This is a genomic window from Acidobacteriota bacterium (assembly GCA_028875725.1).
In the GTDB taxonomy this organism is placed as follows: Bacteria; Acidobacteriota; Thermoanaerobaculia; order Multivoradales; family Multivoraceae; genus Multivorans.
This window is the reverse complement of record JAPPCR010000019.1, coordinates 114591-201746: the sequence shown is the minus strand read 5'-3', so window position 1 is coordinate 201746 and position 87156 is coordinate 114591. Positions and strand designations below refer to the sequence as shown.

General features: G+C 68.7%; 69 protein-coding genes, 6 tRNA genes and 1 pseudogene (1 of these 76 cut by a window edge). 18 read left to right on the top strand and 58 right to left on the bottom strand.

Going from position 1 to position 87156, the window contains the following annotated elements; genetic code table 11:
• Positions 1–124 precede the first annotated feature (124 nt).
• The 4 genes from OXI49_15425 to OXI49_15410 form a co-directional block, all read right to left on the bottom strand.
• Positions 125–199, bottom strand: a tRNA-Thr gene (locus tag OXI49_15425).
• 172 nt (positions 200–371) lie between these two features.
• A complete protein-coding gene (gene phoU, locus OXI49_15420) occupies positions 372–1028 on the bottom strand; it encodes a phosphate signaling complex protein PhoU (GenBank protein MDE2691897.1) in 657 nt (218 codons plus the stop codon).
• Positions 1029–1106: 78 nt separating this feature from the next.
• Complete coding sequence (locus OXI49_15415) at positions 1107–2486, bottom strand: ATP-binding protein (protein MDE2691896.1); 1380 nt, start codon at positions 2484–2486, stop codon at positions 1107–1109.
• 69 nt (positions 2487–2555) lie between these two features.
• On the bottom strand, positions 2556–3251 hold the full coding sequence (locus OXI49_15410) for a response regulator (GenBank protein MDE2691895.1): 696 nt from the start codon (positions 3249–3251) through the stop codon (positions 2556–2558).
• Between the two features lie 205 nt (positions 3252–3456).
• On the opposite strand from OXI49_15410, the gene OXI49_15405 reads away from it, so the two are divergent.
• A complete protein-coding gene (locus tag OXI49_15405; protein MDE2691894.1) occupies positions 3457–4620 on the top strand; it encodes a porin in 1164 nt (387 codons plus the stop codon).
• A gap of 50 nt (positions 4621–4670) precedes the next feature.
• On the opposite strand, the gene OXI49_15400 is transcribed toward OXI49_15405, so the two are convergent.
• From OXI49_15400 to OXI49_15385, 4 genes are all read right to left on the bottom strand, one after another.
• A complete protein-coding gene (locus OXI49_15400) occupies positions 4671–6575 on the bottom strand; it encodes a S9 family peptidase (GenBank protein ID MDE2691893.1) in 1905 nt (634 codons plus the stop codon).
• Positions 6576–6682: 107 nt separating this feature from the next.
• Complete coding sequence (locus OXI49_15395) at positions 6683–7993, bottom strand: neutral/alkaline non-lysosomal ceramidase N-terminal domain-containing protein (protein MDE2691892.1); 1311 nt, start codon at positions 7991–7993, stop codon at positions 6683–6685.
• A 55-nt stretch (positions 7994–8048) separates the two neighbouring features.
• Positions 8049–9260: an acyl-CoA dehydrogenase family protein gene (locus OXI49_15390; protein MDE2691891.1), complete on the bottom strand. Its 1212-nt coding sequence runs from the start codon at positions 9258–9260 to the stop codon at positions 8049–8051.
• Positions 9261–9342: 82 nt separating this feature from the next.
• Positions 9343–10704, bottom strand: a complete 1362-nt coding sequence (locus OXI49_15385) for a cytochrome P450 (GenBank protein MDE2691890.1) — start codon at positions 10702–10704, stop codon at positions 9343–9345.
• A 104-nt stretch (positions 10705–10808) separates the two neighbouring features.
• On the opposite strand from OXI49_15385, the gene OXI49_15380 reads away from it, so the two are divergent.
• Both OXI49_15380 and OXI49_15375 read left to right on the top strand, forming a co-directional pair.
• Positions 10809–12179, top strand: coding sequence for a cytochrome P450 (locus OXI49_15380; GenBank protein MDE2691889.1), 1371 nt, complete (start codon positions 10809–10811; stop codon positions 12177–12179).
• A complete protein-coding gene (locus OXI49_15375; GenBank protein MDE2691888.1) occupies positions 12172–12711 on the top strand; it encodes an SRPBCC family protein in 540 nt (179 codons plus the stop codon). Before OXI49_15380 ends, OXI49_15375 begins: the two co-directional genes overlap by 8 nt.
• Positions 12712–12733: 22 nt before the next feature.
• Here OXI49_15375 and OXI49_15370 read toward each other — a convergent pair whose 3' ends face one another.
• From OXI49_15370 to OXI49_15325, 10 genes are all read right to left on the bottom strand, one after another.
• Positions 12734–13540: a phosphate ABC transporter ATP-binding protein gene (locus tag OXI49_15370; GenBank protein MDE2691887.1), complete on the bottom strand. Its 807-nt coding sequence runs from the start codon at positions 13538–13540 to the stop codon at positions 12734–12736.
• Positions 13537–14322 carry an ATP-binding cassette domain-containing protein gene (locus OXI49_15365; protein ID MDE2691886.1) on the bottom strand — a complete coding sequence of 262 codons (786 nt, stop codon included), beginning with the start codon at positions 14320–14322 and terminating at the stop codon, positions 13537–13539. The genes OXI49_15370 and OXI49_15365 overlap by 4 nt, the downstream gene beginning before the upstream one ends.
• Positions 14319–15188: a phosphate ABC transporter permease PstA gene (gene pstA, locus OXI49_15360; GenBank protein MDE2691885.1), complete on the bottom strand. Its 870-nt coding sequence runs from the start codon at positions 15186–15188 to the stop codon at positions 14319–14321. Before pstA ends, OXI49_15365 begins: the two co-directional genes overlap by 4 nt.
• A gap of 9 nt (positions 15189–15197) precedes the next feature.
• The gene (gene pstC / locus OXI49_15355; GenBank protein ID MDE2691884.1) at positions 15198–16151 is read right to left on the bottom strand and encodes a phosphate ABC transporter permease subunit PstC; all 954 of its coding nucleotides are present in this window, start codon (positions 16149–16151) and stop codon (positions 15198–15200) included.
• A 54-nt stretch (positions 16152–16205) separates the two neighbouring features.
• Positions 16206–17096, bottom strand: coding sequence for a phosphate ABC transporter substrate-binding protein (locus OXI49_15350; protein MDE2691883.1), 891 nt, complete (start codon positions 17094–17096; stop codon positions 16206–16208).
• 153 nt (positions 17097–17249) lie between these two features.
• Positions 17250–18542, bottom strand: a complete 1293-nt coding sequence (locus tag OXI49_15345) for a hypothetical protein (GenBank protein MDE2691882.1) — start codon at positions 18540–18542, stop codon at positions 17250–17252.
• Positions 18511–19203, bottom strand: a complete 693-nt coding sequence (locus OXI49_15340; GenBank protein MDE2691881.1) for an ABC transporter ATP-binding protein — start codon at positions 19201–19203, stop codon at positions 18511–18513. The genes OXI49_15345 and OXI49_15340 overlap by 32 nt, the downstream gene beginning before the upstream one ends.
• Before the next feature lies 1 nt (position 19204).
• Entirely contained in the window at positions 19205–20452 is a 1248-nt protein-coding gene (locus tag OXI49_15335) for an FtsX-like permease family protein (GenBank protein MDE2691880.1), read from the bottom strand.
• A gap of 26 nt (positions 20453–20478) precedes the next feature.
• Positions 20479–21705: an ABC transporter permease gene (locus tag OXI49_15330; protein MDE2691879.1), complete on the bottom strand. Its 1227-nt coding sequence runs from the start codon at positions 21703–21705 to the stop codon at positions 20479–20481.
• 74 nt (positions 21706–21779) lie between these two features.
• Positions 21780–22544, bottom strand: a complete 765-nt coding sequence (locus OXI49_15325) for an outer membrane lipoprotein-sorting protein (GenBank protein MDE2691878.1) — start codon at positions 22542–22544, stop codon at positions 21780–21782.
• Positions 22545–22650: 106 nt separating this feature from the next.
• Here OXI49_15325 and OXI49_15320 point away from each other — a divergent pair, with 106 nt between their 5' ends.
• The gene (locus OXI49_15320; protein MDE2691877.1) at positions 22651–23277 is read left to right on the top strand and encodes a DUF1640 domain-containing protein; all 627 of its coding nucleotides are present in this window, start codon (positions 22651–22653) and stop codon (positions 23275–23277) included.
• 181 nt (positions 23278–23458) lie between these two features.
• Positions 23459–26308 carry a TonB-dependent receptor gene (locus OXI49_15315; protein ID MDE2691876.1) on the top strand — a complete coding sequence of 950 codons (2850 nt, stop codon included), beginning with the start codon at positions 23459–23461 and terminating at the stop codon, positions 26306–26308.
• Between the two features lie 114 nt (positions 26309–26422).
• On the opposite strand, the gene OXI49_15310 is transcribed toward OXI49_15315, so the two are convergent.
• On the bottom strand, positions 26423–28672 hold the full coding sequence (locus tag OXI49_15310) for a sulfatase (GenBank protein ID MDE2691875.1): 2250 nt from the start codon (positions 28670–28672) through the stop codon (positions 26423–26425).
• Positions 28673–28873: 201 nt separating this feature from the next.
• Between OXI49_15310 and OXI49_15305 the strand changes: the two genes are divergently transcribed.
• Both OXI49_15305 and OXI49_15300 read left to right on the top strand, forming a co-directional pair.
• Entirely contained in the window at positions 28874–31069 is a 2196-nt protein-coding gene (locus OXI49_15305; protein ID MDE2691874.1) for a SulP family inorganic anion transporter, read from the top strand.
• Between the two features lie 94 nt (positions 31070–31163).
• Entirely contained in the window at positions 31164–41432 is a 10269-nt protein-coding gene (locus OXI49_15300) for an SDR family NAD(P)-dependent oxidoreductase (GenBank protein MDE2691873.1), read from the top strand.
• Here OXI49_15300 and OXI49_15295 read toward each other — a convergent pair.
• The 5 genes from OXI49_15295 to OXI49_15275 all read right to left on the bottom strand — a co-directional run bounded on the left by OXI49_15295 (position 41370) and on the right by OXI49_15275 (position 45498).
• The gene (locus OXI49_15295; protein ID MDE2691872.1) at positions 41370–42314 is read right to left on the bottom strand and encodes an alpha/beta hydrolase; all 945 of its coding nucleotides are present in this window, start codon (positions 42312–42314) and stop codon (positions 41370–41372) included. The two genes, OXI49_15300 and OXI49_15295, sit on opposite strands and share 63 nt — an antisense overlap.
• A gap of 23 nt (positions 42315–42337) precedes the next feature.
• Positions 42338–43063, bottom strand: coding sequence for a 4'-phosphopantetheinyl transferase superfamily protein (locus tag OXI49_15290; protein ID MDE2691871.1), 726 nt, complete (start codon positions 43061–43063; stop codon positions 42338–42340).
• A gap of 67 nt (positions 43064–43130) precedes the next feature.
• Complete coding sequence (locus tag OXI49_15285) at positions 43131–43361, bottom strand: acyl carrier protein (GenBank protein MDE2691870.1); 231 nt, start codon at positions 43359–43361, stop codon at positions 43131–43133.
• Between the two features lie 89 nt (positions 43362–43450).
• On the bottom strand, positions 43451–44350 hold the full coding sequence (locus OXI49_15280) for a CoA ester lyase (GenBank protein ID MDE2691869.1): 900 nt from the start codon (positions 44348–44350) through the stop codon (positions 43451–43453).
• Positions 44347–45498, bottom strand: a complete 1152-nt coding sequence (locus OXI49_15275) for an aminotransferase class I/II-fold pyridoxal phosphate-dependent enzyme (protein ID MDE2691868.1) — start codon at positions 45496–45498, stop codon at positions 44347–44349. The genes OXI49_15280 and OXI49_15275 overlap by 4 nt, the downstream gene beginning before the upstream one ends.
• A gap of 74 nt (positions 45499–45572) precedes the next feature.
• Here OXI49_15275 and OXI49_15270 point away from each other — a divergent pair, with 74 nt between their 5' ends.
• Positions 45573–47129, top strand: coding sequence for a lipase maturation factor family protein (locus OXI49_15270; GenBank protein ID MDE2691867.1), 1557 nt, complete (start codon positions 45573–45575; stop codon positions 47127–47129).
• Here the strand turns inward: OXI49_15270 and OXI49_15265 are convergent.
• Positions 47126–48154 (bottom strand): ThuA domain-containing protein, encoded by a 1029-nt coding sequence (locus OXI49_15265; protein MDE2691866.1) that lies wholly within the window; start codon positions 48152–48154, stop codon positions 47126–47128. The genes OXI49_15270 and OXI49_15265 overlap by 4 nt on opposite strands.
• Before the next feature lie 106 nt (positions 48155–48260).
• Between OXI49_15265 and OXI49_15260 the strand changes: the two genes are divergently transcribed.
• Entirely contained in the window at positions 48261–48731 is a 471-nt protein-coding gene (locus tag OXI49_15260; protein MDE2691865.1) for a RidA family protein, read from the top strand.
• 199 nt (positions 48732–48930) lie between these two features.
• Here the strand turns inward: OXI49_15260 and OXI49_15255 are convergent.
• The 11 genes from OXI49_15255 to rplM all read right to left on the bottom strand — a co-directional run bounded on the left by OXI49_15255 (position 48931) and on the right by rplM (position 55480).
• Positions 48931–49005, bottom strand: a tRNA-Gly gene (locus tag OXI49_15255).
• Positions 49006–49026: 21 nt separating this feature from the next.
• Positions 49027–49113 (bottom strand) — tRNA-Tyr (locus OXI49_15250).
• Between the two features lie 13 nt (positions 49114–49126).
• Positions 49127–49202: transfer RNA gene (locus OXI49_15245), tRNA-Thr, on the bottom strand.
• Between the two features lie 41 nt (positions 49203–49243).
• Positions 49244–49960: an RNA methyltransferase gene (locus tag OXI49_15240; GenBank protein MDE2691864.1), complete on the bottom strand. Its 717-nt coding sequence runs from the start codon at positions 49958–49960 to the stop codon at positions 49244–49246.
• 62 nt (positions 49961–50022) lie between these two features.
• On the bottom strand, positions 50023–51222 hold the full coding sequence (ispD, locus tag OXI49_15235; GenBank protein MDE2691863.1) for a 2-C-methyl-D-erythritol 4-phosphate cytidylyltransferase: 1200 nt from the start codon (positions 51220–51222) through the stop codon (positions 50023–50025).
• Between the two features lie 312 nt (positions 51223–51534).
• The gene (frr, locus tag OXI49_15230) at positions 51535–52089 is read right to left on the bottom strand and encodes a ribosome recycling factor (GenBank protein MDE2691862.1); all 555 of its coding nucleotides are present in this window, start codon (positions 52087–52089) and stop codon (positions 51535–51537) included.
• 98 nt (positions 52090–52187) lie between these two features.
• A complete protein-coding gene (pyrH, locus tag OXI49_15225) occupies positions 52188–52901 on the bottom strand; it encodes a UMP kinase (GenBank protein ID MDE2691861.1) in 714 nt (237 codons plus the stop codon).
• 7 nt (positions 52902–52908) lie between these two features.
• Complete coding sequence (tsf, locus tag OXI49_15220; GenBank protein MDE2691860.1) at positions 52909–53550, bottom strand: translation elongation factor Ts; 642 nt, start codon at positions 53548–53550, stop codon at positions 52909–52911.
• Between the two features lie 97 nt (positions 53551–53647).
• Positions 53648–54601: a 30S ribosomal protein S2 gene (gene rpsB / locus OXI49_15215; protein MDE2691859.1), complete on the bottom strand. Its 954-nt coding sequence runs from the start codon at positions 54599–54601 to the stop codon at positions 53648–53650.
• A gap of 13 nt (positions 54602–54614) precedes the next feature.
• Positions 54615–55004, bottom strand: coding sequence for a 30S ribosomal protein S9 (rpsI, locus tag OXI49_15210; GenBank protein ID MDE2691858.1), 390 nt, complete (start codon positions 55002–55004; stop codon positions 54615–54617).
• Positions 55001–55480 carry a 50S ribosomal protein L13 gene (gene rplM / locus OXI49_15205; protein MDE2691857.1) on the bottom strand — a complete coding sequence of 160 codons (480 nt, stop codon included), beginning with the start codon at positions 55478–55480 and terminating at the stop codon, positions 55001–55003. Before rplM ends, rpsI begins: the two co-directional genes overlap by 4 nt.
• A gap of 197 nt (positions 55481–55677) precedes the next feature.
• Between rplM and coaE the strand changes: the two genes are divergently transcribed.
• Entirely contained in the window at positions 55678–56292 is a 615-nt protein-coding gene (coaE, locus tag OXI49_15200; protein ID MDE2691856.1) for a dephospho-CoA kinase, read from the top strand.
• Here the strand turns inward: coaE and OXI49_15195 are convergent.
• Positions 56277–56846 (bottom strand): non-canonical purine NTP pyrophosphatase, encoded by a 570-nt coding sequence (locus OXI49_15195; GenBank protein MDE2691855.1) that lies wholly within the window; start codon positions 56844–56846, stop codon positions 56277–56279. The two genes, coaE and OXI49_15195, sit on opposite strands and share 16 nt — an antisense overlap.
• Before the next feature lie 150 nt (positions 56847–56996).
• Here OXI49_15195 and argF point away from each other — a divergent pair, with 150 nt between their 5' ends.
• The 4 genes and pseudogenes from argF (at position 56997) to OXI49_15175 (ending at position 60131) form a co-directional block, all read left to right on the top strand.
• Positions 56997–57917: an ornithine carbamoyltransferase gene (gene argF, locus OXI49_15190; GenBank protein ID MDE2691854.1), complete on the top strand. Its 921-nt coding sequence runs from the start codon at positions 56997–56999 to the stop codon at positions 57915–57917.
• Positions 57918–58003: 86 nt separating this feature from the next.
• Positions 58004–59434, top strand: coding sequence for an adenylosuccinate lyase (gene purB / locus OXI49_15185; protein ID MDE2691853.1), 1431 nt, complete (start codon positions 58004–58006; stop codon positions 59432–59434).
• Between the two features lie 124 nt (positions 59435–59558).
• Positions 59559–59822: pseudogene (locus OXI49_15180) on the top strand (septal ring lytic transglycosylase RlpA family protein).
• Positions 59823–59828: 6 nt separating this feature from the next.
• Positions 59829–60131 (top strand): SPOR domain-containing protein, encoded by a 303-nt coding sequence (locus OXI49_15175; protein MDE2691852.1) that lies wholly within the window; start codon positions 59829–59831, stop codon positions 60129–60131.
• 35 nt (positions 60132–60166) lie between these two features.
• Here OXI49_15175 and serA read toward each other — a convergent pair whose 3' ends face one another.
• Genes serA through moaC form a run of 3 tightly spaced genes read right to left on the bottom strand, consistent with a single transcriptional unit; the run spans position 60167 to position 63474 of the window.
• A complete protein-coding gene (serA, locus tag OXI49_15170; protein ID MDE2691851.1) occupies positions 60167–61774 on the bottom strand; it encodes a phosphoglycerate dehydrogenase in 1608 nt (535 codons plus the stop codon).
• A gap of 23 nt (positions 61775–61797) precedes the next feature.
• Positions 61798–62982 carry a DUF1343 domain-containing protein gene (locus OXI49_15165; GenBank protein MDE2691850.1) on the bottom strand — a complete coding sequence of 395 codons (1185 nt, stop codon included), beginning with the start codon at positions 62980–62982 and terminating at the stop codon, positions 61798–61800.
• 12 nt (positions 62983–62994) lie between these two features.
• Positions 62995–63474 carry a cyclic pyranopterin monophosphate synthase MoaC gene (gene moaC, locus OXI49_15160; protein ID MDE2691849.1) on the bottom strand — a complete coding sequence of 160 codons (480 nt, stop codon included), beginning with the start codon at positions 63472–63474 and terminating at the stop codon, positions 62995–62997.
• A gap of 27 nt (positions 63475–63501) precedes the next feature.
• Here moaC and OXI49_15155 point away from each other — a divergent pair, with 27 nt between their 5' ends.
• Positions 63502–64185, top strand: coding sequence for a TIGR04283 family arsenosugar biosynthesis glycosyltransferase (locus OXI49_15155; protein ID MDE2691848.1), 684 nt, complete (start codon positions 63502–63504; stop codon positions 64183–64185).
• Between the two features lie 124 nt (positions 64186–64309).
• On the opposite strand, the gene OXI49_15150 is transcribed toward OXI49_15155, so the two are convergent.
• From OXI49_15150 to rsmA, 5 genes are all read right to left on the bottom strand, one after another.
• Positions 64310–64585 carry an HU family DNA-binding protein gene (locus OXI49_15150; GenBank protein ID MDE2691847.1) on the bottom strand — a complete coding sequence of 92 codons (276 nt, stop codon included), beginning with the start codon at positions 64583–64585 and terminating at the stop codon, positions 64310–64312.
• 326 nt (positions 64586–64911) lie between these two features.
• Positions 64912–66318, bottom strand: a complete 1407-nt coding sequence (locus OXI49_15145; protein ID MDE2691846.1) for a hypothetical protein — start codon at positions 66316–66318, stop codon at positions 64912–64914.
• Positions 66315–67313: a methionyl-tRNA formyltransferase gene (gene fmt, locus OXI49_15140; protein MDE2691845.1), complete on the bottom strand. Its 999-nt coding sequence runs from the start codon at positions 67311–67313 to the stop codon at positions 66315–66317. The genes OXI49_15145 and fmt overlap by 4 nt, the downstream gene beginning before the upstream one ends.
• Positions 67314–67325: 12 nt before the next feature.
• Entirely contained in the window at positions 67326–69692 is a 2367-nt protein-coding gene (locus tag OXI49_15135; protein ID MDE2691844.1) for a DNA translocase FtsK 4TM domain-containing protein, read from the bottom strand.
• A gap of 92 nt (positions 69693–69784) precedes the next feature.
• The gene (gene rsmA, locus OXI49_15130; GenBank protein ID MDE2691843.1) at positions 69785–70573 is read right to left on the bottom strand and encodes a 16S rRNA (adenine(1518)-N(6)/adenine(1519)-N(6))-dimethyltransferase RsmA; all 789 of its coding nucleotides are present in this window, start codon (positions 70571–70573) and stop codon (positions 69785–69787) included.
• A gap of 71 nt (positions 70574–70644) precedes the next feature.
• Here rsmA and OXI49_15125 point away from each other — a divergent pair, with 71 nt between their 5' ends.
• The 3 genes from OXI49_15125 to OXI49_15115 are packed head-to-tail and all read left to right on the top strand — an operon-like array spanning position 70645 to position 74452.
• Complete coding sequence (locus OXI49_15125) at positions 70645–72969, top strand: molybdopterin-dependent oxidoreductase (GenBank protein ID MDE2691842.1); 2325 nt, start codon at positions 70645–70647, stop codon at positions 72967–72969.
• Complete coding sequence (locus OXI49_15120) at positions 72956–73723, top strand: SDR family oxidoreductase (protein MDE2691841.1); 768 nt, start codon at positions 72956–72958, stop codon at positions 73721–73723. Before OXI49_15125 ends, OXI49_15120 begins: the two co-directional genes overlap by 14 nt.
• Before the next feature lie 60 nt (positions 73724–73783).
• The gene (locus OXI49_15115) at positions 73784–74452 is read left to right on the top strand and encodes a GGDEF domain-containing protein (protein ID MDE2691840.1); all 669 of its coding nucleotides are present in this window, start codon (positions 73784–73786) and stop codon (positions 74450–74452) included.
• A 6-nt stretch (positions 74453–74458) separates the two neighbouring features.
• On the opposite strand, the gene OXI49_15110 is transcribed toward OXI49_15115, so the two are convergent.
• The 13 genes from OXI49_15110 to nadD form a co-directional block, all read right to left on the bottom strand.
• Positions 74459–76588 carry an O-antigen ligase family protein gene (locus OXI49_15110; protein MDE2691839.1) on the bottom strand — a complete coding sequence of 710 codons (2130 nt, stop codon included), beginning with the start codon at positions 76586–76588 and terminating at the stop codon, positions 74459–74461.
• Positions 76589–76608: 20 nt separating this feature from the next.
• Positions 76609–77886, bottom strand: a complete 1278-nt coding sequence (locus tag OXI49_15105; protein ID MDE2691838.1) for a DUF362 domain-containing protein — start codon at positions 77884–77886, stop codon at positions 76609–76611.
• 29 nt (positions 77887–77915) lie between these two features.
• Entirely contained in the window at positions 77916–79283 is a 1368-nt protein-coding gene (gene rho, locus OXI49_15100) for a transcription termination factor Rho (protein ID MDE2691837.1), read from the bottom strand.
• Positions 79284–79334: 51 nt separating this feature from the next.
• Positions 79335–79913 carry a ribosome biogenesis GTP-binding protein YihA/YsxC gene (gene yihA / locus OXI49_15095; protein ID MDE2691836.1) on the bottom strand — a complete coding sequence of 193 codons (579 nt, stop codon included), beginning with the start codon at positions 79911–79913 and terminating at the stop codon, positions 79335–79337.
• 52 nt (positions 79914–79965) lie between these two features.
• Positions 79966–82434 carry an endopeptidase La gene (lon, locus tag OXI49_15090; protein ID MDE2691835.1) on the bottom strand — a complete coding sequence of 823 codons (2469 nt, stop codon included), beginning with the start codon at positions 82432–82434 and terminating at the stop codon, positions 79966–79968.
• 2 nt (positions 82435–82436) lie between these two features.
• On the bottom strand, positions 82437–83672 hold the full coding sequence (gene clpX, locus OXI49_15085; GenBank protein MDE2691834.1) for an ATP-dependent Clp protease ATP-binding subunit ClpX: 1236 nt from the start codon (positions 83670–83672) through the stop codon (positions 82437–82439).
• A 132-nt stretch (positions 83673–83804) separates the two neighbouring features.
• Positions 83805–84392: an ATP-dependent Clp protease proteolytic subunit gene (locus OXI49_15080; protein ID MDE2691833.1), complete on the bottom strand. Its 588-nt coding sequence runs from the start codon at positions 84390–84392 to the stop codon at positions 83805–83807.
• Between the two features lie 6 nt (positions 84393–84398).
• The gene (gene tig, locus OXI49_15075; GenBank protein ID MDE2691832.1) at positions 84399–85757 is read right to left on the bottom strand and encodes a trigger factor; all 1359 of its coding nucleotides are present in this window, start codon (positions 85755–85757) and stop codon (positions 84399–84401) included.
• Between the two features lie 133 nt (positions 85758–85890).
• Positions 85891–85972, bottom strand: a tRNA-Leu gene (locus OXI49_15070).
• Between the two features lie 35 nt (positions 85973–86007).
• Positions 86008–86083: transfer RNA gene (locus tag OXI49_15065), tRNA-Lys, on the bottom strand.
• 71 nt (positions 86084–86154) lie between these two features.
• Entirely contained in the window at positions 86155–86376 is a 222-nt protein-coding gene (gene thiS, locus OXI49_15060) for a sulfur carrier protein ThiS (GenBank protein MDE2691831.1), read from the bottom strand.
• Entirely contained in the window at positions 86354–86806 is a 453-nt protein-coding gene (gene rsfS, locus OXI49_15055) for a ribosome silencing factor (GenBank protein MDE2691830.1), read from the bottom strand. The genes thiS and rsfS overlap by 23 nt, the downstream gene beginning before the upstream one ends.
• On the bottom strand, positions 86803–87156 hold the 3' portion of the coding sequence (nadD, locus tag OXI49_15050; GenBank protein MDE2691829.1) for a nicotinate (nicotinamide) nucleotide adenylyltransferase. Its footprint extends 240 nt past the window's final position; the window shows 354 of its 594 coding nt (coding positions 241–594); the start codon falls outside the window, past its right edge; its stop codon occupies positions 86803–86805. The genes rsfS and nadD overlap by 4 nt, the downstream gene beginning before the upstream one ends.

Sequence of the window (87156 nt, the reverse complement as noted above, 5' to 3'; positions counted from 1 at the left end):
GATCGTCCCCACGTTCACGTGCGGCTTCGTACGCTCGAACTTCTCCTTCGCCATGACGCTCGTTGCCTCTCCCGCCTCAGCGGATCAACTGTCCGTGTTTGTGTTCTGCCTGGATAAGCCTGTCTGGAGCCCACGACCGGATTTGAACCGGTGACCCCTTCCTTACCAAGGAAGTGCTCTACCCCTGAGCCACGTGGGCAGCCGTCTCAGGTTTCCCCGCCTTCAAGTCTCTGGTGTGTTCGGGACCCCCGTTTCCGCTCCCCAGGTCGACCCTCGACACGCAATGCGACCCGCACCTCGGAGCTGACTCCTGCGGTGCTTCGCGGGGAAGGGGCGGAGTCTAGCCGCTTCTGCGGCAGCCGTAAACCCCCCTAAGGCGCCTGGTGGCGCACGACCTCGCCATCGACGAGGAAGACGACATCCTCGGCGATGTTAGTCGCCAGATCGGCCATCCGCTCCAGGTAGCGCGAGATCGACAGGAACTGGATGCAGACCGCCGCGGACCCGGGCTCTTCGTCGATCATCGCCGCCACCACGCCGTACATGGCCTCGTGGCTTCGGTCGACGACCTCGTCCTCGGCAATGACCGAGCGGGCGAGTTCCGTGTCGCCGCCGACAGCCGCATCCAGAGCTGAGCGCAGCATCTTCGGGATGCGCTCGGCCATGGTCCAGATCTCGCGCGGGATCTGGACCGGCTCCGCCACGGCGAGGCTTTCCGCCCGCTCGGCGAGGTTCCGGGCCAGGTCGCCGGCACGTTCGAGGTCGTTGTTCACCTTGAGCCAGGTCACGACCATGCGGAGGTCCGACGCCACCGGCGAGTGCAGGGCCAGGATCTTGAGGCACTCCTCTTCGACCTCGATCTCCCGGGCATCGATGACGCGGTCCCGACGCTGAACCTCATGGGCCAGATCGACGCTCCGCTCCCGGAGCGCCTGCAGCGACTTCGCGATCATGTCCTCGACCATCGCGGCCACCTCGAGGAGCGACCGCGTCACTTCGTCCAGATCGCGCTGCAGGTGAATTCCCAAACCCTTGATCCTCGCCGAGGAATGTCACGCAGCCGTGTGAAGAATGCGTGAAGTACACCTCACTCTTGCAAGCAGGCCTCATTCTGCCGCAGGCAACCAGAGCCGGAACGTGGAACCCCGTCCCCGTTCGCTCTCCACCTCCACTCCGCCGCCGTGTCGTCGGGCGACGTTCTTGACGATCGCCAGGCCCAGGCCGGTGCCGCCGAGTTCCCTGGAGCGGGCGCGGTCGACCCGGTAGAAGCGTTCGAAGATCCGGTCCAGGTGTTCGCTGGCGATGCCCGGTCCCCGGTCTTCGACCTCGAGCACCGCCCGCCCGTTCCGCGCCTGCAGGCGCACGACCACACGACCGCCCGCCGACGAGTACTTGACCGCGTTGTCCACCAGGTTCGACACCGCCTGCCGGATCGCCTCCTCTTCGCCCAGAACCTCGACCGCCTCCTCGGGGAACTCCGCGATCAGCTCGAGACCCCGCTCCTCACTCGCCGGACCGAGCAGATTCAACACTTCGCCGGCCGGCGACCGCAGATCGAGGACCCCTTCCGGAGGTTCGGCCGAGGACTCGATCCGCGACAGGGTGAGCAGATCGGACACCAGCGCGCCCAGACGGTTGCTCTGCCTGCGGATCTTGCGCAGGAAGCGACCCCGCGTCGGGTCGTCGATCGGATCGGCGTCCAGCAGCGTCTCCACGTAGCCGTGAATGGCCGTCAGCGGCGTCTTCAGCTCGTGCGAGACATTCGACACGAAGTCGCGGCGCACACTCTCCAGCCGCTCCAGCTCCGTGATGTCGTGGATCACAGCCACCGCCCCTTCGACCGGTTCGCCGTCCCGCCGGGACGAGAGCAGGGGCGACGCGTTGAGCTCGAACCTGTTAGGGCCGCCGTCCTCGCCGGCCAGCCGCACCAGCGCGAAGGTCCGGCTCACCTGCGTCCGCTTCTCCATCGCCTCGATCAGCGCCCCCGAGATCTCCGGCTGCCGCGACAGTTCGTAGATCGGACGCCCGACCGCCAACTCCGGCGCCGGGCGTCCGAACCAGTTCGCGGCCACCGCGTTCAGGTGCAGCACCTGCCGGTCGCGATCGATCGCCACCACCCCTTCGACCATGCCGCCCAGCACCGCCGTCAACTGGTTGCGCTCCGCCTTGAGCTGCTCCACGTGCTCCACGAAGCGCGCCTCGTTCTCCTCGAGAAAGACCTCGAGGCGGGCGAACTCGTCGCCACGGCCGCCATCTCCTGCCTGCGCGGGGTAGCCGAGCGCCGTGGCCCTTGCCAGCAGACGCCGCGCCCGCTTCGCCAGTCGTCCGGCGGCCAGCCCCACACCGACGCCGGCCAGGAGCGCCGCGGTCCAGACCAGGACCGCGCCGACCAATCCCGAGGCCACCGCTCCGCCCAGCAGGAACCCCGAAACCAGCAGCGTGATACCGCCCAGAAACAGGCGCCAGAACAGAGGTGAGCGAGTCATGGAAGGTCCCGGGCGGCAGCGAAGCAACCGAGCCGGCTCCCTACAACCTACACCCGGGCCGATCCGCCGCTAGGCCTCTTCGTCGCGGAAGCAGTAGCCGATGCCGCGCACGGTCCGGATCAGGCCGCGGTGCGGTCCGAGCTTCTTGCGCACCGCACGGACATGGACGTCGATGTTCCGGTCGATGACCACGGCCCGGTCGCCGACCGCCCGGTCCAGGAGCTGGCCACGGGTGAACACGCGGCCTGGATGCGAGGCCAGGAAGTGCAGCAGGCGGAACTCGGTGGGCGTGAGCTCCAGACGCCGGCCGTCGACCTTGATCCGGTGCTTGACCGGGTCGATCGCTAGCGGCCCACGAACGACTCTCCGATCCGGATCGCTGCCGCGCATCGGCCCCCGCCGGAGGACCGCCCGGACACGGGCGACCAGTTCGCGCGGGCTGAAGGGCTTGTGGATGTAGTCGTCGGCACCGACGCCGAGCCCCAGGACGACATCGCCCTCCTCGCCGCGAGCCGTGACCATGATCACGGGCAGGTCGCGCGTCGATTCCACGGCGCGAAGGCGACGGCAGACATCCAAACCGTCCAGGCCGGGCAGCAACAGGTCGAGCAGCACGATGTCCGGCTTTTCGCGACCGATCACGGAAAGACCGGTCCGGCCGGTGGTCGCCGTCGCGACCTCGAAGCCCTCACGCCGGAGGTTGTACTCGATCAGCTCGAGGATGTCCGGCTCGTCTTCGATGACGACGACCTTCGTGGCGCTCATGGAACGTCCTGGATCCTCAATTGCCGTTGACCCTACTCGAGGCTAGCGAGCCTTCCGTGAACAAGCGATAAAGCCGTTCTTCCGGCGCGCGGTCCTTCACGAACTCTTCACGCTCTCTGAACATCGTCCCCGTCGACCGGCCGCGCGGGCGGCTGCCTCCGTGGCGCCGCCAACGAGACTCACTCCCACACAGCGAGGATCGCGAGTGCTCCGTTTCCTGACGACTGCCGCCTTGATCACCATCGCCACCGCCGCGGCCGCCCGGCACACCGAAGACGGGAAGGACCGGTTCTCGGTCAGCGTCGGCGGGCGAGTCCACGTCGAGGCCAGCTCCTCCTCTCCCGACCCGGCCCTGGAAGAACGGTTCGAGTTCGAGGACGGCGTCGACTGGCGGCGCGCCCGCCTGGTGCTGAACGGCGAGTTCCTCGACCGGTTCACGTTCAAGATCGAGCACGACATCGCGAGCGGTGACATCGTGCCCACGGACGTCTTCATCGAGGCCACGCCCAACGACGGCGCGGCCACGTTCCGCGCGGGCCACTTCAAGGAGCCGTTCAGCCTCTCGATCCAGCAGTCGTCGAACTCCCACTCCTTCATCGCGCGCCCGGCCGCGGTCACGGCCCTGGCGCCCGGCCGCAACCTCGGCTTCATGGTCCACGACCGGCTTCCCGGTGACCGCGTCGCCTGGGCGGTGGGCGCCTTCCGCGACAGCGACGGCTACGACAAGCGGCCCGGGTCGGACTGGAGCCTGACCGGCCGCCTCAGCGGGCTCGCCCTGGATGGAGACGAAGGAAACGATCCCCTGCTCCACCTCGGCGTGGCCCTCTCGCACCGCCAGCCCACCGCGGACGCCGTCCGCCTGCGCGGCCGCACCGGCGTCCGGCTCGCGCCGCGCACGGTGGACACCGGATGGCTGCCCGCCGACGGCATGCGACTGCTGGGGGCTGAGTTCGTGCTTGCACGAAGTTCGTTCTGGCTGCAGGGCGAGGTGCTGTCCGCCCAGGTGGACCTGCTGCCGGTTGGCTCGCCGGATGGCCGGAGCGCCCGCTTCGACGCCCAGTACGTTGAGGCCGGCTGGTTCCTCACCGGAGAGAGGAAGCCGTACAGCCGCAGCTCCCGCAGCTTCACCCGGTTGAGGCCGAAGGCGCCCATGCCCGAAGGCAGGGGCGCCTGGGAACTCGCGGCACGATGGGACCACATCGATCTGAGCCGCGGATCCGTTCTCGGCGGCAGCCAGCAGAGTCTCTCCGTCGCCCTCAACTGGTACCTCCGCAGCAACTTGCGGTTCCTTGGCAACTACGTATCGACCGACCCGGCCGGCGCCGGATCGGTCGAACACGTCGGCCTGTTCCTGCACTTCGACTTCTGAGGCGCGGCACGGGCCACGCCGGTGGACCGTGCGGGACCTGTCTTCGGTGCCTACGAACCCAGATGCTCGGCCAGGAACGCCGCGTAGCGCTCCGACGCCTCGATCCGGTTCACCCGGTTCCGGAAGCCGTGGCCCTCGTCCGGGAACAGGACATACTCGACCGGCACGCCGTTCGCCCGCACCGCCTCGACGAGTTCGTCGCTCTCGACCTGGAGTACCCGCGGGTCGTTCGCGCCCTGGACGACGAGCAGCGGCTTGACGACGTTCGAGGCATGGAACAGCGGTGAGATGCGCTCCAGGCGCTCGCGCTCGGTCGCCGGATCGCCCAGTTCGCCGAGCAGGGCCACCTTCTGCGCCTGCCACCACGGGGGCGTGCTCTCGAGCGTCCGGATCCAGTTCGTCACCCCGAAGATGTTGACGCCGACATCGAAGACCTCCGGCTCGAAGGCCAGCGCGGCCGCCACCATGTAGCCGCCGTAGCTGCCGCCGATGATGCCGACGCGCGAACCGTCCACCCAGTCCTGGGACTCGAGCCAGGTCCGGGCCCACACGCAGTCCTGCAGGTCGACCTCGCCGTGCTTCCTGTCGTCCATGTGGAAGAAGGTCTTGCCGTAGCCGGACGAACCGCGGTTGTTCACCCCCAGGACGACGTAGCCCTGGTTCACCAGGTGCTGGATGTCGGCCCGGTAGGTGCGCCGGGTCTGGCCGCCCGGGCCGCCGTGCACCCAGACCATCGCCGGCGCCGGGTTGTCTGCCGACGCCCCGTGCGGCCGCCACAGGATGGCCGGGATTTCCAGCCCGTCGAAGCTCGGGTACCGAATCACCTCGGTGGTCACGAGATCGTCGGGGTCGATCTCGGGGTTCAGGCTTTGCGTCAGCCGAAGCGCTTCGCCGCCTTGCTCCAGGTCGACCACGTAGAGATCCGAGGGCGACTGGTCGCTGCTCAGGTAGAAGGCCATCAGCCGATCGCTGGCCGAGAAGCCGACTTGCGCGACATCGCCGGCGGGCAGATCGGGAAGCGCGACCGGGGCGCCCGTTTCCGTGTCCAGGACCTCGACCACCGTCGAAGCGTCCTCGTTGATCGCCGACACGCGGTACCGCCCGGTATCGGAGAAGGACACTCCGAAGACGTCCCAGTCGGCGGCGAGCACCAGCTCCCGTGAACCGTCGGCGAGATCGTAGGACCAGACCTGGTTGAACTCCCCGTGCTCGTTCGTCCCGTAGTAGAGCTGCGAGCTGTCCGGAGTGAAGCCGCCCGAGCCGTGCTCGACCTCGCCCTCGTGCTCGGTGACGTGAACGAGGTGACCCGCCATCAGGTCGTAGGCGTAGACGTCGCTGTCGTAGTTGCTGGTCAGCTTGTCGAGCGCCAGCCAGCGGCCGTCGTCGCTGACGTCGCCGAGGCTGAAGCTGCCGTCGTTCTCGAACACGACCTCGCGCTCGAAGTCCCAGGTCCCCGGCGGCGGCACGTCGTACCGGTAGAGATCCATCGCGAAGGGCGTGCGCTCGTTGGTCTGAACGAAGAACGCCTCGCCGTCCGCGCGCCAGCCGGCGAAGGACGCCCGGACGTTGTCTCCCGGCGTCAGGTCCACCGCGCCCTCGGGGACGTCCCCGGCGCCGTCGGAGCCCACGTACAGGTGGTTCAGCTCGTTGCCGCCCTCGTCGCCGGTGTAGAGGAAGCGGTCGTCGTTCGGAAAGTAGCTCTGCGCGAACACCGGACCCGCGCTGTCCGTCAGTTGCCTCGGTTCACCGCCGGCGACCGGCACGCTGTAGACGGCCCAGACTCCGGTCACGTCGCTTGAGATCAGCAGACGGCTCTCGTCCGCCGAAAACGAGGCGCCGCCGTAGGACGTCGTGTTGTGGAACGCGGCGGCGCTGTAGACCGCGGTTTCGCCCGGGGGCGGTTCGTTCCCGGCGCCGCAGCCGAGGGTGGCGAAGGCGACGAGCGTTGCCGGCACCGAAAGGAAGAGCCGGCACCGCACAAAGGGTCCACGGACCGAAGAGTGAGCGGGAGATGTCATGACGAAGCCTCCTGGAGGGGCGATTCGGGTTGGAGCGGCCGGCGTCAAGGGGGCGCGTCGTGCAGCCAACCGGCCTGTTCGAGGATCGAGATCGCGGCCAGATCGACCAGCTTCTCGCCGGCGCCGACCTCGACGATCGTAGCTTCCCTGCCACCGTAGCCGCCCTGGGCCGCCGCGGCGATCGTGGGGAAGTAAGCGAGTTCGCCGTTCGTGTAGCCGGCGAAGAAGACATGAGGTACCTGAGACTCGGCCCGCAGCCGGAGCTGGTGCTCGACGAAGAATTCGCCCGGGAAGGTGGCCAGGGCGAACTGGCCTGCGCCGCGCTCGCCGAGGACCAGCGTGTTCACCTCGGCCTCCCGTTCGCGCGGGAAGCGTGCGCGGTACCTCCGAAGCGACGCCTCCAGCCCGTGGCGCCGGAAACCCTCTTCGACCACCGGGGAGTCCAGGTCCCAGCGCGGCTCGAGCGTCACCAGATGGCGCTTCACGGACAGGGTCGCCGGATCGTGGAACGCATCCGCCGCCGCCAGGTCGGCGCGGACGCGGAGCACCTCCTGGCCCAGCCGTTCTCCCGCCATCCGGACCTGCTCGAAGCCGCCTTCCGCGGGCGGCGTCTTGTCCCAGAAGGGATTGATGTCGCCGGCGGCTCCCTGCAGGAGCATCGGCACGCCGCCTCCGCGCTCGGCGACCAGAGCCGCCATCGCGCCCGGATAGTCGGCCGAGACGAGCATGTTCTCCGGGCCCAGGATGACCGGGTGAACGGCGAAGTTGACCACCGTGGCGATCGCTTCGCCGTCCGCGCCGTCGACGGCCAGCACGCCGACCGACTCGTCCAGCGGCGCGGTCGGCAGACGCTCACGGTTGCGCCAGAACATCTCGACGCTGCCATCGGGAAGCACCCGCCGCCGGTTGTGCCCCTCGCTCGCACGGCCCCAGCCCACCGCGACCCGCGCCGGGCGCAGCGCGGCGTAGGCCTCCAGGATGACGCCGGCGATCTTCCGCTCCAGTTCCTCGACCCACGGGGTCCCGGCGCTCGGGAAGTCTGCCTCGAACAGCGGCGCGGAATGGGTGTGGGAGGCGTTCAGCAGAACGTGGTCGAAGCCGGCGGCGTCCAGCACGGCCTGCCGGATCGGCAGGGTGTTCTCCTTGCGGATCGAGCCGAGATCGAGCGTGACGATCGCGACTGTCTCGCCGCCCGCCTCAAGGACGAGCGCTCGCGCATGGAGCGGGTCGTGAACTTCCGTCGACCGGTTCGTTCCGCGCGCGCCGTAGCCGTAGAGCAGGGAGCCGGCCGGCGGCGTGATCTCGACCGCGGCCGCGCCGGCGCGAAGCTGGGCGCTGGTTGGCGATGGCGTCATGCCGATCCCTCCGAGAACGACAAGACCCGCCACCGCGCCGATCGGTCGCAAGCTCCTAGTTCTCGCCACCGCCCAACGTGCCCCACGGCACCCGGCCCAGCGGATCGCGCAGGATGCGCCGCGCCACGACCATCCGGTGCACCTCGTCCGGGCCGTCGTACAGCCGCGCGTAGCGCGCCTCGCGATACATCTTCTCTAGCGGCGTGTCGCCGGTCACGCCAAGCGCGCCGTGGACCTGGATCGCCCGGTCGATCACGTTGTGGAGCATCCGCGCGCCCCAGAACTTGATCAGCGAGATCTCGACCCGCGCCTGCTCGCCCCGGTCCATCGCCTCCGCCGCGTCCAGGGTCATCAGCCGGGCGGCCTGGATCTCGGCCGCCGACTCGGCGACGTAGCGCTGAATCTCACCCTTCTCCGACAGATAGGAGCCGTGCGCCCAGCGTGACTTGGCGCGATCGCACATCAGCTCAAAGGCGCGCTGGGCCTGGCCCAGCCAGCGCATGCAGTGGAAGATCCGACCCGGTCCCAGGCGCCTCTGGGCGATGACGAAGCCCTCGCCGCGGCCGCCGAGGATGTTGTCCTTCGGCACCCGGACATCGTTGTAGCGCACCTCGCAGTGCTGGCCCGACGTGGTGCCCATCGTCGGCACCGCTCTCACGATCTCGTAGCCCGGGGTGTCCGTCGGCACGATGATCGAGGAGAACTTGCGGTGCCCCTGGGCCTCGGGCTCGGTCAACGCGAAGCAGGTCGTGAACGCGGCCCGGCTGGCGCCGCTGGTGAACCACTTGTGACCGTTGATCACCCAGTCGTCGCCGTCGAGCACCGCCCGCGTCTGCATCAGGGTCGGGTCGGAGCCGGCAACTTCGGGCTCGGTGAGGCCGACCGACGGATAGATGTCGCCCGCCACCAGCGGCTTGAGCCAGCGCTCCCTCTGCTCGTCGCTGGCGTACAGGTGGAGCATGATCGAGTCCTGCATCGTGGCGGAACCGACGGCGATCTGCCCGTAGTGCGAGCGGCCGATGATCTCGTTCAGGTAGACGAACGGCATGAGCGGCAGCCCGCCGCCGCCGATCTCCGCGGGATGGCCCAGCGCCCACAGGCCCCGCTGCTTGGCCAGTGCCTTGAGCTCGGCCAGCCGGCCGCGCGTGCGATCCTCGCCCGACTCCGACTCCAGCTCCGGCTCGGCCGGGATCACTTCGCCGTCGATGAACTCCCGCATCCGTTCGCGGAGCTCGACTACCTCGTCCGTCAGACCGTACCTGCCCATGCCTGTCTCCTTCGACCGCGGTTTGGGAACAGCCGCCGATGATGCCACAGAGGCTATGTGCCTGTGCGCTTGCCGACTCGCGCTACGCGGCTTTTCGGGACACCACCCTGGTACGGATGGGGCTGCTCAGGATCCCGACCTCCAGGCCGTCGGCCGGCAACTCGTCGGATTCAGGTTCCAGTCGCCATCTCCGAACCAGAGCGGCCAGTCCGGACACGAGGACGGCCATGGCCAGGGGCACGCCCCTGCAGCCCCTCGGCTCCAGGCCGAACGGCAGGTAGCCCCCCCGCGGGCATGCCTGTCCCTCCAGCCAGCGCTCGGACCTGAACTCTTCGGCGTCCTCCCAATACTCGACCCGGCGGTGCATCACGTGCGTGACGACCTCGACCAGCGTGCCCCTCGGGATGAAGTAGCCGCCGAGCGACGTGTCCCGCACCGCCCGGCGGGGCACCAGGAGCGGGGCTGCAGGCTGAAGACGAAGCAGCTCGTTGAAGACGGCCTCGGCGTAAGGGAGCCGCTCGAGGTCCTCGGCACAGAGCGGCCGGTCGCCGGCGACGCGATCCACCTCCTCCTCGAGCCGCGCCCGAACCTCCGGATTGCGGCTCAGGTAGTGCGGAATGTAGGACATCACATGAACAGCCGGATCCCAGGCGCCGACGAAGGCAGCATAGGCCTCGTCGCGAATCTCCGAGTCGCTGCTGAAGGACCAGTCCGACTCTCCCCGCTCCGTCGCCTGGACAAAGTGCGCGATCAGACTCGTTTCCCCGCTGTCAGGATCCCTGGCCTTCCGGATCGAGTCGTACACCGCCGTATCGAGCGGTCTGATCGCCCTACGCGCCTTCAGATCGTGCGGCAGGGGCAGTTTCCTGAACAGCCTGTATCCGGGCACGGCGAACACGATGAAGCTGAGCTTGGCTGCTCTCATCATCGCCAGACCCGGCCCCGGGCCCAGTTCACGCCCGGCGCCGAGCATCGAAGTCGTCAGCGCGTTCCACGTGTAGCGCTCGACCTCGGCCCGGAAATCGACCGTGCTTCCCTCCGTGAGCTCCCCGGCGAAGGACGACGCTTCCGAGACGGCGATCCGCCGGAACGCCGCCGTTCGCTCGGGGGTGAACGCGGTGACCGTGAGATCCGTGAGCCGTTGGTGCTCGTCGCCGAACGGCGTCCTGGCAAGGCAGGGGGACTGAATGACCTCGAAGGCGAACGCCGGAGTGTCTTTCTGAAACAACTCGGGCTTCCGCACCAGGTCCTCGGCGATGTCCGGGTCGAAGACAGCGCAGTGCCCTCCGTTGGGCACCTCGAAGTAGACGATGTCGCCCCACTGTTCGTGGAGCCAGTGGAAGAAGCCGGTGTAGTCGGCCGCCAGCCGGCGCATGGTCTGGAGCTTCTTCCGTGGCGGGCCCGGCGGAAGCTGGCGTTTCGGCTTGGCTTCTGTCTGCTGCATGGTCCGAACGAGCTTATCTTCCTCCCAAACGGGAGGTAGACTCCGTCTGGACTCGCCTCCAACATGCGCACCAGACCCACTGCGGGGGTTCAAGGGGACCCGGAATGAAGCTGCCCCCGGGCCCGAAAGGCCACCGGCTCCACAACCTCCGGCAGCGAACGGAGAACTACGGCGCGTTCGCGGACGAACTCCGCCGCGAGTACGGGGAGATCGTCTCCTTCGAGCTTCCGTTCATGAAGTGCTGCGTCGTCTTCGACGCCGAGCTCGTTCGCGAGGTCCTGGTCACCCAGCAACCGTACTTTCGACCCTGGTTCCCGGGCGATCTGTCGGACGACTGGAAGTACGGCTCGATCTCGCTGCACCAGGGCGAGGAGCACCGGCGAAGAGCCGAGTTCATGACGTCGGTCTTCGCGGGCGACTCCGAGGGCGCCTACGCTAAGGTCATCGCCGAACAGGCGACGATCCTGAGAAAACGACTCGCTGCCAGCCAGGGCGTCGACCTCGTCAAGGAGTTCGAACGCTTCGCCTGGGACGCGATCGTCGAGATCGTCCTCGGCCGCGGCGTCGAGCTGCCCCGTCAACTGGGAGAGGACACGCTCACGCTCCAGAAGACGTACCTGCTGCTGGACATCCTGCCCGGTCCGAGACTGTTCAAGTCGCTACCGCTGCCGGTTCTCCGACGAGGCAGGAAGAGCGTCGGGCTCGTCGACGCCGCGATCTACGGCGCCATGCAGAGAGCACGCGACTCCGGGTACTCCGGCAGGGACGTCGTCGCGCAGTACGTGCGGGCCATGGACCTCGAGGGCGCCGCGGGCGGTCTGGACTCCGACCAGGCGATCCGGGACGAGCTGATCATCCTGCTGACTGGCTTCATCGACGCGCCGACCAGCGCCCTTGCGTTCGGCGTCCACTACCTGGCCAGGAATCCGGACGTCCGTCTGAAGGTGGAGCGCGAGGCGGACGCCGTCCTGAATGGCGGGAGCATCCAGCCCGCCGACTTCGACCGATTGCCGTACACCAGCGCCGTACTCGACGAAGTGCTCCGGATCGATCCGCCAACCGCCGTCATGTTGCCCAAGGAGGCGACCGAGGATCGCGTGCTCGGCGGCTACCTGATTCCGAAGGGCACGCTCGTTCATGTGGCGATGAGGGCCCTGCACCACAGGCCGGAGCACTGGGATCAGCCGTCGGACTTCAGGCCGGAGCGCTGGCTCGAGGAATCGCCCGCCCACTGTCCGGCCCATGCCTACGTTCCTTTCGGGCTGGGCCCCCACTTCTGCCAGGGAATGGACATCGCCCGGCGGATCTTCGTGTTCGGCACGGCATCTCTGGCCAACCGGCTCCGGCTGGAGCCCCGGTCCACCGATCCGCCGAACCGGAACGACACGGCCGTCGGCGTCGTCGGGCCGTGGACGGCGGACGTTCACGAGAGGCGGGACGCGAGCCGCCTACAAGCAGGGGAGCAACATGCCTGATTCAGATGCACGTTCGGGGCAGCCTGACCCGGGGATCGAGGTCGGAGACTCGAAGCCGATCCTCGTGGCGAGGATGATCGACACCTGGAATGCCGACCAGGAGACCGTGTTCGCCACGCTCGCCCACGGCGGCCGTCACGGGGAGGCGATTCCCGAAATGCTGAGCGTGGAGTTCGTCTCCGACAAGACGATGGGAGTCGGCGCGCAGTTTCGGGAGATCCGGGACTGGACCCCCATCCAGGTGGCGTTCGCGAAGTTCGCCAAGCTGCATCAGAACGTCGTCACGTGCATCGAGTACGAGCCCCACCGCCGAGTCCGGTACATGTCCAACGGCGCCGGAGCGCGGTGGCACTCGATCTACACGCTCACCCCGGTGGGCGAAGGCCAGACGCAGGTGGAGATCCGACTGGAGATCCGCCCCAAGAATCTGCTGGGCAAGTGGCTGCCGCAGTTGATGAAAGCTCCCGTCCAGGCCAGCACCGAGGCCGACTTCAAGGCACTCAAGGCTCGCATCGAAGGCGCCGGGAGCTGAGCGTCAGGCGCCTGAGGCGTCCTCAGCCGTACCGTCCCTCGATGTAGGCCGCCGTCTGGCTGTTCGCCGGGTTCAGGAACATCGACGCCGTGTCGCTGTGTTCGATGATCTCGCCGAGCAACATGAACACGCACTCCTCGCTGGCCCGGCGGGCCTGCGCCATGTTGTGGGTGACGATCAGGATCGTGTAGTCGCCGCGGAGCTTCCAGATCAGCTCCTCGACGGCCTCCGTGCCGGCGGGATCGAGCGCCGAGCACGGTTCGTCCATCAGCAGCAGTCTCGGCTTGACCGGCAGCAGGCGCGCGATGCACAGCTTCTGCTGCTGCTCGAGCGAGAGCTCGGTGCCCCGGCGGTCGAGCGAGTCCTTCAGCTCGTCCCAGAGCAGCACTTCGCGCAGCGCCTCCTCGACGATCCGGTCCCTCTCCACCCTGTTCGGCGGTCGTCCATCGGGCAGGTGGACACGGGTTCCGAACAGGACGTTGTCCCGCACGGACAGAGGCAACGGGTTGGGACGCTGGAAGACCATGCCGACCTGCTTGCGGAGCTGAGCGAGCTCGACTGACGGGTCGAGCACATCGAGGCCCCAGAGCCGGATGCTGCCGGTCGTGCGCACGTAGCCGAGACGCTCGTTGATCCGGTTGACCGAACGGAGAAGCGTCGTCTTGCCGCAGCCGGACGGACCGATCAGGGAGGTGATCGCGCCGGCACGAACTCGAAGATCCACGTCGAGCAGGGCCTGGAAGTCGCCGTACCAGAGGTTCAGCTTCTCGACCAGGATGGCCGCCGCCGCGTCGACGGCGCCCGGCGTCGACGGCTCCGCCGCGCTCATCCGAACTTCCCTTCCACGTAGGCGGTCGTGCGCGCGTCCTGGGCGCCGCCCTCGAACATCGCCTCCGTTTCCGTGACCTCGACCAGCTCGCCGGTCAGGAAGAAGGCGGTCCGCGAGGCCAGCCGGCGCGCCTGCTGGACGAGGTTCGTGACCAACACGATCGTCATCTCGGACTTGAGCTCCGCCAGCACCTCCTCGATCCGCATCGTCGTCACCGGATCGACCGCGATCGAGAACTCGTCGAGCAACAGGATCGACGGGTCCTGCGACAGGGCGCGGGCGATCGTCAGCCGCTGCTGCTGGCCGCCGGAGAGCAGGCTGCCAAGGGAATCGAGCCGGTCCTTCACCTCGTCCCAGAGCGCCGCGCGGCGGAGGCAGCGTTCGACGATCACGTCCAGGTCCGCCTTCTTCCGCGTGCCCCGCAGCCGGGACGACAGCGCGACGTTGTCGTAGATGGAGAGTGGCAGGCCCACCGGCAGGGGAAAGACGACTCCGATCCGCTGCCGCAAGGCATAGGGGTTGCGCCAGCTGCGAACGTCCCGCCCCTCGACCCGCACGCTGCCGGACACCTCCATGCCCGCCGTCATCAGGTCCATCCGGTTGATGGCGCGCAGAAACGACGTTTTGCCGCTGTTCGCCGGCCCGATGATGCCGAAGATCTCCTGCGTCGGCACCTGGAGCGTGACGCCGGAAAGCGCCGGCTTGCCGTGGTAGCCGATCGCGAGATCCTCGACCTCGATCACGAAGTCGGCGGTCTCGTCCGCCCGGACGGGAACGCTCACCACTTCTTGCGGCCCCGCAGGTAGACGCGGAAGGCGATCGAGATGCCGTTCATCGCCAGCACCATGGAGATCAGGACCAGTGCGACGCCGAAAGGCATGTGCTCCGGCACGTCCGGCACCTGGGTCGAGATGACGAACAGGTGCAGCGACATCGCCATCGTCTGGTCGAGGACCCCCTGGGGCAGGAAGGGAAGGAAGAAGGCGGCGCCGGTGAACATGATCGGGGCGGTCTCGCCGGACGTGCGGGACACCTCCAGGATGACGCCGGTCAGGATGCCGCTGATCGAGTTCGGCAGCACGATCTTGCGGATCGTCTGCCAGCGCGTGGCGCCCATGTTCCAGCACGCCTCGCGGAAGGCGAGCGGCACGGTCTGGAGCGACTCCCGGGTGGCGACGATGACCACCGGCAGCGTCATGACCGCCAGCGTCAGGCTGGCCGCCAGGATGCTCGTGCCGAAGCGAAAGAAGATGACGAAGGCGCCAAGGCCGAACAGGGCGTGCACGATCGACGGCACGCCGGCCAGGTTGATGATCGCCAGGTTGATCGCCCGGGTGAGTCGGTTGTCCGGCGCGTACTCGCTCAGGTAGAGCGCCGCCGCCACGCCGACCGGTACCGAGGCGATCAGGGCGACGACGACCAGCCACACGGTGCCGACCAGGGCCGGCAGGATGCCGCCCGCGGTCATGTTGTTGAGCGGCTGGGTGAACAGGAACTCCCAGGAGATGGCAGGTCCGCCGCGGACGATCAGCACGCCCAGGATGAGGGCGACCGGCAGGATGAGCATGCAGGTCATCCACAGGAAGAGGAGCCGGAAGAGACCCTCGACCCTCTGATTGCGGCGGTTCTGTGCGGTCGCTTCGAACATGGCGCCTCGCTACGGATTCGCCGACGCGGCCGGCCGGCGGCCGCGGCGGCGGTACTTGCGCTGACCGCCCCGCACGAAGACGTCGGCGGCGAAGTTGATCGCGAAGGTGACCAGGAACAGGAAGATGCCGAGCGTGAAGAGCGCACCGTAGTGGTCGGAACCGGCGGCCGTCTCGCCGAGTTCGGCGGCGATCGTCGCGGTCAGAGCCCGCACCGAGTCGAAGGGGCTCGTCGGCAGGTTGATCGAGTGGCCGCTCGCCATCAGCACCGCCATCGTCTCGCCGAACCCGCGTCCGACGCCGAGCAGCGTCGCCGCGACCAGACCGTTGCGGGCCGCGGGCAGCACGACCTTGAAGGTCACCTGCCAGCGGGTCGCCCCCATCGCTTCGGCGGCCTCGCGATAGGTGTCGGGCACGGCCTTCAGGGCGTCCTCGGCGATCGTCGTCATGATCGGGGCCGCCATCAGCCCCAGGATGACCCCGGCGTTCAGGACGTTCAGGCCGACCGGCACGTCGAAGACCTGGATGATCAGCGGGTTCATGATGGACAGCCCGATGAACCCCCAGACCACGGAAGGGATCGCCGCCAGGAGTTCGACCAGCACCTTCAGCGTTTCGCGCACGCGGCCGGTCGCGAACTCGCCGATGTAGATCGCGGCCCCCAGCGAGAACGGCACGGAAACGACCATGGCGAGTCCGGTCACCGAGGCGGTGCCGGCGATCAGGGCGAGCGCGCCGTAGGTCGGGTTGTGGCTCGAGGTCGGCGTCCAGCGCGGCGAACCGAAGAACTCGCGGAAGTCGAAACGGTCGAAGACGAAGCCGGCGCCCTCGCGCGTGATGAACACGAAGATGCCGGCGATGAAGACGATCGCCGACAACCCTCCGGCCAGCACCAGAATCTGCACCGCGCGGTCGATCCACCACGCCGCATCGCGCCGGTCCGCGGCGTGCGCTGTTTCAGGCAAGCCGGCCGCCGGGGAACCAGAGACGCCGCGCCATTCCCGGAAGCCTGTTCCCGGTCAGGAACAGTCCACGTCGCCGCGCGGCGCGTAACCCTTGTCGTAGATGATGCACTGGCCCTCGTCGCTGAGCACCCAGTCGATGTAGTCGCGGATCTCGCCCTGCGGCTCGCCCGCGGTGTACATGAACAGCGGACGCGCGATGGGATAGGAGCCGTCGATCGCCGTCTCGACCGAGGGAGACACGCAGTCGCCGTCCTCGCCCGTTCTGACGCAGGGCATCTTGACGTGGTCCGTCGCGTAGGCGAGACCGCTGTAGCCGATCGCGCAGGGCGTGTTCTCGACCAGGTCGACCACGTCCTTGGAGCCGTGCATGTCGCGCGAGCCGAGCCGGAAGTCCCGCCGGTCGCCGAGCACCGCTTCGCGGAAGTAGACGTAGGTGCCGGAGTTGTTCTGCCGGCTGACGCGAACGATCTCGTCGCTGCTGCACCCCGGCACCTCGACGCCGTACTGGCTCCAGGTGTCGATATCGCCGCCCTCGCCGTACAGCGCGGCCAACTGCTCCAGCGAGATCTCGTCCATCGGGTTGTCGGGATGGACGTACACGGCCAGGGCGTCGTAGCCGACGACGAACTCGATCGGCTCGTTGCCGTTGCCGCGCGCCAGTTCGATCTCGGAGTCCTTCATCTTGCGGCTCGAGTTCGCTATGTCGACCGTGCCGTTGATCATGGCCGCGATGCCGGTTCCCGACCCGCCGCCGGTCACCGCGACCGCGGTGCCGGGCCTCAAGGCGGCGTACTCCTCGGCCCACGCCTGGGCGACATTGACCAGCGTGTCGGAGCCCTTGTTCTGGATCAGGCTGCGGGAACCGCCCCCGCCGCCGCAGGCGGCAACCAGGGCGGCGGCGATCGCCAAAGCGCATGAGGCGAAGGCGCGTCTCTTTGTCTTCATATGGCTGGAATTCCGTTGCGATTCGAGGTGCTCCACGCCCGCGGAGCGTAGCCCACGGTTCGTGAACAACCCATAAAGATCCGCGACTGGTGCGCCGGCGTCCCCGCCGGCCCTGAGAGCGCCGCGCCGCGAAGCCGCGACCATCCTGCGGCGCTAGAAGTATGCCGTCAATGACGACCAGGCCACCACAGGCACCGCTCCGTACTCGCTAGCGAGGACACCGTCCCGAACGCCGGGTCCGGTCGAGGCGATGAGGCCCGCACCGATGGAAACGTGGTCGGATACGGACCAGGCGATGCCCGGCTGAAACAGTGCCGAGGAATCGTCCTGGTTGTAGAGCACGGCGCCGCTGACGGTCAGCAGCGGGTGGGCCTGCCAGGCGAGAGAGATTCCGGCGTAACGCCGGCCGAGCGAGATGACTTCGCCGCGCCGGACCCGGTCCGCCTCGGCAATCCGCTCGTAGTCTGCCGCCTCGCCAGCGCCAAAGCCGTTCCAGCTCGCCTCGGCAATCAGGGTCAGCCGCGGCGTCAGGAGACGGTCGACGCCCACCGTGACGCGCCAGAAGTCGCCGCAGCCAAAGACCGGGTGGGTGCTCTCCGCATCGCAGCCCGGACTGGTCCAGGAGACTTCGCCGCGCAGACCGGTGCCGTGAACATCGGCCGAAAAGAAGCCGCCGAGGACGAAGTCGCGGTGGAAGCCGCCCACCATGTAGCCGAAGTCGACGCTCGAGGGGCCCTCGCCCAGCTCGCTGTGGAAGCGGCCGAGCGAGGCGAAGCTGAGATCGTCCGGGGTCCGCGTGCCCTGGCCGGCGGCGATGACCTCGACCTCGGAGAAGTCGCCCACCGGAACGGTGAAACGGAGCGCGTCGACTCCGGGCTTGTAGTCGCGGTCGATGCGCTGCGGCGCGAACGGCGCGAACAGGTCGAGGACCGGCCAGAAGTAGTTCACCCCCCAGGTGATCGCCTGGCGGCCCGCGACCATCCGGAACCCGGGCCGGTCCCAGCGCAGGTTCAGACGGTCGATCTCCGTCGTTCCGGCCAGGTCGCCGCCACCGAAGGAGTCCCGCTCCAGGTCGAAGAAGCGCCGGGTACCGCCGGTCGCAATGGAGGTCACGGCGCCGCTTCCGGGCGGCGACGTGGCCTGTGCAAGGCCGTGCAGTTCGAGACGGAAGCGATTCCGGGATGACGTCTGCCAGCGGGAGTCGAGCTTGAGCCGGAGAATCCCGAGTTCGACGCCGCCGGCCCCAGCCCCGGCGCCGTTCTCTTCCGCCGGCTCCCCGTCGCCAGCCAGGTCCGTCTCTTCCAGCACGCCGAAGGCGAAGACGCGCACGTCGCCGCCCACCACCGTCTGCGCGGCGGCCGGCGACACGGCGGCCAGGAAGAGCAGCCCGGCGACGCCGGCGACCTGCAGCGACCTACCGGCGCTCGTCGCTCGCGATGTTCCCATCGACCAGGCGCACGACTCGACGCGCCCGTTCCATGACCTGCGGATCGTGAGTCGAGAAGAGGAAGGTCACGCCCTGCTCCCGGTTCAGTTCCTCCATCAGGCCGAGCAGCGTCTCCGCCGTTTCCGAGTCCACATTCGCGGTCGGCTCGTCGGCTAGCACGACCGCCGGGTTGCTGGCGATGGCGCGGGCGATCGCGACCCGCTGCTGCTGACCGCCCGAAAGCTCAGAGGGCCGCCGGTCTTCCAGCCCCTTGAGCCCGACCTGTTCCAGCAGACCCATCACCCGTTCGCGCCGGCTCGCGGCGTCCACGCCCTGGACCCAGAGCACCATCTCCGCGTTCTCGTAGGCGGTCAGCACCGGCATCAGGTTGTACGCCTGGAACACGAAGCCGATCCGGTCGCGACGCAGTTCGGAAAGCTCCTTCTTGTTCAGGCCGCCAAGGTCCTGGCCCTCGAGCACGATCGAACCCGAAGTCGCCGCGTCGAGCGCCCCGATCAGGTTCAGCATGGTCGTCTTGCCGGAGCCCGAGGGGCCGCATACGGCTGTGAACTCACCCGGCTCGACCTCCATCGAGAGTCCGCGCAGGGCATGGATGTCGACGCTGCCCTGGCGGTAGACCTTGGTGGCGTCCCGCAACGCGATGACCGCTCCGTCCCCCATCTCACACCACCTTGATCGTGTCGACGGGCTGCACCCGGCCCGCGCGCCAGGCCGGATAGATGCCCGAAGCGAGGGTCGCCACGACCGCGAACAGGCAGATCAGCACCGCGTTGCGCGGGAAGATGCCGATCTTGAGGACCGGGTCCAGGCCGACGCCGGCGACCTCCACCGTGCCGCCATAGACCGCGGTCAGGTCGAGGCCTGCCGAGGACAGGTAGAGGTAGGGCCCGATCGTGATCAGAAAGGCGCCCATAAGACCGAGCACCGCCAGCCAGGCGCTCTCCATCATGACCAGTCGAAACAGCCGGCCCGGACTCCAGCCGATCGCGAGCATGATCCCGAACTCCCGCAGCCGCTCCATCACGCTGACGAACAGGGTGTTGAAGATCCCCGCCGCGACCAGCACCGCGATCAGAATCTCCATGACGACCGCCCCGCCGACCTTGAGCGCGATGAACGCCGCCAGTTGCGGCTGACTCGTGTTCCAGGGGAGAGCCGCCACCGTCTCGCCGAGCTCGCGGTCCAGCCGACCGGCGATCCCGCCGCTCCTCCGCTGGTCCTTCAGGAAGACGGCGACCAGCGTCGCCTCGTCCGTGTCGTAGCCGAGCAGGTCGCGCACCGTGGCGATCGGCAGCAGGCAGAAACCGCCGTCGACGGTCGGTGCGTTGGTCTTGAGCGTTCCACGCAACCGCGCCAGGCCGCTGACGATCTCGCCGTTCCTGTCCGTCAGGGTGTAGACCACCTTGTCGCCCAGCTCCATCCCCAGATTGCTGGCCAGCCGGTGGCCCAGGATCACCCCGTCGCGGTCGCCGGGTTCAAGGGCCGAGCCCTGGTCCAGCGCCTCCAGGATGGACAGGGTCGTTTCGTCCTCGGCCTCCGGATCGAAGGCGATGAAAGCGGCGCTGAAGTTCTCGCCCGCCGTGGCCAGCATCGTCGGCCCGATGACCCGGTCGACGGCGTGGGCGATGTGACCGGCCTCACCGTCGAGCGCCGTTTCCACCGCCTCGCCGTGGACGACGGTGCGGGTCAGCGTCGGCGTATCGAGGTACTCGGGATGCTGGAGGCTGACGTGGCCCCCGCCGAGGCGGGCGGCCAGATCGATCATGTCCTTCCAGTTGCGATCCTGCATCGCCGTGAACACGACCGCCAGGAACACGCCGAAGACGATCGAGCCCATCGTCAGCAGGGTGCGCCGACGGTTTCGCCACAGGTTGCGCCAGGCCAGCGTCGCGACGTTCGGTCCACTCATGTTCCTTCCTCTCTTCCCACGCCCAGCTACTGGTGATGGATCGCCTCGATCGGGCTGATCCGCGCCGCCTTGAAGGCCGGGAACAGGACCGCCAGCCCGACGATGAACAGCAGGATGAAGACCGGCCCGGCGATCGTCGCCGGGCTGACCGCTCCGGTCCAGATCCGGTCCATCGAAACGCCCATGATGGCGGTACCGCCCAGTTGGCCGACATCGATGCCCCGCGTGGTGACGAACCAGAGCGCGGGCACGCTTGCCACCAGCCCGATGGCGATCGCCAGTGCCGCCTGCAGCGCGCCCTCCGTCAGGATGAGCGCGAGCACCCGTCGTGGCGAAACGCCGATCGCCTTCAACACGCCGAACTCGCGGATCCGCTCGAAGACAGCCATCAGCATGGCGTTCAGGATCATGATCGCGATCACGACGTAGACGACGAAGGCAACGACCTGGACCGCCGCTTGAGCGGAGTCGAAGACGTTCGCGAGACCCGGCAGGAGATCCCTCCAGCTCTTCACCTCGGCTCCGGGCGCGCTCGCCGCGGCGGCTTCCTGGGCCATCTCCCCGGCAGCGTCGAGGGTCTGTCCTTCCCCGCTGCGGACGATGACCTGGTGGGCGCCGTCCTCGAGCGCAAAGAAGCTCCGGAACTGACCCTCCACGAGGAACACGGTCGCGCGGTCCGTCTCCTCGCTCAGGCTCTGCAGCACGCCCCGGACCCGGAACAGGTCGTTCGCCATGCTGCCGTCGGTCGCCTGGCTCAGTGCGATGAGTTCGTCGCCAACATCGATTCCAAGCGTCCGCGCGAGTCTGTACCCGAGCACTACGCCCTCGGGATCGGCCGGATCCAGCCACTCGCCCCGGTCGAGCCGCTCGTAGACGTCACTGACCCGTGCGTCCCGTTCCGGTCTGAGCCCCTTGAGCAACGCCCCGGTCGACGCGTCGCCCGAAGCGACCAGGGCGCCGCCGAGCAGGCGCGCGCTCGACCGCAACCCGGTCTCGTCCAGCGCCTCCAGCAGGGCGTCCGGCTCCTCTATCCGCTCCCAGATGGAGGGCCGCTCAAGGTAGCCGGCGGCGTGGATCTGGATCTCGCCCAGCTCCACGTCGAGCAGGGTGCTTTCCATGCTGCCCAGCATCCCCTGCATGAGCGACGTGTAGAGCACCATCGCCCACAGGGCCAGGGTCATCGCACCGACCGTGACCAGCGTGCGGCGGCCGTTCCGCCACAAGTTGCGCCAGGCCATGCGGAGAATCTTCATGCAGCGCCTAAGACCACTCGCAGTCCTGTCGATCGAGGCGGCTCGACTCCATCTTCATCCGGTCGTGCCTGTGGCTATTGCCGCAAGGACCGCAGCGAGAAGGTACCCGCCGGCAGGTCGACGTTGAACGCGTGTTCCTCGTAGACGATCTCGGTGAACTCGTCGGCATCGTCCGCCGGAATCACCCGCATCCGCCGCGGCAGCGTCCTGCCGCCCAGCGGACCGAAGTCCTCGTAACGGATCGTGCGCACCAGACGGTCGCGCTCGTCGAAGTACTCGGCCTGGTCGAGCAGCATGTCCTGCGCCCGAAACCGGGCGTCGATCGCGCCCCACACGACCGGAGCGTCCGGCAGCGGGACGCAACGCACCAGCCAATGCCCGGAGCCGTCCGCCGGCCGTTCCCTGTAGGCACACTCGAAGTCCTCGCTGTAACGGGACTCATGGACCAGGTCGTCGTTCGTGAAGTGGCTGCCCATCCACGCCGCCTGCATCATCGACCCCGGCACCTTGATCGTCCTGTCGACCTTGGGGAGGTAGTTCCAGATGTTCTGCTCGACCTTGAGTGTGGCGGTGCCGCGCTCCTTCGCCGGTGCTTCGATCCGTACCAGCGCCGTCTCGGTGCCCTCCGAGACGACGTGGAGACGCAACTCTCGCTGCCAGCGCTCGGTCTTGATCCGCATCGTGATCCGGCTCTCGCTGGAGTCCCCCCGCATCGCGTCGTCCGTGGCGCGCATCAGCACGTCGAGCGGTGGGTCGGCCGGCTGCGCCGTCGCAGCGGCGGAGAGGAGAAGCCAAGAGGCCGCGAGCAGGAGACTCGCGCAGAGAAAGGACCTGTTCACGCGAGGGAGGACTATAGCAACGGCAGCGATCCCCGAACTCCGGCAGGCCCCGCGCAGCCTGGTTCGACCGCCCGAGATCCGTCTAGGTCAGCAGGAGGCGCAGAACATGGAACGCTACGCGGTAAGATCGTCCACCAAGGCGGTCAGACGACGGCTCGAGGCAGCCGGTTTCGACTCAGCTCAGGCGGAGGCGCTGCTCCACATGATCGGTGACAGCCAGGAAGCGCTGGCAACGAAGCAGGATCTCGCTTCGGTCCAAGGCGCGCTGAAGCAGGACATCGCCGAAGCGCGCATCGAGCTCAAACAGGACATCGCCGAAGTGCGCACCGAGCTCAAACAGGACATCGCCGAAGTGCGCACCGAGCTCAAACAGGACATCGCCGAAGTGCGCACCGAGCTCAAACAGGACATCGCCGAAGTGCGCACCGAGCTCAAACAGGACATCGCCGAAGTGCGCACCGAGCTCAAACAGGACATCGCCGAAGTCCGTAGCGACCTGAGCGACCTCGCGACGGCCGTGGCGGCGAACACCGCCCGAATCGACGCTCTCGAAGGGGCGATGCAGGACCTGCGCCAGGAGATACGGGACCGCTTCGAGAGCTTCCGCCAGGAGATCGCGGGTCAGATGGACGGACTGCGAGCCGAGATGAGGGCACTCAAGTGGATGTTCGGCACCGTTCTGGCCCTGATGGTCCCGATGGTCGGCGCGATCCTCGGCTTGGCTCTGCGTTGAGCCTGCCCCGGCACCCAGATTCGCTTGCGCACGTCGCTTCGGTTTCCTCCTGAGGCGCACCATTTGCGGACCGTTCAGCGGCCTCCTGCACCCCTTCGCCGGCGGCAGGGACAAATGAGGCCTCCAGATTGACATGACCAGCAACCGCGCTCGAGCGACGTATGCTGCCCTTGCGGCAACAATGCTCCTCGCATTCGCCGACGGAGCCGGCGCCCAGGAACTGCGCGGCCGTCTTGTCGGCACGGTGACCGACGCCACCGGTGCCGTGCTTCGAGGCGTCACGGTGACCGCCTCGAGTGCGGCTCTGATCCGCCAGCGGGAGGTGGTGACCGGAACCCAGGGCGGCTACGCGTTCCCCGCCCTGCCGACGGGCGACTACACGCTCATCTTCTCGCGTTCTGACTTCCAAACCACCGTCCGCGACAACCTCCGCGTCCTGCTCAACACGACGCTGACCGTGGACGCCACGCTGGAGGTGGGCGCCGTCGATGAGACGATCACGGTCAGCGCCGCGGCCCCGCTCGTTGACGTCAGAACGACCACCACCGCGGTCAACTTCACCAAGGAACTCCTCGAGGACGTTCCGAACGCGCGCGACATCTGGGCCGCCATGGCGCAGGCGCCCGGTTTCCAGATGGAGGCCTACGACGTCGGTGGATCGCACACGGGCACCCAGACGGGGTACCAGGCCTTCGGCTTTGGCGACCAGCACCGCACTCTGCTCGAAGGCATCAACGTCACCGAAGGGACGTCCGCGAACGCCGGCTACTTCGACTACGGGAGCCTGGAGGACTTCCAGCTCGGCGGCGCCGGGAACATGGGGGAGACGCACGGCCTGGGGGCCTTCCTGAACCTGACCACGAAGTCGGGCGGCGACCGCTTCGCCGGAGACGTCTACGTCGACTTCCTGGACGACGGCTCCGTGGCGGACAACGTCCCCGACGCGCTCCGTGAAGGCGGCGGGACACTGGGCCGATACCGGGCGCCGCCGGGAGGACTGCGAGCAGGCAACCCGCTCACGCTGCAGGGCGACCGGAACATGGGGATCGGCGGGCCGCTCCGCCGCGGTCGGACCTGGTTCTACGCCGGCTACCGCCTGAATCACCAGGAGGAGCTGACCATCGGGCATCCGAACCCTTCCACGACGCAGCTCGAGAACTGGACCGCCAAGGTGACCCACCAGTTCAACGACGGGAGCCAGCTCGTCGGCTTCTTCAACCACCGCACGAAGCTGCAGCCGGAGCGCGGGCTCGGCGGCGACCGGTCACTGGACACGGCGTGGTTCCAGCAGTCCGTGAACATGCCGATGAAGCTGGAGTACCGGAACCCCCTCACCAACAGGATGTTCCTGAACCTCCAGGCCAGCCACTGGATCAACCGGTGGCCCCTGTATCCGACCCAGACCCGCTCGTCGAGCGTGGAGGGGCTTCCGCCCGGACGGCTGGAGGTCAACACCGGCGACTACACGAACGCCCACAGCTACTACCACTTCCGAGACATCACGAAGCCGCAGGCGTCCGGGAGCATCACCTTCTTCGCCGACGACTTCGGCGGCGAGCACACGCTGAAGGCCGGCTTCGAGGCCTACCGCGAGCGTCGCAGCTTTCTTCGCATGCAACCGGGAGACCTGTTCTACCGCGACGTCGACGGGGCGCCGGCCGAGGTGGACATCTACAACACTCCCAACACCGGCGTGAACACCGTCCGCGTCCTTTCCGGCTACGTCCAGGATTCCTGGCTCGTCACCAACCGGCTCACCCTGAACCTCGGTGCCCGTTTCGACCGCTACGTCATGGGCTGGCCGGATCAGTCCATCTCCCCAACGCACTCGGACATCTGGGCGCCCCGGCAAGTCGGAGCGCGGGACGTGTTGACCTGGGCCAACGTCGCGCCGCGGATCGGGGCCGCGTTCGACGTGACCGGCAAGGGGCGGACGGTGGTGAAACTGTTCGCCGGCCGCTTCTACTGGAACCCAAGCACCACGATCGTCGAGGCCGAAAACCCCGTAGGCCAGGCGGCGGCCCGATTCGCCTTTCACGACCTGAACGGGAACCGCCTGCTGGATGCTGGGCCGAGCGGCGGTCTCGCGGACTCGCCGGAGCTCGGACGGCGGATCGCGACGTTCGGCGGGGCCGGAACGGTCACCGTCGATCCCGAGCTCGCCAGCGCCTATGGACACGAGATCTCCGCGCACTTCGAGCAGCAGCTCGCGGACAACCTGTCGGTACGCGGCTCCTACGTGTACAAGAACGCCCGCAACCTCTACGGCATCGTCGACATGAACCGGGCGTTCGCCTACCGGATCCCGTTCGCCTACACCGACCACGGCGCGGACGACGTCGAGGGGACCGCAGATGATCAGGTGCTTCAGCTCTTCGACCGGCCGCCGGACATCCCCGAGAACCGGCGCTACGTCAATCCACGACGGCACGGGCTGCCGTCGCCGGACGGCGACTACCACACCGCGGAGGTGGCGCTGAACCGCCGGTTCTCGGACCGCTGGATGCTGCTGACCTCCTTCATGCACACGCGGGCAAGGGCGCCGCTGCGGACGACATCCTCGACGAGCGTGCGCACGGCCGCCCGATTTGACTTCATCGAAGGCACGACGTACGAGTGGCAGGCCAACCAGGCGCGATTCGGACGGGTCACGACGACCTACTGGAACTACAAGCTGGCCGGGCGCTACGTGTTTCCCCGCGACATCGGTTTCACGGCCTCGTACCGCCTCCAGAGCGGCTTTCAGGTCGGCCGGCGGATCACCGTACAACTGCCGAACGCCGGCACCGAGCGGGTCATGGCCAACCCCTATGACGACCGAGCCCCCAACGTCGGCATCTTCGACCTCCGGGCCGAGAAGCAGTTCGCATTGCGGGACGGCGTCCACCTCACGCTCCTGCTCGACGCCTTCAACGTGCTGAACGACGCCACGGTGCTGAACTTCCGGACGATCTCCGGGCCCCGCTACAACGAGATCGTCGCGATGCTGAATCCGCGGGTCTTCCGGGCCGGCCTTCGCCTGGAGTTCTAGCGGCAACGGCTAGGGCACGCACGGTCGCGGCCGCGTAGCTGAACCAGAACGACTTCCGGGAGCGATCCGCGCCTGGGACAGTCGTTTCGGTGCCTGTTGCCGGATGCGGCGGCGCTACTCGATGTAACCAAGCGCCTGGAGCCCGCGGCGCGTGTCCTCGTCCAACTCGACTTGCGGCGCCGGTACCCCGCCGCGTCGCGAGAGTTCCAACTGCTCGTGCAGCAGCCTGGCCAGACGACCAGCCAGGATCGGCCGTTCGCCGGCCAGATCGCGGTGCTCTTCCGGGTCCTCCACCCGATCGAAGAGTTGCCGGCTCGGCGCGTGTCCGGGACGGCGCAACTCGATCAGCTTGTAGCGCCCGCGCACGAGCGAGGCGGCCGGACGGCGGAAGGTATCCATCGTCGAGAGGAGGAGCCGGTCGCCGAGGTCCTCGAGTCGATCCGCGGCCGCGGCCGTCTCGGGACCAAGCAGGGGCACCAGGCTGTCGCCTTCGATCCCCGCCGCCGGTTCGCCGCCGGCGATCTCGATCAAGGTCGGCAGCAGATCCGACTGCTGCACCGGCAGCGCTACGCGCCGGCCCTCCGTCTGGCCCGGCCGATGGATCAGAAAGGGGATGTCGAGCACCTCTCGATGGAGATCCCAGGCGTGGCCGAACACGCCCCGCTCCTCGAAGGCCTCACCGTGGTCCGCTATGACCGCGACGAAGGGGTTCCGGCCGCGCTGGTCCAATGCGCGCCGCAACTCCCCGAAGACGTGATCGTTCCAGGCAATCTCCGCGTCGTAGAGGTGGAACAGCTTCTCCACCGTCGCCGGGGTCGACGGAACGTCCTTGCTGGCGAGCGCCCTCATGTGAGCCGTCGAACCCAGTTCGGGATCGTCCACTCCGGCCGCCAACCGGCTGCGGAACGGTTCCGCCGGTGCGAATGCGGCGTGCGGCTCGACGCCCAGAATCATCAGAAAGAACGGCTGCTCCGGAGACCGGGCGATTAGCTCGTCCAGCCAGACGAGCGCCCGCTCCGCGAGTTCGTCCACATCGACTGCGCCGTACTCGAAGCGATCGAAACCCTGCTCGAACCCGGTGCTGCCGGTCACGTTCGCGTTCGCCGAGAAGCCCGCCGTGGCATATCCGAGTTCCCGCAAGCGCTCCGGCAGGGTGGCGAAGGACTCCTCCAGGCCGTGGTCCAGTTCCCGGATGCCATGGCGCTCGGGTCCAACGCCGGTGAGCAGGGTGGCGACCGTCGGCCGCGTCCACGACGACTGCGCGATCGCCCGCTCGAACACGGTCGAGCGTTCAGCCAGGGCGTCGAAGTTCGGCGATGCCGGCCGGTCATGACCGTACAGGCCGAGCCGGTCGACGCGCAGCGTGTCGACGATCCAGAGCAGGATCGACTCGGGCTGTCGCTCGCCCGCGCTCAAAGACGGCTCCGACGCCACCGTCGCCTCGAATGGCGGTCGCTCGGTGTTTCGAGCCGGCAGCCGCAACGTCCGCGCGTCCGCGGCCAGCCGCGGCCGTCGCAGAACGACGCCCATCTCCTCCCCACCGGAATCCGCTACGGCCCCTGCGGCGCGCAGCACGAGCCGCGCTGGGCGAAGAGGTGTGAGCCAATCGCCATCGACTGCGTTCGCTGCCTGTTGGCCGACCGGCGGCAAAGGGAGGCGCAGAGTCGGCGTGGAGTCCGGAGTGATGGACCCGGCCACCGGTGGCGTGCCCTCGATCTCCCACACCACGTCGAGGCCACCGACACCCCTGGGGGCGAGGCCATCCCACTGAAACTCGAGGTCCTGATCCGGCTCCAGAAAGAAGGAAACCTCGCTGGCCGCCGGGATCCAGAGCGTGTCGCCCTCGCCGCGCGTTTCGCCGGCCATCTGGCCGTCCCCCAACGCAAGCCAGTCGCAGGCAAGGGACAACTTTCTCGAGTGCTTGGGCGCCTGACCCGCGTCTTCGGTCCCCTCAGGCCGACCGAAGTACGCCGGAAGCAGCGCCAGCCGGTGACCGCCGGGAGTCGCCCGTTCCGCCGGCACGACGAACCCGCCTTCCATGAAGCCGGCCTCGAGCTCCAGAGACGCAACCTCCACGTCGTCCCACAAGACGCTCACGATCTGCGCCGGCGCTCCCGGGTAGCGGAAGGCGCGGCACCGCATCCGGACCTGCAGATCCCGCTCCCAGGCCAGAAACACGCCGACCTCCGAACGCGGCCCGACGGCCCACACGAACGTGGTCCCCCGGGGATCGGTTTCGTTCCAGGACCAACCACCGACCAGGGCAGCCGCCGCTGAGGGGGTTCCCAGGTCGATCAGCGGCCGCTCCCGTCTGACCTCGGCGTACCGGAACTCGTCGACCAGATCGACCACCTCGACTGGCATAGGATCCGGACCGCAGCTGGATAGCCAAAGGCCAGCGACTGGCACCAGCGCAGCCCATGCCGGCAGTTTCTCTTGGGATCTCCCGCTCAAGCCACGAACTCTGACGCGGCGTCCCGAACCTGTCCAGCCGGTTCGCGCGCACGGTCGTTCCGGTTGGGTAGTCTGCGGACGCAGTAGTCTCCCAGATCAGGGGCGCGCGAAGTGACTGGAGGAACCCCCCGGAGAGGGCTGCCGGCCGGCCTTGCGTCGAACGCGGCAGTCCGCAAGGCGTTCACCGTGCTGACGGTCGGATTCGTCTCCGGCATCAGTCTGATCATCGGCGAGGTGGCCCTCGTCAGCCTGGCCTTCTCGGGACAGCTCGCCCCCTACCTGTCCCAAGGGATCGGGCTGATCCTGTTCGGCACCGCCGCCGCCTGCGTGGTGACCGGGCTCAGAAGCGGCTTCGCGGGCGCCGCCGCCGGGCCCACGATGGCGACGATGATCGCCCTCGGCGTGATCGGCGGTTCGCTCACCGCCACCGGGGACGAGCTGCTTCCCACCATGGTCGCGATCATCGTTCTGGGTTCGGTCGCGACGGCGGCCTGCGCTCTCCTCATCGAGCGCTTCCGCCTCGCCAACCTCGTGCGTTTCTTTCCCTACCCCGTTTCGTCCGGCTTCGTCGCGGGCACGGGCGGACTCGCCTGCGTCGTGGCTCTGAGGCTCATGGGCGTGCGGCTCGAGGCCGAAGCGCTCGCATCGCTGTTCGATCCGCTCGTCGTCACGAACTGGGGCGTCGGCGTCGCCTACGGCCTCGGCCTGTACTTCGCCAGCCGCCGCTGGCCCAGCCCCCTGCTGATGCCGGGGAGCTTCATCGCCGGCACGGGCCTCCTGCACTTCGGCATGGCGCGTTTCGGTGTCTCGACCCAGGAGGCGCAGGACAGGGGCCTCCTGTTCGCGGGCATCTCGGGATCGGACCTGTGGCCTCCCATGGCACTCGACGATGCGGCGCGCATCGACTGGAGCGCGGTCGGCCCTCAGATTCCGAACATCCTCGTACTCATCCTCGTGACCCTGCTCTGCACCGCCCTGTACATCGGCGGCATCGAACTCGCCTCCGGTCGCGAGCTGGACTGGAACCGGGAGTTCGGCGCCGTGGGACTCGGAAGCCTGGCGGCCGGTCTCGGCGGCGCGCCGCCCGGCACGTACGTCGTTCCGACCTCTCTCCGCAACCTGATGCTCGGCGCCGGCCTCAAGACGACCAGCATCGCGGTGGCGGTGGTGACCGCCTCGCCACTGATCTTCGGCGACGTCCTGCTCACGCTCGTGCCCGTGCCGCTCATGGGCGGGGTCCTGCTGTTCACGGGTGTGGCACTGCTCGACCAGTGGCTGCTGAAGGTCCGCAAGCGCCTGCCGCCGAGCGACTACGCGATCATCCTGGTGATCTTCGTGACGATCCTGGCCCTGGGATTCCTAGAAGGCGTAGCCATCGGCATGCTGATCACGATCCTCTTCTTCGTCGTGCGCCTGAGTCGGGTCGACGTCGTTGATGCCACCTTCACCCTGCGGGAGGAGCGGAGCCACCGCGTCCGCCCGATACCGGACCGGGCCATCCTGCGGGCCGAGGGATCGTGGGTGCGGGGCTACAGACTTCGGGGCTACATCTTCTTCGGCGCCGGCTATCCGCTGGCCGACCGGCTCCAGCGGTCGCTCGGCGAAGAGCCCAGACCGGCATGCATCGTGCTCGACTTCAAGGCCGTATCCGGCCTCGACTTTTCGACCGTCAGCGCCATGTGCCGCTTCATCCTGGCCGCCCGCCGCGCCGGCACCCAGGTGGTCATGAGCAGAGCGCCCGCCACACTCGAGAAGGAGCTACAGCGGAACCTGCCGCCGCCGGTGTTCGGCAGCGTCGTGTTCGCTCCCGATGACGATCAGGCGCTGGAACACTGCGAGGACGTGCTGATCTCCTCCTACCAGCCACCCGACGACGCGGAAGGCGGAGAGCCTTCCCTGCTGGAGACCGTGGGTGCCGACATGGAGCGTCACCTCGACCGGCAGGTCCTCTTCGAGGAGCTGGTCGGCGATCTCCGGGACTGGCTGGACACCCGGGAGCACGCCGAGGGCGACGCCCTCCTCGCCGTCGGCGAGTCGAGCGACACGCTTCAGTTGATCACCGCCGGACGAGCCTCCGTGTTCGACGCCAGCGGCGCGCGCAACCGCCAACTGGGCCCGGGAGACGCGGTCGACCCCCGGGCGCCCGTCGCCGCCCCGACGCCGGCGGCCGCAGTCGTCGCGGACGAGCCCTGCACGACGGCGACGCTGACCTCTTCCGCCCTGCGACTGCTCGAAGAGAGCGACCCGAAGCTCACGGCGAGGCTGTATCGCTACCTGCTGAGTGCCGGCGCGCGAACGGCTGCCTGAAGCACAGCCCGCAGCGGGAGCAGGACGAGGAAGTCGCGACTAGCTCGCGACGTTCCTGGTGAATAGAGTGTCCTCCAGGCGACTGGAGGCCGCAATGTCGAACACCAAGCAACCAGGTTCTCCGGATGGCCCGCCCCGCGAGGAGCCGGTAGCGATCATCGGCATGGCCTGCCGCTTCCCCGGCAGCAAGGACCTCGCCGGCTATTGGAGACAGCTCCTGGCCGGCGAGAACGCGGTAGTGGAAGGCCCGCCCGGCTCCGTCATCGGGCGCCCGGGGCGGCAGTTCCCCCAGTTCGACGCCGGCAACGAGGCAATCCGCTTCGGAGCGTACGTCGAGGATCTCGACCGGTTCGACGCGGAGTTCTTCCGCATCTCTCCCATCGAGGCGCAGATGCTCGACCCCCAGCAGCGCATGATGCTGGAGGTGAGCTGGTGGGCGCTCGAGGACGCGGCCATCGACCCCGGGAGCCTGAAGGGCAGCCGCACCGGCGTGTATGCCGGCATCAGCATCATGGACTACCGGGACATGGCGATCTCGGATCCCGGCACGAGCGAGGCCGCGGCCGGGCTCTACGCCGCCACCGGCAACGCCCTGAACACGGCGATCGGCCGGGTGTCCTTCGTTCTCGGCCTGGAAGGGCCGTCGATGGCGATCGACACCGCCTGCTCGTCCTCGCTGGTCGCCATCCACCAGGCCGTAGCCGGGCTCCAACGTGGCGAGGCGGACCTGGTTCTGGCCGGCGGCGTCCATGCCCAGTTCGCCGGACGCCCACTCGAACTGCGCGCCAACGCGGGCATGCTGTCGCCCACGGGCCAGTGCTGGACCTTCGACGCGGCCGCCGACGGTTTCGTCTCCGGCGAGGGCTGCGGCCTGATCGTGCTCAAGCGCCTCGGCGATGCGAAGGCGGACGGCGACCGGATCTGGGCCGTCATCCCCGGCTCGGCGGTCAATCAGGACGGCGCCAGCCAGGGTCTGACCGTGCCCAGCGCTCCGTCCCAGGAGAAGGCGATGGAGGAGGCCCTGGCGCGCGCCGGCGCCGCCCCCTCCGACGTCGACTACCTGGAGGCCCACGGCACCGGCACGATCGTCGGCGATCCCATCGAGCTGAACGCGGCGGCAGCCGTCTACGGACGCGAGCGCGACACGGAACACCCCCTGCTGGTGGGTTCCGTCAAGACGAACATCGGACATCTCGGACCCGCCGCCGGCGTCGCGGGCCTGATCAAGGCGGTCCTGGCGATGAGGCACGGGGTCATCCCCCGTCACCTGAACTTCAGCGAACCGAATCCCCGCATCGACTGGGACCGCCTGCCCGTGCGGATCACCGACGGAATGACGGATTGGCCCCTCCACTCCGACCGGCCACGGCTGGCCGGCGTCAACTCGTTCGGCTGGTCGGGGACCAACGGCCACGTGCTGGTGCAGGGCTACGACGGGCTGGAGGCCCCTGCCGGCGCCGCTCGCGCGTCCTTCCCGGCCAGTGTCCGCCTGCCCGTCAAGGTCCGGACGGTGCCGGGCGAGGAACCGCTCGGGGAACCGGGAACACGCGAAACCCGCTGCCTGCCGCTCTCGGCCAGGTCGCCCGAGGCCCTGCGCGACGTGGCCGGGCGCTATCTGTCCTGGCTCGACGAAGGAACGGACCCGGACCTCTCCGACCTCGCCTGGACGGCCGCGGTCGGGAGGAGCCACTTCGCGCACCGGGCCGGCCTCGTCTTTAGCGAGGCCGCCCAGCTCCGGCACCAACTGGAGGCCCTCGCCGCCGGAGAAGGCGGCGAAGCGCCCCGAGCAGCGCAGAAGGTGGCCTTCGTCTTCACCGGCCAGGCCAGTCAATGGCCCGGAATGGGCAGGGCCCTGTACGAACGGGAGCCCGTGTTCCGCTCGGTGCTCGACCGCTGTGACCGGCTGCTCTCCGAGGATCGCGAGGTCTCGCTGCTGGACGTCATGTTCGGAGAGAACGGGACCGACGGCCTGCTCGACGAACCGACCTGGACCCAGCCCGCCATCTACTCCCTGGAGTGCGCGCTGGTCGCACTCTGGGACAGCCTGGGTGTTGAGCCGAGCGTCGTCGTCGGCCACAGCCTGGGCGAGATCGCGGCGGCGCAAGCGGCGGGCGGCTTCACTCTCGAGCAGGGTCTTCGATACGCCTCAGCCCGCGGCACTCTGATGGGCGCCACGCGGGCCGACGGCGCGATGGCCGCCGTCTTCGCACCGCCGTCCCGCGTCGCCGAAGCGGTGGCCGAGCACAACGCCGGCTCGGACGACGCGGACCTCTCGGTCGCCGTCGACAACGGAGCGCAGCAGGTCGTGAGCGGGCCGGCCGCCGAACTCGACGCGGTCCTCGCCCGCTTCGAAACCGAGGGCGTCAAGACGCACCGGCTGCGGCGGAGCCCCGCCTACCACAGCGCCCTGATCGAACCCGCCCTGGACGAGCTGGAAGCAGCCGTCCGGGAGATCGCGCCCTCGCCTCCGGCTCCCTCCGTCCCCCTGGTCAGCAACATCACGGGCCGCTTGCTCGACCCGGACGACCGGATGGACGCCGCGTACTGGCGTCGCCACGCCCGCGAGCCGGTGGCGTTTCGGGTCAGCGTCGAGACCCTGGCGGAGATGGGAGTCGATGCGGTCGTGGAGATCGGCCCCCACGCCGTGCTGGGCCCCGTGGTCTCGATGATCTGGCCCGCGTCGGCGCCTGCGGGATCCCCGCCGGTTCTCGCCAGTCTGCGGCGTCCGCCTCGCGACGCCGAGGAGCCGCCCATCGACACCAGCGGCGGCTTCACCGAGGCCGTTGCCGGCGCCTGGGAGGCGGGCCTCGACATCGAGTTCGAGGGTCTGTTCGCCGGCGAGGAGCGACGCCGGATCACCCTGCCCGGCTATCCCTTCCAGCGCGTCCAGCACTGGGTCCGGACATCGAAGCGCCGACACAAGGCCGACGGACATCCGCTGCTCGGCGTCCGCCACGAATCGCCTCGCGGCGAGGTCATGTTCGAGACGGAAGTGTTCGCCTCGGATCCCGCGTGGCTGCTGGATCACCTGGTCTACGAGCAGGTGGTCGTCCCCGGCGGGCTCCACGGCGGCATGGCGGTCTCGGTGGCGCTGAGCCGTGGCGACGGGCCGGCGGTCGTGGACGAACTGCAGATCTACAGCCCGCTGATGCTCGACGAGGAGGATCCCGAAAGCGGAGCGGGCAGCGGAGGCCGCACCCTGCAGTTCGTCCTGGACGGCTCGGACGACCTCGCGGAACGCCCCTTCGAGATCTTCACGAAGGGAGAGGGCGAAGAGGGCTGGACCCTTCACGCCGGCGGTCGACTCTCCTCGGGAAGGCCGGACGTCGAACCGCTTCCGCCGCTCGACGTGGAAGCGCTCAAGGCCGAGTTGACGCCCCAGGATCCGGTCGAGTTCTACGCGATGCGGTCCGCGACCGGCATCTACCTCGGCCCGTCGTACCACACGATCGAATCCGCCTGGGCAACGGAGGGTGAGTCCCTGGCCATACTCGCGCTCAACGACTCGGTCGACGCGACGGGGATGGAACTGCATCCCCTGCTGCTGGACGGCTGCTTCCAGGTCCTGTCGCTGGCCCGCCACCACACCGTTTCCGAGCAGGGGGCGGTGTACATGCCGTTCGGCTGGCAGAGGCTGTGGGTGGCGGGACCGATGCCGACCAGGCTCCTCTGCCACGCAACCGTGAGGACATCCGCCGCGCGGAACGGAGAGGACACCGCATCTTCCGAGCCGCCCGAAGTCGTGACGGGGGACGTTCGGTTCTACTCCACCGAAGGGGCGCCGCTCGGCGGACTGTTCGGCTTCACCGTCAAGCGAGCCACCCGCGGCGCCCTTCTCTCGGCCAGGGCCGGGATGAAGGACCTGCTGTACGAGGTCGCCTGGCGGGAGCAGCCGCTGGACGGAAGCCTGCCGGCCGCGGACTTCCTGAGCAGCCCGGCGATGGTCGCCGGCCAGTCGCGCACCCTCGCCGAACACCTGGCGGACCGCGACGTCGAAGCGGCGGACCGGGTCACCCTGCTCCGGGACCTCGAGCGGCTGTCCCAGGCCTACGTCCTCTCGGCGCTCGAGGGATTGGGATGGCAGCGCCGGGCAGAGGCGGAGGTCTCCCCCGAGGATCTTCGCCGCGAACTGAACGTCGTCGATGAACACGGTCGCCTTTTCCGCCGGCTCCTGGCCATCCTGTCCGAGGCGGGCATCCTGAGCCCCTCCGACGGGGGCTACGTCGTAGCGGCCGGAGCGGACGCCCCCCTCCCGGACGAGGCCCTGGCGGACCCCGAACGGCTCGCCGAGGAGCTTCGGGACAAGCACCCCCACGGCTCCAACGAGCTCGGCCTCCTCAGCCGCTGCGGCCCGGCTCTCGCCGAGGTGCTCCTGGGAAGCACGGATCCGATGACGCTGATGTTCAGCGACGAAGGGCCCGGCGCGGCGGGCGTGTACCTCCAGGCGCCGGCCAACCGCTCCGCGAACCGGATGCTCGGAGACGCGGTCGACGCGGCCATCTCCGGCCTGCCGGAGGATCGCCGGCTGCGGGTACTGGAAGTCGGAGCGGGTACCGGATCCGCCACCGAGGCGGTTCTCCCGCGCCTGCCTTCCGACCGGCTCGACTACACCTTCACCGACATCTCGGCAGGCTTCTTCTCGCAGGCCGAAGAACGCTTCGCCGCGACCGGCACGCCGATCGAGTACCGGCGCCTGGACATCGAGGCGGATCCCGTGGCACAGGGCTTCGACGCTCACGTCTACGACCTGGTCATCGCAGCGAATGTGCTGCACGCGACCCGGGACCTGGGAGAGACGCTGTCCCACTGCCGCGACCTGCTCGCGCCGTCCGGTCAACTGGTTGCCCTCGAAGGTCTGCGGCACCGGACCTGGCAGGATCTGACGTTCGGGCTCCTGGACGGATGGTGGCGCTTCGCCGACGTCTATCGGGCGGAGCATGCCTTCGCCAGACCGCCCGAGTGGCGGAGGGCACTGGGCGACGCCGGCTTCTCGGATGTGGAGTTCCTGGGAACCCGCGATCCGGACAGCGACGAACACCTCGGTTCGAGCGTCATCCTCGCCCGGGGGCCGGCCGAGGTCGCCCCTGCGTCGGGCGCCTGGGTCCTTGCGGCGGACGGCGCCGGCACGGCGGAGCAACTCGCCGCTGAACTGGCCTCCCGCAACCAGACCGTCCTTCTGGTCCGCGCGGAAGGCGATGCCGGCGGTCCCCCACCCGAAGTTCCCGGTGTCACGACCGCCGCCCTCGAGCGCACGGACCGCGAAGCCTGGCGGTCAATGCTGGCGGGACTACCCGAGCAACCGCCTCTCCGGGGCGTGGTGCACCTCACCGCCCTGGACGGACGCGGAGCGTCGGCGACCACGGAGGAGATGGAGGAGGACGTAACCCATGCGGCGTCCACAGCGCTGGCTCTGGCGCAGGGCGCCATCGACGCCGGCGTCGGTCCGACGGAGGGTGTCTGGTTCGTTACGCGCGGCGCCCAGGTCCTCGAGCAGGACCTTCTGGGAAGAACGTCCGGCGAACTTGCCGGCGCCACCCTCTGGGGTTTCGGAAAGGCGATGTCCTGGGAGGCGTCCCACCTTCAGCCGAAACTGATCGATCTCGACCCCTCCCAGGAAACGCCCGCGGTCCCGGATCTTCTCCAGGAACTCCTCTTCGCCGATTCCGAAACCCTCATCGCCCTGCGGGGAGGCGTCCGCCGGGCCGCCCGCCTGATTCGGCCCGGCGTCGACGATTCGCGGCTCGCCCTGCCGGAGGATCCCGACTGGGTCGTCGGTCCCGAGGATCCGGAAGCCGGCCGGACCACGCTCCGAGCGAAGCCGCGGCCCCGGCCCGACCTCGAACCTGGTGAGGTCCGGGTCGCCGTCGAGGCGATGGGCCTCAACTTCGTCGACGCGCTGATGAGCATCGGCGCGGTTTCCACCGGAGGCGAGATCGGCCGAGAACTGGTCGGCCGCGTCCTGGAGACCGGCGAGGATGTCGAAGGCATCGCGACCGGCGACCTGGTGGCCGGGATGGGATTCGGTTCATTCACGCCGGAGATGGTCACCAATGCGGCACTCGTGGTACCCGCTCCCGCCGGGCTCTCCACCGCCGCCCTCGCGACCGTGCCCATCTGCTTCGTCACAGCCGATCTCGCATTCCGGACGGCGGATCTTCAGGCCGGAGAGCGCGCGCTGATCCACGCCGGGGCCGGCGGCGTCGGCCTTGCCGCGATTCAACTGGCTCAAGCCGCCGGCGCCGAGGTCTTCGCGACCGCCAGCGCGGCCAAGCAGCCCTTCCTCCGCTCCCTCGGCGTCGCCCACGTGTTCGACAGTCGGGAGACCGCGTTCGGCGAGGAGATCCTGCGGGCGACGGACGGCGAGGGCGTCCACGTCGTCCTGAACAGCCTGACCAGCGAGGGTTTCATCGAAGCGAGCCTCGCCTGCCTGGGTCCCGGCGGCCGCTTCGTCGAGATCGGAAAGCGGGGCATCTGGAGCGCACAGGAGATGTCCGCGTCGCGTCCCGACGTCGCGTACTCCGTCCTCGACGTGGATGAGCTGAAGCGGACCGATCCGGTGCGCGCCGGCGCTTCCCTCACCCGGATCATGGATCGCCTCGCGGCCGGCGAGCTGTCGCCTCTACCGCACACGGTCTGGCCGCTCTGCGAGATGGAATCGGCGATGGACGCCATGCGCGCCGCCCGGCACATCGGCAAGAACGTCCTCCGCATGCCGCCGCTCGCCGGGGGCGGCCTCCGCCCGGATCGCGCCTACCTCGTCACCGGCGGCCTGGGCGGGATCGGCTGCGCGGTCGCCCGCTGGCTTGCCGAGCAGGGCGCCGGCACGGTCGTTCTCAACGGCCGCCGGGATCCCGATCCGGAGGCCGAAGCGGTCATCCGCGAGCTGCGCGAAGCCGGCGCCGACGTGCGGGTGGAGATCGCCGACGTCACGGACTTCGCCGCCGTCGACGCGTTGCTCGCCCGCATCGATCAGGGTCCGAAGCCGCTGGGAGGCGTCATCCACAGCGTCGGCGTCCTCTCGGACGGGGTCATCGAGAATCAGACCTGGGACCGCTTCGAGCAGGTGCTGTGGCCCAAGATCCTCGGCGCCTGGCATCTCCATCAGGCCACAAGGAGCAGAGAGCTCGACCTGTTCGTCCTGTTCTCGAGCGGGATCGGCGTGGTCGGCAACCCCGGGCAGTCGAACCACTCCGCCGCCAACGCCTTCCTCGACCAGCTCGCCGCGCACCGGCGCGGGCTGGGACTCCCCGGCCAATCGATCGCCTGGGGAGCCTGGTCGGGCATCGGGGAAGCGGAAGAGCAGAGGGAGCGGATCAGGAGGCGGTTCGACCACACCGCCGCGGAGTGGATCACTCCCGAACAGGGAATCGAGGCGCTCGATCGGCTGGTCAGGCAGGACGTGACCGCGCCCATGGTCACCGCGACCGACTGGTCCATCGTCGCCGAAGAGTTCGGGACACCGCCGCCGTTCTTCGACGAGCTGCTTGCGACGAGGAAGGTCCGGCGCCGGCAGACGGAGGAGCCGGCCGCCTCCAGCGGCCTGATGGCACAACTGCGGGAGGCGCCGTCGGAAGAGAAACGGAATCTGCTGGAGGCCTTCATCCAGCAGGAGCTGCAGTCCGTGCTGCACCTCCCGTCGCCGCCCTCGGCGACCGTCGGCTTCTTCGACGTGGGCATGGACTCGCTGATGGCGGTGGAGCTGCGGAACCGGCTGAACCGCGCCTTCGCCGGCGAGTACACGACGTCCAACACGATCGTCTTCGATTACCCCAGCACGGCGGAACTCGCTGGCCACCTGGCAGGCGAGATCGAAAGCCTCACCGGCGCGCCCCGCGTTCCCGAGAAGCCTGTCGCACAGCCCCGCCGTCAGACGACCGAAACGGACCAGGAGGGCATCGCCATCGTCGGCATGGCCTGCCGCTTCCCCGGCGCCCCGGATGTGGCGACCTACTGGGAGCAGCTCCTGGCGGGCGCCGATCTGGTCACGGAGGGACGCACCGGGGTCGACTACTGGCTCGACCGCGTCGGCGATCCCGAGGCCGAGCACCCGGCCTATCGCTGGGGCGGCTATGTCGGGGGTCTCGAACTGTTCGACGCCAGGTTCTTCGGCCTCCGGCCGATCGCGGCGGAGGCGATGGACCCGCAGCAGCGGATGCTGCTGGAGACGAGTTGGCAGGCCCTGGAGGATGCCGGGATTGATCCGGAAGATCTCAGGGGCAGCCGCACCGGCGTGTTCGCCGGGCTGAACGCGAGCGAATACCGGGACCTGATGATCGCAAGCGGCTCGGACGGCGGTTCCGTCGGCACGATGTCCAGCACCACCGTGGGACGGGTCGCCTACACGCTCGGTCTGATGGGCCCTGCCCTCCCCTTCCAGTTGCAGTGCGCGGCCTCGCTCGCGGCGGTCCACGCCGCGGCCACGGGGCTGGAGCGCGGCGAGGTGGACCTGGCCCTGGCCGGCGGCGTCAATGCGATCTTCTCTCCCAACTTCAGCAAACTCCTGCTCGAGCACGGCCTGCTGACGTCGACCGGACGTTGCGCCACGTTCGACGCTTCGGCGGAGGGCTACGTTCGCGGCGAGGGATGCGGCGTCGTCCTTCTCAAGCGGCTGAGCGAAGCGGTGGCCGCCGGCGATCGAATCTGGGCAGTGATCAGGGGCTCCGCCGTCAACCACAACGGCACCGCCGCGGGAATGACGATGCCGAGCGGTCCCGCCCAGGAACAGGTCATCGAGGAGGCGCTGTCCCGCGCCGGCATCGCACCGGCCGATGTCGACTACCTGGAGGCCCACGGCGGCGGATCCGAGATCGGCGACTCGATCGAGGTGCAGGCCGCGGCCGCCGTCTACGGCCGCGAGCGGGACGCCGAGCGTCCGCTGCTGATCGGGACGGCGAAGACGAACATGGGGCACCTCGAATCGGCCGCGGGCATCGCGGGACTCATCAAGGTCGTTCTCGCCATGCGCCACGGAGTCATTCCGAAGCACCTGCACTTCGAGACGCCGAACCCGGGCGTGGACTGGGACCGCCTACCCGTGCGGGTGACGTCCGAACGAACCCACTGGCCGCCGGGCAACGGCCGTCCGGCTCGCGCCGGAGTCAGTGCCTTCGGGTTCTCCGGGACGAACGCGCACGTCGTCGTGGAGGGCTACGCCGCGCCGGACGGCGAATCCGAGCCTGGCGAACGCCAGACCCGCATCCTGCCGCTCTCCGCGAAGTCGGAGACCGCCTTGCGGTCGCTCGCCGGCCGCTTCCTCGGCTGGGTCGACGGCCACAACGGCGACCTCGAGTCCGACGGCAGCGCCGCCGGTCCGCTCCTGTCCGACCTGGCATGGACCGCCGGCACCGGCCGCAGTCACTTCCCGCACCGCGCGGCGGTCGTGTTCCGCGACGGTGCATCGCTCGTCGACCGTCTCCGGGCCCTCGCCGAAGCGAACGGCGGGCCGAAGCCCCGGGAAGCGACGAACGTCGCCTTCGTCTACGCCGGCCTTGAGAGTCGGTGGCCCGGCATGGGAGAGGCGCTCTACCGGACCGAGCCGGTGGTTCGGTCGGTCCTCGACCGCTGCGACGAGGTGCTCCAGAAGCAACGCGGCGAATCGCTCCTGGAGGTCATGTTCGGGCGTACGGACGCGGCGGGCGCTCTCGACGACCCGGCCTGGGCCTGTCCTGCCGTCTATACGCTCGAGTGCGCGCTGACCGCCCTCTGGTCGAGTATCGGCATCCGGCCGAGTGTCGTTGTCGGCTTCGACGCAGGTGAGTTCGCGGCGGCCCACGCCGCCCGGATCTTCAGCCTGGAAGACGGCCTCCGTCTGGCGGCCGCCGCGGGCGAGTCGGCGGCGGCGGACGGGCTCGCCGGGTGTACCGAGCGACTCGCCGAGGAACTGGTCCTCGAACGTCCTTCCCTCACGATGATTCGCGGCGTGGACGGTCGCCCGCTGGCGGCAGACGACGCACTTGCCGCCTCCTTCTGGCTCCAGCGAGTGGCCGGTTCCACCGCACCGGAAGCAAGTGCTGCCACCCTGGCGGACCGCGGAGTCGAGGTCGTGCTGGAAGTCGGCCCGGGGCAGTCCCTGGCGCCTGCCATCGCCGACGCCTGGCCGGCCTCCGACGCTAGCGCCGCCGGGGACGAAGGAACCAGCAACGCCCCACTCGTGCTGGCGAGCCTGCGGCCGCCCTCCGGCGAGGCCACGGAGAGCCGCCCCGGAGGCGGGTTCCTCGAGGCCGCGGCCGCCGCCTACGAGGCTGGGCTACCGGTCTCCTTCGCGGGCCTCTTCGCCGGCGAGAATCGTCGCCGGATCTCGCTACCCGGCTATCCCTTCGAACGCAGGCGTCACTGGGTGGACCCGCCCAGCAAACCCGTCTGACGCAGAAAAGCCCGGAGCATGGCGACGCATTCCGCCGGTTTCTCCAGTTGCAGGAAGTGGCTTGAGTCCGCGATGAAGTCGTAGTCCACGTTCCGGATGCTCTTCAGGTCGAAGCTCGGCAGGTACGCATACGGCAGGGTCGGGTCGGCGCCGATCACCTTCGTCGGGCAGGAAAGCAGGCTCAGATCCAGCAGCGGGGCAAATCCTCACGTACTCCGAGACCTGCGCTTCGAACTCCCGCGGACAGCGGAGTTCGCGGCCCTCGCCGTCGGCTGCGTCAGCTGCCCTCCTGAGCGTCGTGCTAGCCACGAGTTCCCGCACGCCCGGCAGCACCCGGGCATACACCGGGGAGTACCGGAGAAGGTCCGAGAACTCCTCTTCGGAACGGAAGTAGGACGCCCGCCGCCGGGTCAGCGCCGTTGCGCGATCGGCGGCGTCGTCGAACTCGGCCTCACTCGCGGCGGGCTTGCAGAAGGGCGGATCGAAGAGCACCAGAGCCGAGTACGGGTCGGAGAACGAGAGGATGGCGACGATCGTCGTCAGCGAATGGAACACGCCGACAGTCGGCTTGTCCCCATAGCGCTCGGCGATGGCCCCGGCGAGGACGTCATGATCGTGGATCATCGTCGGGATGTTGTGGTTCGTCTGCTCACCGACGGCATTCCAGCCGTGGTTCCTCACGTCGTAGACGATCAGGTCGAACTCGTCCGCCAGGAGCGACCAGAACGGGTAGTAGGCGTCGATGGCGAGGCCGTTGCCATGACTCAGAACCAGACGGAGCGGAGCGTCCGGCCGGCCATGCCGCCGTATCGTTGTGACCGTCTCCTCGTCGAGCCGCACCTCGTCGACGGCAAGGGGCTCGGGTACTTCCCAGACAGTCAACGGGCTACCGCCTCCGCTCCCGCCTACGCGACCTGCGGCTCGCCACTGTCCGCGGCGTCCGCCGCCGGCAGGTCCTCCACGGCGAGCGCCGCGGCGTAGCGCCGGTTGCCGAGGTTCTCCAGACGCCACCTGACCGAGGGCGTCACAGGAAGGCGCACAACACAACTGGTCGCGTCCCGACTCATCGCCGACGGAATCTCGAAGCTCGTCGTGTCGATCCTCAGGCCGACGCCGGCCGCCTTGACCAGCGCCTCCTTCATCGTCCAGAGGCTGTAGAACAGGTCGGTCTTGCGGTCTCCTTCGGCGGATGCGAGTCCCGCCTGTTCTCCGGGCGCGAAGAGAAGGCGGATGTCATCGTCCATGTCGCGCCGCGCTTTCCGGTCTTCCACATCCACGCCGATGCGCCCGCGTGGCGCGATCGCGATCAGGCCATGCCGGCCACTGTGGCTGACGTTGAAGGAGACAGGCGCGGGAAGCCCTCCGACTAGCGCGAACGGCTTGCCATGATCGGAGGCCCCGAAGGAGAGTTCTTCGTTGCCGCAGTCGAGTTCCCGGCAGAGCAGCGCTCGAAGCGCCGCGCGGCAGAGAGTGAACTCGCGTCGCGGCACCGACCGCGCGAACTGGCGCCGCCGGGCCCGCTCCGGTCCGTCAAGCCACGTCAGGGCTTCTCGCTCCCGGGACGAACAAGGTCCCAGGTCGACGTACACGACGGTGACCCGACCGGACCTGTGAATCGCACGGCTCAACACCGGGAAGGGCTCGGCGCGGTGCCCGCCTAGAACCGAGGATCGAGGCAGGCCCCTCCGCCGGCGGCGCTCAACTGGCGCCGGAATCGAGAAACGCGGCGAAGTCCCGCAGGTTCTTCCAGTTCGCAACCTCCTCGGGGGGCACCTCAACGCCGAACGCCTCCCCGACCTTCTTCACGAAGGCCACTGCGTCGAGCGACGAGATGTCGGAAGAAAGCAAACCGGCATCGAGATCCAGGTCTCTTCCGATGTCGAGGTGTTGGCGGGCGAGTTCCTGGATGCGGGTTTCGGTTGCACTCACGTCAAGGCTCCTCTGGTTGAGAGTTGAGGGCCGGATCGTACTACGCCTCCAGCGCTCGTCGACACCGCGGTGCGCGACAGGGCGCCGCCCTACTCGATCGCGCCGGCCTGGCGGGCGCGATCGAGCACTCGCTCCGCGCGGTGCAGGTGCGGAGCGTCGACCATCTGGCCTTCGTGACGGAAGGCCATTCGTCCCTGGGCCTGATTCTCGGCGAACGCCGCCACCAGCGCGGCGGCGGAAGCGATCTCGGCCTCGCTTGGCGTGAAGACTTCGTTGACGATCGGGATCTGGTTCGGATGAATCGTCATCTTGCCCTCGAAGCCCATCCACGCCGCCCGCTGGCAGTCAAGACGCAGGGCGTCCAGGTCGCCGATGTCGGTGAACACGCTGTCGATCGGCTGGGCGCCGCCGGCACGGGCGGCCAGCAGGGTCATCGACCGGCAGTAGCGGAACACGTCCAGGTACTCGCCGCGCTCGTCCCGGCGCCGGCTCGCGCCGATCGAGACGGAAAGGTCCTCGGCGCCCCAGGTCAGGGCCGAAACACGGTTGGTGGCGGTCAGGTGAGCGAGGTTCAGCGCACCGCCGGCCGTCTCGGTAGCGATCAGGATCAGCGCGATGTCGCCCAGGTCGTGGCCGTGGGCCATCTCGAGTTGGGCGACCAGCCGATCGACTCGCAGCACGTCATCGACGCCGCTCACTTTCGGTACGACGTAGGCGTCGGGCGGGTGCTCCATCGTGACCTCGACGTCCTCCCGGCCCCAGGGCGTCATCAGGTCGTTGACCCGTACTGCCCGCTCCTTGCCGCCGAAATCGGTCGCTTCGAGCCAGCCGGCCACTTCGCGGCGCACCTCAACCTTGCGATCCGGCGTCACCGCGTCCTCGAGATCGAGAATCAGCGTGTCGGCCTCGAGCCCCAGGGACTTGGCCAGCATGCGCTCGTTGCCCCCCGGAACGAAGTGGACGGCGCGTCGAAGCCGGTTACTGCTCACGAAGCGACCCTGGCGTCCCGGAGCTCCAGCTCCACCCGGCGCAGGCCCTCTTCGAAGGCCTCCGGCTCGACACCCAGACCGAAGCGGAGGTAGCCGGGCATTCCGGCCCAGCGGCCCGCGACCAGCAGAACACTGCGGTTCAGCCGGAGCCGTTCGGTGAAGGCGACGCAGTCGGCCGGACGGCCGTCCTCCAGCAGCGGCACGAAGCCGTAGGCGCCGGCCCGCGGCTCGCGATAGCCGATGGCGCCGTTCTGCCGGCCGGTCCAGTCGCGGAAGGTCGCACGGTTGGTGCGCATCATCCGCCGCGCCCGTTCGAACAGCCGTTCCTGGTTCGACGGCTCGGTCGCGAACCGTGCGATCGGGTCGGAAAGCGCCGCGGGGGCGATCGTCGTGAAGTCCCGCCTCGCCCAGCAGCGCTCGACGAACTCGGGCGGACCGACCATCCAGCCCAGACGGGCGCCCGGCAGACCGTACGACTTGGACAGGCTCGAAACCACGACGACGCGCTCACCTCTCCCCCACATGCCGGGGGCCTCCTCTCCGGGCAGAAGATCGTGCACGGCGCCGCGGTACACCTCGTCCGAAAGCACCCAGGCGCCGACCCGCTCGGCCGCGGCGGCGATCCGGTCGAGTTCCGAAGGCGTGAACACGTGGCCGGTCGGGTTGTTCGGATGACTCAGATAGATGAGCTTCGTCCGCTCGCCCACCGCGTCATCGAACGCGTCCCAGTCGAGCGACCAGGTCGATTCGTCGGCGCCGGGGAGCAGCGGTATGTCTCGCACCACCGCCCCGAGACCACGGGCCGTCAGACCTACCTGCAGGTAGTTCGGCACGATCGCTACCACTTCGTCGCCCGGTGCGACCAGCACCTGCACGGCCACGTAGTTCGCCTCGGCCGAGCCGGTGGTCACCAGCAGATTCTCGATCGCCGCCCCCGCGTAGTGCCCGGCGAGCTGCGCGCGCAGTTCCGGCGTGCCGTTCGACTGGATGTACTCGAGCGGCATCGAGTGCAGTCCGTCCAGATCGAGCCCCAGCGCCGCCAGGCCGGCCAGCGTCAGCGGTTCGACGCCACTCTCGCTCAGGTTGATGTCGACGCGATGTTCCCAGAGCGACTGTTGCCGCTCGAGATCGAAGGTCTCCATCTCCATCGCGCTTATCCCTCGCCGGATCGGTTCGTCGTCAGGCGCCGCAGTATGCCACCGCCTCAGGCAGGATAGGCGTCGTGCCGCGACTGCTTCTGCGACTCCTGGCCGGCGTTCACCTGGTTGCCTTCGTTTCCCTGTGGGTCCAGATCGACGGCCTGATCGGATCGCGGGGCATCCTCCCGGCACGGGACTTCTTCGCCTACCTCGAACGGGTGCTCGGCGCCGGGGCATTCGAACGGTTCGTCAACGTCCCGTCCCTGCTCTGGTTCGGTGCCGGCGACGGTGCACTCCACGCGCTCTGCGCGGCCGGTGTCCTACTGTCCCTGCTCGCGATCGCCGGCATGGTGACCGCGCCGGTCTTCGCCGCGCTCTGGATCTGCTACCTGTCGCTGGTCTGGGGCGGCCAGACCTTTCTCGCGTTCCAGTGGGACACGCTGCTGCTGGAGGCGACCCTGTGCGCCGTCGTGCTGGCGCCTCTGGGCTTGCCGTTCCGGGGACCCGCCGACGCTCCGGCCGGCGCCATACGGCGGCCAGTCGCAGCGACCGTCCGCGCCGCATTCCAGGTGGCGCCGGACCCGGCGGCGGCCCGACCGGGGATGTGGCTCTTCCGGCTGCTGGTGGTCAAGCTGATGTTCCTGTCCGGCGCGGTCAAGCTGCTCAGTCTCGACCCGACCTGGTGGCGACTGACCGCGCTCGATGTCCACTACTTCACCCAGCCGCTGCCGGTCGCCGCGAGTTGGTACGTCCACCATCTACCGGACTGGTTTCACCAGCTGTCGGTCCTCATCATGTTCGGGGTGGAGCTGGTCGTCCCGTGGCTTGTCTTCTCACGCCGGCTGCGGAAGCCCGGAGTGTGGTTCCTCCTGGCGCTCCAGCTCCTGATCGCCGCCACGGGCAACTATGGCTTCTTCAACCTGCTGACCGCGGTGTTGTGCCTGTCCTGGCTTGACCATCCGCCCTCTACAAGTCCGTTGAGACAGGGCAGACCATCGGCCATGAGCACGGCCGATCCACACCTTCTCGCACGCCTTGCCGGGACGCCTATCCGGTGGCTTGTCGCCGCGACGGTCCTTCTGCTCAGCCTGTCGGTCACCGCCCGAGAACTCACCCGCTCACTGCCGCGCGGACCGGACACCCCGCCGACAACGGTCCGACTGGCGGACCTCGTCGACCGGGTCCTGGTCGATCCGGCGGCACCCCTGCTGCGCGCCATGGCGCCCTTCCGCTCGATCAACGGCTACGGCCTCTTCCGCGCGATGACGACGTCCCGCCCGGAGATCGTCGTGGAGACGAGCGTCGACGGCGCGACCTGGACCGAACTCGCGTTCCGGTTCAAGCCCGGCGACCTCGAGCGCCAGCCGCGCGCCGCGTTTCCACACATGCCGCGCCTCGACTGGCAGATGTGGTTCGCGGCCCTGGACCCGGCCGGAGCCGAGTGGCTGGGTTCGTTCGTCGAGCGGCTGTTCGAGGGCGAACCCGCGGTTCTGCGGCTGCTCGGCGAAGCGAGCCGGCAGACCGAGCCTCCGCGCTACGTGCGACTCCGTCTCTACGACTACCGGTTCAGCGAACCCGGCACCGGGGCCGAGTGGTGGCGGCGTGAGTTCCTCTACGATCTGGGATCGGCTGCGCGCTAGGGCAGCTCGTGGGCCGACGGCATGACGCCGACGGCCTGGCTGCCGAAGCCGAAGTCCGTCGGCGCGTAGTCACCGACGACCCGGGCGTCGCTCCGCTCCGGGATCCGGTCCTCCAAGTCGAGACCCCAGTACACGGCGTTCACGAGCAGGCGGCGGAGTCCCTCGCTCTCGAAGTCCGTGGAAGCGCCCATCGTCGTCGTGAAGACGCGCGCCGTCTTGCCGCCGGCGCCCGTGTAGGAACGAGTCCAGGCAATCGGAACCATCGGGTCGTTCTTCGGCCCTTCGACCGGCGGATCGTCTGATGACATGCCGGCGATAACGGCGCCGAGCAGCAGGACGTTCGCGTCATCTCCCAGGTTCCTGAGCCCGTAGACGTCGGTGGGGCCCCAGACGTCGTCGACACCGCGCAGGATCGGATGGTTGGCCGCGCCCGGAGCGACGACGCCGCGCGTGCTCTCCTGGCCGTGACGGCCGTGATGGTTGATCCAGGTGTCGCCCAGCACCTGCTGGCCGAAACCGCCCTGCCAGGACTCGCTGCGGAAACTCCAGTGCGCGTATGGACTGTCCAGGTTCCGCTGGTAGGAGAAGGCGTGGGTCGCGGTCCGCAGGCCCACGATCGGTCGCCCCGACTCGACGTAGTCGACGATGTGCTTCATCTGCCCGTCGGGCAGCTCCCTGAACCGGGTGGCGATCACCATCAGGTCGGCGTCGCCGAGCGCTTCGAGACCCGGAATGTTCGTCTGCTCCTCAGGATCGATCGCCCCGGTCTCCGCGTCGATCGAGAACAGCACCACACACTCGAACCCATGACGCACCGACAGCAGTTTGCCCAGCATCGGCATCGCTTCCTCGGAGCGGTACTCCTCGTCGCCGGCGATCAGGACGACCTTGTAGCCGGCTCCGGGTCCGTCGCCGCCCGGGTAAGTGACCCATTGGGCGTCGCTGCCCCGTCCGGGTGCAGGCAGGAACATGATCACCGAGGCGAAAAGCGCCAACAGGCCGGGAACTGAGAGATCACGTTTCATGAGCCGAACCTCCGCCGGCAGCGTACCAGCGCGCTATCGTACGCACCCCCCACACTCGACGGCTACTTCAAACCGACCAAACCCGGCACGACTCCAGGAGCCTCAAATGAAGAGACAACCGCATCACTTCGCCTTCTTCCTCGGTGTGCTCCTGCTCGCGACCGCCACCACGGAGGCACAAGACCTGAAGACGGAATTTCTCGGCTCGCAGCAGGGCTTCTCCCACATCGCCAGGACGACCGCGAACGGCGTCACCACGATCCGCATCTCCGGCCAGGTCGGCATGGCCGACGGCGCGGACGCACCCGCGGCCACTCTCGCCGAGCAGGCGGAGATCGCCTTCTCCAACGTCGTCAAGCGCGTCGAGCAGGCCGGAGCCAGCGCCGAGGACATCGTCAAGACGACCGTCTTCATCAAGGACATCGACCCGGAGAAGGTCCAGACCGTCGGCCGGGCCCAGGCCAAGGTGCTGCAACTCGACCCGCCGCGGGCCGCTACCTGGGTTGGCGTGACGGGGCTGGTGTTCCCGTCGTTGTTGATCGAGGTGGAGGCGACGGCGGTGGTGGCTGCGGAGTAGGCAATTGTGCCGGCCTACGGCCGGCGCGTTCCTTCGCCGCCTTCGGCGGCAGCGGGTCGGAAGACCCGCGCACCCAGAGCTACGGCGTCAGCAAGAGGGAAACGGGATTCGCTAGCCGAGACGCGCTTCCTCGCGCGCGAGACGCGCGCCGAACGCCGAATCCCGTCTCCCGCTCCACGCCCCGCGCTCCGCGCGGGTATGGAGCGGGAGACGGGATTCGAACCCGCGACCAACAGCTTGGAAGGCTGTGACTCTACCCCTGAGTTACTCCCGCGCGCCCCGCGAGGGGAGGAAGTGGTGGAGGTGGATGGATTCGAACCACCGTAGGGCGTTGCCCGACAGATTTACAGTCTGTTGCCTTTGACCGCTCGGCCACACCTCCGGCAACTTCCCCATGGAGCCGGCACCCGGATTCGAACCGAGGACCTACTGCTTACAAGGCAGTTGCTCTACCAACTGAGCTATGCCGGCCCTCGCTTACGAGGCGCTTGGCGCCACGGCGACGCCGGAGTCTACGATAGCCCCTCCGCGCTGACAAGACGCTGGCGCACCGCCTCGTAAAGCAGCGCGGCAGCCGCCGTCGACAGGTTGAGGGATTCGACCCGACCACGCATCGGCAGGCCCAGAAGGCCGTCGCAAAGACCCCTCGTGCGGCGGCGAAGCCCCCGCGCCTCGCCGCCGATGCAGACGACGACCGGACCGCTCAGGTCCACGGTCCACGGAGGTTCGCCAGCCGCGTCGGCCCCGTAGACCCAGAAGCCGTCCTGCTTGAGGCGCTCGATCTCTCGGGCGCTGTTCGTGATCCGTTCGACGTGCAGCCAGTCGACCGCCCCAGCGGCGGCGCTCGCGACCGCCGGGGACAGCGGCGCCGCACCCCGGTCGCGGATCAGCACCCGGCCGACCCCGGCGCCCTCGCAGACGCGGAGGAGGGCGCCCAGGTTCCGCGGATCCTGGACGTCCTCAACCAGAACGACGAGGTTGGGATCGATCCCGGCCGCCGACGTGCCGCCGCGGTCCGCATCCACCAGACTGGCCGCGAAGCCACGTGCCGCCGCATGGTCCTGGCCAGCCTCCACGAGGCGCGCCCGCAGTTCGGCGGGCGCTACGCTCCGGACCCGCACCCGATGCCGTTCGCAGAGCCCCTCGATCGTCCGGCGGCGGTCGCCGGCAGAGCGGGAGATGAGCACCTCGGCGACTCGATGCGGCTGGCTCCGCAAGATCTCCCGCACCGGCTGGAATCCCAGCCGCCATCGACCTTCCCCGCGACCTTCAGGCACGCTCGACCGTCCGCTCACGCACCAGCCCGCGCGCGCTCGATCAGCACCGACGCATGAGCCGCCATGCCCTCGCCCCTGCCCAGCGGGCCGAGCCCCTCGTGAGTCGTCGCCTTGAAGTTCATCCGTTCCGGCCCGATATGAAGCAGCCCCGCGACATGCTCTTCGATCGCCGAACGGTACGGCGTCATCGACGGACGCTCGGCGATGAGGGTCACGTCGCAGTTGCGGACCGCGAAGCCGCGCTCCAGGACCATCGCAACGATCCGGCCCAACAGCTCCGAGCTGTCCGCGCCGCGCCAGGCTTCGTCGGACGGCGGGAAGTGGACTCCCAGATCGCCCAGGCCCGCGGCGCCGAGCAGGGCGTCACCGATCGCGTGGAGCACGACGTCGGCATCGCTGTGGCCATCGAGGCCCGTCTCGTGCGGTATGCGCTGCCCGCCCACGATCAACGGGCGTCCGGCGCTCAGCCGGTGGACGTCGTAGCCGTGCCCCACGGCCGTCTCGAGCGGCGGCGAGGCCTCGCGCTCCGACCGGAGGAGGGCCTCGATCGCGGGTAGGTCCGAGGGATCGGTCAGTTTCGGATTCGGATGGGAGGCGGCGACTGCCGCCACCGAGCCCGGCTCGAACAGACTGCTCTCGTCGCCGACCTTCAGGTTCTCCCGCTCCGCGCGGTCGAGCGCCTCGCGAAGATCCACGGCGCGGAAGACCTGCGGCGTCTCGGCCCGGAACAGGCCGGAACGGTCGACCGTCTCGTGGAGGCGGCCACCCTCGGCCGTCTTCAGGGTGTCGCTTACTGGGCGACCGAGCACCGCACCCACGCAGCCGCTGCCGGCGGCCCTCCGCAGCACTTCCGCCAGATCGGTCGCGGCCAGACAGGGGCGGGCGCCGTCGTGCACCGCCACCCAGTCGGACGGGGCGACCTCCGCTGCCGCAAGTGCGGCTCTCACGGAGTCCTGCCGGCGCCGTCCGCCCTCTACGACGGAGAAGTCCACTTCACGCGAAGTGTCAACCTCCCGCAGCAGCATCTTCCGCGTCTCCGCGGTATGTCCGGGCGGCGTCGCAACCACGATACGCTCGACCTCGGGCGCCGCCAGCAGCCGCTCGACTGTCCAGGCGAGAAGCGGTCGACCCAGGATCGGCACGAACTGCTTGGGCCGGTTACCACCGAATCGCCGGCCGCCGCCCGCGGCCGGAACGATGGCGCAGCAGGTCAAGTTTCGGAGTGCAACGGTGTCCAGCCTCGGCCAGGACCGAAGGGAAGGGGACCAGCGGGCTGGAGGCAAGCGTCTGCCGAGATCGTGGCCGCGACCGACGGCCTGCCGCAGCGCGGCCGACCGAAGCGAGCGCCGACATACCCGTTACTCCGAGAGCGCGCACCCATGTGGCGCGTCCCCGCGCCACATGCGTCGCAGTCCGTGCGTCCGCTGGCGGACGCACGGATGCCGCGGCCGTTGGGCCCCTTCCCTTCGGTCCGAACAGCCGAGGCGGCCGACTCGGCACGCTCGTCGGTCCGAGGCGGAGCCTCGTCAGACCTCAAGGATGTCCTTCTCCTTGTTGGCGAGCGCCAGGTTCACCTGGGCGATGTAGTGATCGTGGAGCCGCTGCATCTCGCCTTCGCCCCGGTGCTCGTCGTCCTGGGAGATTACCTTCGCCTTCTCCATCTGCTTCAGCCGTTCATTGCCTTCGCGCCGGACGCCGCGAACTGTGTTGCGGAAGCGTTCGGCGATCTCGTGGGCGCGCTTCACCATCTCGCGGCGCCGCTCCTCCGTGAGCGGGGGCACGGGGATACGGACGATCCTGCCGTCGTTCGACGGGTTCAGCCCCAGGTCGGCGATCAGGATCGCGCGCTCGATCGCCGCGATCTGGGTGGGGTCGAACGGCTGGGCGACCAGCAGCGTGGCGTCGGCAACCGACAGGCTGGCGAGCTGGTTCAGCGGCGTCGGCGTACCGTAGTACTCCACCGTCACGCCATCGAGCATCGCCGTGGAGGCGCGGCCGGTACGCAGCGTCTTGAGCTCGGCGTGAAGATGGTCGACGCCATCCTTCATCTTGAGCTCCATCTCCAAGAACAGCTCCTGCATCCGCTCAGCCTCCCGGACGGGATTGTAGCCACAAAGGTCGCCGCTTCGCGGCGCGTACACCTGGCCGCCTGCGGCGGCGGGTCAGCACCCGGCCGACGTCAGGTGACGAGCGAACCGACCTTCTCGCCGAGAACCACCCGGCGAATGTTGCCGGGAACCCCCAGGTCGAACACGGCGATCGGCAGGTCGTTCTCCCGGCAAAGACTGATCGCAGCGGCGTCCATGATGCCGAGGTTGCGTTCCAGGACCTCCTGGTACGTCACCTCCGGCAGGCGCTCCGCTCCGGCATCACGACGGGGATCGGCACTGTAGACGCCGTCGACCTGGGTCGCCTTGAGCAGGATCTCGGCCTGGATCTCGTTCGCGCGCAGCGCCGCCGCCGTGTCGGTCGTCAGATACGGATTACCGGTGCCGGCGCCGAAGATGACCACCCGTCCCTTCTCCAGGTGACGGATCGCGCGGCGGCGAATGAACGGCTCCGCGACGCTGCGCATCTCGAGCGCCGTCTGTACCCGTGTCGCGACGCCGATCTTCTCCAGTGCATCCTGCATCGCCAGGCTGTTGATCACCGTCGCCAGCATGCCCATGTAGTCGCCGGTCGCCCTCTCGACGCCGCGATGGCTCGCCGCCAGGCCGCGGATCACGTTGCCGCCGCCGACGACGATGCCGATCTCGACGCCAAGCTCGAACACGTCCCGGATCTGCCCGGCGATCCGACGCACCACGGCTTCGTCCATACCGAAGGGCTTGTCGCCCATGAGGGCTTCGCCCGACAGCTTGAGGAGGATGCGGCGGTAGGCCGGCTCGGTCATCGCCGCGCTAGGACGGATCGGCTGGCGGAGGGGCGATCGCCACGGTCGAGTCGCCGCCGAGCTGGAACCTGGCGAACCGGCAGATACGCATGTTCTCGCCCAGCTTGGCGATCGCCTCCTTCAGCACCTCCTCGACCGTCCGTCCAGTGTCTTTGACGAAGGGTTGCTCAAGCAGGCAGTTCTCGGCAAAGAACTTTGACATCCGCCCCTCGACGATGCGTTCCACGATCTGCTCGGGCTTTCCGGACTCGAGAGCCTGTTCCCGGTGAATCCTCTTCTCCCGCTCGAGTACATCGTCCGTCACCTCGTCCCGGCCGATGAACCGCGGCTGGCTCGCAGCCACGTGGAGCGAGAGGTCGTGGGCCAACTGCTGGAAGTCGTCCGTCCGCGCGACGAAGTCCGTCTCGCAGTTGATCTCCAGCAGCACGCCGATCTTGCCGCCGGCGTGAATGTAGGAGATCACCAGGCCGTCGCTGGTTGCCCGGCCCGCCTTCTTGGCCGCCGACGCCAGCCCCTTCTTGCGCAGGGCGTCGATCGCCGCCTCCAGATCGCCGCCGGTCTCCACCAGCGCCTTCTTGCAATCCATCATGCCGGCGCCGGTCCGCTCCCGGAGCTCCTTGACCATGCCGGCCGTCACTGTCGCACTCATTGTTCCTGCTCCCTACGAGGCGGAGATCGCCTCGGACTAGAACTTCATCTGTTCTCCGACGCCGCACCTGCAGAGTGCGCGGCCAGACTCGCCGCGGTCAGTTGACCTCGGCGTCGCTGCCGGCGCTCTCGTCTTCAGCCGCCGGTTCACCGCTCTCGGCCTCGGGTTCGGCCTCCGTCACGGGTTCGGCCTCCGCCTCGCCGGCGGCCTCGGCCACCACCTCGGACTCGGCTTCCGGTTCAGACGCCGGCTCGGCCTCCGCCGCCGCGACGGGTTCAGCCTTCTCCCCGCCGACGGCCCCCGCTTCGGATGCCACCTCGGCGCCGCCGGCGGCATCCGCTTCGACTCCGTCGCCGTTACTGTCCTTGCCCCAGGCAGCGGCGCCCTCGATGTAGGAGTCGGCAATGCGGCCGGCAAACAACCGAATCGTCCGGATCGCGTCGTCGTTCCCCGGAATCACGTGATCCACCAGTTCCGGGTCGCAGTTCGTGTCCACGATGGCCACGACCGGAATGTTCAGCTTGTTCGCCTCCGCGATCGCGATGTGCTCGCGTCGTGGATCGACGACGAACAGCGCATCCGGCAACCGCTCCATGTCGCGGATCCCCTCGAGGTTCCGGACCATCTTGTCCCGCTCGCGCTCAAGCCGGAGAAGCTCCTTCTTGGTCAGCAGGCTGTCCTCGTCGGCGAGCTTCTTCTCCGTATCCTGGAGACGCTCCACGGAAGCGCGGATGGTCACGAAGTTGGTCAGGGTTCCGCCGAGCCAGCGATGCGTGACGTAGAACTGGCCGCAGCGCCGCGCCTCTTCCTCGATCGCCTGTTGCGCCTGGCGCTTGGTGCCCACGAAGAGCAGACGCCGTCCCATTCGCGCCATGTGCTCGACGTAGTCCGCCGCCTGGCGGAAGCGCTCCAGAGTCTGCTGGAGATCGATGATGTAGATGCCGTTTCGGCGGCCGAAGATGTAGCTCCGCATCTTCGGGTTCCAGCGTCTCGTCTGGTGGCCGAAGTGCACTCCGGCCTCCAGCATCTCCTTCATCGTGACCTGAGCCAAGACCCTGCCCCCGCTATCGCTTGCTGAACTGGAAGCGCGCACGCGCACCCTTCTGGCCGTACTTCTTGCGTTCCTTGCGCCGCGGGTCGCGGGTCATGAACCCGGCCGTCTTGAGCGATTCGCGGAACGTCGGTTCAAACTCCACCAGCGCCCGCGACAGACCGTGACGGATCGCGCCGGCCTGACCGGAGCTTCCGCCTCCGCGGACGGTGGCCGACATGTCGAGCTGGCCTTCCTTCTCAACGACCTGCAGCGGCTGGCGGATGATCATCTTCAGCACCTCGCTGCCGAAGTAGTCGTCCATCCCCACGCCGTTGACGGTCATCTCGCCGGTGCCTTCGCGCAGGAACACCCGCGCGGTGGCCGTCTTTCGACGGCCTGTTCCGTAGCTCGTCTCCGTCAACTCGCGCTCCCTTCTGCAGTGATCGTCATCGTTTCCGGCTGCTGCGCCTGATGCGGATGCTCGGCGCCGGCGTAGACCTTGAGTTTCCGCAACTGGCGACGGCCGAGACGGTTCTTGGGAAGCATGCCCCTGACCGCCAACTCGACCAACCGGGTCGGCCGGCGGCCACGCAGGCGTCCGGCCGTCTCCGCCTTGAGCTTTCCCGGCTGCCCGCTGTGCCGGTAGTAGATCTTCTTGTCGTCCTTGCCGCCCGTCAGGACCGCCTTCTCGGCGTTCACGACCACGGCGAAGTCGCCTACGTCGACATGGCGGGCGTAAGTCGGCTTGTCCTTGCCGGTGAGGACGCGCGCCAGACGCGTCGCCAGACGGCCCAAAGGAACGCCCGCCGCGTCGACCACGTACCAACGGCGCTCCACCTCCCCCGCCTTGGGGCTGTAGGTGCGGTTGGGCGTCCTCGCCTTGGTGATTGCTGTCATTCGTTCGTACCCTCGCCGGCCGGTCCTTGCTTTCCGGATGCCGCCGCTCCGTTGCGCACGGGCTGACAGCAGGAGCGGACATACTCCTACCGCAACCTCCCCGCGCAGAGGAACGGGGATCGTAGAGTCCGGGACGGGCCTTGTCAAGACGAACGCCGGTCCGTCAACGGACGCTTCCGCGTATCCTCGTTCACCTCATGGCGCCTCTACAAGTGGGTCTCACCGGTGGCATCGCCGGCGGCAAGTCGACCGTCGGCGCGATGCTGGCCGAGTTGGGCTGCGTCGTCACGGACGCGGACGCCCTGGTCGCCGACCTGTACCGCCCGGGTCAGCCCGGTGCCTGGGCGGTCGCGGATCTGTTCGGCCCGGAGATGCTGAAAGCGGACGGATCGGTCGACAAGGAAGCGCTCGGACCCGCGGTCTTCGCCGATCCCGCCAGCCGCAGGCGCCTGGAACAGGCCATCCATCCCCTCGTGGGCCAGCGCTACGTGGAGATCCTCGAGTCGGCCGGCGAAGGTGCCGTCGTCGTCTTCGAAGTGCCGCTGCTGGCCGAGACCGGCGGTCGCGGACGGTACGACGCCGTGATCACCGTCGAGGCCCCGGCTGACCTTCGCCTCGACCGCGCCGTCGAACGCGGCCTCGACCGCGACCAGGCAGCGGCACGGATGGAGGCGCAGGCCCGGTCAGAGGACCGCCGCGCGGCCGCGGACTTCGTGATCGAGAACACGGGGAGCCTCGCGGAGCTTCGCGTCCAGGTCCGGAGAGTGCTGGCCGCTCTCCGCAAGCGGACCGGCGCTCAGGCTGCCGGTTGAAGCCCCCGCAGGAACCGGCGCCAGGCGCGGCCTCGGTGCCCGAGCCGGTCCTTCACGTCGTCGCCCAGTTCAGCGTAGGTCTCTTCCAGACCATCCGGCTCGAAGACCGGATCCCAGCCGAAACCATGCTCGCCACGCGGAGGCAGCACCAGCCTGCCCGCGGTTTCTCCCTGGGCGATCATCTGGCCGCCACCGTCACGCAACATGATCGCGCAGCGCGCGACGACGTGCGGATCCCCGGCCCGGATCGCCACCCTGGCGATGCCCTCGTCACCTACCGCCTCGAGCATCCACTTGACCAGGGGTCCCGGGAAGCCGTTCATGCAGGAGAGCTCCAGCCCCGTCTCCTCGACCACGACCGGCCTCCCGATCCGCTTCCAGGCCTCCTCGGCCTTGAACCGCAGCACCTCGATCAGATCTCCCGATTGAATCTCGGGCAGGTCGATCGCCGCCGTCTCCAGCCGGTGGCCGACGATCCGCTCCGCCTCGCGTCGCTTGTTCGCGTTGCCGGTCACCAGCACCCAGGGTTGCTGGCTGGCATCCCCGCCGCTCACGCGCCGGGGTCTGGACGAGTGATGGATAATCGTGCGACAGAGTGGTGTATTATTCGCATCGCGGAGTCATCGCGAGAGTCAACGCGAGAGTCAAGGGACGCGCAGTGTAGCCCGCCCCACACGCCCCGGCACAACGGAGGGATGTCTCACATGCCTGAACACCTGATCTCGATCGCCGACCTCAAGGAAGGCCAGATCGAGTCGATCCTGGAACTCGCCCTGGAACTCCAGGCCAGACCCGAGGCGCACGGAAGCACGCTCCACGGCAAGTCGATCGGCCTCTACTTCGAGAAGTCGTCCACGCGCACCCGGGTCAGCTTCGAGGTCGGCATGGGGCAACTCGGTGGTCAGGCGATCTTCCTCACAACCCGCGACCTGCAGATCGGCCGCGGGGAGACGATCGCCGACACCGCCCGCGTCCTGTCACGCTACGTGGACCTCCTCATGCTGCGCACCTTCGAGCACCGCACCGTCGTCGAGATGGCCAGACACGCAACCGTGCCCGTGATCAACGGGCTGACCGATGAACTGCACCCCTGCCAGGCACTCGCCGACCTGATGACCGTCCACCAGGAGTTCGGCGAACTGCGCGGCCGCCGGATCGCCTACATCGGCGACGGCAACAACGTCGCCCATTCGCTGATGATCGCCTGCGCCCGCGCGGGGGTCGACTTCTCGCTCGCCTCACCGCCGGGCTACAAAGTGGCCGACCGTTACCTCGAACTCGCACGCAGCCTCGCCGCCGGCACGGGTGCCGGAATCGAGACCGGAAGCGACCCGCAGGCGGCCGCCGCCGGCGCGGACGCCGTCTACAGCGACGTCTGGACCTCGATGGGCCAGGAGAAGGAACGCAAGCAACGTCTCGCCGCCTTCGAGGGCTACACCGTCGACGACGACCTGATGGCGAGAGCGAAAGGCGACGCGATCTACCTCCACTGCCTGCCCTGCCATCGTGGAGAAGAAGTCACCGCCTCGGTCGTCGACGGTCCCCAGAGCCGAGTCTTCGACCAGGCCGAGAACCGGATGCATACCCAGAAGGCCGTCATGCTCCGCTTTCTCGATCACGCCTAGGGCACTCGGCGAACGACCGGGAAGCGCGGCCGGCGCGCTGCGCTAAGCGTAAGTTCGGCAACGACTTGCGCTGGTAGACTGCGCACATGGCCGAAGCCCGGGAAGCGCCGCAGAACCCTCTTCACGAGCGCTACGCGAGCGCCGAGATGGCGCGGCTGTTTTCGGCCCGACACAGGTTCCGGACCTGGCGACGGCTCTGGATCTGCCTGGCCGAGAACCAGGCGGCCCTAGGGCTGCCGATCAGCGAAGGGCAACTCGACTCGCTGCGCCAGCACGCGGACGACCTGGACCTTGAACGGGTCGCAAGACTCGAGCGGGAAACGCGCCACGACGTGGTGGCCCATCTCCGGCACTTCGCCGAGGTCAGCGGCGACGCCGGCAGCATTCTGCACCTGGGCGCGACGTCGGCGTTCATCACGGACAACACGGACGTGCTGATCGTTCGCGAAGCGCTCGACCTGGTCGCGGGCAGGCTGGCCGCCACGGTCGCCGAACTGGCCGGCTTCGCCCGGCGGGAGCGCGGCACGACTGCGCTCGCCTACACCCACTTCCAGTCGGCCCAGTTGACGACACTGGGCAAGCGCGCCTGCCTCTGGCTCCAGGACTTCCTGACCGACCTCGAGGAAGTGGCGGACCGCCGCGACCGGCTGCGCTGCCGGGGCGCCAAGGGCACGACGGGCACGCAGGCCTCGTTCCTGACCCTGTTCGCCGGCGACCACGGCAAGGTCCGCGAACTCGACGCCCGGGTGGCCTCGGCGCTGGGCTTCGAGGCGAGCTGGCGGATCACCGGCCAGACCTACCCGCGCAAGCAGGACAGCCAGGTGCTGCACACGCTGTCCGGCACCGCGGAGAGCTGCCACAAGTTCGGCAGCGACCTGCGGTTGCTGCAGGGCGTCGGCGAGCTGTCCGAGCCCTTCGACGAGAACCAGGTCGGTTCCTCGGCGATGGCGTACAAGCGCAACCCGGTGCGGGCGGAACGCATGTGCTCGCTGTCGCGGCGGGTCATGAGCGACTCGCTGCACGGGGCGCTGAACGCCGGTACCCAGTGGCTGGAGCGCAGCCTCGACGACTCGGCGAACCGCCGCCTGGTGCTGACCGACTGCTTCCTGACCGTCGATGCCGTGCTGCTCCTGGCCGCGAACATCGCGCAGGGGCTGCGGGTCAACGAGGCGGCAACCGCAGCTCGGGTGAGGCGGGAGCTCCCCTTCATGGCCACCGAGACCTTCCTGATGGAGGCGTCGCTGCGCGGCGGCGACCGCCAGGAACTTCACGAGCGCATCCGCCGGCACAGTCTCGAGGCCTATGCGCGGGTTTCCGCGGGCGAGCCGAACCCGCTGATCGACCTGATCGCGGGCGACCCGGCCTTCGCGCTCGGACAGGACGAACTCGAGTCACTGGTCGACGCGGATTCCTTTACCGGCCGCTCCGCGCAGCAGGTGGACGACTTTCTGACCGAGGCCGTCGAACCGGCGTTGGCGCAGCACCGGGCCGCGGCGGTCGAGGCGCCGAGGGTGTAGCCGCCCGATGTACGGGCCGCGTCCGCTTCCGGCAGCGCTTGCCGCCGTCCTCGCCGTCGGTCTGCTGGCCGGCTGCGCCACGACCACCCGCCTCGAGTCGCCGAACCGCGGAACCACACAGAAAGGACTGGCGTCGTGGTACGGCGCCAAGTTTCACGGCCGGGCGACGGCCAGCGGCGAGATCTACGACATGAACCGCATCTCGGCCGCCCACAAGCAGTTGCCGCTCGGCACGGTGGTCCAGGTGAAGAACCGCGACAACGGCAAGAAGCTCAGGGTACCGATCAACGACCGCGGCCCCTTCATCAAGGGCCGGATCATCGATCTCTCCGTGGGCGCCGCCAGACGGCTCGACATGTTCGGCCAGGGACTGGCGAACGTCCGTATCAAGGTCGTGCGGCTCCCGCCGAAGAAGCGGCGACTGCCGATCTCCTACCCGGCTCGCGGCGGGCGCGAAGCCAGGGCGGACCGGAACCGCGGCAGCGGCTTCACCATTCAGGCCGGCGCCTTCCGGGAGCGCAGCAGCGCCGTGGCGCTGGCCCAGCGCCTCCGCCGCGAACTGGACCTCGACAACGTAAAGGTTACGAGAGGGCGAGGAGTGCACCGCGTCCAGATCGAGCGCAAACGCAGGCAAGCGGCCGACGACGTGCTCCAACGCCTGAGGGACGCCGGCATTGCGGCGTTTCTCATGGGCTGACGGTTTCGTGGGCTGATGGGACCGGGCCGGCCTCGTCAGGAGAGGTCGAAGAGGTCGACCGAGATCGACTCGTCCAGGGCCAGGAGCGCCGTCAGGCAGTCGTCGTCCGGCGGCTGATCGAGCCGCAGAACGGCCAGGGCGTGCCCCCCGGGCTCGCGGGCCAGGTGGATGTCGGCGATGTTGATCCCGTCGTCGCCGAGAAGCGTGCCAAGGCGACCGACGAAGCCGGGTACGTCCCGGTTGCGGACGACGAGCAGCAGGCCCCGCGGCTTGAACTCCATCCTGAACCCGCCGAAGGAGACGACCCGCAGGTCGCCGTGGATCTCTCCGTGGCGATAGGTCGTGCCGGACACCTCGGCCACGCCGTCGGCCGTCCACGCTCCGGCTGCGGGTTCAGCGCCGACTGCCCGCACCCGCACCAGGTGAGCGTAGGCGGCCCGGTCGCTGTGGGTGGCCTGCACGAGTTCGACCCGGCGGTCGGCGGCCATCCGCTCGGCGTTGACGTAGTTCACTCCCTCGCCGCAGGACGGGATCAGGGCGCCCTTGAGCGCCGCGACGGCAACCGACTTCCGCAGTTCGCTGTCGATGCCCCAGAGATCGACCTGAACCCGCCGCAGGCTGCCGCCGAGGGCGAGCGCGGACAGCCGGCCGAGTTGTTCGCCCAACCGAAGGAAGGGTTCTCCTCGAGAACCCGAGGAACGGAACGGCAGGTTCACCGCCGACACCGCGAGCGAGCCGCCGAGCGCGGCAAGCACCATGCGGGCGGTCTCCGTGGCGATGCGCTCCTGCGCCTCGGTGGTCTGGGCGCCGATGTGCGGCGTGGCCACCACCTTCGGGTGAGCGGCGAGCCGGTAGTCCGTCGGCGGCTCCTCCGGGAAGACGTCCAGGCCCGCCCCCGAGAGCTTGCCGGACTCGAGCGCGGCGAGCAGGGCCTCGGCGTCGACCACACCGCCGCGGCCCACATTGATGACCGCCGCGCCGTCCTTCATCAGGGCAATCCGCGACTCGTCGAGCATGTTCCTGGTCTGGTCGGTGAGCGGGGTGTGGAAGGTGATGAAATCGGACCGTGCCAGCAGGTCGTCCAGTGCCGCCGGCTCGACATCGAGACGGCGCGCGACCTCCGCCTGCAGAAAGGGGTCGTAGGCGAGCGTTTCCATCTCGAAGGCCCGGGCACGGGTCGCCACCCGCTGGCCGATCTGACCGAAGCCGATCACGCCCAGCGTCTTGCCCTGCAACTCGCTGCCAACGTGGTTCTTGCGCTCCCAGCGCTCCGCCTTCAGCGACGCGTCGGCGGAGGGAATCCGTCGCGCCAGCGCCAGCAGCAGGGCGAAGGTGTGCTCGGTAGCCGAGAGCGAGTTCGCCGTCGGCGCGTTGATGACCAGCACGCCACGCTGCGTCGCGGCGGCGATGTCGATGTTGTCGACGCCGACCCCGGCGCGGCCCACGACCTTGAGTCGATCGCCGCCCTCCAGCACCTCGCGCGTGATCTGCGTTCCGCTACGCACGATGACGGCGTCGTAGTCCGCGATCAAGTCGGCCAGGCGCGGCCTGTCCGCGTCCCGCAGCTCGTCGACGTCGGCGCTCTCGCGCAGAACTTCGACGCCCGCCGGCGCCAGCGAATCGGCAATCAGAACCCGCTGCATCGGAAGCGGATTGTTGCAGCGCTTCAGGAGTACAGCAAGACCGAATCGCACTCGGCCCGGAACTCTCGTTGATCCTCCTCCCAGGAGGCATACCAACCTTCGATCTCATCTCCGTCGTCGAGACCGGTCCGGAAGCGATCCGTGCCCGCCAGGAGATCGACCGCCGGCGTGTCGGCGACGAACTCGTAGGGCTCGCGCCGCCAACCGAAGTCGGTCCCGAGAACGTCGCGAAAGGCCAGCAGCAACTCGAAGCCCAGCCGCACCGGCCGCAGCAGGCCCGCGTCCTCGAGCCGCAGCTCGACTCCGGCGCAGACGGAGCCGGCGTGCTTCTGGAACTGAGGTCTGAACATCGCCGGCACCACGGAGACCCCGGCGAGCCCGGCGGCCGCCAGGCGCTCCCCGCATCGGCCGGCGAGCGCGGGTGCGGCGGCGCCGGGGACGCCCAGGAGCTGGAACGGCCTCGTGGTTCCCCGCCCCTCCGAGATCGTGGTCGCCTCGAACAGGCACAGGCCCGGGTAGAGATGCGCCGTCTCCGGCGTCGGCATGTTGGGCGAAGGTGCTGTCCAGGGCCAGCCGACGTCCCGCCACGCCTGCCGCCGGCGCCAGCCCTCGACCTTGAACACCGTCAGCGAGCCGCTGTTCCAACCTCGCCGGCGGCCCTCCAGCAGGAGGAGCTCCGCCAGCGTGAGACCGTGCCGTTGCGGCATCCGGAAGGCGCCGACAAAGGAGGTGAAGTCGAGATCCAGGAGGTTGCCCTCCACTTCCAGGCCGCCGAGCGGATTGGGGCGATCGAGGATCCACACCTCGCAGCCGGCCAGGAGCGCCGCCTCAGCCGCCCACACCGCGGTGGCCGCGAACGTGTAGTAGCGCGCGCCCACGTCCTGAAGGTCGATCACGACCAGGTCGCAGCCTTCGAAGACGCCCGGCCGCGGCTGGAGGCTGCCGGCCTCACCGCCGTACAGCGAGACCACGGGACGGCCGGTCCACGGATCGCGTTCGTCCGCGGACGCGACCATGTCCTGTTCGACACCGTAGAAGCCGTGCTCGGGTCCCAGGAGCGTGACCGCCGGCTGCACCGCGTCCAGCGCGACATGAGCGTGGACGCCGCGCAGACTCAGCGAGGCCTGGTGGCACAGAAGCGCGTAGCGCCGGCCCTTGATGCGGCCGGCGTCGTCGAGCAGGCGGTCGAGGCCGGACAGGATCGGCATGATCGCCGGAGGCTAGGAGCCAGACCCGCGACGGTAGTCGCCGCGCAGGCCCCCGCTCTTCGCTTCGAGAAGAAGATCCGTGATGACCGCGCCGCGTTCGACCGACTTGACCATGTCGTAGAGGGCGAGAGCCGCCGCGGCGCACGCCGTAAGAGCCTCCATCTCGGCGCCCGTGCGAGCCGTCGCAACGACCCGGCTACGGATCGTGACGCCGCCCTCCGCGGGTTCGATCTCCACCTCGACCTGATCGAGCGCCAGAGGATGGGCCAGGGGAATCCAGGTCGCCGTGCCCTTCGCGGCCTGAACGCCAGCGATCCGGGCCACGGTCACGGCGTCGCCCTTGGGCAGATTCTCCAGCCGCTCGACCGTCTGTGCCGACAGCAGTACACGGCAGGACGCCTCGGCCACACGCCGCGTCACTTCCTTGGCGGAGACGTCGACCATGGCAGCCCGCCCTCCGCGGTCGAGGTGGCTGAAAGTCTCGGCACTCATCGCAACTCGCTAACCTAACAGCCCGGAATGCGCCTCGCGATCGTCATGCCGGTGCTCGAAGAAGCGGCGCGGGTCCGGACCGCCATCGCCGCGGCGCGGGCCCACTGCGACGATCTCATCGTGGTCGACGGCGGCAGCCGGGATCGCACCGCGGAACTGGCCTCCGCCGCGGGCGCCCGGGTCGAGACCGTGCCGCGCGCCGGGCGCGGACTCCAACTGCGAACCGGCGCCAGCCGGGCAATCCGGGCCGGAGCCGACGTGCTGCTGTTCCTCCACGCCGACACGCGGCTGCCGCCGACCGCGCGAGCCGGGATAGAACGCGCGGTGGACTCCGGCGCGGCAGGCGGGGGCTTCCTGATCGACTTCGAAGCGGCACCGCCGCTGCTACGGCGGGGCCGGGTCCTGATCGACATCCGAACCCGCTGGCTGCGTACCCCGCTCGGCGACCAGGCTCAGTTCGCTACGACAGCCGCGTACCTCGCCTGCGGCGGTTTCTCCGACCTGCCGATCCTCGAGGATCTCGACTTCATCGGCCGCCTCCGCCGACAGGGACCGATCTCGGTCGTGGAGCAACGCGCGACCACTTCATCCCGACGCTTCGCCGAGCGAGGCGTCGTTCGGACCGTGGTGACGAACTGGCTGATCTGGTCGCTGTTCGCCGCCGGCGTCAAACCGGCACGGCTGGCGGGCCTCTACCCCCTGGTGCGCTAGCGCCGGGAGGTAGAGGCGGCCAGAGCCGCTGGGCGCTTAGTGCCCGTGCGACCGCGGTCGCACGGGGTCACGCACTCTTGTTCGGCTGATGCGGCCAGTCGACCGCCCAGCCGAACATGAGTGCTTAGTTGAGCGCGTCCTTCAGCGGACGGCTGACCTTGAACCGAACGCCGTTGCTGGCCGCGATCATGAGCGACTCGCCCGTCTTCGGGTTGCGCCCGGCGCGAGCGGCGCGGTGGGACACGGAGAAACTCCCGAGGCCCGGAATCTGCACGCGATCGCCCTTCTGCAGATGGCTCGAGATGCTGTCAATCAGGGACTGGACGGCATCCGCCGCCTGCTTCTTGCTGAGACCCGCGCCCTCGGCGACGGCGTCTACGATGTCTGCCTTTCCGGCCATGGAACGTACTCCTCCAAGTTTCGATTACGGGTGGCGAGCCCCCATGGAACTCGCCTGGGATCACGGGCTACCTGAGCCACTCCGGAGTTGCTACTGGTGGACCGGAAGCCAGGTGGACGCAGCGTTCCCGGCAGGCATCTCCGCCGCCTGGCTTCTGGTGCTCCATTTCATCTTCGGGTATGCTCGGCTGTTTTGCTCGTGAACCTCACGAAGCCCTGACAATCTACGGCAGAACTGCCGGAAATGTCAATGTCTACATATATTCCCGGTCGTCCCTGACCCGGCGGGCGACGTCGGCGAGTGTCGGCGCCCGCCCGGAGGCTCCATCAGCCGGCCGTGCGTCGGAGGGCCTGGACCGTGAAGCCGTCGTGACCTTCGGCCGGGAGCATCCGCCACAGACCGGGCGCCTCGACGTGATCGGCGGCGGGCCTGCGCAGGTCGGCGCTCAGATCCCGCCGACTGAAGTCGGACCGTGACCCCAGGAAGGCCGCCACAACGTCCTCGTTCTCCTCGGGTTCGATCGAACAGGTGAGAACGACCAGCAAACCGCCCGGCCGCACGCAAGCGGCCGCGCCGCCGACCAGCGAGCGGGCCTGCTCCGCGAGGCGCTCGATCTCGGCCCTGCTGATCCGCCACTTGAGTTCGGGGTGCTTGCGCAGGGTGCCCGTACCGGTGCAGGGCAGGTCGACGACGACGCGATCGAAGCGGTCACGAAACGGAAGGGCGGCACCGTCCGCGGCGCAGAGCAAAGGCGTCAGGTCCAGGCGCGCGGCGTTGAGGCGCATCGTTTGCAGGCGCCTGAGCGACACGTCGCTCGCCACGCACCGAGCATCCGGCTGCTCCGCCAGCAACGCGAACGTCTTGCCGCCCGGCGCCGCGGCGATGTCGAGCACCCGTTCCCGGGGCGCCGGCGGAGGCACGAGCGCCGCCAACTGACTCGCCTCGTCCTGCACGTAGAAGGCGCCACGCCGGTAGGCCTCCGAAAACAGCGGGTTGCCCCACTGGACCGTGAGGCAGTGCGGCGCCAGCACCGATGGCTCGACGCCCACGTCGTCGTCGATCAACTGCTCCGCCAGCAAGGCGCGGCCGCCTCTATCGCGGAACGCGAGCAGATGCAGCGGCTTCGGGCGGTTGTTCGCGGTCAGGATGGCGATGGTCCGGGTCTCGCCATACGTGCGAAGCCAGCGCTCGACCAGCAGATCCGGGTGAGAGTGCAGGATGCCGAGCCGGACGGCCGGATCGTCCGCTTCGACCGGCCAGGCGTCACGGTGCGCCGAACGGGCGATCCGCCGCAGCACGCCGTTGACGAAGCTGGCGCCGCCCGCATGGGTGCGGCCCGTCGCCTGCTCCACCGCCTCGTTGACCGCCGCGTGGGCGGGGACGCGATCCAGGAAGAAGAGCTGGTAAACGGCGATCCTCAGCGGAGCCAGCAGAGCACGCTGGATCCGGGAAAGCGGCCTTCCCGAGGCGGACACGAGCACATGGTCGATGAAGCGCAGCCAGCGCAGCGTTCCCAGCACGAGTTCCCGCAACAGACCGTGGTCCCGCGGATCGCAGCGCTCGAGCGCACCGTCGAGGAAGGTCGAAGCGGGCGCCCTGGACTCGAGCGTCCGCTCGAGAACGAAGGCGGCCGACTCCCTCACCTTGGCGTGGGCAGTGAGGGGCGCCTCGGGCCGGCGGCGGCGCCAGTTCGGACCGGCACCCAGGTTCCGAATCGGTCGTCGACGGGTCACGCCCGCGCCCCGAAGCGTTCGCCGACCGTCAAACGCAGGCCGTTCGCCAGGTCGACGCCACTGACCGGACGGCGGCCTGGCCGCTGCACGCGATCAAGCGCCAGGGCCGACGAACCGCCGCAACGCACGACCGCCGCCCGGCCGATGCCCTCTACCTCTCGACAACCCAGGAACGCGCCCGGCCGATCCCGACCGTTGCCCCGGTCCGGACCCGCAAACGAGGCGACGGGCCGCGCCGCAGCGATCCGTATCGCCTCGCCCCGCAGCGACGTGCGGGATCCCGGCCACGGCTCATAGGCACGCACCCGGCAGACGATCTCGCCGGCTTCCCGGTCCCAATCCACGACGCCGTCCTCCGGCCGGAGCATCGGCGCGTAGCTCGCCGCCGCCTCGCACTGCGGCCGGGGTTCGACATCGCCGGCTTCCAGGCCGTCCAGGGTATGGACGAGAAGCCGGCCGCCGGTCGCTGCGAGCCGTGGCGCCAACTCGCCGGCTGTCTCGAGCGGACCGATCGTCACCTCTTCGCGCAGCAGAATCGGCCCCGTGTCGAGGCCTTCCTCCATGAACATCGTGGTCACTCCCGTGACTGTTTCGCCGGCGGCGATCGCGGCCTGGATCGGCGAGGCGCCGCGCCAGGACGGCAGCAGGGATGCGTGGACGTTCAGGCAGCCCCAGGACGGCAGCTCGAGCAGGCCGCGGGGGAAGATCTTTCCGTAGGCGGCGACCACCGCAAGGTCGAGTTCCATGGCGCCGAGCCGACCGAGAAACTCGTCACTCCGCACCGCCGTCGGCTGCAGCAGGTCGACGCCGTGCGCCTGCGCCCAACGGGCAACGGGCGGTTCGACCAGCCGGTTTCCCCGGCCCGCGCGCCGCGCAGGCTGGCTGACGACGACGATCGGACGCCGGCCGGCCGAGTCCAGAGCGGCGAGCGACGGCACCGCGAACTCCGGCGTGCCGAAGAAAGCGATCCTCTCGAAGCTCGGCTGGGCGGACATCGTCCGCCCAACTTACTGGAAGGCGATCTGCGACTGGTCGACTTCTTCGAAGTAGTCGGGCGGCACGAGGACTTCCCGGGGTTTGCTGCCTTGGGCGGGGCCCAGAATGCCATCCTGCTCCATCAGGTCCACGAGACGCGACGCACGGGAGAAGCCCACTCTCATCCGACGCTGGAGGAAGCTTGCCGATCCCATCCGTTCCGCGACGACCAGCCGGGCCGCCTCGTCGTAGAGAACATCGTCGCCGCCGTTCTCACCGGCGCTTGCCGAACGGTCCTCGGGCGGCGGCTCCAGCACGGCCGGATCGAGGTTGGGCTGGCCCTGCCGCTTGAGCCAGCGGACCAGAGCCGCCGTCTCCTGCTCCGTCACGAAAGCGCCATGGAGGCGGAGCATGCGACCGCTCCCGGGCGGCATGAACAGCATGTCGCCCTTGCCGAGCAGCTTCTCGGCGCCAACCTGGTCGAGGATGGTGCGCGAATCGTGCCGGGTCGCCGCGGCGTACGAGATCCGGCACGGGAAGTTCGCCTTGATCGTGCCCGTCAGGACGTCGACCGAGGGGCGCTGGGTCGCCACGATCAGGTGGATACCGACGGCCCGCGCCATCTGCGCGAGGCGAGCGATCGAGGTTTCGACCTCGGACGAGGCGACCATCATCAGGTCGGCCAGTTCGTCGATCACGATCACGTAGTACGGGAGCGGTTCGAGGTTGCGAGGCTCGGCCGGCTCGTCCGCCTCCTCGTCCCGCAGACGAAGGCGCCTGGCCACCTCCGGATCGGCGATTGCCCGGTTGTAGAAGTCGATCGACCGGACGTGAACCTCCGCCAGCAGACGGTAGCGGCGCTCCATCTCGGCCACCGCCCAGCGCAGCGCGTTCGAGGCCTGCTTGGGCTCCACCACAACGGCGGTCTTCAGGTGCGGGATGTTCGCGTACACCCCGAGTTCGATCCGCTTCGGGTCGATCAGGATGAACTGGACTTCGTCGCTCCGGGCGCGGTACAGGATGGAGGTCAGCATTCCCTGGAGGCCCACGCTCTTGCCGGCGCCGGTGGCCCCCGCTACCAGCAGATGCGGCATTTTGGCCAGGTCGGCGAAGTACGGCTCGCCACGAAGGGTGCGCCCGAGCGCCATGGTGAGCGGAGACTCGCCGTCCCGGAACCCGGAGTCGGCCAGAAGGCTGCCCAGGGGGATGACCGTCCTGTGCCTGTTCGGGACCTCGATGCCCAGCGTCGATCGGCCGGGCATGCGCTCGATCCGGATCGCCTCGGCCTTCAGCGAAAGCGCCAGATCGTCCTGGAGGTTGACGATCTGGGCGACCTTCACACCGGGCGCCGGCTGGAACTCGAAGACGGTGATGACCGGACCGGGGCTGATGCCCTCGATCGTGCCCTCGACTCCGAACTCGGCGCAGCGGGCGCAGATGAGTTCACCGAGTTCCCTCAACCCGTCTCCGTCGACCTCGCTGTTGACCTCTTCGGTGTAGAGCAGATCGAGCGGCGGCAGTTCCGTGTTCTCGACCGGCGGCTCGACCTTCTCCATGCCCGCTACCGCCGTCTTCGCGGGTACGGCCGGCGCGGGCGTCGCCCCGGCCGCTGCCGGCCGTGCGGCCCTTGCCTCCTCCGGTTCGGGGGTCGCCGCCCTTGCCTTCCTCACCGCCGTCCGGCGAAGCGGCAGATCCACGAGCGGAGGGTCATCCGTCGGCTGCGGCGCGGCCTTCGCCTTGCCGCGGCCCGATGCCTCTTCCGGCGCCTTGGCCCTGACCTTCTTCCGCACCCGGGGCTTGAGCAGGACAAGGAACGCCCTGAGCCGGCGAAGACCAGCGGCGAACGATTCGTCCAGGCTGCTCCGCAGCATCAACGCGAGCCCGAACACGAGGCCTGAAACGGCAATCACTCCCGTTCCGAGCGCGCCCAACTGGCCTTCGACCGCCCCGGCGATCGTCGACCCCAGGAGACCCCCGGCCGTCAACGACTCACCCCGGAAAGCGACTTCGCCGACGGTCAGAGCGACCAGTGTCGGCGCGGCCACCAGAGCGACGACGATCCCCGCACCCTGCAGGGGGGAGGGAACGTCGGCGCGTGCGCGAACCAGCCGGTAACCCAGACCGAGGAGGGCCAGCGGCACGGCGAGCGCGGCGAACCCGAGGAGACCGAATCCGGCGGCGGCGACGTGGGCGCCCATCGGTCCGATCAGATTGGCCGTCTCCACCGAGTCCTCGGCGCTGCGCATGAAGCTCGGATCGCTGGGCTGGTAGCTCAGCAGACTGAGCAGCAGGAGCGCGCCGAGCATGAGCAACAGCAGACCGAGGAGTTCGCCGGCCTTGCCCGTCGGCAGACCGCTGCCGAGCGCGAACCGTCTGGGGCCATCATCGGAGCGAATCATCGACGCCCTCCCCATGAAGCGTTGACGGGAGCATGCACGGGCTAGCGATTGTATCCGACAAAGCCGGATATGGCTATATTCGTGTGAGCAACTCAGGAGACGCGGAACAGCTCGACGAAGTCGTCCAGACCGAGGGCCTCCGCCCGAACCATCGGCGGCAGCCCCAGCGCCGAGATCGCCGCGGCCGCCGCGGGCCGCTCCATCACCGCGGCCAGATTGTTCAGGAGGGTCTTGCGGCGGCGGGTGAACGCGGTTCGAACGAGCGCCTTGAAGTCCGGCCACTCCTCCTCGTCGATCGGAGGCGCGATCCGCTCCAGACCCACGAAGGCGCTGGTGACGGCCGGCGGCGGCACGAAGCTCCCGGGCATGACGACAGCCAGACGGCGCGCGGCGGCACGGGCCTGGGTCAGCACCGTCATCGCGCCGTAGGCCCCGTCGCCGGGCGCCGCCGCCAACCGGTCCGCGACCTCGCGCTGAACCAGAAAGGCCGCCCGAAGGCCGACCGGAGCACGCTCGAGCACCCGGGAAACGATCCGCGTGGCGACGTTGTAGGGCAGATTGCCGGCAATCCGCGCCGCGGCGGGCGTGCGCTCGTAGGCCAAGTCGCAGGCGTCGCCTACCGCGAGGCGGATCCGCCGGTCGGTGAACCGCCGGCGCAGAGCGAAGGCCCATGAAGGATCGAGTTCGCAGGCGATGACGCGGCTCGCACCCCGCTCCAGGAGCAGTCGCGTCAGCACGCCGCCGCCGGGGCCGATCTCGATGACCGTGCGCCCGGACACCTCCAGGAAGTCGACCGCGGGACTCGCGGACGCTGCGCGGCGGAGGTGGTGCTGGCCAAGGGATCGGCGAAGCGGCGGATCGCTCTTGCCCGATGCGGTCACCGGTCCGCACGGTAGCAGGCCGCTCCGCATAAGCTCCGGTGCGCAAGCCCGCCCACCGTTCAGGAGCCCCCATGGAGCCAGCAAGCCACCAACCGATTCAGCCGGAACAGACACCTCCGTGGGAGCCGACCGCGTGCATCCTGTGCGAGAGCAACTGTGGCATCGAGGTCCAGTTGGGCGGCGACGACGGGCGACAGTTCACGCGGCTGCGAGGCGACCGCGCGAACCCCGTCTCGAAAGGCTACGTCTGCCAGAAGGCCGGACGTCTGAACCACTACCAGAACAGCCGTGACCGCGTGCTGTCGCCGCTGCGCCGGCGCCCGGACGGCAGCTTCGAGGAGATCGACTGGGACACCGCGATCCGCGAGGTGGCCGAGCGCTTCGCCGGGATTCGCGACCGGTTCGGCGGCGAGTCGATCTTCTACTACGGCGGGGGAGGCCAGGGGAATCACCTGCCCGGCTTCTACGCCCGTTCCACCCTGCGCACGCTGGGCTCGGTCTACCGGTCCAACGCGCTCGCGCAGGAGAAGACGGGCGAGATGTGGGTCGCCGGCCAGATGGTCGGCGCGCACTCACGCGGCGACTTCCACCACTGCGAGGTAGGCATCTTCCTCGGCAAGAACCCGTGGCAGTCACACGGCGTCCCCCGCGCCCGGGTCACGCTGCGCGAGCTCGCGAAGGACCCGGAACGCTGCCTGATCGTCATCGACGTCCGGCGCTCCGAAACGGCGGACCTGGCCGACATCTTCCTCCAGGTGAAGCCCGGCACCGACGCCTGGCTGCTGATGGCGATGCTCGGCGTCCTGCTCGAGGAAGGGCTCGTGAACGACGAGTTCGTCGCGCGTCACACCGAAGGCTTCGACGAGGTCCGTCCCCACCTCGAGCAGACCGACATCCCCTCCGCGTGCTCCGTCTGCGGCGTCTCCGAGGAACTCGTCCGCACCACCGTCCGCCGCATCGCCAGGGCCTCGAGCGTTTCCGTGTTCGAGGATCTCGGTGTCCAGATGAACCGAAACTCGACCCTGGTCAGCTACCTGCAGCGACTGGTCTGGATGCTCACGGGGAACTTCGGCAAATCGGGCGCGATGAACGTATCCACCTCGCTCGTGCCTCTGACGGCCGCGCGGTCGTCGGGTCCACGGACGACTCCGGTGACCGGCGCGCCCGTCATTGCCGGGCTCGTTCCCTGCAACCGGATCGCCGAGGAAGTCCTCGGCGACCACCCGAAACGCTTCCGGGCGATGCTCATCGAAAGCGCCAACCCGGTCCACTCGCTGGCGGAGAGCGGGAAGATGCGCGCGGCGCTCGACTCGCTCGAGTTCGTCGTCGCGATCGACGTGGCGATGACCGAGACCGCCCGGCTGGCCGACTACGTGCTGCCCGCGACCACGCAATACGAGAAGGCGGAGGCGGTGTTCTTCAACTTCGAGTTCCCGGAGAACGCCTTCTTCCTGCGCCGGGCGCTTCTGGCGCCGCCGCCGACGGACAAGGCGGGGCCGCTGCCGGAGCCGGAGATCCACTGCCGGCTGACGGAGGCCCTCGGCGGCTACTCCGGAGAGCTGGTCGAGGAGTTCCGCAGCGCCCTGCGAGACGGCGGAAGGCCGACGTTCGCCGACGCGTTCATGGCCGCGATCAGGGAGAATCCGCGCCTCGCCGGAACGGCGCCGGCACTCCTCTACCGGACCCTGGGCGAGACCTTGCCGGCGGACGCGAAGTCCGGCGCCGCCCTGTGGAGCGCGGCGCGGATCTGCGCCCGCCGCTTCCCCGACTCCGTGCGCCGGGCCGGCATCGAAGGCGACGGCGACGCACTCGGCGAAGCCCTGTTCGACGCGATCATCGACAGCCCCCGGGGCCTGGTGTTCTCCGTCGACCCGCCCGAAGTCAGCTGGGACCGCGTGCAGACGGCGACCGGTCGCCTCCAGCTCGCCATCCCGGAGCTGTTCGGCGCGATCCACGCCCTGGTCGCGGCGGAAGGCCCCGCCATCACCAGCGGGACGTTCCCGCTCGTGCTCTCCGCCGGCGAGCGCCGTTCCTTCACGGCGAACACGATCTACCGCGACCCCAGGTGGCGGCGCAAGGCGCTGGAAGAGGCGCTGGCCCTGTCGCCGCACGACGCTGCGGCTCTCGAGATCGGGGACGGCGACCGGGTCCGCCTGGTGACTTCGCAGGGCGCCACCGAGGTCCTCGCCGCGATCAGCGACCGGATGCAGGACGGGCACATCTCCCTTCCGAACGGTCTCGGCCTCGACTATCCCGACGAGACCGGCCGGCGCACGCTCGACGGCGTTGCGCCGAACGAACTGACCGCCGCCGCCGACCGCGATCCCATCGCCGGCACGCCCTGGCACAAGAGCGTTCCGGCTCGCCTGGAACGGATCTCCGATGCCCAACAGTGAAGCGCGTGCCGAAGTCGCCCTGATCGTCGGCAGCGGTCCGGGCATCAGCGCGAGCTGCGCCCGTCTCCTGTCGCGTGAGGGAATGCGAGTCGCGGTCGCCGCCCGGACGCCGGACAAGCCCGCCCTGCTCGATCTCGAGCGAGACCATGGTGTACGGCGCTACGGCTGCGACGCCAGCGACCCGAACGCTGTCGCCGGCCTCTTCGAGGCGGTCGAGAGCGATCTCGGGAGCCCAAGCCTGGTCATTCACAACATCGACGGCCGGATGGCGGAGATCTTCCGCAAGGACATCACCGAAGCGGACCACACGCTCGTCCGCCAGGTACTCGACAACTCCGCCTACAGCGCCTTCCTGGTCGGCCAGGAGGCCAGCCGCCGGATGCTCGGCGACGCGGAGCCGGAGGCCGACGGTCACCGCGGCACGATCATCTTCACCAACGCCAGCGGTGCGCTCAAGGGATTCGCCAGGAGCGGTGCCTTCGCCATGGCGTGTCACGCGAAGGCCGGTCTGGCCCAGAGTATGGCGAGAGAACTCGGACCGAAGGGCATCCACGTCGCTCACGTGCCGATCGACGCGGCAATCGGCTGGACACAGGAGGACGGCAGCCGCTGGCACCGCCTCGCCGGCACGACGGTGGACGACAACATGGCGGACCCGGACCGAATCGCCGACCTCTACCTGGACCTCCACCGCCAGCACCGTTCCACCTGGGCTTTCGAGGTCGTCCTCCGACCTTGGGTAGAGAGCTGGTAAGGCGCCGCGTCCAGGCACGTCCGCATCCAACCACAACGGCATCGCCATAAGATCCATGCCGTGACGAGGCGCGACAACAACGTCGGGAAGGTCTCCACGGAAGAACTCGCGGCACGAGCCGCCACCGCCCTCCGCGAGGTCGCCGGTGCCCGGCGCGCCGGAGACTCGCGCCGGGACAGTCTCACCGGCCTCTTCGACGACCGCACGTTGCACCGCGGCCTGACCGATGCGATCGCGGGCGCGGAGCGGGACGGAGGCTACATCGGCCTGCTGTTCCTCGACCTGGACCACTTCAAGCGGGTGAACGACCGCCACGGCCATGTGACCGGCAGCCGCGTCTTGAGCCAGGTCGCCGGTCTCATCGAGAGGGCCGCCAGACGAGAAACCGGCTTTGCCGCCCGCTACGGCGGCGACGAGTTCGTCGCCGTCCTGCCGGGCGCCGATCTCGATCGCTGTCTCCGTGAAGCGGAGCGGCTCCGCGCCACCCTGGCGGCCACCATCTTCGCGGGCGGCGAGCCGCCGGGCCGCCGCCCGCTGGTCCACGTGACCTGCTCGATCGGCGCCGCCTCGATGCGGGCCGAGGCCGCGGGAGACCGCGACGACACGCCGGGCCCGGCAGGCGTCGCGACGCGCCTGCTGCAACTGGCGGACAACGCCATGTATCGGGCGAAGAAGGCCGGCCGCAACCGGGTGGCAGCGGCCGACGCCGAAGCCACCGGCGCGGCCTGAGTCGCCCTACTCCACCCCGCAGCGACGGATCCAGAACGGGTCCGGAGCGGTCTGGGGCAACCGGGTAGCCGCGGGAAGGTCGTAGGCCGCGATGAACTCCAGGCGATGGCTCCGGAGCGGCACCGCACCGATCGAGAGCGGCCAGGGCGGACGCCGGAAGGCGAACAGGCTCAACGAGACGGCTGGACGGCCGTCGGCATCCACAGACAGTACGTCGAGCGGGGGACCTTCGCTGCCGTTCGACCAGTCAAGTCCGAACCAAAGCTCCTCGAAGGCCGCCAGCCAACCCGGCGGCAAGCCCGGCCACGACTGGATCCGGCGATGCACCTCGGACCGTAGATCCGGGTCTCCCTCGAAGGCGGCCGCGGCCAGCAGCAAGGGCTCGGCCAGAATCGCCCGCGCCGCGCGGGCCGCCACCCGCGGGTCGGTGGCCGCCACACCCGCTTCGCGCTCCAGGCGCATGAGCTCGAACGGGGCCAGCGCCGACAGCGGGTCGAGGTCGCAGGCTCGCTCAAGCGCCAGTCGACGCCTCCCGGTGTCGATGCTCTGCTCGACCCCGGCCAGGAGCCATAGCGGGGCGAGCCTGCCGGCGGCCTCGGCGGCAGTCCATGGATCAAGCCGCGCCTGGTAGAGCGGGAAGGATGGATCGGAGGCAGCCGCCGTCCGGAGCAGGTCCGTGCCTCCGCCAGCCTCCTCTCCCGCGACTGCGGCCGTCTCCCCCTCGCCGGCCGTCCCGGCAGCCACCGCGAGTTCGTACCACCGGGCAGCCGAGGCCCGCTGCCACGTCCAACCGAGGGCGACGACGAGCCAGACGGCGAACGTGATCTGAAGCCCTCGCCGCCGCCAGACCGGCAGCGAGCCCAGGGGATCGCCGTCGGCCCGGGCCGGCCGCGCCGCGGCCGCCAGACCCAGGTTGAGAATCAGCACGGCGGGAACCGCGGTGACCACGGCGAAGACCCCGAAGACGAGGCAGACCCCGGCGCCCGTCAGACCCAGCAGCGCCGCCGCCAGGAGTTCCGGATCCCGCACGCGGCGACCGGCCAGTTCGCCCAGACGAACCCGGCCGTAGCGAACCGCCAGCAACAGCAGCAGGACGGAAGCGGCGATGCCGAGTTCGTAGGGCACCTGGGCCAGCAGGCTGTGCGCGTCCGTGACCACCTCGCCCGGCGGATGAACGCCTGGCGCCGGCCGCCAGTGGTTCGCCAGGGTCCAGCTCGTGGACCCCGGACCCCAGCCGAGGAGCGGGCGGTCCGCGAAGCCGGAGGCAGCGGCTTGGGCGTAGGTCCGGCGCGCCAGGAGGGACGGGTCCTCGAGCCGCAGCACCGCGCCCAGACGGCCGAGCGGGCCCGGCACGTCGAGCCGGGAGCCCGCCCAGGCTGTCGCCGCCGCCAGACCGGCCGCAAGAGCCAGCAAGGCCGCAAGCGGAACGAGCAACCGGCGCTCCCTGCTCCGCCAGAGGATCCACGCCGCGGCCGCCACTGCCTGGACGACCAGCGCCGCCAGCCCGGACATCGAACCGGTGGCCGCCAGAGTCCAGACCGCGACCGCGGCGACGAAGAGCGACGCACCCTGACGCAGCCTCCGCCGATCCGGTCCGGCGGCCCGCCAGGCACCGAGCACGGCGGGCGGCAGCATCGCCACGAGCACCAGCGCCAACTGGTTGTGGTGACCGATCGGCAGAGCGGCCCGGCCCTCTTCGTGGAGCGGCTGCATGGCCAGCGCCCAGGTCGACGCCGCCACGCCAACCACGGCGCAGCTGGCCAGAGCCGTACGCACGGCTGCCTCCGAGCCCAGGAGCCGCCCGATCCCCGCCGCTGCCCAGGCCGCGGGCAGGAGGAAGAGGACGACCGCCTCGCCGGCCCGGCCGACCGGCGACTGAATCCAGCTCAGCAGGACGATGAGCCAGACGGCGCCGGGAACCGCCGGCCACCACGGCCAGGCACCACCCCCCACCGCCAGCGGATCCAGGAACGACCGGTGGCCCAGGAACGCGAACACGAGCAGCAGAGAGGCGCCGACGGCCAGGGAGAACGCGGTGGCCCCGCGGTGGAACGTCCCCGCATGGAACACCATCACCGCCAGGGCCGACACAACGGCGAGCGCGGCGCCGCTTTCCTGCCACCGCCGGCTGCTCATCGACAGGGCGAAGGACAGGCTCAGGAACCCGAACCGTGAACGCCGGTTGCGCCGGAGCGCCGGCTCAGGCGCACGGCGACTTCAGGCGCTTCCCGCAGGCAGGTCCAGAGGATGCGAAGCGAAGTCAGGAAGGCCCGCCAGCCGGTGCGGAACAGGGCGGCCGGTCGGTCTTCGATCTCCGGGTAGCCGCGGCCGTCGGCCCTTGCCCTTTCCCAGCCCGCGAAGAGGCGCCCCCAGGGACTGGCGAGGGCCTCGGCCATCTGCCGTTTCGCCTTGTATGGGTACCAGAAGGAGTCGTGGTAGAGAACGCTCGCCAGATACGCCCAGGGCGCGAGAAAGGTGCGCAGCGACCATTCGATCGGACGCCGCAGGGGACCCCAGTAGATCCTGTGCTGCATCCGCGCCGCGAAGGTCATCTTCCGGAAGGGGCCGACAAAGCCCCAGCTCCTGCCTGCAACGGCCGGATCGCCCACGATCTCGATGTCCCGAGGATCGCCGCAGCCGAGCCCGAGATCGTGCGCGAGGCGGATGTAGCGGACCTGCAGCGGATCGAAACCCATCAGCTTCGCGGCCACGGCGTCGATCGCCACCTGGTCCGCGCTGGCCAGGATCACGTTGCCCACTCGCGGGATCATGCAGCGTGGTCCCGGGCCGTCGCCCGCGAAGGTGCCGTCCATGGCGGCGAACACTCCCCGGTGAATGTGCTGCTGGATCATCAACAGGTCGACCAGGGTCTCGTGGATGACCGGATGGGTCCAGTGCCGGCGCTCGTTCAGGAGCCCACCGAACGCGTTCTTCATCGCCCCCGTCGTGGTCGTGAAGACGTGGGTCTTGACGGTCGGCAGGTGGATGATGTTCTCGCCCACGAACCGCGCCGGAATGTGAAAGCCCCGCGGGTAGACGTCGTTCAGGCAGAGGAAGCGGGAGGCGAGGTCGCCCACGGCCTCCCGCACCGGCAGCCACTCCTCGCCCTGCTCGTAGAGGTGGACGTTGCGCAGACCGTGCGCCTCGATGACATCGATCTGCTTGTTCTCCCGCTCGCCCAGGCGGGCGTCGATGACGACCGTCCGGTTGTGGCAGCCGTGAATCAAGGCCGGGTCGTAGCCGTCCTTCTCCATCGCCCGCACCACGCCCTCGAGCTGCCAGGGCGTGGTCGAGCTGCCGGGGTAGAAGAAGTGCCAGGAGATGTTGATCTTGAGCGCCGTGTCGACGGACGGATCGATCACCTCGCGATAGCCCGCGAGGTTCAGGAGTTCGTGATAATCGGCCAGGATCGAAGCAGGCGCCGTCGGCAGCACGGCGACCCGGGGGCTTGCGGCAGTGGGACTCAGTTCGGCGCTCCCCTTGCGCCCCGCGACATCGCCGCCAGGAACTCGGCGTTCGACGGCGTGTTCTTGAGACGCTCCTGGAGCACCTCCATCGCCTCGACCGTGGGCAAGGGATTCAGCACCTTGCGGAGCACCCAGACCCGCTGCAGATCGTCCGCCGACAGCAGCAGCTCCTCCTTGCGAGTGCCGGACTTCTCGATGTCGATCGCCGGGAAGATCCGTTTGTCGACAAGCTTGCGGTCGAGATGCAGTTCCGAGTTGCCGGTGCCCTTGAACTCCTCGAAGATCACGTCGTCCATCCGGCTGCCCGTGTCGACCAGCGCCGTGGCCACGATGGTCAGCGAGCCGCCGCCCTCGATGTTCCGGGCGGCGCCGAAGAACCGCTTCGGCCGCTGCAGGGCGTTGGCGTCGATACCTCCCGACAGCACCTTGCCCGAAGGCGGCTGCACCGTGTTGTAGGCGCGAGCCAGGCGAGTGATCGAGTCGAGCAGAATGACGACGTCCTTGCCGTATTCGACCAGCCGCTTGGCCTTCTCGATCACCATCTCGGCGACCTGCGTGTGCCGCGAAGCAGGCTCGTCGAAGGTCGACGAGACGACCTCTCCACGCACCGACCGCTCCATGTCCGTCACCTCCTCGGGACGCTCATCGATCAGCAGGACGACGAGCACGACCTCGGGGTGGTTGGTGGCAATCGATCGCGCAAGGGACTGCAGGAGCATCGTCTTGCCGGTACGCGGCGGCGCCACGATCAGCGCGCGCTGGCCCTTGCCCATCGGCGTCACCAGGTCCGTCACGCGAGAAGACAGGTCTCCGGAGACCTCCAGCTGGAGCCGCTCCTCCGGGTACAGCGGAGTCAGGTTGTCGAAGAAGATCTTCTGCCGGACCGCGTCCGGATGCTCGAAGTTCACCGCCTCGAGCTTGATCAGCGCGAGATAGCGCTCCCCCTTGTTCATCGGCTGCCGCACCTGACCGGAAACGGTGTCTCCGGTGCGCAGGTCGAAGCGCCGGATCTGGCTGCGGGAAACGTAGATGTCGTCCGGCCCTGGTAAGTAGCTGTATTCCGGCGCGCGCAGGAAACCGAAGCCGTCCGTCAGGCACTCGAGGACCCCTTCGCCGAACAGCAGCCCACTCTTCTCCGTCTGCGCCTCCAGGATCTTGAAGGTCAACTCCTGCCTGGGCATGCCGGTGGCGCCGACGACCTCCAGCTTGTGAGCCAGCTTGAGAAGGTCGGCATTGCTGAGGTCCTTCAGGGCTTTCAGGTCAAAGGCCAGATTGGCGCTCTCCGCCGCCCTGGCGCCACCGTTCCCACCACGCCCTGCGTCACTGGCTCCGTCCATCGCTTCAGTGGCTCCGTCCGTCGTCATCTTTCTTCATCCTCGCCGAGAGAAGCGCCCCCGGGACTCGAGATCTGAGCGTCAAGGGCTGAGCAACTCCGCAAACAGCCGCGAGACTCCTTCGCCGGTTCGAGACGAAACGGGAAACAGCTCGGCCCCGGACGGCATTCCCAGCAGCTCTGCAACCTTGGCAAGGGTCCCGGCTCGAGCCCCCCGTTTCACGCGGTCGATCTTGGTCACCACCACGACGGGTTCGAGTCCCAGACTCCGGAGGTAACCGTATGCTTCGGAGTCGAGCGGCGTGCCCGCGACCTTACCATCGACGAGCAGCACCACGCGGACCCGCCCGGCCGCCGAACGGAAGTACCGGTCGACGCTCCGACCCCAGGCCTCCCGTTCGCTCTTCGAAACCCGCGCATAGCCGTAACCGGGCAGGTCCACGACGTACCACGAGTCGTCGATCAGGAAGAAGTTGACGCTCCGGGTCCGCCCCGGCCTGGAACTCGTGCGGGCAAGGTCCTTGCGGCCCAGCAGCCGGTTGATGAGGCTCGACTTGCCGACGTTCGAGCGACCCGCGAAGGCGATCTGCTGCCGGCCGTCCCTTGGCAGATCGGCCGCCCGAACGGCGGAAACCACGAAGCGGGCGTCACGGACCTTCAAGGTCCCGCTCGACCTCCTGAGTGGGCCTCTTCAGTGGGCCACGTTCGCGGTTTCAGTGAGCCACGTTCGCGGGCGGCGCCTCGGAGGCGGGCTTCTGGAAGTCGGCCGCGACCTCCGGCGCTCTCTGCACGACTCCGTCGAAGACGATCTCCAGGACCTCGTCCATCGACTCCACGAGGTGGAACTTCATCTTGTCGCGGACTTCCTCGGGCACTTCCTCGAGGTCTTTGTCGTTCTCCTTCGGCAGCAGGATCTCGAAGATCCCCGCGCGGTAGGCGGCCAGCACCTTGTCCTTGATACCGCCTACGGGCAGCACCTTTCCGCGCAGCGTGATCTCGCCGGTCATCGCCACGTCGCCGCGTACCGGTACCCGCAGCAGGGAAGAGATGATCGCCGACGCCATCGTGATGCCCGCCGACGGCCCGTCCTTGGGAATGGCGCCCTCGGGAACATGAATGTGGAGGTCCTGGTCGGCGTGGAAGCCGGGCTCCAGGCCGAATCCGTCGGCGCGGCTGCGCAGGTAGGACATCGCCGCTCGCGCCGACTCCTTCATCACGTCGCCCAGCTTGCCGGTGAGGATCAGCTTGCCGCTGCCCTTCATCAGGCCGACTTCACTCTGGAGCAGCTCGCCGCCCGCCTGGGTCCAGGCCAGACCGGTGGCGACGCCGACCTCGGACTCGTCGAGCTTCTTGTAGGGCCGGAACTTCGGCTTGCCGAGGAGTTCCCCGACGAGTTCCCGGTCGACCGCGATCGCACTCTCGGCGCTCTTGGCCTTACTACCGCCCTTGGCCTTCGCACGGGCCTTCAGCTTCTTCGTGCGGCCCTCTTCGACCAGCCGGCGGGCCAGCTTGCGACAGACCGCCGCGATCTCGCGCTCGAGGTTGCGGACGCCCGCCTCGCGCGTGTAGGAGTCCATCAGGTGACCCAGGCTGTCCTCGCCGAAGCGGATCGCGTCCGCGGTCAGACCATGGCTGTCCAACTGCCTCGGCACCAGGAACTGGCGCGCGATCTCGAGCTTCTCGTTCGGCGTATACCCGGCGAGCTGGATGATCTCCATCCGGTCCTTGAGCGCCGGCGGAATCGGGTGCTCGACGTTCGCGGTGGCGATGAACATGACCCTGGAGAGGTCATATTCGATGTCCATGTAGTGATCGACGAAGGTGTCGTTCTGCTCCGGATCGAGCACCTCGAGCAGCGCGGACGATGGATCGCCGCGGAAGTCCATCGACATCTTGTCGACCTCGTCGAGGAGGAAGACCGGGTTGACCGTGCCCGCCCGCTTCATCATCTGGATGATCTGACCGGGAAACGCGCCGATGTACGTACGGCGGTGCCCGCGGATCTCGGCCTCGTCGCGAACGCCGCCGAGAGAAAGGCGCACGAACTTGCGGCCGGTGGCGGCGGCAATCGACTTGGCCAGCGAGGACTTGCCGACCCCAGGAGGGCCGACGAAGCAGATGATCGAGTTCTGGTTCTTGTGGGTGAGCTGGCGGACGGCCAGAAACTCGAGCACCCGCTCCTTGACCTTCTCCAGGCCGTAGTGCCCCTCGTCCAGGATCCGCGCCGCCTTCTGCAGGTCCTTCAACTCGCGGCTGCGCTTCTTCCACGGCACCGATACCAGCCAGTCGACGTAGTTCCGCGACACGGTCGCCTCGGCCGACACCGGCGGCATCGCCTCGAGCCGCCGCAACTCCTGCTCCGCCTTCTCGCGCACCAGCTTCGGGGCGCCCGACTTCTCGATCTTCTCCTTCAGCTCGGCGATCTCGTCGCCGCGCTCATCCTTGCGCCCGAGCTCGTGGTGAATCGCCTTGATCTTCTCGTTGAGGTAGTACTCCTTCTGAGCCTTCTCCATCTGCTTCTTGACCTGCACGTTGATCCGCTTGTCGATGTTGATCTTCTCGACCTCGACATCGAGCAGGTCGTGCACGGCCTGCAGGCGTTCGTACGGATTCAGCGTCTCGAGCAGCGTCTGCTTCTCGGCCGTCGACACGGTCAGGTGAGCGGCCAGGGCGTCGGCGAAGCGGTCGGGATCGTCGAGCTTCAGCGTTGACATCAGGCTCTCGAAGGCCAGGTGATGGGACATCTTCGCGTACTGCTCGAAGCTGTTGAGCAGGCGGCTCATGTAGACCTGGACCTTGTCGTCGGCCGGGTAGTCGATCTCGTAGACCTCGACCTCCGCCTCGAAGGCGCCGTCGATCTCTTCGAGCGTCCGCAGCTCGGCCCGCCGCAATCCCTCGACCATCACCTTCACGTTGCCGTTCGGCAACTTGACGTTCTGCACCACCCGAGCGACGACACCGATCCGGTGGATGTCGTCGATCCCCGGGTCGTCGACCTTCGGATCGCGCTGGGCGACCAGGAAGATCAGCTTGCCGGCCGTGCGCAGCGTCTGTTCCAGCGCGAGCACGGAACCGCGCCGGCCGACGATGAAGGGCGCCATCATCTGCGGGAAGACCACCATGTCCCGCAGCGGCACGACAGGCAGCCGGTCGCTCGAGGTCGAAACGTATCCGGAGGCCATCCCTATCCCGCTTTCTCGTACACGGTCAGCGGCTGAATGCCGTTGACCACCACGTCCTCGTTGATGACGCACTCCTTGACGCCGGCTTCCGACGGCAGGCCGTACATCAGTTCCAGCATCAGCTCCTCGAGGATGATCCGGAGGCCCCGGGCGCCGACGTTGCGTTTCATCGCCTGGCGGGCGACCGCGCGCAACGCCTCGGCGGTGAAGGTGAGCTTGACGTCCTCAAACTCGAACATCGCCTCGTACTGGCGCACGAGGGAGTTCTTCGGCTCGGTCAGGATCCGGACCAGAGCATCCTCGTCGAGCTGCTCCAGGGTCGCCACGACCGGCAGGCGGCCGACGAACTCGGGAATCAGGCCGTACTTGATCAGGTCCTCCGGAAGCACATGGCGGAGCATCTCGCCGGCCCGCCTGTCGCGGTCCTTGATCTCGGCGCCGAAGCCCATCGTCTTCTCGTTCATCCGTCCTTCGATGCGCTCTTCGAGACCGACGAAGGCGCCGCCGCAGATGAAGAGGATGTTCGTCGTGTCGATCTGGAGAAACTCCTGGTGCGGGTGCTTGCGCCCTCCCTGTGGCGGCACGTTGCACTGCGTTCCCTCGAGGATCTTGAGCAGGGCCTGCTGGACGCCCTCGCCCGACACGTCCCTCGTGATCGAAGGGTTGTCGCCCTTGCGGCAGATCTTGTCCACTTCGTCGATGTAGACGATCCCGCGCTGGGTCTTTTCCTTGTCGCTACCGGACGCCTGGTAGAGCTTGAGGATGATGTTCTCGACGTCTTCGCCGACGTAGCCCGCCTCGGTCAGCGTGGTCGCGTCCGCGATCGTGAAGGGGACGCTCAACAGCCGCGCCAGCGTCTGCGCGAGCAGCGTCTTGCCGGTGCCCGTGGGCCCGATCAGGAGGATGTTCGACTTCTGGAGTTCGACGTCGGTCCGCGACCGCTCGCCGAAATCGATTCGCTTGTAGTGATTGTAGACCGCGACGGCCAGCTTCTTCTTGGCCTGCTCCTGGCCGATCACGTAGTCGTCGAGCAGCTTCTTGAGTTCCTGGGGCTTGGGCAGCGCCGCTTCCTGGCGCTGTTCCAGCATCCGGTCCTCGGCGATGATGTCTAGGCAGATGTCGACGCACTCGTCGCAAATGAAGACGGTGGGGCCCGCGATGAGCTTCTTGACCTCTCGCTGGCTCTTGCTGCAGAACGAGCACCTCAGCGCGTCGTCGCCATTGTCCTTCTTCGCCACGATTGGTCGTTCCGGCTCGTTTCTCGCGTCTCGTTCGGCCTGTTCGCACGCGCTCCAGAGGCCGTGCGCACCGTCGGATGCTAGCACGGCCAGGACTCCGGGGCCCGCCGCCGAAGCTCCGTCTGGACTCCGCTACGAGGCTCCGCGGCGCTCGACGACACGGTCGGCGAGCCCGTACTCGACCGCCATTTCCGCGGTGAGGATCTTGTCCCGCTCGGTGTCGGCGTGAACCTCTTTCGTCGACTTTCCGGTGTGCAGCGCGAGCAGTTCGTCGATCCGGCCGCGCATCCGCAGCAGGTCCTGGGCGTGGATGTCGATGTCCGTCTGCTGGCCGCCGAGGCTCTGCACCCAGGGCTGGTGAATCAGCACCCTGGCGTTCGGCAGCACCATCCGTTTCTCCTTCGCGCCACCCGCCAGCAGGACCGCCGCGAAGGACGCGGCCTGGCCGACGCAGAGAGTGGAGACGTCCGGCTTGACGTGCTGCATCGTGTCGTAGATCGCGAAGCCGGCGGTCACCGAACCTCCCGGCGAATTGATGTACAGGGAGATGTCCTTCTCCGGGTTCTCGGACTCGAGGAAGAGCATCTGCGCGATGACCAGGTTCGCCACCTCGTCGTCGATCGCCCTGCCCAGGAACACGATGTTGTCCTTGAGCAGCCGAGAGTAGATGTCATAGGCCCGTTCGCCCCGATTGGTCTGCTCGACCACCATGGGAACCAGCATTGTCTAGTCCTCTCCTTCCGCGGCGGGCTCGTCCGCCGGGGCGGGCGCTTCCTCCGGCGGCGTGTTCGCCGCCAGCAGAGCCTGCACCGTCCGATCCCGCCTCAGTTCGACTCTCAACATCTCCAGGCCGCCGTCCCGCTCCAGCTCGCGGCGCAGCCGGCCGCGGTTCGTGTTGCGGGCACGGGCCATGATTTCCAGCGCCCTCTCGAGATCCTCGGCCGTTGCCTCGACGCCGTCGTCGCGGGCGATCCGGTCGAGCAGGAAGGAGGAATGCGCCCGCTTCTCGGCCTGCGGCCGGATCTCCTCCATCAACTGCTCCCAGGGCAACTGCTGCCGTTCGAGGTCGAACCCCTGGCGAGCCAGGTTGTTCGCGTAGGACCTGGCCATCTGGAGCGCCTCGCGCTCCACGACCGCCGCCGGCAGAGTCACCGGATAGCGCTCCCTCAACTGGTCGAGCAGCGCGTCGGTGCGCTGCTGCCCCGCCTGTTCGGCCTTCTGCGCCTGCACCTGTTCGCCAAGCTGCCGCCGCAGATCGTCGACGGTCTCGATCGTGGCGGCGAGACCGCTCGCCCAGTCGTCGTCCACGTCCGGGAGCTTGCGCTCCAGCACCTCATCGACCTCGATCTCGTAGCTGCGTTGCCGCTCGACATCGTCGTCCGTCTCGGTGCGCGCGAAGTCCGACTTCTGGCCCGCCGACAGGCCGGTCAGGTTGTCCGTGAGTTCGGGCCATGCCCGCTCGTCGCCGAGTTCGAGGTCGATGTCGTGGGTCGCCGGACCGCGCTCGTCCTGATCCTGATCCTGATCGTCTTCGGCGGCCGCTTCCGGAACGTAGCCGGGCAGCGCGGCGCGGTGGATCCTGCCGCGAACCCGGTCGCCGCGAGCCGCCGCCCGGTCGACCGGCACCCAGGTCGAGCGCTGGAGCCGTACCTGCTCCAGGAGTTCGTCGACCTCGGCCTCACTGGGTTCCGTCTCGGGCTGGGGCAGTTCAAAGCTCCGGCTGTCGCCGATCTCGACCTCGGGCTCGACGTCGACGGTCACGGTAAAGCGCAACGGCTGGCCCGGAGCGGCCAGTACCGGCGCCACGCTGGGCGGCAGCATGGCGTGCACGCCGTCCTCCTCGCTCGCCCGTTGCCAGTACTTCGGCGCCAGACGTTCCGAGACGTCCTCGCCGATCGAACCCGCGAACCGCTGCCGCACCAGGTCGAGTGGAGCCTTCCCCTTGCGGAAGCCGTCGATGCGCGCGCGGCGACGGTAGTCCCTGGCGACCCGGAGGTACTCGGCGTCCACCTCGGAGGCGGGCACCTCGATCTCGAACTCCTGGCGGCACACGCCGACCTCCCGCTTGGAGACCACCACAGTCATGACCGAACGGGTTTCTCAGGGAGTTCCGGTTGCGAAGCGGGCAGGATGAGCGGCGGAGTGCGAAAGGGGGACTCTAACCCCTGAACCCTTGCGGGGCCAGATGCTGAGTCCAGGGCCCGACGGTTTCGTGCCGTGCGAAAGGGGGGATTCGAACCCCCAACCCTTTCGGGACTAGATCCTAAGTCTAGCGCGTATACCAGTTCCGCCACTTTCGCCCGATCGTGCCGCGAAAGCCACCGCGGGCGAAGCGTGGTGAGCCGCCTAGGAATCGAACCTAGAACCCACAGATTAAGAGTCTGTTGCTCTGCCAATTGAGCTAGCGGCCCAGCCTCCGCGCCGCCTCTGGTGAGCCGCTCGGGCGGCCGGCAGCGACGGGCGACTATACCCGATCAGCCACTCAACCGCCCTGGACGAAACGGACGATCTCCACCCGATCGCCGTCCTGGAGGCTGATGTCGCCGAACCGTGCACGCGGCACGAGTTCGCGGTTCACCTCGACAGCCACGGTCTTCGGATGCTGATCGAGGCTCGCCAGCAGGTCGAGCACGCTGGCGTCGGCCCCGGGCACGGCCAGTTCCCGCTCCAGACCGTTGACCTCAAGTCGCAGCAGGGACGCCATGCGAGACCGGTCCTCCGTCCGACGCCAGCTCCGCTGTCCGGTCCGGGGCGTCGGACCACAGGCGCTCGAGCCGGTAGAGCTCCCGCCTTTCCGGGTCGAACACATGGACGACCACGTCGCCGTAGTCGAGCAGCACCCACTGACCGCGCCCCGATCCCTCCAGGTGCAGGGGACGGGCGCCGCAGGACCGCAGCCGCCGCTCCACGGCCTCCGCGATCGCGCTCACCTGGCGCGCGTTGGCGCCGTTGCAGATAACGAAGTAGTCCGTGAAGTCGCTGACGTCGGTGAGTTCCAGAACCCGAAGGTCCTGCGCCTTCCGGTCGATCGCCGCGGCAGCGACGGCGCGCACACGCTCCTCGGAGTCAGGGGTCCCCTCGGGACTGGGAGAGATGGCGCCCAACCGGGCCTGGAGCGTCTGCGCTTGCGTCAACGGTACAACCCGTACTTGCGACAGTACCGCAGCACGGCGGCGGGCATCAAGCCGGCATCCACCTCCTCGCCCCGGGAAAGCCGGCGGCGGATCGAGCTGGACGAGACATCGACCGAGCGATGCCGGACCAGATCGAAGCCGCGCGCGCCCTCGACCGCCGCGCGCACCGCCGGATCCAGGCCCCGTTCGCCCGGCCGTGCCAGAACGACCAGCCTGACGGCGCCGATCAGGTCTTCAAATCGCCGCCAGGCCATGAGGTCGTTGAAGCTGTCGACGCCGAGCAGCAGGTGCAGGTCGGCCTCCGGGTTCTCGACCACGTAGCGCTCCACCGTGTCCACCGTGTACGCGGT

What these genes read in the sequence shown, in the direction of transcription:
- OXI49_15415 (MDE2691896.1), bottom strand. Translation starts at nt 2,486, where the DNA reads ATGACTCGCTCACCTCTGTTCTGGCGCCTGTTTCTGGGCGGTATCACG.
- OXI49_15135 (MDE2691844.1), bottom strand. Translation starts at nt 69,692, where the DNA reads ATGATTCGCTCCGATGATGGCCCCAGACGGTTCGCGCTCGGCAGCGGT.
- OXI49_15375 (MDE2691888.1), top strand. Translation starts at nt 12,172, where the DNA reads ATGCCTGATTCAGATGCACGTTCGGGGCAGCCTGACCCGGGGATCGAG.
- OXI49_15370 (MDE2691887.1), bottom strand. Translation starts at nt 13,540, where the DNA reads ATGAGCGCGGCGGAGCCGTCGACGCCGGGCGCCGTCGACGCGGCGGCG.
- OXI49_15395 (MDE2691892.1), bottom strand. Translation starts at nt 7,993, where the DNA reads ATGACGCCATCGCCAACCAGCGCCCAGCTTCGCGCCGGCGCGGCCGCG.
- lon (MDE2691835.1), bottom strand. Translation starts at nt 82,434, where the DNA reads ATGGCCTCCGGATACGTTTCGACCTCGAGCGACCGGCTGCCTGTCGTG.
- OXI49_15410 (MDE2691895.1), bottom strand. Translation starts at nt 3,251, where the DNA reads ATGAGCGCCACGAAGGTCGTCGTCATCGAAGACGAGCCGGACATCCTC.
- fmt (MDE2691845.1), bottom strand. Translation starts at nt 67,313, where the DNA reads ATGTCCGCCCAGCCGAGCTTCGAGAGGATCGCTTTCTTCGGCACGCCG.
- rplM (MDE2691857.1), bottom strand. Translation starts at nt 55,480, where the DNA reads ATGACAGCAATCACCAAGGCGAGGACGCCCAACCGCACCTACAGCCCC.
- OXI49_15165 (MDE2691850.1), bottom strand. Translation starts at nt 62,982, where the DNA reads ATGCCGATCCTGTCCGGCCTCGACCGCCTGCTCGACGACGCCGGCCGC.
- OXI49_15385 (MDE2691890.1), bottom strand. Translation starts at nt 10,704, where the DNA reads ATGCAGCAGACAGAAGCCAAGCCGAAACGCCAGCTTCCGCCGGGCCCG.
- coaE (MDE2691856.1), top strand. Translation starts at nt 55,678, where the DNA reads ATGGCGCCTCTACAAGTGGGTCTCACCGGTGGCATCGCCGGCGGCAAG.
- OXI49_15350 (MDE2691883.1), bottom strand. Translation starts at nt 17,096, where the DNA reads ATGAAGACAAAGAGACGCGCCTTCGCCTCATGCGCTTTGGCGATCGCC.
- OXI49_15260 (MDE2691865.1), top strand. Translation starts at nt 48,261, where the DNA reads ATGAAGAGACAACCGCATCACTTCGCCTTCTTCCTCGGTGTGCTCCTG.
- tig (MDE2691832.1), bottom strand. Translation starts at nt 85,757, where the DNA reads ATGACTGTGGTGGTCTCCAAGCGGGAGGTCGGCGTGTGCCGCCAGGAG.
- serA (MDE2691851.1), bottom strand. Translation starts at nt 61,774, where the DNA reads ATGCAGCGGGTTCTGATTGCCGATTCGCTGGCGCCGGCGGGCGTCGAA.
- thiS (MDE2691831.1), bottom strand. Translation starts at nt 86,376, where the DNA reads ATGGCGTCCCTGCTGCGACTTGAGGTCAACGGTCTGGAGCGGGAACTG.
- OXI49_15310 (MDE2691875.1), bottom strand. Translation starts at nt 28,672, where the DNA reads ATGCCAGTCGAGGTGGTCGATCTGGTCGACGAGTTCCGGTACGCCGAG.
- OXI49_15275 (MDE2691868.1), bottom strand. Translation starts at nt 45,498, where the DNA reads ATGGAGATGGAGACCTTCGATCTCGAGCGGCAACAGTCGCTCTGGGAA.
- OXI49_15300 (MDE2691873.1), top strand. Translation starts at nt 31,164, where the DNA reads ATGTCGAACACCAAGCAACCAGGTTCTCCGGATGGCCCGCCCCGCGAG.
- rho (MDE2691837.1), bottom strand. Translation starts at nt 79,283, where the DNA reads ATGACGACGGACGGAGCCACTGAAGCGATGGACGGAGCCAGTGACGCA.
- OXI49_15335 (MDE2691880.1), bottom strand. Translation starts at nt 20,452, where the DNA reads ATGAGTGGACCGAACGTCGCGACGCTGGCCTGGCGCAACCTGTGGCGA.
- OXI49_15155 (MDE2691848.1), top strand. Translation starts at nt 63,502, where the DNA reads ATGCGCCTCGCGATCGTCATGCCGGTGCTCGAAGAAGCGGCGCGGGTC.
- tsf (MDE2691860.1), bottom strand. Translation starts at nt 53,550, where the DNA reads ATGAGTGCGACAGTGACGGCCGGCATGGTCAAGGAGCTCCGGGAGCGG.
- moaC (MDE2691849.1), bottom strand. Translation starts at nt 63,474, where the DNA reads ATGAGTGCCGAGACTTTCAGCCACCTCGACCGCGGAGGGCGGGCTGCC.
- OXI49_15125 (MDE2691842.1), top strand. Translation starts at nt 70,645, where the DNA reads ATGGAGCCAGCAAGCCACCAACCGATTCAGCCGGAACAGACACCTCCG.
- OXI49_15340 (MDE2691881.1), bottom strand. Translation starts at nt 19,203, where the DNA reads ATGGGGGACGGAGCGGTCATCGCGTTGCGGGACGCCACCAAGGTCTAC.
- OXI49_15330 (MDE2691879.1), bottom strand. Translation starts at nt 21,705, where the DNA reads ATGAAGATTCTCCGCATGGCCTGGCGCAACTTGTGGCGGAACGGCCGC.
- OXI49_15150 (MDE2691847.1), bottom strand. Translation starts at nt 64,585, where the DNA reads ATGGCCGGAAAGGCAGACATCGTAGACGCCGTCGCCGAGGGCGCGGGT.
- OXI49_15315 (MDE2691876.1), top strand. Translation starts at nt 23,459, where the DNA reads ATGCTCCTCGCATTCGCCGACGGAGCCGGCGCCCAGGAACTGCGCGGC.
- OXI49_15120 (MDE2691841.1), top strand. Translation starts at nt 72,956, where the DNA reads ATGCCCAACAGTGAAGCGCGTGCCGAAGTCGCCCTGATCGTCGGCAGC.
- OXI49_15110 (MDE2691839.1), bottom strand. Translation starts at nt 76,588, where the DNA reads ATGAGCAGCCGGCGGTGGCAGGAAAGCGGCGCCGCGCTCGCCGTTGTG.
- OXI49_15390 (MDE2691891.1), bottom strand. Translation starts at nt 9,260, where the DNA reads ATGGGCAGGTACGGTCTGACGGACGAGGTAGTCGAGCTCCGCGAACGG.
- OXI49_15380 (MDE2691889.1), top strand. Translation starts at nt 10,809, where the DNA reads ATGAAGCTGCCCCCGGGCCCGAAAGGCCACCGGCTCCACAACCTCCGG.
- frr (MDE2691862.1), bottom strand. Translation starts at nt 52,089, where the DNA reads ATGCAGGAGCTGTTCTTGGAGATGGAGCTCAAGATGAAGGATGGCGTC.
- OXI49_15265 (MDE2691866.1), bottom strand. Translation starts at nt 48,154, where the DNA reads ATGAAACGTGATCTCTCAGTTCCCGGCCTGTTGGCGCTTTTCGCCTCG.
- purB (MDE2691853.1), top strand. Translation starts at nt 58,004, where the DNA reads ATGGCCGAAGCCCGGGAAGCGCCGCAGAACCCTCTTCACGAGCGCTAC.
- pyrH (MDE2691861.1), bottom strand. Translation starts at nt 52,901, where the DNA reads ATGACCGAGCCGGCCTACCGCCGCATCCTCCTCAAGCTGTCGGGCGAA.
- argF (MDE2691854.1), top strand. Translation starts at nt 56,997, where the DNA reads ATGCCTGAACACCTGATCTCGATCGCCGACCTCAAGGAAGGCCAGATC.
- pstA (MDE2691885.1), bottom strand. Translation starts at nt 15,188, where the DNA reads ATGTTCGAAGCGACCGCACAGAACCGCCGCAATCAGAGGGTCGAGGGT.
- OXI49_15320 (MDE2691877.1), top strand. Translation starts at nt 22,651, where the DNA reads ATGGAACGCTACGCGGTAAGATCGTCCACCAAGGCGGTCAGACGACGG.
- OXI49_15345 (MDE2691882.1), bottom strand. Translation starts at nt 18,542, where the DNA reads ATGGGAACATCGCGAGCGACGAGCGCCGGTAGGTCGCTGCAGGTCGCC.